This window comes from Kaistia sp. MMO-174 (genome assembly GCF_037147815.1).
GTDB lineage: Bacteria > Pseudomonadota > Alphaproteobacteria > Rhizobiales > Kaistiaceae > Kaistia > Kaistia nematophila.
This window is the reverse complement of sequence record NZ_JBBCUO010000004.1, coordinates 392,150-507,492: the sequence shown is the minus strand read 5'-3', so window position 1 is coordinate 507,492 and position 115,343 is coordinate 392,150. Positions and strand designations below refer to the sequence as shown.

The window sequence follows — 115,343 nt, the reverse complement described above, 5'->3', positions numbered from 1 at the left end:
AACCCGCTGATCGTCACCAAGGACGGCAACCTCAAGGTGCTCGACGCCAAGGTGTCGTTCGACTCCAACTCGCTCTACCGTCATCCCGACGTCGTCGCGCTGCGCGACGAGACCGAGGAAGACGCCAAGGAGATCGAGGCGTCGAAGTATGACCTCGCCTATATCGCGCTCGACGGCTCGATCGGCTGCATGGTCAACGGCGCCGGCCTCGCCATGGCGACGCTGGACATCATCCAGCTCTACGGCGAGAGCCCGGCCAACTTCCTCGACGTCGGCGGCGGCGCTTCCGAAGAGAAGGTGACGGCGGCGTTCAAGATCATCACCTCTGATCCGAAGGTGAAGGGCATCCTCGTCAACATCTTCGGCGGCATCATGAAGTGCGACGTCATCGCGCGCGGCGTCATCGCCGCGGTGAAGGCGGTCGGCCTCCAGGTTCCGCTCGTCGTGCGCCTCGAGGGCACCAATGTCGAGCTCGGCAAGCAGATCATCCGCGAGAGCGGCCTGAACGTGATCCCGGCGGACGACCTCGACGACGCTGCCCAGAAGATCGTCAAGGCCGTGAAGGAAGCCGCCTGATGTCCATCCTGATCGACAAGAACACCAAGCTCATCACCCAGGGCTTCACCGGCAAGAACGGCACGTTCCACTCCGAGCAGGCGCTGGCCTACGGCACCAAGCTGGTCGGCGGCACGTCGCCGGGCAAGGGCGGCCAGACCCATCTCGGCCTGCCGGTGTTCGACACCGTGGCCGAGGCGAAGGACGCCACCGGCGCCGACGCCTCCGTGATCTACGTGCCGCCGCCGGGCGCCGCCGACGCGATCTGCGAGGCGATCGACGCGGAGATCCCGCTGATCGTCTGCATCACCGAGGGCATCCCGGTGCTCGACATGGTGCGCGTCAAGCGTTCGCTGTCGGGTTCCAAGTCGCGCCTGATCGGCCCGAACTGCCCCGGCATCGTCACCGCCGACGCTTCGAAGATCGGCATCATGCCGGCCAACATCTTCAAGAAGGGCTCGGTCGGCATCGTCTCGCGCTCGGGCACGCTCACCTATGAGGCCGTGTTCCAGACCACCCAGGAAGGCCTCGGCCAGACCACGGCGGTCGGCATCGGCGGCGATCCGGTCAAGGGCACCGAGTTCATCGACGTTTTGGAAATGTTCCTCGCCGATGATGAGACCACGTCGATCGTCATGATCGGCGAAATCGGCGGTTCCGCCGAGGAAGACGCAGCGCAGTTCCTGGCCGACGAGGCCAAGCGCGGCCGCAAGAAGCCGATGGTCGGCTTCATCGCCGGCCGCACCGCGCCTCCGGGTCGTCGCATGGGCCATGCCGGTGCGATCATCTCCGGCGGCAAGGGCGGCGCGGAAGACAAGATCGCGGCGATGGAAGCCGCGGGTATCCGGGTGTCGCCGTCGCCGGCGCGCCTTGGAAAGACCTTGGTTGAGGTCTTGAAGGGCTAAGAGGCAAGACCGACATTCCGACTGCCGGAATGTCGGTTTTTCAGCAAGAGCGCGGCGCGTGGCCGCGCGATCAAGGAGAGAGGGGCGTGGCGCTCCTCAACCAGCACATGTCACGCGAGCAAGCCAACGCGGCCTTTGCGACCTCTTCGTTCCTCTATGGTGGCAACGCCACCTATATCGAGGATCTCTATGCGCGCTATCAGAACGATCCCGCTTCGGTCGATCCGGAGTGGCAGACGTTCTTCTCGGCGCTGAAGGATGATCCGAAGGCCGTGGTGGCGGAAGCGCGCGGCGCGACCTGGAAGCGGCCCGACTGGCCGCTGCATGCCAATGGCGAGCTCGTCTCGGCCCTCGACGGCAATTGGGGCCAGGTCGAGAAGGTCGTCACCGACAAGCTGAAGGCGAAGGCGGCCCAAGCCGCGGCGACGCCTGGCACCGCGCCGGCCGGCGCGGCTCTTTCGGAAGCGGCGATCCAGCAGGCGGCGCGCGACAGCGTCCGCGCCATCATGATGATCCGCGCCTATCGCATGCGCGGCCATCTGCATGCCGATCTCGATCCGCTGCATCTCGTCACCGTCGGCGATCACGAGGAGCTGCATCCCTCGACCTACGGCTTCACCGAGGCCGACTACAGCCGCAAGATCTTCATCGACAACGTGCTCGGGCTCGAATTCGCCACCATCCCCGAGATGCTGGAGATCCTGAAGCGCACCTATTGCTCGACGCTCGGCGTCGAGTTCATGCACATTTCCGATCCGGCCGAGAAGGCCTGGATCCAGGAGCGCATCGAGGGCCCGGACAAGGCGATCACCTTCACGCCGGAAGGCAAGAAGGCGATCCTGAACAAGCTGATCGAGTCCGAGGGCTTCGAGAAGTTCCTCGACGTCAAGTATACCGGCACCAAGCGCTTCGGCCTCGACGGCGCCGAAGGCCTGATCCCGGCGCTCGAGCAGATCATCAAGCGCGGCGGCAATCTCGGCGTGCACGAGATCGTCGTCGGCATGGCGCATCGCGGCCGCCTGAACGTACTGACGCAGGTGATGGCCAAGCCGCACCGCGCGCTGTTCCACGAGTTCAAGGGCGGTTCCTACGCGCCCGACGACGTCGAGGGCTCGGGCGACGTGAAGTACCATCTCGGTGCCTCGTCCGACCGCGAATTCGACGGCAACAAGGTCCACCTGTCGCTGACCGCCAACCCGTCGCATCTCGAGATCGTCGATCCCGTCGTGCTCGGCAAGTCGCGCGCCAAGCAGGACCTGCACAAGGATTATGTCCGCACGGGCACGCTGCCGCTGCTGATCCATGGCGACGCGGCCTTCGCCGGCCAGGGCGTGGTGGCGGAGTGCTTCGGCCTGTCGGGCCTGAAGGGCCACCGCACCGGCGGCTCGATCCACTTCATCGTCAACAACCAGATCGGCTTCACGACGAATCCGCGCTTCTCGCGCTCGTCGCCCTATCCGTCCGACGTCGCCAAGATGATCGAGGCGCCGATCTTCCACGTGAACGGCGACGATCCCGAAGCGGTCGTCTTCGCCGCCAAGATCGCGATCGAGTTCCGGCAGAAGTTCCACAAGCCGGTTGTCATCGACATGTTCTGCTACCGTCGCTTCGGCCATAACGAAGGCGACGAGCCCGGCTTCACCCAGCCGCTGATGTACAAGAACATCCGCAGCCATCCGTCGATCGTCGAGATTTACTCCTCGAAGCTGGTGGCCGAGGGCCTGATGACTTCGGAAGAAGTCGACGCGGCCAAGGCGGCCTGGCGTTCGCGCCTCGAGGTCGAGTTCGAAGCCGGCCAGTCCTACAAGCCGAACAAGGCCGACTGGCTCGACGGCGCCTGGGCCGGCCTCAAGGCGGCTGCCGCCGACGACGAGCCGCGCCGCGGCAAGACCGGCGTCGAGATGGACACGCTGAAGGCGCTCGGCGCCAAGCTGACCGACGTGCCGGCGGACTTCCACGTCCACCGCACCGTCCAGCGCTTCCTCGACAACCGCAAGAAGGCGATCGAGAGCGGCAACGGCATCGACTGGGCGACCGCCGAGGCGCTCGCCTTCGCGACGCTCGCCAATGAGGGCCATCCGATCCGCCTGTCCGGCCAGGATTGCGAGCGCGGCACCTTCTCGCAGCGCCATTCGGTGCTCTACGACCAGGAAAACGAGGAGCGCTTCATCCCGCTCAACAATCTCCGCGAGGGCCAGGCGCGCTACGAGGTCATCAACTCGATGCTCTCGGAAGAGGCGGTGCTCGGCTTCGAGTACGGCTATTCGCTGTCGGAGCCGAATGCGCTGACCCTCTGGGAAGCCCAGTTCGGCGACTTCGCCAACGGCGCCCAGGTGGTGTTCGACCAGTTCATCTCGTCGGGCGAGCGCAAGTGGCTGCGCATGTCGGGCCTCGTCTGCCTGCTGCCGCATGGCTATGAGGGCCAGGGTCCGGAGCACTCCTCCGCCCGTCTCGAGCGCTTCCTGCAGATGTGCGCGGAAGACAACATGCAGGTCGCCAACGTCACGACGCCGGCGAACTACTTCCACATCCTGCGCCGGCAGCTGAAGCGCGACATCCGCAAGCCGCTGATCCTGATGACGCCGAAGTCGCTGCTACGCCACAAGCGCGCCGTGTCGACGCTGGCGCAGCTCGGCCCGGATTCGTCGTTCCACCGCCTGCTGTGGGACGATGCCGAGTTCCTCAAGGACGAGCCGATCAAGCTGGTGGCCGACGAGCGCATGCGCCGCGTCGTGCTCTGCACCGGCAAGGTCTATTACGACCTCTACGAGGAGCGCGAGAAGCGCGGCATCAACGACGTCTACCTGCTGCGCGTCGAACAGCTCTATCCGTTCCCGCTCAAGGCGCTGGTCCAGGAGCTGTCGCGCTTCAAGAACGCCGAGGTCGTCTGGTGCCAGGAAGAGCCGAAGAACATGGGCTCCTGGTCCCATGTCGACCCGTATCTCGAATGGGTGCTCGGTCAGGTCGGCGGCAAGTCGACCCGCGCCCGCTACACCGGCCGCCCGGCTTCGGCGGCGACGGCGACGGGCCTGATGTCAAAGCATCTCGCCCAGCTGAACGCCTTCCTCGAAGACGCGCTCGGATAAAGATCCCGGCCGGCGCCCTCAGGGCGCCGGCCGGCACCGCAATTCATCAAGAACGTCCACCCAAGTTCGAACGGTAAGAGACCAAGCCATGGCAACCGAAATCCGCGTCCCGACCCTGGGCGAGTCCGTGACCGAGGCGACGATTGGACGCTGGTTCAAGAAGGTCGGCGAGGCTGTCGCGGCCGATGAGCCGGTGGTCGAACTCGAGACCGACAAGGTCACCATCGAGGTTCCGGCGCCGGCCGCCGGCGTGCTCGAGGCCGTGGCCGCCAAGGATGGCGACACCGTCGGCGTCGGCGCGCTGCTCGGCACCATCGCCGCTTCCGGCGCGGCCGCCGCGCCCGCCAAGGCCGAGGCTCCGAAGGCCGCCGCCCCCGCTCCGGCGCCCGCCGCTGCCGCGGCTCCGGCCAAGTCGGTCGCTGCCGACGCCAACGGCCCGGCTGTCGCCAAGCTCGCGGCCGAGAGCGGCGTCGACGTTTCCGCCGTCGCCGGTTCGGGCAAGGATGGCCGCGTCACCAAGGGCGACCTGCTCGGCGCGATCGCCGGCGGCGCCACCGCGCCGGCTCCGGCCGCTCCGGTCCAGGTCCGCGCCCCGTCGCCGGCCGCCGATGCCGCCCGCGAAGAGCGCGTCCGCATGACCAAGCTGCGCCAGACCATCGCGCGCCGCCTGAAGGACGCGCAGAATACCGCCGCCATGCTGACCACCTTCAACGAGGTCGACATGGGCGCCGTGATGGCGCTGCGCAGCCAGTACAAGGATCTGTTCGAGAAGAAGCACGGCGTGAAGCTCGGCTTCATGAGCTTCTTCACCAAGGCCGTGATCCAGGCGCTGAAGGAAATCCCGGCCGTCAACGCCGAGATCGACGGAACCGACCTGATCTACAAGAACTACTACAACATCGGCATCGCCGTCGGCACCGACAAGGGCCTCGTCGTGCCGGTGCTGCGCGACGCCGACCAGCTGTCGCTCGCCGGAATCGAGAAGACGATCGCCAGCTACGGCAAGCGCGCCCGCGACGGCCAGCTCAAGATCGACGAGATGCAGGGCGGCACCTTCACGATCACCAATGGCGGCATCTACGGTTCGCTGATGTCGACGCCGATCCTGAACGCGCCGCAGTCGGGCATCCTCGGCATGCACAAGATCCAGGAGCGGCCGATGGTCGTCGGCGGCAAGATCGAGATCCGCCCGATGATGTATCTGGCGCTTTCCTACGATCACCGCATCGTCGACGGCAAGGAAGCCGTGACCTTCCTGGTGCGCGTCAAGGAGTGCCTCGAGGACCCGCAGCGTCTCGTTCTCGATCTCTGATCGAACGGACGGAACCGACATGGCTTTCGTCCCCCAACCTCCGGTGGTCCCGGCGCGCGCCAGCGTTCCGGGTCGCCTTGTGGTGGCAGGGGTGAGGGCCCGACAACAGCGCGCCCGGTTCGGGCGCGTTTTTCCATCAAGCCGGCCGGAGCAGCGGATTGGCGCCTCGTGCGTTCCGCCACGCCTCCGGCCATTTGCATTTGCGCTGAACGCGCCGCTGGCTAACGCCTAAATCGTTCGGGAGTCCCCATGTCCTACGATCTCATCGTCATCGGTTCTGGTCCGGGTGGCTATGTCTGCGCCATCAAGGCAGCCCAGCTCGGGCTGAAGGTCGCCGTCGTCGAGAAGCGGGCCACCTATGGCGGCACCTGTCTGAACATCGGCTGCATCCCCTCCAAGGCGCTGCTGCACGCCTCCGAGATGTTCGAGGAAGTCGGCCATCTGGATGCGCTCGGCATCAAGGTCGCCAAGCCCAAGCTCGACCTTCCGGGCATGCTGGCCCACAAGAGCGCAACCGTGAAGTCGAACGTCGACGGCGTCGCCTACCTGTTCAAGAAGAACAAGATCGACGGCCATATCGGCACGGGCTCGATCGCCGCGCCCGGCAAGGTCGTCGTCACCAAGGAAGACGGCTCGACCACGACGCTGGAGACGAAGGCGATCGTCATCGCCACCGGCTCCGATTCCGCGCCGCTGCCCGGCGTCCCCATCGACGAGAAGCGCATCGTCACCTCGACGGGCGCGCTCGAACTCGACAAGGTGCCGGCGAAGCTGATCGTCGTCGGCGCCGGCGTCATCGGCCTCGAGCTCGGTTCGGTCTGGCGCCGTCTCGGCGCCGAGGTGACCGTGGTCGAGTTCCTCGACCGCATCCTGCCGGGCATGGACGGCGAGGTCACCAAGCAGTTCCAGCGCATGCTGGAGAAGCAGGGCTTCACCTTCAAGCTCGGCACCAAGGTCACCGCGGTCGACACCAGCGGCAAGACGCTGAAGGTCACGGTCGAACCGGCCAAGGCGGGCGAGGCGGCTGCCGAGACGCTGGAAGCGGACGTCGTGCTGGTGGCGATCGGCCGCCGTCCGTTCACCGAGGGTCTCGGTCTCGAAGCGGTCGGCGTTGCCCTCGACGAGCGCAAGCGCGTCAAGGTCGACGGCCACTACCAGACCAACGTTCCCGGCATCTACGCGATCGGCGACGTCATCGCCGGCCCGATGCTGGCGCACAAGGCCGAGGACGAGGGCGTCGCGCTCGCCGAGATCCTCGCCGGCCAGGCGGGCCATGTGAACTACGACGCCATTCCCGGCGTCGTCTACACCAGCCCGGAAGTCGCCACCGTCGGCAAGACCGAGGAAGAGCTGAAGGCCGCAGGCATCGCCTACAAGGTCGGCAAGTTCCCGTTCTCGGCCAATGGCCGCGCCCGCGCCATGCTGGCGACGGACGGCTTCGTCAAGATCCTCTCGGATGCCGCGACCGACCGCCTGCTCGGCGCCCACATCGTCGGCAAGGGCGCCGGCGAGATGATCCACGAGGCGGTGGTGCTGATGGAGTTCGCCGGCTCGGCCGAGGATCTCGGCCGTTCGACGCACGCGCACCCGACCATGTCGGAATCGATCAAGGAAGCGGCGCTCGCCGCCTGGTCCAAGCCGATCCACATGTAAGCGCAGTGTCGCCGAGGCGTTCGGCGGCGACGCAGACAACAAAAAGCCGGCGCTCCTCTCGGGGCGCCGGCTTTTTCGTTTCAAGGAAGTAAGACCCTCACCCAACCCTCTCCCGCAAGCGGGCGAGGGCTCGTTGGCCGGCGTTTGCCCGGCTCAGCGATTCATCGGGCGCAGGCAGGCTCCCTCTCCCGCCGGGCGGGAGAGGGTTGGGGTGGGGGCGCTTGCGGGCCTCAGGTCAGCGGTTGCTGCTTCGTTTCCACGTCGATCGCCGCCGTGGCGATGGCACCGAGCAGCAGGATCGCCGCGAACAGGCCGAGCGCGACGTTGAAGGAATAGGTCACCACCATGCCGACCACGGTCGGCGCCAGCAGGCCGCCGAGGCGCGCCATGGCGCCGGCGAGGCCCATGCCGCTGGCGCGCAGCGGGGTCGGGTAGAGCTCCGGCGTGAAGGCGTAGAGCGCGCCCCAGGTGCCGAGCAGCGCGAAGCTCATCAGCATCATGGCGGCGGCGATCGCGAGCGGGTCGCTCAAGACGGCATAGAGGAAGCAGCCGACGGCCGAGAGCAGCAGGAAGGCGATCAGGGTCGGCTTGCGGCCCCAGCGCTCGACGCCGAAGGCTGCCAGCGCATAGCCGGGGATCTGCGCCAGCGCCAGCAGCACCAGGAAGCCGTAGCCGCGCAGGAAGCCATAGTGCTCGCCGGCCGAGACCAGCTTGCCCGGCAGCCAGACGAAGATGCCGTAATAGGAGATCGACACCAGCAGCCAGGCGGCCAGGATCAGCCAGGAGCGGCGGGCATAGGGACCGGAGAACAGGGCCGAGAGCGGCAGGCGCTGCTCCTTGGTGTCGGTCAGCTTGCCGGCGAGCACCGGCTTGCCATTGGTGGTGGCGACGCGGTCGAGCACGGTCTTGGCCTCGGTCGCCTTGCCCGTCCGCAGCAGGTAGTACGGCGATTCTGGCACCCAGAAGCGCAGCGCAAGGCCGATCAGCGCCGGCAGCGCCGTGATGACGAAGATGAAACGCCAGCCATCCGCCATGCCGTTGGCCGCGGCGTACCAGGCGGCGAGCGCCACGATCACCGTGCCGACGGCCCAGAAGCTCTCGAGGCCGACCAGCCAGCGGCCGCGCCGGTCGGCGGGCAGGAACTCGGCCATCATGGCGTAGTCGACCGGCAGCGTGCCGCCGACGGCGAGGCCGGTCAGGAAGCGGAAGATCAGCAGCATGGTGAAATCGGAGGCGAAGGCGGAGGCGAGGCCGAACAGCGCGTCCGTCAGCACCGTGATGATCAGAAGGTTGCGGCGGCCGATGCGGTCGGCGAGGCGGCCGAACAGGGCGGCGCCGACCAGCATGCCGACGAAGAACAGCGTGCCGGTCTGCAGCGCCGCCGGCAGGCTGAGATCGAAGGTCTTGGCGATCGACGGCGCCGTGAAGCCGATCGACAGCACCTGCATGGCGTCGGCGGTCCAGACGAGGCCGAATATCAGGAACAGCCGGCGCTGGAACGCCCCCGTCCCGGTGGCGTTCAACGCCTCGTCGATAGTCACGTCCCGCATCGTCGTCTCCCATAGCCCCGGCGTCGCGAATCGACGCCACCCAGACGCAGCGTCCTTCCGACAGGAAGCGGATGAGGCCAAATCAACATTGGTTTCACGGTGAAAGATCCATGCTGCGATGCGGCGATATTTCCATGCGCAGCCCTTGATCCGGTCGCCGCTTTTCCTTAACCAGACCGGCCCTTCACGGAGTTTACGATCATGGCAGCCTGCGGCCTCGACTTTGGCACGTCCAACACCACGCTCGGCGTGTCGTCGGCCGAGGGCCCGGAACTGGTGGCCCTCGATGGCGACAGCGTCACCATCCCGAGCGCGATTTTCTTCACGCCGGACGGCCTGCCGCCCTCCGTCGGCCGCGCCGCCATCCGCGCCTATGTCGACGGCACCAGCGGCCGCCTGATGCGCAGCCTGAAATCGGTGCTCGGCAGCTCGCTGATCAACGAGGCGACGCAGGTCGGCCGAGGCCGAGTCAGCTTCCGGAGCGTGATCGCGCAGTTCGTCGCCATCACCCGGCGCCGGGCCGAGGCCGCGACGGGCCTTTCGATCGACGCCGTCGTGCACGGCCGTCCGGTGCATTTCGTCGATGGCGACCCGGAAGGCGACCGCAAGGCGGAGGAAGCGCTGCAGGCGATCGCGCAGGAAGTCGGCTTCCGCCACATCTCCTTCCAGTACGAGCCGATCGCGGCGGCGCTCGACTACGAGCGCCAGGTCGGCGACGAGGAAATCGCGCTGATCGCCGATATCGGCGGCGGCACGTCGGATTTCTCCATCGTCCGGCTCGGCCCGGCGCGCCGGAAAAAGGCCGACCGCCTCGACGACATCCTCGCCAATGACGGCATCCGCGTTGGCGGCACGGATTTCGACCATTACCTCTCGATCGGCAAGGCGATGCCGCTGCTCGGCTTCGGTTCCGGCATGAAGCGGGAGGGCCTGCCCGTGCCGTCCGGCTACTACCACGACCTCGCCACCTGGTCGTCGATCAACCGCCTCTACGAGCGCGGCGTCATGCAGCAGCTGCATGAGGTCCGGCGCGAGGCGCAGCACCCGGAGCTGATCGAGCGGCTGATTCACGTCGTCGAGGAGCATGGCGGCCACCGGCTCGCCATCGACATCGAGGCGGCGAAGATCGCGCTCGCCGACGAGCCGAAGGTGGAGGTGCTGCTGCACTGGATCGAACGCGGCCTGGCGATGACGGTCGATCGCGGCGTGCTCGTCGACCGGACGCGCGGCCTTGCAGACCGGATCGCGGCGCGCATCGGCGATTGCCTGCGCGATGCCGGGCTCACCGCCGACGCCATCGACGCGGTGTTCCTGACCGGCGGCTCGACCCGTCTCGCCCATGTCCATGCGGCGATCCTCGCCACAGTGCCGGGCGCGCGCGTCGTCGACGGCGACACCTTCGGATCGGTCGGCACCGGCCTCACCATCGAGGCCACGAACCGCTACGGCGTCGTCGCCGCCTGATCGCCGGCGCCATCGGCCGGCGCCAGCATCACCAGCTTGATGTCGGGGTGGCGGGCGAGCAGGAAAGTGATCTGCTCGTAGCGCAGGAAGCCATCGGTCGGATGGTCGAAGGTGCGCAGGCCCCCCTCGCGGTCGACCACCGCATGCGCCTCCCAGGCCTCGGCGAAGAACGGGCTCGCCCGCGTCAGCTCCTCGACGAGCGCCCGCAGTTCCGGCCCCTGCAGGTGGCGGCTGTAGTCGGCGCGGAATTCCGCCGCCACGCGCCGGGCGCGCGTCTCCCAGTCGCGGATGATCCGCCGGGCGGCCGGCGCCGTGAAGATATAGCGCAGCAGATTGTTTTCACATGAAACGCTGGCGGCGTCGCCGTCGAGCCAGCCGACGAAGAGATGCGCCGCGGGCTCGTTCCAGGCGAGCGCCGTCCAGGCCCGGTCGAGCACATAGGCCGGCGTCGGCAGGGCGGCGAGCGTGGCGGCGAGCCCCGGCGGCAGCGCGTCGGCGCCGTCGTCCTCGCCCGCCTGCGGGTCGCGCCGGCCGCCGAGGTCGAAGAGATAGGCGCGCTCGGCCGGCGTCAGCCGCATCACCCGCGCCAGCCGTCCCAGCGCCGTCGCCGAGACGGAGATCTCGCGTCCCTGTTCGATCCAGCTCAGCCAGGTGGCGCTGACGCCGGAGAGCTGCGCCAGCTCCTCGCGGCGCAGCCCCGGCGTGCGCCGTCGCGTGCCGGGATCGAGCCCGAACATCGCCGGCTGCAGCCTCTCGCGATGGGCGCGGATGAATTCGCCGAGTTCGCGGCGGCGGACGAGGTCGGTTTCCGGGATCATGGCACCCATTATACCAGGATAAAACAGGATCTGGTACGGGTTTACGACGACTGGCAAATCCTGCGCCGACGGTCGATGATCACCACCGACAAGATCGACCGCGCGGAAACACAGCCATGACCCAATCCACGACCGACAACGCTGCCGCGCGCCAGAGCCACGAGGCCCTGGTCGTGCAGCAATTCGGCTCCCAGGCCTCGGCCTATGTGGCCAGCACGGTGCATGCCCAGGGCGCCGATCTCCAGCAGATGGTCGAGATCGCGGCGCGCACGCCAAACGCCCGTGCCATCGATCTCGGCTGCGGCGGCGGCCATGTCGCCTATGGCGTGGCGCCGGTCTTGGCGTCGGTCGTCGCCTACGACCTGTCTTCCGGCATGCTGGAGGCGGTCGCGGCGGAGGCGACGAAGCGCGGCTTCGCCAACCTGACCACCCGGCAGGGTGCGGCCGAGCACTTGCCCTTCGCCGATGGCGAGTTCGACCTGGTGCTGTCGCGCTATTCGGCGCATCACTGGCAGAACGTCCGCCAGGGCATTCGCGAGGCGCGCCGCGTCGTCAAGACGGGTGGCACGGCGGTGATCTCCGACATCATCGCGCCGGAGGTGCCGGTTTCCGACACCTTCCTGCAGACCTTCGAGATGCTGCGCGATCCCTCGCATGTGCGCGATTATTCGAGCGCCGAATGGGTGGCGATCGCGTCCGAGGCGGGCTTTGCCGTCACCGGCGTGACGCGCCGCCGCCTGCCGCTCGATTTCGACGCCTGGGTCGGCCGGATGCGGACGCCGGAGGTCCAGGTCGCGGCGATCCGCGCCCTGCAGGCGGCGATGTCGGAACAGGTGCGCCAGCACTTCGCGATCGAGCCGGATGGCTCCTTCACCATCGATCAGGCGGTTTTCGAACTCGTCGCGATTTGAGGACTAAGACCCTCACCCCAACCCTCTCCCGTGACGGGAGAGGGGGCTCGCCGGTATCGGTTGCCGGAAGGGCGCCATATCGATGCAGATTGCCCGCCGAAAGCCCTCGCCCGCTTGCGGGAGAGGGTGGGGTGAGGGTTCTTTCCGGGCTCTAGCCCGACCGGGTACCGCCGGCGCGCGGATGCGCCTTCTCGAACACGGCGAGGAGGCGCTCCGTGTCGATGGCGGTGTAGACCTGTGTCGTCGACAGGCTGGCATGGCCGAGCAATTCCTGGATGGCGCGCAGATCCCCTCCATTGGCGAGCAGATGCGTCGCGAAGGAATGGCGCAGCGCATGCGGCGTGGCGCTGTCGGAAAGCCCGAGCGCGCCGCGCAGCTTTGCCATGGCGAGCTGGATGATGCGCGCCTTGAGCGGTCCGCCGCGCACGCCGAGGAAGAGCGGACCATCCGGCTTCGATTGCGAGGGCGACAGGCGAAGATATTCCGCCACCGCCTCGGCGACGACAGGCAGCACCGGCACCAGCCGGACCTTGCCGCCCTTGCCGGTGACGCGCAGCGTCGCGGCCGGGTCGAGCGGCGCGTCGGCGCGGCGGATGCCGAGCGCCTCCGAGATGCGCAGCCCCGAGCCATAGCAGAGCGCCAGCACGGCGGCATTGCGCGCCGCCACCCATGGCTCCTCGTCCAACTGCTCGTCTATCTCGACGACGCGCAGCGCCGAAGGAGCCGCGAGCGGGCGGGGCAGGGTCTTCGGCTGGCGCGGCGCGCGCATGGCGCGGAAGGCGGCGCCGTTGGCGTGGCCCTCGCGCTCGAGGAAACCCATGAAGGAGCGGATGCCGGCGAGGCCGCGCGCCAGCGTGCGAGCGCCGGCGCAGGACGCGCGCCGCGTCGCCATGAAGCCGCGCAGGTCGGCGGTCCGGATGGCGGTGAAATCGGCGAGCGTCGGCGGATTGCCGATATGGCTGGTCAGGAAGGACAGGAACTGGTCGAGGTCGCGCGAATAGGCTTCGAGCGTCTTCGGCGACAGGCGCCGCTCGCCGCGCAGATGCTCGCCCCACGCGTCGATCTGCTCGAGCGTGTCGCGGGCGGCGATGACGAGGGGCGGCGCGGACATGCCCCCATTACCTGCCAACAGGGTTTATGGGGGGTTAAGGCGGGGCAGAGGGCGAGACAAGACCCTCACCCCCAGCCCTCTCCCGCGAGCGGGAGAGGGGGCTCGCCTGCGCCCGTTGGGTCGTGGGCGCCATGGCGATGGATGGGGCGGCCAAGAAGCCCTCTCCCAGGCGGGGAGAGGATTGGGTGAGGGACTTGCCTGCCTTGTTCCCTTGCCGTCTCCCTAGACCGGCAGCGGCTCCGAAAAATGCGTCACCGTGGGAAACGGGTCGTAGAAGTCGTGCAGCAGCGCCTTCCAGTGCTGGTAGCGGTCGGAGGCGCGAAAGCCGGGGTCGTGGTCGGTGAGGCTCTCCCAGCGCACCAGGAGCAGATAGGTGCCGGGTGACTCGATCGAGGGCCGGACCTCAAGGCCGAGAAAGCCCGGACTGGCGGCGATCAGCGGCGCGGCCTTCGTCATGGCTTCCTCGAAAGCGCTGGCATGACCGGGTTTCACGGTGAGAAGAGCATGTTCGAGGATCATGGTGGCTCGCCTGTTTGTGAGAACGCTATTATCTGGGGCATGAGGGCGGCAACGTCGACCGCATCGTCGCTCCGGGGATTCTGGATTGGAATTGGGCCGCACCGTGTCCGTGCTGCTGCCGCTGGCGGTGGACGGGCCCTATACCTACAAAGTGCCGGCCGGCCTCGACCTGGCGCCGGGCGATATCGTGCGCGTGCCGCTCGGCCCGCGCGAGATGATCGGCGCCGTCTGGGACGATCCGGTCGACCCGTCCGTGGGTCACAACCGGCTGCGCGCCGTCCTGCACCGCTATGATTCGCCGCCGCTCGACGCGAGCTTGCGCCGTTTCGTCGACTGGGTGGCGAACTACACGCTGAGCCAGCGCGGCATGGTGCTGCGCATGGTGCTGCGGGCGCCGGACGCGCTGGAACCGCCGCGCGCCGTTCCGGCGCTGCGGCTCGCCGGCAAGGCGCCCGACCGCGTGACCGCGGCGCGCCAGCGCGTGCTCGATGCGCTCGCCGGCGGCGAGCCGATGCCGAAGAGCGCCGTCGCCGGCTTCGCTGCCGTCTCGTCCAGCGTCGTCAACGGCCTGGTCGAGCAGGGCGTGCTGGAGGCGGTGATGCTGCCGCCGCCGCCGCTGACCCTGCCGCCAGAGCCCGATCATGCCCGGCCGACCTTCGACCCCGGCCAGGCCGATGCCGCGGCGCTGCTGCGCGCCAGCGTCGACGAGGCGGCCTTCTCGGTGTCGCTGATCGACGGCGTCACCGGCTCCGGCAAGACGGAGGTCTATTTCGAGGCGCTGGCGGAAACGCTGCGGATGGGCAAGCAGGCGCTGGTGCTGCTGCCGGAAATCGCGCTTACCGTCGATTTTCTCGATCGCTTCGCCCGCCGCTTCGGCCATCGGCCGGCGGAATGGCACTCCGAGATGCCGGCGCGGCTGCGCGAGCGGGTCTGGCGCGGCGTCGCCACCGGCGAGGTGCAGGCGGTGGTCGGCGCCCGCTCGGCGCTATTCCTGCCTTTCCGCAAGCTTGGCCTCGTCGTCGTCGACGAGGAGCACGACACCGCCTACAAGCAGGAAGAGGGTGTCATCTACAACGCCCGCGACATGGCGGTGGTGCGCGGCCATCTCGGCGGCTTCCCGGTCGTGCTCGCCTCGGCGACGCCGTCGATCGAAAGCCGCGTCAACGCCGACCAGGGCCGCTATCGGCGCATCGTGCTCTCGGTGCGCTACGCGGCGGCGAAGCTGCCGGAGATCCAGCCGATCGACCTGCGCGTCGATGCGCCGGAGCGCGGCCAGTTCCTGGCGCCGTCGCTGGTCGCTGCGATCGGCGAGACGATCGCCAACAAGGGCCAGGCGCTGCTGTTCCTGAACCGTCGCGGCTATGCGCCGCTGACGCTCTGCCGGACCTGCGGCCACCGCTTCCAGTGCCCGAACTGCTCGACCTGGCTGGTCGACCACCGTTTTCGCGGCCAGCTCGTCTGTCATCATTGCGGCCATACCGAGCATCGGCCGGACCAGTGTCCGGTCTGCGACGCCGAGGACAGCCTCGTCGCCTGCGGCCCGGGCGTCGAGCGCGTCGCAGAGGAGGTCGCCAACCGTTTTCCAGAAGCGCGAAGAATCGTGCTGTCGAGCGACCTGCTCGGCGGGGTCAAGAAGATGCGCGAGGAGTTCGACGCGATCCGCAACGGCGCGGCCGATATCATCATCGGCACCCAGCTCGTCGCCAAGGGGCATAATTTCCCGCTGCTGGCGCTTGTCGGCGTCGTCGATGCCGATCTCGGCCTTGCACATGGCGATCCGAGGGCCGCCGAGCGCACCTTCCAGCTGCTGGCCCAGGTGACCGGCCGCGCCGGCCGCGCCGGCGGCGAAAGCCGGGCGCTGCTGCAGACCTACGCGCCGGAGCATCCCGTCATCGCGGCGATCGCCTCCGGGGATCGCGAGGCCTTCTATGCGCGCGAGATCGAGGCGCGACGACTTGCCGTGCTGCCGCCCTTCGGGCGGCTGGCCGGCATCATTGTCTCAGCCGCCGACCGGGCGACATCCTATGGCTATGCCATGGCGCTGCGCCGCACCGCGCCGGAGAGCGGGCCGGTCATGGTGCTCGGCCCGTCCGAGGCGCCTTTGGCGGTTTTGCGCGGTCGCCATCGCTTCCGCCTGCTCGTCCAGGCGCCGCGAGCTGTCGACCTGCAGGGCTTCCTGCGTGACTGGCTGGCGGAGGCGCCTGCCGTGCGCGGCAGCCTCCGCGTGCAGGTGGATATCGATCCGCAGAGCTTCCTCTGAGGCCCGTGGCCGCGCGTGCGGCCGCATTTGGCAAGATTCAAGGCCCGGGCCGTGTTGCGAGTCGCGGGATGCTGTGGTAACGAACGCGCGGCTTCGGGGAATGCCGTTTTTGACGGGTTCAACCCGTTGAAAAAATCTTCAATACGTTCAAGGCGTTGCGTGCAGCATCCGGACGAACCCGGAAGTGGGGGCGCGTCACAGAGCGAGGATCAGGTGGCAGAAGACAAAACTCTCGTATCAGGGGTCGCCGGGCGTTACGCGACGGCACTGTTTGATCTGGCCCTCGAGAGCGGCGCGCTCGACGCCGTCGATGCCGATCTGTCCCGTTTCACCGCTTTGCTGAGCGAGAGCGACGATCTCGTCCGCCTCGTGCAGAGCCCGGTCTTCGATGCCGACGAGCAGCTGCGCGCCATCTCGGCCGTGCTGACGAAGGCTGGCATCGGCGGGCTGGTCGGCAATTTCGTCAAGGTCGCGGCGAGCAATCGTCGCCTCTTCGCGGTTCCCGGCATGATCGCCGCCTTCCGGCAGCTTCTCGCCAAGCATCGCGGCGAAGTCACCGCCGAAGTCACCAGCGCTGAGCCGCTTTCCGAGACGCAGACCGCGGCGCTGAAGGAAGCGCTCAAGGCGCAGATCGGCAAGGACGTCACGCTTTCCCCGAATGTCGATCCGGCGTTGATCGGCGGCCTGGTCGTCAAGGTCGGCAGTCGCATGATCGATACGTCGCTTCGCACCAAACTCAATTCACTCAAGATCGCCATGAAAGAGGTCGGCTGATGGACATCCGCGCCGCTGAAATCTCCGCAATCCTCAAGGAGCAGATCAAGAATTTCGGCTCCGAGGCTCAGGTTTCCGAAGTCGGACAGGTTCTGTCGGTCGGTGACGGTATTGCCCGCGTCTACGGTCTGGACAACGTCCAGGCTGGCGAGATGGTCGAGTTCCCCGGTGGAACCCGCGGCATGGCCCTGAACCTCGAGACCGACAATGTCGGCGTCGTGATCTTCGGCTCCGACCGTGACATCGCCGAAGGCGACACGGTCAAGCGCACCAACGCCATCGTGGACGTGCCGGTCGGCAAGGGTCTGCTCGGCCGCGTCGTCGACGCGCTCGGCAATCCGATCGACGGCAAGGGCCCGATCGAGTTCACCGAGCGTCGCCGCGTCGACGTCAAGGCGCCGGGCATCATCCCGCGCAAGTCGGTGCACGAGCCGATGCAGACCGGCCTCAAGGCCATCGACGCGATGATCCCGGTTGGCCGCGGCCAGCGCGAGCTGATCATCGGCGACCGCCAGACCGGCAAGACCGCGATCGCGCTCGACACCATCCTGAACCAGAAGTCGGTCAACGACACGGGCGACGAGTCGAAGAAGCTCTACTGCGTCTATGTCGCCATCGGCCAGAAGCGCTCGACCGTCGCGCAGTTCGTGAAGGTGCTCGAGGAGCGCGGCGCGCTCGAATACTCGATCGTCATCGCCGCCACCGCTTCCGACCCGGCTCCGATGCAGTACCTGGCGCCGTTCTCCGGCTGCGCCATGGGCGAGTTCTTCCGCGACAACGGCATGCACGCCCTGATCGTTTATGACGATCTGTCGAAGCAGGCCGTCGCCTACCGCCAGATGTCGCTGCTGCTCCGCCGTCCGCCGGGCCGCGAAGCCTATCCGGGCGACGTGTTCTACCTGCATTCCCGCCTGCTCGAGCGCGCAGCCAAGCTGAACGACGACAACGGCAACGGCTCGCTGACGGCTCTGCCGGTCATCGAGACGCAGGCGAACGACGTTTCGGCCTACATCCCGACCAACGTGATCTCGATCACCGACGGCCAGATCTTCCTCGAGACCGACCTGTTCTACCAGGGCATCCGCCCGGCCGTGAACGTCGGCCTCTCGGTGTCGCGCGTCGGCTCCGCCGCCCAGATCAAGGCGATGAAGCAGGTTGCCGGCCCGATCAAGGGCGAGCTGTCGCAGTATCGTGAAATGGCTGCCTTCGCGCAGTTCGGCTCCGACCTCGACGTCACGACCCAGAAGCTCCTGAACCGCGGCGCCCGTCTGACGGAGCTCCTGAAGCAGCCGCAGTTCTCGCCGCTGAAGGTCGAGGAGCAGGTCGCGGTGATCTATGCCGGCGTGAACGGCTACCTCGATCGCATCGAAGTCAGCCAGGTCGGCGCGTTCGAGGCGGCTCTGCTCGCTTCGCTCCGCAGCGAGCACAAGGCGCTGCTCGACGGCATCCGCGACAAGCGCGAGCTGAACGACGACTTCCGTGCGCAGCTCAAGGCCGCGCTGGACAGCTTCGCCAAGTCTTTCGCCTGAATCCTGGCCTGAGCCGGGTCGCCTCGCGCGACCCGGACTTCAGACCGATCGACAGGGACGCTCATGCCGAGCCTTAAGGAACTAAAAAATCGCATCGCCTCGGTGAAGGCGACGCAGAAGATCACCAAGGCGATGCAGATGGTCGCCGCGGCGAAGCTGCGTCGTGCCCAGGCTGCTGCGGAAGCTGCGCGCCCCTATGCGGAGCGCATGAACGCCGTGCTCGCCAATGTGGCGACCGGCGTGAACACCGACGACGGTCCGCGCCTGCTTGCCGGCACCGGTTCCGACCAGACGCATCTTCTCGTCGTCTGCACGGCCGAGCGTGGTCTTTGCGGCGCCTTCAACTCGTCGATCTCGCGCCTCGCCCGCGATCACGCCCTACGCCTGCAGCGTGAAGGCAAGACGGTGAAGATCCTCTGCGTCGGCAAGAAGGGTTACGACATCCTTCGTCGCCAGTTCCAGACGGAGATCATCGAGCTCGTCGAGCTGCGCACCGTCAAGCAGATCGGCTTCGCCAATGCGGACGCGATCGGCCGCAAGCTGTTGAAGCTGTACGAGGACGGCCAGTTCGACGTCGCGACGCTGTTCTTCGCCAAGTTCCGTTCGGTGATCCAGCAGATCCCGACGGCGCAGCAGGTGATCCCGGCGCAGCTCCCGGCCGAAGAAGCCGGCGCGGCCCTGTCGAACTACGAATATGAGCCGAGCGAAGCGGCGATCCTCGAGGATCTGCTGCCGCGCAACATTTCGGTCCAGATTCTGGGTGCTCTCCTCGAGAACGTCGCGTCCGAGATGGGCGCCAAGATGTCGGCGATGGACAGCGCCACGCGCAACGCAGGCGAGATGATCAAGAAGTACACGCTCCGCTACAACCGGACGCGCCAGGCGATGATCACCAAGGAACTGATCGAGATCATTTCGGGCGCCGAGGCGCTCTGACCGGATTTTTGGAAGGTTGAACACCATGGCGAACACCAATCAGCAGGCCGGCTCCGGCCGCGTCACCCAGGTCATCGGCGCCGTCGTCGACGTGCAGTTCGAAGGCTATCTGCCCGCAATTCTCAACGCCCTCGAGACCGACAACAACGGCAACCGCCTCGTGCTGGAAGTCGCCCAGCATCTCGGCGAGTCCACCGTGCGCTGCATCGCCATGGACGTGTCGGAAGGCCTCGTCCGCGGCCAGAAGGTCAAGGACCTCGGCGGCCCGATCCAGGTTCCGGTCGGCGCCGGCACCCTCGGCCGCATCATGAACGTCATCGGCGAGCCGATCGACGAGGCCGGCCCGGTCGAGGCCGAAGGCCTGCGTCCGATCCATGCGCCGGCTCCGTCCTACTCGGAGCAGGCCACCTCGGCCGAGATCCTCGTCACCGGCATCAAGGTCGTCGACCTGCTCGCTCCCTACTCCAAGGGCGGTAAGGTCGGCCTGTTCGGCGGCGCCGGCGTGGGCAAGACGGTTCTGATCCAGGAGCTCATCAACAACGTCGCGAAGGTGCACGGCGGTTACTCCGTGTTCGCCGGCGTGGGCGAGCGTACCCGCGAGGGCAACGACCTCTACCACGAGTTCATCGACGCCAAGGTGAACGCCGATCCGCGCAATCCGGATCCGGCCGTGAAGTCCAAGTGCGCCCTCGTGTTCGGCCAGATGAACGAGCCGCCGGGCGCCCGCGCCCGCGTCGCCCTGACCGGCCTGACCGTCGCCGAGAACTTCCGCGACCAGGGCCAGGACGTGCTGTTCTTCGTCGACAACATCTTCCGCTTCACCCAGGCGGGTTCGGAAGTGTCGGCTCTGCTCGGCCGCATCCCGTCGGCGGTGGGCTACCAGCCCACGCTGGCGACCGACATGGGTCAGCTGCAGGAGCGCATCACCACCACGCACAAGGGCTCGATCACGTCCGTGCAGGCCATCTACGTGCCGGCCGACGACTTGACCGACCCGGCGCCGGCCACCTCCTTCGCCCACCTGGACGCCACGACGGTTCTGTCGCGCGCGATCTCGGAAAAGGGCATCTACCCGGCCGTGGATCCGCTCGACTCGACCTCGCGCATGCTCACCCCGGCGATCGTCGGCGAAGAGCACTACGCGGTCGCCCGTCGCGTGCAGCAGATCCTGCAGCGCTACAAGGCCCTCCAGGACATCATCGCGATCCTGGGCATGGACGAGCTTTCCGAAGAGGACAAGCTCACCGTGGCCCGCGCCCGCAAGATCGAGCGCTTCCTGTCGCAGCCCTTCGACGTGGCCGAGGCCTTCACCGGCTCGCCGGGCGTCCAGGTCAAGATCGAAGACACCATCAAGGGCTTCAAGGGCCTCTGCGACGGCGCCTACGATCACCTGCCGGAAGCGGCCTTCTACATGGTCGGCACGATCGAAGAAGCGATCGCCAAGGCCAAGAAGCTCGCGGCCGCGGCCTGATCGTCTGACGAGAGAAAGAACCCAGCATGGCAGATCCGTTCCCGTTCGAACTCGTATCGCCCGAGCGGCTCCTGCTTTCGGAGTCGGTCGTCTCGGTCGTGGTGCCGGGTACTGACGGCGAGTTCACGGTTCTCAAGGACCACGCTCCCTTCATGGCGACCATCAAGCCGGGCTGCGTGGTCGTCACCCAGGTCGGCGGCGGTGTTCAGAAGTTCTTCGTGCGCGGCGGCTTTGCCGACGTGAACGGAGCCGGCCTGACCATCCTCGCCGAGCAGGCGATCCCGCTTGAAAGCCTCGATCCCGACGCGTTCGCGCTCGAGATCCGCAATGCCGAGGAAGACGTCGCCGATGCGCGCGACGACGCCCAGCGCATTGTGGCGCAGACCAAGCTGCAGCAGCTTCAGGACATCCGCGAAGCGCTCGGCCATTGATCTCCCGCGGCTTCGGCCGCGGGTCCAGAATGAAAGAGCCCGCCATCGACCTCTGTCGATGGCGGGCTTTTTCATTGTTGGCGCCGATGGGCAAGTCGGCGGCGGCCGGCGCGGAGGCGATGGCCGCTGGGACCATCGCCTGATCGAAGCCTTAGCGGCCGGCGTTGGCGATCGCGGCGATGACGCCGGTGGCGATGCCGATCATCAGGTACTGGCCGTCATTCTCGACCCACTGATAGCCGCGCGGCGGCGCCTTCAGATTGTGGCGCTTGTAGTCGATCCGGTCGCCGCGATACTGCGACGGGACGCGCTGGCCCTTCGACCAATGCTTGCGGTGCTGCGGCTTCTTTGCCTGCTTGCCGTGCTGCTGCTCGTAGCCGCCGGAGCCGCGATGGTCGCGGTCGGTGCGATAGGACTGCGCGTTGGCAGCCGGCACGGCGAGCATCGAAAGCGCGATCGTGGCGAGAAGAATCTTCTTCATGGCGGGTCATCCCTCGTTGTTGATGACCCGCTTGTAGCGCCGACAGCCTGAACCAAAACTGAACGGCTGCCTTACTATCTGTTCATCCGGCCGCGGCAGCGTGAACCGTGATCAGGGCGCCAGGTGGCGAAACGCCTGCACCACCTGCTCATAGACCTTGCGCTTGAACGGCACGATCAGCGAGGGCAGGTTCTCGATGGGCTCCCAGCGCCAGGAGATGAATTCCGCCTCGGCGCTACCGTCTCCGGGCTCCAGCACGTTGATCTCGCTTTCGTCGCCCTCGAAGCGGAAGGCGAACCACTTCTGCCGCTGGCCGCGATACTTGCCCTTTAGCGCCACGCCGACCAGCTCCGGCGGCAGGTCATAGTCGAACCAGCCCTCGGCTTCGGCGAGCAGCGACACTGTTCGGATGCTGGTCTCCTCGAACAGTTCGCGCCGAGCCGCCGGCAGCGGATCCTCGCCCTTGTCGATGCCGCCCTGCGGCAGCTGCCAGATCGGATCTCCCGGCGTCAGCTCGGCATTCGGCGAGCGCTCGCCGATCCATACCAGCCCCTCCCGGTTGAAGACGACGGTGCCGACGCAGGGGCGGTAGGGCAGCGAGGTGGGGTCGATCAGCTTCTTGCTGGACATGTTCTGGGTCACCATTCGAGGCCCGCATGACAGCCTTCGCGGCGCGCGGTGCGGGGAGGGAGATCGGGCGGGACGATAGCACGGCTTCGGCGGATCGGCGTGACAGCCGCCGCTCTGTTCACATGCGGTCGCAGGGCGGGAAAAGAAGGCCGCGCGGCGGTGGCGGACGGCGCTGAACGGCATTCTCTCGCCGGAAGCGGTAAGAAGCGCGTGCGGACCGATCATCGGCTCAGGGCCTCCCACAAGGTCCTGCGTGCGGTCGGCGTCGAGGGACGCCGGAGCGGACGCCCAAAGAAAAACGGCGCCTCGATGAGGCGCCGTCTTTTGGAAGTCAGTTCGGAACGGCGGTGGCCGGGTTCGGCGGGAAGGCGCTGTTCGCCTGCTTGCCGTCGAGGAGGCCGATCGCCTGCTGCAGTTGCTTGTCGTCCTTCGCCTCCGGCGGGACATAGGCCTGCGAGCCGGTGCCCTCGTCGCCGCCGCCCTCGTTGGTGAGGTGGCCCTTGAGCGAGGCTTCGCCCTTGGTGTCGGTCACCTTGTCCTTGAGCTCCGGCGGCAGGTCCTGCACGACCTGGATGTCCGGATCGATGCCCTTGGCCTGGATCGACCGGCCCGACGGCGTATAGTAACGCGCCGTGGTCAGGCGGATGGCGCCGTTGGAGCCGAGCGGGATGATCGTCTGCACCGAGCCCTTGCCGAAGGAACGCGTGCCGAGGATGGTGGCGCGCTTCTGGTCCTGCAGGGCGCCGGCGACGATTTCCGACGCCGAGGCCGAACCGCCATTGATCAGCACGATCACCGGCTTGCCGTCCGTCAGGTCGCCCGGATGCGCGTCGTAGCGCATGTTCTGGTCGGCATGGCGGCCGCGCGTCGAGACGATCTCGCCCTTCTCGAGGAAGGCGTCGCTGACATATTCGGCCTGGTCGAGCAGGCCGCCCGGATTGTTGCGCAGATCGAGGATGTAGCCCTTGATCTTGTCCTTGCCGATCTCCTGCTTGAGCTTGTCGATCGACGACTTCAGGCCGTCGAAGGTCTGCTCGTTGAAGGAGGAGATGCGCAGGTAGCCGATGTCGCCCTCGGCGCGCGAGCGGACCGACTGGACGCGGATCACGTCGCGCACGATCTTGACGTCGAAGGGCTTCTCGACGCCCTTGCGCTGGATCGTGACGGTGATCGGCGTGTTGACCGCGCCGCGCATCTTGTCGACGGCCTGGTTCAGATTCATGTTCTGGATCGCCTCGCCGTCGAGCGAGATGATCAGGTCGCCGGCCAGGATGCCGGCCTTGGCGGCCGGGGTGTCGTCGATCGGCGACACGACCTTGACGACGCCGTCCTCCATGGTCACTTCAATGCCGAGACCGCCGAACTCGCCGCGGGTCTGGACCTGCATGTCCTTGAAGTCTTTGGGGTTCATGTAGCTCGAATGGGGATCGAGCGAGGTCAGCATGCCGTTGACCGCAGCTTCGATCAGCGCGCTTTCATCCGGCTTCTCGACATAGTCGGAGCGGATGCGTTCGAACACGTCGCCGAACAGATTGAGCTGCCGGTAGGTATCCGAGACGGCGGCATGCGCGACGCCCGGGATCAGGCTCGGAACCTGGGGGAGGGTCACCGCGGCCGTCGCGCCGATGATGGTGCCAGCCAGGAGGAGCGAAACGTTGCGTATCATCCGCCAACCTTTTCGTCGTTGGACCGGGCCCACCAGGGAGCCGGGTCGATCGAGTTACCGTCTTTTCGAAATTCGACATAGAGCACGGGCTGCGTTGCGCCAATGCCTACGGTGCTGCCGCTTGCGAGCAACCGTGTTCCCATCAGCGCCACAGGTTCCCCTGCGAGAACGAACTGTCCCAATTCGACGTCGATCCGTTCCATCCCTGCCAGCAGGATATGATATCCGCCACCGGCGTTGATGATCAAGAGTTGTCCGTAGGACCGGAACGGACCGGCATAGACCACCCAGCCGTCGGCGGGAGAGGAGACCCGCGCCGCGGCGCGCGTGGCGATCGACAGGCCCTGCGTGGTGCCGCCGAGGCCGTCCGCATCGCCGAACGCCTTCAGCTGCACGCCGTTGGCCGGTCGCGGCAGCAGGCCCTTGGTCGAGGCGAAGGCCACGGCAGGGGCGATGCGGTCGGCCGAGCCGAGGCTTTCCGGGCTGCGCGGGGCGCGGCCGTCATTCATCGCCGCCTGGTTGGCGGCCTCGGCCTTCTTGGCGGCTTCGGCCGCGTCGGCGGCCGCCGCGATCTGGCCCTCGAGGTCGGCGATCAGTCCCTTCAGGCTGGTGGCGCTTTTCGCGAGCGCCTCCGATTTCGCCTGCTCCTCGGCAAGCTGCTGCTCGGAGCGGTCGCGCGCCTTTCGCTTGTCCTCGACGAGATATTCGATGCGCGTCCGCTCTTCGGCGAGCGCGCTGGCGTCGGCGCGCATGCGGTCGCGCTCGCGCGATTGTTCCGTCTTCAGCGCCACCAGGTGCTGCAGGTCGGTGGCGAGTGCCTCTGCCTCGACGCGCAATTCCGGCACGACCGAGCCGAGCAGCATGGCGCTGCGCACCGAGGCGAGCGCATCCTCGGGGCGGACGACGATCGCCGGCGGCGGCTTGCGGCCCATGCGCTGCAGCGCAGCCAGCACATTGGCGAGCACGGCGCGGCGCGAGTTGAGCGAGGCGTGGACGGTCTTTTCCTCGTCGAGCAGGCCGCCCATGCGCTGCTCGGCCTCGTCGATCTGTCGTTCCAGGCCCTTGGCCCGCTCGCCCGTCTCGATCAGCGACTTGTTGAGCGTGGTGCGGTCCTGGTCGAGCTGGTTCATCTCGGCGCGCAACGCCGCCTGGCGCTCGGCCGTGACCTCGATGTCGTGCGTGATGGCGTCGAGCTCGGCCCTGCGCGCGCTGCGCTGCTGCTCGGTCTGGCTCGGCGCGGCCGTCTGGGTCGCCTCGGTCGTGTCCGTCTCGGCCGTCGGCTCGACCGCGAAGCCGGACAGCGTCGCGGCGGCGATCAGCGTCGCGGCGAGAGCGGCCCGCCCGACGAGGGGGACCATCTGTCGAGGCAGCGGAGAAACCCGAATGCGAACCAAGTGCAGGCGCCCGACGGCTATGGCTGATGGAACAGCGACGAGATTTGGCAGCGAAGCGTTAACACCTCGTCAACCTCCAAGTGCCGAAGCGTAACGGCGGATTGCGGCCGAAGCGCGACGGCCCGCGCGGCGACATAGGGCGGCCTATTCGCGATGGTAGGGGTGGCCGGAGAGAATCGTCATGGCGCGGTAGACCTGTTCGGCCAGCAGCAGGCGGACGATCTGGTGCGGCCAGGTCATGGCGCCGAAGGCGAGCTTCAGGTCGGCGCGCTTGCGGATGGCGTCGCCATGGCCGTCGGGACCGCCGATGGCGAAGACGAGGTCGCGCGCGCCCTGGTCGCGCCAGTCGCCCAGCCGCTTGGCGAAGGCGGCGCTCGACGGCGTCTCGCCGCGTTCGTCGAGGGCGACCAGGATGGCGCCCTCGGGCAGCGCCGCGAGCAGCGTCTGCGCTTCCTGCGCCATGCGTTCGTCGCCGCGCTGGGCCCGGCTTTCGACGAATTCACGGACGGAGACGGTCAGGCCGAGGCTGCGCCCGGCCTGCGTGGCCCTGTCGAGATAGCGCTCGATCAGCGCGCGGTCGGGGCCGGCCTTCAGCCGACCCACGGCGGCGATCTGGATGCGCATCGAACGGCCTTAGCTGCCGGGCTGTTCCCGCGAGGGAGCCGGCGCGGACAGCGACTCGTCCGCCGACCACATCTTCTCGAGATTGTAGAAGGCGCGAACCTCGGGCCGGAAGATATGGACGATGACGTCGCCGGCATCGAGCAGCACCCAGTCGCAATGGGGCACGCCCTCGATACGTGCAATCCGCCCGCCGGCCTCGGTGAGGTCGCGGTCGATATGCTCGGCAATCGCGCTGACATGGCGCTGCGACCGCCCGGTGGCGACGACCATGTAGTCGGCCAGGGCGGATTTGCCGGCGATGTCGATGGAGACAATATCCTCGGCCTTCGAATCTTCGAGGGTGGTGAGGATCGCTTTGAGAGCTTCGTCCGCCGCAATCTGCCGGCGCACGCTAACTCGGTGAGGCACGCGCTGGATAGCGTCCTCAGGCTGCATTGCCGTCGTCAGTGGTCAGTCCTTTCGCCATTGGCGCGATGGGCCTTTTCTCTGGCCAGGAGCAGTTGCGCTCCACGCGATGGAAATCGTGCAAAAAAGGACATAGGCACGACGCTGTGGCGCTTTCAAGACGCGGCGGCACTCTTAATGCGTTTGGCGCGCAGTTCTGTCGAAGAAAGCGCAATGCGGGGCCCGTGCAGGTAGATCCAGGCCGGCGTTTCCGCCACTGGCAGCTGCGCCGCGTCCGCCTCGCGCAGCCGGCGCCGCCGGAGCGCGATCGCCGCCGGCGCGGCCGGCCCGGTGAAGGTGCTGCCCGGCCGGTCATAGACCGCGATCGGCATCATGGCGGCGATCCGCCGCCAGTCGCGCCAGCGATGAAACTGGCGCAGATTGTCGCCGCCCATCAGCCAGACGAGGTCGACGCCCGGCAGCCGGTCGGTGAGGATGGCCAGCGTGTCGGCGGTGAAGCGCGATTTCAGCGTCGCCTCGATGGCGGTGACGTGGATCTTCGGATGCCGCGCCATGGCGCGCGCGGCCGCGACCCGGCGGCCGAGCTGGTCGGGCGCGTGGCCCTTCAGGGGATTGCCCGGCGTCACCAGCCACCAGACCGCGTCGAGCTTCAGCCGCCGCAGCGCCATCAGGCTGACGGTCAGGTGGCCCTGATGCGGCGGATCGAAGGATCCGCCGAACAGCCCGATGCGCTGGCCGGGCGCCGCATAAGGCAGCTTCAGGGCCGAGCGCAATGCCGGATCGATCGCTTCCTCCGTTCCGCTCCCCCCTGCGGAATTCACGGCCGCGTCTGCCCGGAGCCGTTGACGCGATACTTGAACGAGGTCAGCTGCTCGACGCCGACCGGCCCGCGCGCATGCATGCGGCCGGTGGCGATGCCGATCTCGCCGCCGAAACCGAATTCGCCGCCATCGGCGAACTGGGTCGAGGCGTTGTGGACGACGATGGCGGAATCGACCTCGGCCAGGAAGCGGGCCGCCGCCTCGGCGTCGTCGGTGATGATCGCGTCGGTATGGTGCGAGCCATAGGTCTCGATATGGTCGATGGCGGCGTCGAGGCCGTCGACCACCTTCACGGCGATGATGGCGTCGAGATATTCGGTCGACCAGTCTTCCTCGGTCGCGGCCGTCGCGGCGGCGATCCGCCTGGTCGTCTCGGCGTCGCCGCGGATGGCGCAGCCGGCGGCGATCAGCGCCTCGACGATCGGCACCAGATGGGTGTCGACGACGGCGCGGTCGATCAGCAGCGTCTCGGCCGCGCCGCAGACGCCGGTGCGGCGCATCTTGGCGTTGACGAGGATGGTCTTGGCCATCTCCAGGTTGGCGGCCGCATGCACGTAGATGTGCACCAGGCCCTCGAGATGGGCGAAGACCGGCACGCGCGCCTCGTTCTGGACGCGGGCGACCAGGCTCTTGCCGCCGCGCGGCACGATCACGTCGATGGCGCCGCCAAGGCCGGAGAGCATGGCGCCGACGGCGGCGCGGTCGCGCGTCGGCACGATCTGGATGGCGTCGGCGGGCAGGCCGGCCGCGACCAGCCCCTCGACCAGCGCCGCATGGATGGCGGCGGAGGAATGGAACGAGTCCGAGCCGCCGCGCAGGATGACGGCATTGCCGGCCTTGAGGCAAAGCGCGCCGGCGTCGGCCGTCACGTTGGGCCGGCTCTCATAGATGACGCCGATGACGCCGAGCGGCGTGCGCACGCGCTCGAGATGCAGGCCGTTCGGCCGGTCCCAGGCGGAGATCACCGTGCCGACGGGATCGGGCAGGGCGGCGATTTCCTCGATCGCCGCCGCGATGCCCTCAACGCGGGAAGGCGTCAGCGTCAGGCGGTCGATGAAGGAGGCGAGCGCCCCCTCGGTCTGCATCGCCGCGACGTCCTTGGCATTGGCGGCAAGGATCTCGCCGGCGCGCGCGCGGATGGCGGCGGCCATGGCGGAAAGCGCCGCGTTCTTGCTGTCGGCCGAGGCGAGAGCCAGGCGCCGCGCCGCGGCGCGGGCGCGCCGGCCGATTTCCAGCATCACGGCTTCGACCGTTTCGGTCTCGTTTTCGCGGAGGAGGGACGGGGTCATCTGGATCTTCCTATTCGCCGCGAAGCGCCATGTCGTCGCGATGGACCATGGCGGCCCGGCCAGCAAAGCCGAGAATCGTTTCAATTTCCTTGGTGTTGCGGCCGGCGATCCGTTCCGCGTCGGCCGCGTCATAGGCGACGAGACCGCGGGCGATCTCCTCGCCGTTCGGCCCCTGCACGATGATCGCGTCGCCGCGCTGGAACCGGCCCTCGATCCGGCGCACGCCGGCCGGAAGCAGGCTCTTGCCGGTCCGCAGCGCCTTGACGGCGCCGTCGTCGATCACCAGCACGCCGCGTGTCTCCAGATGGCCGGAGATCCATTTTTTCCGCGCGGTGACGGGGTTGAGCTCCGGCAGGAACCAGGTTGCCTTGGCGCCGTCGGTGATCCGCTTCAGCGGGTTCAGCGGCTTGCCGAGCGCGATCAGCATCGCGGCGCCCGCGACCGTCGCGATCTTCGCCGCCTCGACCTTGGTCTTCATGCCGCCGCGCGAGAATTCCGAGCCCGCGCCGCCGGCCATCGCCTCGATCTCGGCGGTGATGCGCTCGACGACGGGAATGAACACGGCGTTCGGATCGGATTGCGGCGGGGCGGTGTAGAGGCCGTCAATGTCGGAGAGCAGCACCAGCAGGTCGGCGCCCATCATCGAGGCGACGCGGGCGGCGAGCCGGTCGTTGTCGCCATAGCGGATCTCGCTGGTCGCGACGGTGTCGTTCTCGTTGATCACGGGAATGGCACCGAGCTTCAGCAGCGTGCCGATGGTCGAGCGGGCGTTCAGGTAGCGGCGGCGCTCCTCGGTATCGCCCAGCGTCAGCAGGATCTGGCCGGCGGTGCGGCCATGGCGGCCGAGCATTTCGGAATAGGCGCGCGCCAGCGCGATCTGGCCGACGGCGGCCGAGGCCTGGCTTTCCTCCAGCTTCAGCGCGCCCTTGGGCAGGCCGAGCACGCCGCGCCCGAGCGCGATGGCGCCGGAGGAGACGAGCAGGATCTCGCGCCCGCCGGCGGCGAGCTGGGCGACGTCGTCGACGAAGGCCGCCAGCCAGTCCTCGCGAAGCCGCCCGGTGGCGCGGTCGACCAGCAGCGCCGAGCCGATCTTGATGACGATGCGGCGGAAATTCTCCGGCTTGAGCTTCGCCGCGATGTCGGCGGTCTGTTCCACGATCAGGCTCATGGTGTCTGTGCTCTTCGATCCGATGGGGCGATGCCCCGTTGCAAGGCTCAGGAAACAGAGGCCGGCGAGACGAGGCTCGCCCGGCCAGGGTTCATGAGCTTCACGGTCGCCAGGGTTCGGGCTTGGCGCTCGGATGCATGTTCGGGTCTTCCAGCTTGCCTTCGTCGATGATGCGGCCGATCGCCCGCAGCGCCGCCTCGACGCCGACGCGGGTCGCGGCGGAAAGCACGAGCGGCGTATGTCCGCAGGCCTTGGCGAGCTTCCTCTTGATCTTCTCGAGCTCGTCCTCGGGGATGGCGTCGGCCTTCGACAGCGCCACCACTTCGCGCTTTTCGGCCAGCACGTCGCCATAGGCGTCGAGTTCGCCGCGCACGATGCGATAGGCCTCGGCCGGATCTTCCTGTGTGCCGTCGACGAGATGCAGCAGCACGCGGCAGCGCTCGACATGGCCGAGGAAGCGGACGCCGAGGCCGACGCCCTCATGCGCGCCTTCGATAAGGCCGGGAATGTCGGCGAGGACGAATTCGCGGCCGTCGCTCCTGACGACGCCGAGGTTCGGATGCAGAGTGGTGAAGGGATAATCGGCGATCTTCGGCTTGGCGGCGGTGACGGCGGCCAGGAAGGTCGACTTGCCGGCATTGGGCAGGCCGACCAGGCCGGCATCGGCGATCAGCTTCAGCCGCAGCCAGATCCAGCGCTCCAGCCCCTCGAGGCCGGGATTGGCGCGGCGCGGCGCCTGGTTGGTCGAGGTCTTGAAATGGGCGTTGCCGAAGCCGCCATTGCCGCCCCGGGCCAGCTGCACGCGCTGGCCGACATGCGTCATGTCGGCGATCAGCGTCTCGCCGTCCTCGTCATAGATCTGCGTGCCGACGGGCAGCTTCAGCGTGACGTCGTCGCCCTTGCCGCCGGCGAGATTGCGGCCCATGCCATGCACGCCGACCTTGGCCTTGAAATGCTGCTGGTAGCGGTAGTCGATCAGCGTGTTGAGGCCGTCGACGCATTCGGCCCAGACGTCGCCGCCCCGGCCGCCATCGCCGCCATCCGGCCCGCCGAACTCGATGAATTTTTCCCGACGAAACGACACGCAGCCGGCGCCGCCGTCGCCGGAGCGGATGTAGACCTTGGCTTCGTCGAGAAATTTCATGTTTTCAACTCGTAGTGACGCGCGCGCGTCAGGGCTGTGTCGATATGCGCAAGATCGCGGCCGAGCGCAAGGTTATGCTGGACCGAGCGGCCGACGATCTCGAAGCCTAGCCGCTTCTGGATGGCGAGCGAGCGCTCGTTGCCCTCGAAGACGCCGGACTGGATCGCGCGGATGCGCGGGTCGCGGAACGTGTCGTCGACGAGCGCCGCGACAGCCTCGCTCATGTAGCGCTTGCCCCAGTGCGCCTGCGCCAGCCAGTAGCCGAGCACCGGCTCGGGGCCGGCGTCGCGCAGCGAGATCAGGCCGATCATGCCGTCGCGATCGATGGCGTAGACCTGCTCGGCGCTGACCGGGCGCTGCGCCCGCTCCCAGGCGAGGAAGCGCTGCGCCTCGTCGAGATCATAGGGGTAGGGGACGCGCGCCAGCCAGCGCGTCACCTCGTAGTCGCTGAGGCCGGCCACGATGGCGGGGCCGTCATCGGGCCGGAGCGGCCGCAGCAGCACATTGGCCGCGCGGATCGTCTTCTCAGGCAGCATCGCTCGTAACGTCATCATCGCTCGCCCTCGTGTCGAGACCCTTCATCGTTCCGAATTCCGTCGGCGCCGTGGCGCCCCGGGAATTGGTGTCCCAGGAATTGGCGCCCCAGGCCTTCAGGCTCTGCCAGACCCGGCGCTCGAGCACGAAATGTTCGACCGGAACGGAGCCGCGCTCGGAAAGAGAGCGCACCATGCCGGTGTCGCGGAACTGGAAACCGCACTTCTCGACCACCCGCCGGGCGGGCCCGTTGGTCACCCGCACCACGCACCAGAGCCGCTCCAGCCGGCCGGCGCCGAAGGCATGGTCGATCGCCGCATGGGCGATCTCGGTGCCGAAGCCCTCGCCCCAGTGGTGCTCCGCGACCCAGAAGGACAGGTCGTGTCCGTTCGGGCGGGATTCGCTCGGGCGGTGGAAGCTGGCGCCGAGCAGGCTGCCATCCGATCGCGACAGGGCGATCTGCGCCCCGCCGGCGGCCGGATAGCGGCTCTGCCGGATCCAGGTTTCCGCATCGGCGCGGCGATAGGGGTGCGGCACGCTGACGAGATTCTTCGCGACGCGCGGATTGTCGATGGCCGCGGCGAGGACTGCCGCATCTTCCGTCCTGGGGCGCCGCAGCACGAGCCGCGCCGTCAGGACGGTCCGTTCTTCGTCCTCTGTCGTTCCTTCTAGATCCTGGTCCCGCATTGGTGCCTCCCGGTCGGGCCAAAAGAAAAGGGGAGATGGTGTCCCATCTCCCCTGTCTTCAGGCCGTCACGGTCGGCCGGGTCGATGCGACACCGGCGTTCCTTGAGAAGAGCCGGTTATTCTGCAGCCTCCAGCGCCGCCGGGGCGACGGAGACGTAGGTACGGCCATTGGCTTTCTTGCGGAACGATACGAAACCGTCCGTCACGGCGAAGATCGTGTGATCCTTGCCGAGGCCAACGCCGGTGCCCGGATGCCACTGGGTCCCGCGCTGGCGCAGGATAATGTTGCCGGAAATGACGGCTTCGCCGCCGAACTTCTTGACGCCGAGACGGCGACCCGCGGAATCGCGACCGTTGCGCGAGGAACCGCCTGCCTTTTTGTGTGCCATGATCGAACTCCCGATCCGTTGGTTAGGGGCGCGCTAGGAAGCGCGGCTCAGCGATCTTCGCCAGACTTCAGCTCTGCCTGGTCGATCTTGGCGCGCGGCGGCTTGCCGGCGAGAAGTTCGGAGGCCTGCTGGACCCACTCTTCACGGCCGACGCGGCCACGGAGCGCGAGTTCCTCATCGTACTTGGCGATGTCGGCATCGGTCCAGGCAGCGATCTGCTCCCAGGAGGTGACGCCGGCGGCGCGCAGCTTCTTCTCGATGGTCGGGCCGATGCCCGAGATCAGCGAGAGGTTGGAGCTGTCGATCCCGCCGCTTGCGAGCGCGGCCGGGGCGGCGTCGGCAGCCGGAGCGGCCTTGGTCTTCGCCTTGGCGGCCTTCTTGCCGGAATCCTTGGCGCCGTTCGTCAGGATCTCGTTGATCCGGACGAGCGTCAGGCTCTGGCGATGGCCGCGGCTGCGCTTCGAGTTCTGGCGACGGCGCTTCTTGAACACGAGGATCTTGCGCGTGCGGAACTGCTCGATGATCTCGGCCGAGACCGAGGCACCGGCCACCAGCGGCGCACCGACGGTGACGCCGGCGTCGCCGCCGACGAGAAGGATCTCCTCGAAGGTCACCATGTCGCCGGGCGCGCCGGTGAGAAGCTCGACTTCGATCTGGTCGTTGGCGGCAACCTGGTACTGCTTGCCACCGGTCTTGATGACTGCGAACATTGTTCTTTCCGTTGTTCAGCGGGACCTCGAAGGGTCCGCTTCTTCAGTCAGGGTTTCGGGAAATGGAAATGGCGCAGCCAAAACGCCGCGCCGCCATTCGGCCCGCACTTATAGGGACGGAGCCGCGCCTGTCAAGCGAAAGCGGCCTTTCGGCGCCCTGAAAAGCAAGCCCGGCCGCCCGCTCGCAGCCCGCCGCCGGCTACGCAGATTTCGCGATTGGGCGGGAGCGGCGGGGAAAGGCAGGGGGTGTCCCGGCGATGTACTGGGCCGCGATGGCTCCCCTGCCCGGACCGGGACCGTTGGCTGGCTGTCGTCGCATCGGCAAGCCCCTGCGGGCGCGGAAGCGCCGAGAGGGAGCGGCGGCGGCAAGCGCCGGCCCCATGGCGCGCCACTGCCGTAAGGCGGGATAAGGCTCTGCCGCTCCCTGAGGAGACCGCGTGCGCGCCGAAGGCCTTTTCTGCCCCGGTCCGGCTCGCGGCGCTTGGGCCGTTCGCAGCCACATTCATCCACAAGCCGTGGGAAAGGCGGCGAAGGGGCTTGTCATCCCGTGCCGGCCCATGTATCAGGCCAATCGCGCTAGACAGCGCCACCGCGGAGAGGTGGCAGAGTGGTCGATTGCACCGCACTCGAAATGCGGCATACTCGCAAGGGTATCGGGAGTTCGAATCTCCCCCTCTCCGCCATTGTTCTTGTGTATGATATTGATTTTTATTCAATATTTTGTGCGCCTTCAATCTCAGACCATCAGTCAGCCCATCACTCTCCTGACTTTCCACAGGGTGATATGCCCTGTTGCATCCTGATCCCGACACAGCCAATTTGATGCGGCCTGATTTGCATCAAGTCAGACCATAAAAGCAGTTGCGCATGGATGTGCTTGCTTCTCATTCACCCTGCCTCCGGGCGGGAAAGAGAGCTGACGCATGTCCATTACCAGCCCAAGTGAACTTTCGCTCCTCGATCTTCTCGAACCGCAGCGCGACGAATCGGCTGGAGCTAGAGCTTTTGTCTCTGTGGCGCTACCCACTGACGCGCCCGCTCCTGCCAATAAGCGTGCCCGTGCCAAGAACCGCCGTGTCGCGGAAGGAAGTATCGTCATTCCTCTTAGCGTCCCAGCGGGTACAGACGCTGGAGCGCAGGCCTATCTGTCGGTAGCCCAGGTTGCCAGGCGCTTTTCGGTAAGTGTTCCGACGATCTGGCGCTGGGCCAAGACGCGACCGGAATTCCCGAAACCTGTTGTGCTCTCCCCTGGAACAACTCGTTGGCGCCTGGCTGATCTGGTTGCGTTCGAGCAGAACCTCGGAGCGAGCGCATGACTATGCCTCGGCCGAGCGCGCGCAAACCGTCGCGAATCAATCATTCGCCGAGAAAGGCGAAGCAGAACTGGATCTACGACCTCCGGGCCGTTGCGGCACTCTATCTGGTTCATCCGAACACCGTTCGCAATTGGGTCAAGCAGGGGCTGCCGTATTTTAGGGACGGCAAAAAACGCCTGTTTCACGGGGATGATCTCAATGAATTCCATCGCATCGCACGCGAACGTCGCAAATTCCCCTGCGGGCCGGGGGAGCTCTACTGCCCCCGGTGCAAACAGCGCCATTCGCTCGTAGGGCGTCTCGTTTCCTTTTGTTGGAAGAACGCCGCTGCCGGCACTCTCGACTGGGAGTGTCCTGATGGCCGAGGACGCAATGCGACCTACATGGGGCGCTCCCGCTATGACGACCTTGCCAAGGCGGGTGTCAATCTTAGCAGCGACATCGACGACTAATGCTCATCCCCTTTCGCTGCTCAAGTTGTGATGAACACTCCAAAAATTGGGTGACTTGCATGACCGTCGAAAACGACATCCTGCGCTACCGTTACCAGGGGTTTCTGGAACACGCCAAAGGCAACTCCACGAAAACGATCGACAGCCATCTACGTGCTATCGTGGGCTTCAATCAGTTCCAGCGCGGCCGGCTTTTTGGAACCATCACCATTGAGCACATCATGGCCTTTCGAAAGCACATCCTGGAGAAGGTGTCCCAAACGACCGGCGAGGAACTCTCCGCCTCCACGATCGTGCACACGCTGGGAGCGCTACAGGACTTCTTTCATTGGCTCGTCGATTCGGAATTTCCGAAGTTTGACAGGGCGGCCATCGAGTACTTCACGCCGCCGAAGCGTACGGAACTGAATGCCCGCACCCGTCCGCGACGCCAAGTTCCTACTCCGGAGGATATCGCGCGTATGGTCGCCGCGATCGACATCGACACTTTCATTGGTTTGCGAGATGCCGCTGTGATTTCAATCATCTTCCTGACGGCAATCCGCGATGGGGCTCTAGTCTCGCTCAGGATCAAACATGTTCGTGCCGACCAGCGTCAGATCAACCAGGATACCAACGAGGTCGATACCAAGCTCGGCCAGAACCAAGTGACAACATGGTTTCCAGTTGGCGAACAATACGAAGCGATTCTGTTGAAATGGCTTCATGCTCGGAAGGCAGCCGGCGCGACAGATGAAGACCCACTCTTTCCAAAGACACCCTCGATGATTGCGCCGAAGGCGAGCCAGGCGGACTGCAATCTGCCATGGGCCTCGGCAACGCCGGTACGGGCCATTTTCAAAGATGCCTGTGCCACTGCTGGACTGCCCTACTTCAATCCGCATTCCGTCCGGAACACCCTCGCCCACATGAAGGGCAGAGTATGCCGCACCGATGAGGAGAAGAAGGCTTGGAGCCAGAACCTTGGCCATAAGCATATGAGGACGACTGACGACGACTATGCGCATGTGGCCAGTGAGCGGCAGCATGAATTGCTGGCGGGAATGACTACTCGCGGTGAGGAGGGTTTGGACGCCGCCGAGATCTTTGATCTGTTGCGAGCGGCCACTCCGGAGAAGAGGGCAGCAGTCAGGGTACTTCTTTCCGGCTAGGCTGGGGCAATTCTAGGTCCTGCCTTGCGAAGGGAATCCAAAATCTGATCACGACCGGCGTCGGTCCGTTGCGCAACCCGCGCCAAGACCGGATATTGGAAGCGCATGCGCTATCAGCCAGTTCCGTTCCACCGCACCGCCCACACCATGAAGCTCGGCGCCTTGCCGGCAGCCTGCACCAGATCTCGATCAGTGGCTCGTTGCGAATGCGCGGCTCGGAGCTTCGACCTGACGGCTATCAGGATCAGGAGCTCAAGTATCAACTTGGTCTGTGTCGGCCTGTCGGCGTGCAGAAGCTCCAGGAACCTCATTCGAATGGCGCGTCTCATAACCGAGGGCGTGAACGTCGGCGCGCTGGCCCGATGCCAACTCCCGCTCCTGGCGCATCCAGGACGTGTAAAGCGGTAAGCAGCAGCGTCTGCTTTCAGGAAATCGCAGGTCCGATCTCTACGGCCGAGATAGGGCACCAAGTCGACAATCGCAAACTGATGGCATTTTACTGCTTTTGCCGCGAGTGGGGCTAAGGCCAAGTCGTTCCGGCAGCGTCCAGCGCAGAATACGGAGCCGTCCTGACGATTCATATTGGTGCGTTTCTCTACCGTGGGACGGGAGCTCGAAACCGAAGTACGTCGAGCTAGGATGTAGGCTCATCATTTGGCTTCGTCGGGGGCTGAAACTTGCCAGACGTGGTCGCTATGGCAGTCAAGGCGACGTTTTCAAGCAGCTGGTGGGCGGGAGCTGCTCCGGTAAGCGGCCGGATGGAGTAGATCTGCAGTGGAATTGGCTTGGGGTCGGAACGCAGCCGCCTCAGACGGCCGGCTTCCAGATCGTTTTGGTAGAGAGCCTCCGGAAGATAGGCGAGCCCCAATCCGGCCATGGCGAGGTCCGCGGCGGTCCGGAATGTGTTGCAGATCGTGAGATTGCGAAAATGGACGTCGTTGGCGGTCAGCCAGCTTAGCGTCGAGCCGCGGAACTGCCATTCGCGGGACGTTGCAATGACCGGCAGCTCACTGAGGCTTCGGGGTGTCACGACATCCGGGATCTCGAGCATGACTGACCCGCACATCCAGCAGAAGTCGATCGTCTCGAGCGGCGACGAGGTAAAGCGGGATTGCGGCATCTCGCAGGCGGCGAAAGCCATGTCCAGCGTTCCGGCGTGCAGCTTTTCCTCGATCACATGCGACAGGGCCACCTCGAGCTCGAGCTGCAGGCGGGGGTACATACTGCGTAGCAGGCCGATCAGCTTCGGCAGCCATGTCAGCGCGACGATCTCCGCCACGCCGAGCCGCACATATCCGACGACATCCTCTTTGGCGGATGCCGCCTGCCGGAAGCGGTCGGCGGCCAACAGGATCTCTTCCGCATAGGGCATCAGGAGTACGCCCTGCGGCGTCAGCCGCGCAGTCCGCTGGGAGCGGTCGAATAGTGCCGTTCCAAGGCGTGCCTCCAGCTCTTGGATCCGCATGGAAATGGCGGACTGCGTGGCGTTCAGCCGATGGGCGGCCTGGGCAAAGCTCCCCATCCGCGCAGCCCAGTAGAATGTCTCGATATGCCGATGGTTCATGCTGGCTCCCTCCCGCATCTGCTATCAATACTTCAATTTTCCTGAGCTGTCTTGCTCATCAGAATTCGATTTTTCTGGTCTTTGGCCTGTGGAATGAATTTCGTATCGCGGTGGCTGCGCCTGCGGCCGCCAACACCGCCAATGACGTGAGTGAGGAATCGTGGCTAGCCCGTTCATCGAAATCGACCCGGCCTTCGTCGAGAAAACCGTCCTCGAACTGGCTGCCTTCGGCGCGGTCGGAGAGACGGGCGTTTCGCGCACCGTTTACTCGCCGGAATGGATCGGCGCGACCGACTACTACGCCGGGGCTTGCGCGGCGGCCGGCCTCGAGGTTCATCGCGATGCCGTCGGCAACGTATGGGGCAGGCTGCGGGGAACGACAGGCGAGAAGTCCGTCGCGTCGGGATCGCACATCGATTCTCAGACGCCGGGGGGGCGCTATGACGGCGCGCTCGGCGCCGTCGCCGCCCTGGTCGCCGTCAAGGCGCTAAAGGAGCAGTTCGGGCAGCCGAAGCGCACGATCGAGGCCGTCGCGTTCTGCGAGGAAGAGTCCAGTCGGTTTCCGAACGCGAACTACTGGGGCTCCCGCGCCGTCACGGGCCGCATTGCGCCGCAAGATTCCGAGCGCGTCATTGCCTTTTCCGGCGAGACGATCGCCACGGCGATGCGGGAAGTCGGACTCGATCCGGGCCGCATCCCTGAAGCGCGCCGTGACGACATCTCCGACTTCGTCGAGCTTCATATCGAGCAGGGCCCGATCCTGGAGCAGGCGGGGCTTCCGGTCGCCATCGTTGATGCCATCACCGGCATTCGCCACTATCGCGGCGTGATCAAGGGCGTACAGAACCACGCCGGCGCCTTCCCGATGGACATCCGCCACGATCCGCTCGCCGGATTTGCCGAGATCGCGTCGGGGCTGATCAACACGGCGCATCGGGTTGGCCGTCCCGCCGTTACCACCGTGGGGCGGGTCGTCGTTGAGCCGAACTTCCCGGGGATCATACCCGCTCAGGTGGAATTCACGATCGACGCGCGGCATCCCGATCCGCAGGCCCGACGCCATCTCTACGCGATGCACGAAGATCTGATGCAGGAGGTGGCAAAACGCCGGGGCCTGGATATCGACTGGAACGTCATGATCGACCATGAACCGTCACCGTCCGACCCTGCCATCGTCTCCACGCTCCAGCGTGTCGCGGGCGAGCAGGGCGTTCCGTTCATGACCATGGCCAGCGGCGCCGGGCACGATTCGCAGCAGATGGCCGCGATTGCCAAGGTCGCCATGATATTCGTGCGCTCGAAGGACGGGCGCAGCCATACGCCGGATGAGTTCTCATCCGTTGAAGACATCGTCGCCGGTATTCGCGTCCTGGCGGCCGGTCTCCACGCGCTCGCCTATTGAGAGGAGTGTTCCAATGACCTATCCGCGCGATCTGCGGGGCTATGGGCGTCATTCGCCCGATCCCAAATGGCCCGATGGCAAGAAACTCGCCGTCCAGTTCGTCATCAACTATGAGGAGGGCGGCGAGAACTCGGTGCTGCACGGCGACCGGCAGAGTGAAGCCTTCCTCACCGAGGAGCCGACTGCCGCCTTCCAGAACATCCGCAACCTAAATGTCGAGTCGCAATACGAGTATGGCAGCCGCGTCGGCTGGTGGCGGCTCTACCGAATGTTCACCGAGCGCGATCTGCCGGTCACCATCTTCGGCATCGCGGCAGCGCTACAGAAGAATCCGGAGGCCGTGGCCGCCATGAAGGAGGCAAATTTCGAGATCGCCTCGCATGGATTGCGCTGGATCCAGTATGCGGAAATGCCCGAGGAGCAGGAGAGGGCGCAGATCGCTGAGGCCATCCGCATCCACACGGAGGTCACCGGTTCGCGTCCGACGGGGTGGTATACGGGGCGAATGAGCCCCAATACGCGGCGGCTCCTCGTGGAAGCGGGCGGCTTCACCTATGACGCGGATTCCTTCGCCGACGATCTTCCCTATTGGGTCGAGACCAACGGCCACGATCACCTCGTGGTGCCCTATACGCTCGACAACAATGACGGGCGCTACGTCAACACGTTCGGCTACCAGTCGCCCAGCTTCTCGGCCTATCTCATTCAGGCCTTCGACTTCCTCCGTCGGGAAGCCCAGAAGTCGCCGCGGATGATGAGCATCGGCCTGCACACGCGCATCGTCGGTCGCCCGGGTCGGGCAGCGGATCTCGAGCGCTTTTTGGACCACGTGGCGGCGGCCGACGATGTCTGGGTTACCCGGCGCATCGACATCGCGGAACACTGGCGCCGGTTCCATCCGGTCAAGCCATGAGTGGCGCGGTCCTCGTCACCGGGGCGCGGGGGCTCGTGGGCGGCGCGGTCGCGGCGGCTCTGCGGCGCTCGGGAACAGAAGTGATCGGGCTCGACCTGGAGGCCGACACCGCGGGCGGCGTTGTGGCCTGCGATCTGCTCGACGCGCAAAAGCTTGCCGACATCGCGGGCGATGCCAGCCTCGCCGCCATCATTCATTGCGGTGCCGTCTCGGGACCATCACTCTTCCGCGACGATCCGGCTCATGTCGCCCGCACCAATTTAGGAAGCACGCTGAATGTGATGGAGCTGGCCCGAACAAGGCAGGTTCCGCGAGTGGTGTTTGCCTCCTCCGGCAGCGTCTATGGCCGCACCGAGGACCGGGAGCTGCGGGAGAGCCGCGCCCTCCATCCGAGTTCGGTCTACGCGGCGACGAAGATTGCCGGGGAGGCGCTGGTGGAGGCCTATGCCAGCCGGTATGGCGTATCCGGCGTCTCGCTGCGCATCGCCGCCGTCTATGGGCCGGCAAGGCGAACATCCTGCGCGATCCGGGAAATGATCCTGGCGGGTCACGAGGGGCGGCGGCTGGCGCTGCCATCCGGCGGCAAGCAGCGCTATCACTACGTGCACGTCGATGATGTCGCGGCGGCAGTGGTCGCCGCCATGCACGCGGCGGTCCTGGCGCAAAGGGCGTATTCGGTCGCGGCCGACCCAGGGGTGAGCCTCAAGCGCCTCGCTGCCCTTGTCCGCGAAATCGTGCCGGGCCCGCCGATCGTCGTGGACGACCTGGAGGACCCGGAGTCCGATCCGCAGGGACCCTACGATTTGTCAGCGATCGAACAGGATCTCGGTTGGAAGGCGGCGATTGACCTTCCGACGGGCATCCGCTCCTACGCTGCGTTCCTACTTCAGAAATTATGAAGGCACTTCTTCAAATCAATTCGATTGCGTGAATTGACCGTCGTCCCAATTCTTTAAGGAGGGATGGCTGGTCTGTTCGCAGTTTCCGCCGCCCAAAGAAAACAACACCGCCGATGTGGGCGACCTATCCATAGAGGGATGATGAACATGACCAAGCTTCTAGTCGGCGTTGCCGGCGCCGCATTGTGGTTTTCCGCATCGATTGCACCCGCCGGTGCCGTCGACCTTGAGGCCATTCGGGCGAGCATCGCCGAACATCAGAAGCTGCCTGCCTTCACGCCGCCGGGCGAGCCCTTCGATGCGAAGAGCTGCATGGCGGACAAGAAGCTGATGGTGGTTCCGTTCTCCAGCGCCGTCGAGTTTACAGGCGGCGTGGCCACGCGGATGACGGAGATCGCCAAGGAAATCGGCTTCCAGTACGACCACTACCAGACGCAGGGCCAGCCGTCGCAGTGGATTCAGGGCATCAACCAGGCCATCACGCAGGGCTACAGCCTAGTCGACGTCCTGATGTCGGATCCGCGCGTTCTCCTGCCGCAGGCCACGCAGGCGGACCAGGCAGGGCTGAAGATCGTCGCGGCGCATGCCTCGGGTTTCGATACGCCGGCGCCGGCGCCGTTTCAGAACGTTCATATCGACTATACCCAGGCCGGCCGGCTGATGGCGCAGTGGGCCATCCTCAAGACCGAAGGCAAGGCCAACGTCTTGGCCATCGTGGCGGAGGATTCCTTCTCGGCCAACTCGCTGCAGAACGGCATCAAGGAGGTCATGGAAACCTGCGAGGACTGCAAGGTTCAGTACCTCAATGTTCCGGTGACGGACTGGGCGACGCGCATGCAGTCCACGGTGCAGTCGGCGCTGCTGCGGGATCCCTCGATCAACTATATCCTGCCAATCTATGACGGCATGGCCCAGTTCGTGGTCCCGGCGGTCGAGCTGACACAGTCTTCGGAACGCGTGAAGATCGCCACCTTCAACGGCAGCCCCTATGTCTTGCAGCTGGTGCAGCAGGGCAAGGTCGAGATGGACATCGGAGAAAGCATCGACTGGGTCGCGCATGCGATCGTCGACGCCGAGATGCGGATGGTCTGCGGCTTGCCGTCGATCCAGGATCCTAAGGTTCCGCTTTACATCTTCGACGCGAGCAACGCCGCCTCGGCCGGCACCCCGCCGCAGATCTCCACCGGCTACGGCGATGCCTATGTCGCCGGCTACCGGAAGCTCTGGGGCTTGCAGTAATGGCTGCAGCGGCTCCCCAGGCCGCCAATCTCGTCGTCGAAGGACTGACAAAGTCCTTCGGCGGCACGAAGGTGGTCGACGACGTCACGCTGACGGTCAACTACGGCGAGATTCACGGCCTGCTGGGCCATAATGGCTCCGGCAAGTCGACGCTGATCAAGATGTTGTCCGGCGTCTATGCGCCGGATGGTGGGCGGGTGACGCTTGGCGGCCGGGAATTGCCGTTGCCGCTGCCGGCCGGCGAATTCAGCCGCTACGGCATCGCCGTGGTGCACCAGGCCCTCGGCTTGGTCCCCGCGCTCTCGGTGACCGAGAACCTTTTGGCGCGCCGGCTGGTGCGCCAAGCCAACCCGATGATTCACTGGCGGAGGGCGCATGGCGAGGCGCGCAAGGTCCTCCAGGAGTCCGGGTTGGATATCGATCCCCGGCTGCCTGTCAGCGAACTCATGCCGGTCGAGCGGGCGCTGGTCGCCATCGTCCGTGCCTTCATGGAGATCGCGGAGACTGCGGGCGGATCCGGGGGGCTTCTCATCCTCGACGAACCGACGCCCTTCCTGTCGCGCGTCGACGTCGAGCGGCTGTTCACCCTAGTCCGCAGGCTCGCGGCGCAGGGGACCAGCGTGATCTTCGTCTCGCACGACGTCGACGAGGTCAAGGAACTGACGACCCGCGCGACGGTACTGCGCAATGGCCGCATCGCCGCCAGCCTGGTCACCGCAGAAGCAGGCAAGGCCGATTTCATCGCTGCGATCGTCGGACGCCACCTTCCGGCCGAGCGGCTCAAGGCCGCCAAGAGGTCGGGCAAGACGATGATCCGTGTTTCAGGACTGTCCGCGCCCGATCTGGAACCGCTGGATATTTCGGTCGCCTCGGGCGAGGTGCTCGGTCTCTCCGGGCTGGTCGGATCTGGCTACGACCGCGTCCTCTATTATCTCTATGGCGCCGAGCCGGCGACCGGCGGCACGCTGTCGATCCAGGATCAGCCCGCTCCGATCGCCGACATGAGCCCGGCCAGGGCGATCGACAGCGGAATGGTGCTCGTTCCCGCGGACCGTCAGGGTGCCGCGATCGCGGAAGGATTGACGGTGGCGGAGAACGTCACCCTGCCGGCCCTCGGTCGCACCCTGCCGAGTCTCTTCGTTCGAGCGAGTGAGGTCATGCGGCAGGCCGCTTCCCTGGTGCAGGACTTCGATGTCCGGCCGCAGGATCCGACTCGCCTCATCCGCGAGCTGTCGGGCGGCAACCAGCAGAAGGTCGTGCTTGCCAAGTGGCTCCAGACCAAGCCGCGCGTGATCCTGCTCGACGAGCCTACGCAGGGCGTCGACGTCGGTGCCCGCCATCAGGTCTATGGGTTCATCCACGAGGCGGCGGCGCGCGGCGCCGCAGTCATCTGCGCCAGCTCCGATCACGAACAGCTCGAGATGATCTGCGATCGCGTGCTCGTCTTCAGTCATGGCCGCGTCGTGGCGACGCTGACCGGTTCCGACGTCAACAAGTCGACCATCACCGAACGCTGCCTCGACAGCTTCGGCGGCACCTTGGCTGGCGCCCCCGTAGTTCTGGAAGAGAACCCGCAATGAGCAACACAGTCACGGAAAGCCCTGCGAAGGGCGCCGAAGCCCCACGGCGCGGTCGTCGCCGCCTCCTGGTCGATCTGGAGCGGTTCGCGCTCCTGATTGCCTGGTTCGTGATCATCGCGATCTTCGGCGCGATCGCGCCCGACACGTTCCTGACTTGGCCGAACTTCTCGACGATCTTCGGCTCGCAGGCCGTCCTGGTGATCCTGACGCTCGGCCTGATCATTCCCCTGACCGCGGGCGACATTGATCTTTCCATCGCGCAGGTCCTGACACTGTCCTCGATGGTCATCGCGGTGCTCAACGTCAATCACGGCTGGCCGATCGGCGCCGCGATCGCGGCGGCTATTGCGGTCGGGATCCTGACCGGTCTGCTGAATGCCTTCTTCACGCTCTATTTTCGTATCCATTCGCTGATCGTCACGCTGGGCACGGGAACGTTTCTCCACGGACTCACACTGTGGATCAGCAATTCCCGCACCATCGGCGGCATCGACTGGAGCTTGGTCAACGCCGTCATCCTGACCCGCTTCCTGGGCATCCCGCTGGCCTTCTACTACGCGCTCGCGCTGGCGCTGGTCCTGCTTTACGTCTTCGAGTTCACGTCGCTCGGGCGCAAGGCCCTGTTCGTCGGGCGTGGACGTGACGTGGCGCGGCTGTCGGGCATCCCCGTCACGCGCATGCGCCTGATCTGTTTCCTGGCGTCCGGCGCCTTCGCGGCGATCGCCGGCGTTCTCTATGCCGGCACGTCCGGGTCCGCGGACCCCAATTCCGGTACGCAGCTGATGCTGCCGGCCTTTGCGGCGGCCTATCTCGGCGCGACCGCGATTTCACCGGGTCGGTTCAATCCGATCGGCTCGATGATAGCCGTCTACCTGCTCGTTACTGGAATTACGGGCCTGTCCATTCTGGGCATCGATACCTTCGTCCAAGACCTCTTCTATGGTGGTGCCTTGGTGATCGCGGTCGCGCTTTCGCAGCTCGTCCGTGGCCGCGAGGAATCCCTGACCTGACGGGATCGGTCGGGTCACAGTCGCGGCTCGCATCCCGATAACGGCCCCAGGCCGCATCAATGTCTCGCCGGGCCGAAAGGTCCGGCGAATTCCATTTCAACAAATGAGCGGATCGGTAAAGAGGGGATCGCCATGCCACGTCTCGATGAACGAAATGCCCTGGTGATTGGTAGCGCAATAGGCATCGGCAGGGCGGTTGCCCTGGCTCTCGGACGGGAGGGGGCGCGCGTTGTGGTGGCCGACAGAGGACACGAGGCCGAGCGTGGCGAGGTGGTTCGCCAGATTGTCGCCGGCGGCTCCGACGCGCTTTCAGTTCATTGCGACGTCACGACCGATAGCGATGTCGCAGGCGCCGTCGGGACTACCGTCGCGCGCTATGGACGCATCGATATCCTCGTTAACAATGCCGGCATCGGCCAGCCATCCGGGGATTTCGTCGATATCGACTGGTCGAACTGGCAGAGGCTGATCGACATCAACCTGCGCGGCGTCGCGCTGGGAATGCGGTTCGGCCTTCCGCCGATGCTTGCGCAAGGCTATGGCCGCATCATCAATACGGCCTCGCAACTGGCCCATAAGCCGGCCGCCGGCGCGGCCATCTACAGTGCTGCAAAGGCCGGCGTCGTCGCCTTGACCTCGGCGGTCGCGCAGGAAGTCGCCGCGCGTGGCGTGCTCGTCAATAGCGTCTGCCCGGGCCCGACCGACACCGCGACCTGGCGCGAGAGTCCTGACGACTGGCGAAAATGGAAAGAGGCGCAGCTGCCGATCCAAAGGATCGCGCATCCGGACGAGATCGCATCCGCCTATGTCTATCTTGCTTCGGACGAGGCGAGCTTCATGGTAGGCCAGTCCATCTCGCCCAATGGCGGCGACGTGACCTGGTGAAGCACAGGCTCCGCCATCGCAGGGGGCGGAGCCTGTCGTCCGCGGCAGCCGCTCAGAAACTAGAGCCCGTTGCGCAGGATATCCTCGGCCGCGTCGGCGAGCACCTGGCAGCCGAGAACCAGGTCGGCATCCTCCGTGTTCTCCGTCCAGTGATGGCTGATGCCGCCGATGCTCGGCACGAAAAGCATCCCGGCCCGCATCTTGCGCGCCACGAGCTGGGCATCGTGGCTGGCGCCGCTCGGCATGCGCGTGTGGCTGTCCGCGCAATGCCGCTCGGCGGCGCGTTCAAGTGCGTCCTGGAACGCCTCGTCCATGCGCCGGGGATGTCCCTTTGCGATCCGCTCGATGCTCGCGGCGCAGCCGGTTCGCGCGGAAGTCTTTTCGACCAAATCCCGCAACGCCGCGTCGAAGCGCTCGAGCGTTGCCTCGTCCTCATCCCGGAACTGGAACAGGATCTCGGCACCGCCGGGGATGATGCTGGCCGCGCCAGGCGAAACCGTGACGCGGCCCGTCGTCCAGACCGACCGGGGGCCGGCGATGTCCGGGAAGCGTTCGGCGATAGCGCATTGCAGCCGGGCAGCCGCCACCCCGGCATCCTTTCGGATCGCCATGCGGGTGGTGCCGGCATGGTTCTGTATGCCCTCGAACACGATGCGGTACTGCCAGATTGCGACGATGCTCGTCACGATTCCGATCCGGCGACTCGTCGACTCCAGGAAGTCGCCCTGCTCGATATGCGCCTCGAGATATCCGACATGGCGTCCCGGTTCGAAGAAGCTGCGCGAGGTGCCGGCGAGGCCCGCTTCCTTCAGGGCGTCGCGCAAGGGTTGGCCGGTATAGGCATTGGTCGCGGCGTCGATCTCCGCGTCGGAAAGGTCGCCGACATAGGAGCGGCTGCCGAGCAAGGCGATGTAGTGGCTCTCCTCATCCGCCCAGGCGACCGGGGCGATCGGAAGCCCGGTGCAGTCCGGCGCCTCCGCGAAACTGCGCGCTACCTCCAGACCGAAGATGACGCCCATCGCTCCATCCAGCCAGCCGGCGTGATTCTGCGATTCCGCGTGCGAACCGATCATCAGCGATGGCCTATCGCCCCTGGAATGACCGATGACATTGCCGACGCCGTCGATATGCGCCGCGAGCCCAGTCTTCTCATATTGGGAAACCAGCCAGCGGCGGCTTTCCATATCCTCGACCGTATAGGTCGGGCGGTGGACTCCGGTCTTGTAGGCGCCGAACTGCGCGAATTTCCGGAGATCCGTCAGCAGTCTATCTGCGTTGATCCTGGGCATTGTCGACTCGCGATCTGGATAGGGATGACAAGCCGGCGCGATGGATGCTGCGCCGTCGTGATGTCTCAGCGAAGCGCGGTGACCATGATCTCGCAATTCAGTGCCGGGTCGGCGAGCGCGGCCTCGACGCAGGCGCGCACCGGCTTGCCGGCGTCGGCGATCCAGGCGTCCCAGACCTTGTTGAACTCGTCGAACGTGTGGATGTCGGTCAGCCAGACCTGGGCCTGGACGAGGCGGGTCTTGTCGGTGCCCACTCCGGCCAGCTCCTTGTCGATGCGCTCGAGAATTTCCGTGGCCTGGGCCGTGACGGAGTTGCCGCGCTCGCGCACGGCCGTCAGGCCGGCGGTGAAGACGAAGCCGCCCGCCTCGACGCAGAGGCTCATGCGATGGTTCTGGTTATGGCGGTTGATTGCAGTGGTCATTGGGCAGGGGTCTCTTTCAGGTAGCTGGACACGTCTTCGAGGCTCATCACGTCGGCGTAGCGAAGGTCGATGTCGGTCAAGTTGACCTCATGCGCCAGTGGCGACCGGTCGCCCACGGCTTCCCTCACGACGATCGTGTGCAGATTGACGTTGTGCGCGCTTTCGGCCGTGGCGCGGACGCACCCGCTCGTGCTGCAGCCGGTGATGATCAGGGTGTCGATTCCGCCGCCGACGAGGTAGCTGTCGAACGGCGTGCCCCAGAACACCGAGGCGCGCGGCTTGACCAGAAGCGGTTCGTCGGCCCGCCGGTTCAGTCGCGGATCCAACTCGACCATCGACGACCCGGCGTCGAGCGAGCCGAGTTGGCTGAGGTGAAGCATCTTGCGGCCATAGGGTCCCGCGACGTCGCTTTTCTCGAAGGCCATCGTGGAGAAGAAGACCGGATGACCCGCGGCGCGCGCGACGTCGATCAGCTTCACCGTGTTCTCCAGCACGGGGAGCAGGCCGGATGACCCTTGCGGCGATGCGTCATCGAGCCAGGACCTGGCCATGTCGATGACGACGATGGCGGGGCGCTTGCCGAACCCCACCCTTCCTCCGAAGCCGCTTCGCTCATAGAGCGTTCTCGCCTCTGCGTACATTTGTTTCTCTTTCTGTATACGGGATACAATCTTGTTTACAGGAAACTCTAAGCCTGATTTCCTGCCTGTCAAGCACACACCGGCGGCGCAGCGGCGCCCGCCAAGGGCAAGCAGGGGGAGTGAAGAGTGCTGGATCTTCTCATCGAGAACGGCCTGGTCGTAAACGCGTCCAACACGTCAGAGGCCGCCATCGGAATAAGCAACGGTAAGATTGTTCAGATCGGGGGCGCGTCCCCGGAGGCCAGAAGAACTATAGATGCCGCAGGAATGTTGGTCCTTCCGGGCGGCGTGGACGTGCATACGCACCTCGATGCCCCAGGCGCAGGGTTCAATACCGCGGATGATTTTCGATCGGGGACCATCGCCGCGGCCTGCGGCGGAACGACAACGATTGTCGACTTCTGCCAGCAGGCGCGCGGTCAAACGCTACGCGAAGCCCTGGATGGCTGGCACGCCAAGGCTTCGGGCAAAGCCGTGATCGACTATGGCTTCCACATCATCGTGGTTGATTTCAATCCGGGTGTGGAGGCCGAGCTGGGCGGGCTTTCCCGCGAAGGCGTGACCAGTTTCAAGCTGTTCATGGCCTACAAAGGCGCCCAGATGGTGGATGATCGAACACTGGTGCGCACCCTTGCCCAGGCCCGCCGATCTGGTGCTCTGGTCATGGTGCATGCCGAGAACGGTGACGCCGCCGATTTCCTGGTCGAGCAGAATCTGGAAGCCGGAAACACCGCCCCCCGATATCACGCGCTGAGCCGTCCGCCACGCGTGGAAAGCGAGGCGACAGCTCGCGCCATCGCTCTCGCCGAGCTGGTCGGCGCGCCGATCTACATCGTCCACCTGACGTGCCAGGATTCCCTGGACGAGGTGATGGCGGGACGGCGGCGCGGTGTCGATGTAACAGCCGAAACCTGCACGCACTATCTCTACGCAACGAAGGATGACCTTGCCCGTGACGGCTTCGAGGGCGCCAAATGGGTGTTCACGCCGCCAGCCCGTACGGAGCAGGATCAGGCGGCGCTGTGGCGGGCGCTGTCGTCCGGAGCGCTGCAGGCGGTGTCTTCCGACCATGCGAGCTGGTCGTTCCTGAAGCACAAGCAGTTGGGACGGGACGATTTTTCGAAGATCCCAAACGGTGCGCCTGGAATCGAGGAGCGATTGACCCTGGTCTATCAGGGCGTGAACGAAGGCCGTTTCAGCGTGAATCGATTCGTCGAAATGGTGTCAACTACGCCGGCGCGCCTGTTCGGTCTCTACCCGCAGAAGGGCAGCATCACCGTCGGCAGCGATGCGGATCTCGTGATCTGGGATCCGAACGCCACGGCCACCATCCGCCAGGAAAATCTGCACCACGCTTCGGACTACACGCTTTATGAAGGGCGCAAGGTTCGGGGGCTGCCGATGACGGTCTTGCGGCGGGGCGAGGTGATCGTGGAAAATCGTGAGTTCGTCGGCGGCGAGGGCGGCGGTCGCTATCTCCAGCGCAAGCCCTACGATCGCGCTCGACTCTAGCCTCTGCGAGGGGCCATTCCAGGGCGCCTCCTTGCATCTAGCTCGGAAAGTCGGGCGGAACCCCGGCCGCGAGGGCGCGATGGATCTGGGCGACGGTCCGCTGCATCTCGCGCGCGACTTCGGCTTCCCGCGGCAGCATCGTCCCCGTCAGTGACGAGATATTGAAAACATAGGCGACGCGGCCGGAGCGGTCGAAGATGGGCAGGGCGAGCGCCATCAGCCCTTCCGTGAATTCGCCGACCGACCGCGCGTAACCGCGGCGGCGCGTTTCGCCGATCTCGGCGCGGATGGCCTGCGCCTCGAGGAGAGAATGCTCAGTGTAGGCGATGGGCCGCCAATTGTGCATCCAGCGATCGATCCGCTCAGGCGACTGCCATGAAAGATAGGCCCGCATTTGCGCTGCCGCATTGCGTGGAAAGCGATGGCCGACCGGGAAAGAGACTTCCATAATGTGATGGGCGTTGATCCGGTCGATCACCACGAACGAATCATCCGAGAGCGGCTCAGTGATGACGCATGGCAGTTCCAGATGTTCGACGAGCGTCGTCAGGAGTGGGCGGATCACGCTGATGATCGGGGAGCTCAGCAGGGACGAGGCATCGCTAATGATGCCGGACTGAAGTCTGTAAGTCTTTGAGGTCTCATCGAAACTGAGCCAGTCGAAGTGGGTCAGCGTCTTGAGTAGCGAATGGCAGTGGCTGCGCGAGATTCCAAGGGTCGTGGCGATCTCCGTCAAGCCCGCCGGGCGCGGAGCGCGCTTGTTCAAATAGGAGATGATGGCAATGCCGTTCTCGAGCGCGGGAACGATGCCGGCCGCCTTTCGCTCGCTGACGTAGTTGCTGCCCGGACTGAGCAGCCAATGATCGTTTTCATACTTTAGCTTGGCGTTGGTCGAGGTCTCCAGGCCAGATGACGCGCCTTTGGCCCCAGTCTTCTCAGTCATTTGAATACTAACCTTCGATCCCTGACGCCCGCTGCAATCATAGCAGCCCATAGGTGCTCGCTTCAAACCTGTCCATGGGCTGCGATTGGACACGCGGTCACGTGGGGATTGCGCGTGAGCCCAACAAGGCGCTTGACGAACGAATCTGTCGATGCAACGCTTCTGTTAAGAGATGCTGTTCCTGTATATAGAAACAAGCATCCAGCTACCAGGGCTTTTCCAGAGCGCGAACGAGGAGTTGCATATGTTTGAGAAGTGGCTCGATCTCGAAGATCGGTTCAACCGGGGAACGATGTCCCGCCGCGGGCTGCTGAAGGGCGCGATGAAGCTCGGCATGTCGACGGCCGCCGCTTATGCGTTCGTGGGTGCCGTTACGGATCCGCGTGCACCGCTCAGTCATGGCGGGATCGGTCAGGCCCGCGCCGCGGCGAGCGCCAAGACGCTCAACGCCGTGCTGATCACCATCCAGCGTGCCGGCGATCTCGGCCCGGTCGACACGATGATTGCCGGATTCAAGCGTGGCGCCGAGCAGCTCAACTACAATGTGCGCGTGGTCGAGGCGCTACAGGGTGACTATCAGGGCGCGCTGGAGGCATCGGCAGCCGAGAAGCCGGACCTGATCATCGGTCTCTTCCCGCCGATGGCGGATCCGCTCGAGCGCGCGGCGAAGCAGTTTCCGGATACCCATTTCGCCAACCTGATCGGCATTGTTCCGGACGGGACGCCGAACCTTAAGTCGGTTTGGCACGCCGGCCAGGATGGGACCTACCTCACGGGCGCGCTCGCCGGCATGGTCTCGACCGAGAAGCTTCTCGGTGTCGATAGCGATACGCTGGGTGTCGTGCTCGCGGTCGAGAACGGCGAGCAGCACGGCTACCTCGCTGGCTACCAGCAGGGCTTCAAGGCGACCAACAAGAACGGCAAGGTTCTCTTCAACGTCATCGGCGGCAATTCCCCGTTCGAGGATCCGGTCAAGGCCGCGCAGCTTGCGGCCGTCCTGAAGGAGCGCGGCGCCGGTATCATCGGCGTGAGCGGGGGCAAGAGCCAGCACGGGGTGCTGAGCTCGGCGCAACGTCTGGGCTATATCGGACTGGGCATGGACAACGACCAGTGCCTCCAATATCCGGACACCTGTCTGGCCTCGATGCTCGTCTTTCTGGATAACTGGGTCATTGGCGTGATGGAAGAGGTGCGGAACGGGACATTTGCCCCGGGGCATCACTATGTCGGCTTGCCGGACGGTGCTCTCGATATCTGTCCCTTCAGCGATGCTGACCACAAGCTCGGCTCTAGCCTGCCGAAGGTTATCGCCGACACCATCGCCAATATGCGGGACCAGGTGCGCACGGGCGCGATCAAGATTTCCGGCACGCCCGAACTCTGATCCCGTCCCTCATCGCCGACCCGGCGTCGTCGGGCCGGCACTTGATACCCGTCCGTTGTGCCGAGGCATTGCATGGCCAATCCGATCATTGAGCTTGTCGGCGTCACGAAGCGCTTTGGCACCTTCGTCGCCAATGATTCCATCGATCTGCGTGTCAATGCAGGCGAGATCCATGCCATCGTCGGGGAGAACGGCGCTGGCAAATCGACGCTGATGAAGGCGCTCGCCGGCCTGCAGATGCCGGATGAGGGCCAGATCCTGTTCCGCGGCAGCGAGGTCGTCCTGCGCAATCCGGACGTGGCGATGAGCCAGGGCATCGCTATGGTTCACCAGCATTTCTCGCTTGTCGGGTCGCTGAGTGTCGCTGAGAACATCGTCATTTCGAACCCTCCACGCTGGGCCGGCCTCTTTCAGCGCCGGATCGCCGAGAGACAGGTCGCCGACTTGGCCGAGACGTATGGTCTTGCGGTCGATCCCCGCCAGCGCCTGGGCGAGTGCCGGGTCGGCGTCCAGCAGCGCGTCGAGATATTGAAGGCGCTCTATCGCAATCCCGATGTCCTGATCCTCGACGAGCCCACTGCGGTTCTCACCCCCCAGGAAACCCAATCCCTGCTTGGCCAGCTCCGGCATCTGAAGGCGTGCGGAAAGACCATCATCTTCATAACACACAAGCTGAAGGAGGTAATGGCGCTGGCGGACCGGGTCACGGTCATGCGGGCAGGTCGCGTGACGCTTGGCGTCGAGATTGGCGAGACCAACCCCAACCTCCTTGCCACGGCGATGGTGGGGCACGAGGTCCTGGCGGGTCGACGGTCAGAGGCCGTGCCCCGAGGGGAAGAACTCGCTCGGCTCGAGAACATCTGCAGCGATCCCGATACAGAGGGCGCCACGCGCCTCGACGATGTATCCCTCGCCCTTCGTCAGGGTGAGATCGTCGGGATCGCCGGTGTCGAGGGCAACGGGCAGTCGGAACTGATAGAAGTCATCGCGGGGATGCGAAGGCCTCGATCGGGGCGCCTGACCCTAAGGGGTACGGATGTCACGGCGCGGCTGAGCCCGGCCATCATGCGTCGTCACGGCGTGGCCCATATCCCAGAGGACCGGATCGCCACCGGTCTGGCAACGCCTGCGCCTCTGCTAGACAATTTGATCATGGGGGCACACAGAATAGGCCCGGTTGGTTCGGGTGCCTGGCTCGACATGGCGGCGGCGCGGACCCATGCGGCAAGACTGATCAAATCCTTCGACGTGCGTCCCGGCAATATCGCGGCGCCAGCCGGTAGCCTGTCGGGTGGCAACATGCAGAAGGCGATTTTCGCCCGCGAGTTATCCAGCGATCCCGAAATCATCATTGCCGCCCACCCGACGCGCGGCGTCGATATCGGAGCGGCGGAATTCATCTACGAACAGCTGCTGGAGCGCCGCAGGCAGGCTGGCATAGTGCTGGTCTCGTCAGATCTCGATGAGATCCTGCGGCTCTCGGACCGGATTATCGTCATGTATCACGGTCGGATCATGGCCGAGGCAGCGCCGTATGAGCTCACCCCCGAGAAACTGGGTCTTCTGATGGCCGGTATCACGCCCGAGGCAGGCAGCGTCGATCGATCGGGGAACCAATGAGATGACTATGCAATCCACCCTGGAGAGTGGTGGCTCTGTCGGATCCGGCCATCTTGCTCGGGCCTGGGCGGCATTGCAGATGCCGCTGATCGCCACCGGCGCCGGACTTGCCATCACGACCGTGCTGCTGTTCACCATGGGAGTGAACCCGCTCGATGTTTATGCGGCGCTTCTGCGCGGCGCGCTGGGCAGCCTATACGGCGTCTCCTCGACGCTGCGATGGGCGACGCCGCTGATCCTTGCGGGCGTTGCCGTCACCGTCGGTTTCAAGGCCGGGCTGTTCAATGCGGGCCTGTCCGGCCAGATCTATTTGGGCGGCTTCGTCGGCAGCCTCATCGGCTTCGGCGTGCTTCTGCCAACTGGCCTTCACCCGGTTGTGGCTATCCTCGGGGGCGGCTTGGCAGGCGCCTTCTGGGCCCTCATCCCCGCTTTGCTCCGCCGTTACCTGGGCGCCAGCGAAATCGTGACCTCCTTGATGCTCTGGTATGTGGCGATCGGCATTTCTGACTTTCTCGTGCGGCAGTTCTTCCGCGATCCGACATCGGCCGCGTTCCTCATGTCCGTGAAGGTGGCCCCCAGCGCGATTCTGTCCTCGTTCTTTCCCGTCGGGAACGTGTCCCTGATGCTGTTCGCCGCGATCGCGCTAGCGCTTCTGATGTCCCGGCTGATGTCGAATGCCAAGATTGGCTACGAAATCCGCATGACGGGAGCCAATCCGGCTTTTGCCTACTATGCGGGCGTCCCCACGGGAAAACGGATGATCCTGGCCTTTTGTGCCAGCGGGTTCATCGCCGGCATGATCGGCGCCTCGGAGAGCCTCGGCATCAACCAGCGCTTCGTGTCGCAGTTCGATCCAGGCTTCGGCTTCGACGGATTCCTGGTCGCGCTCTTGGCCAGTGGCAGTCTCGCCGGCTGCATCCCGGCCGGCCTGTTCCTTGGCATCCTCAAGGCCGGCGGCATGGAGATCGAGCGCACGCTCGGCGTCTCCAAGAGCATCATCTGGATCCTGCAGGGATCCATCATCCTGTTCGTGTCCGCCTACAATCTGCGCAGCTATCTGCGTCGGTTCGTGGCGGCCCTCAAGCCCCGCTGAGGCCCGCCATGGATATCTTTACCCTTTCTCTTGTCAGCTCTGCGCTCGTTGCCGCGACGCCGCTGATCTGGGCCGCCATGGGTGGTCTCGTGAGCCACCAAGCCGGCATCTTCAACTTCACGCTGGAGGGGTTGATGCTGTTCGGCGCCTTCTTCAGCGTGCTCTTCGGTTCGCTGATCGGCAATGTCTGGGCCGGGATCCTGCTCGGCGGTTTGATGTGCGTGGTGCTCAGCGTCGTCTGGGGCTGGGTTGTAATCGATCTCGGCGCCGACCAAATCATCTCGGCGCTCGGCTTCATCCTGCTGGCTCAGGGTGGAACGGTTTTCCTGATGAGTGCTCTGCTCGGTCAAAGCGGCGGCATCTTCTCGCCTGTTCAACTCGCCATGATCAACCCGCTCTTCCTCGCATCGATCCCGGTGCTCGGGCCATTGTTGAGCAACTATACGGCGCTCACCTATCTTTCCTGGCTGTTGCTGCCGCTCTTCCTGTTCGTGCTCTACGGCACGACATTCGGTCTCGCTCTCCGGGCTGTCGGCGAGAAGCCGGAGGCCGCGACGGCAGCCGGCATTAGCGTACGCGGCATCCGCTACGTCGCAATCGCTATCACGGGCTTCTGCGCAGCCATGGCGGGAGCCCAGCTCTCCTTGGGCCTCCTGGGCATGTTCACCGACAACATGACCGCTGGACGCGGAATCATTGCCTTCGCAGCCGTTGTCTTCGGCCGCCATCGCCCCGTGACGGTTTTCCTGGTTGCCTTGTTCTTCGGCTTCGCTGGAGCATTGACCGATCGTCTACAGGGCTTCGGCCTGCCGAGCGAATTGCTGCTGACCTTGCCCTATCTGCTGACGGTGGTGGCGCTGGCGGCCTCAGGCTTGATGGTTATGCTGCGCAGAAAAGGTGTGCGACGCCATATCTGAGCGACTCGGCAAGGGGCGAACTGTCATGATCGGCAGGCAGGCCGCTGCCATCCTAGACAACTGGTGATCTGGACTAGGGCGAGTATAACCGACCTACCTTCGCGGGCGGACCAGGATGTGGTGCTCAGCAGATCCGAAATCACGTCATAGACGACGCCGCCAAGCTCGAGAACTCGGGCGGAGCTTTTGAGGGGTTGATGAGCCTACCAGTTGGGCAAGGTGACGATCCAAAATGATCAATACTTCCTGCTGCGCTGGCTCGAATACACCGAGACGCGAGCTATAATGGTGGTGTCCAAACGAGGGGAGCGCTCATTGGGCGAAGCCGAGCGAGGCCGCCCTGAAGGCCCGGTAGATCTCAGCTATTTCGTGCGCAAGCGCACCAATATCGTTTGGCTGTTCTACTATTTGGGGCGCGTTCCGCTCGAGCAACCCAAGCGCGATATCAACGAGGAGGTGTCGTCCTAGGAACCGCGGCTGGTACCCTCCGGCAGTAGGTAGGAGTGGCAGCTTTCAGGAAGCCGCACTTGAGTTCTGCAAGACCAAATGGGGGCGCGGAGCTGCCGTTCATGTCGCTCACACAGCGCTTCTTGCCGCGGGCTGAGGCGGAAGGATAGCAAAGAACGACAGCTGGCGCCGCCTCCGAGGCTGAGGCGCATCCTTACGGCCAGGGCAATTCCTCATCATTGATAGCCGACTCCTCCTGCATGGGCGCAGGTCGTCGGGCAGGAGACGCGCCGACGGTGACGTTTTGGCCCGCTCTGGCGCGGAAAGGTGCCGGCGACCGCGATGAGTACCAGCTTTGGGCGTCCCGCGCTCTCGAGCTGGGGCAGGCTGAGCTCGCCGAGCATCGCGGCCGATGAGATGCCTAGGGGGACAACGTATATCGAACGCCGGCATTCACGGGCATTGTTCGAGAAGACGAGTTTGTCCCATTCTAGTTCTTCGTTCGGTTGCGGCAATGTCATCGCTGACGGCTGTTGTCCTTGATGCGGCCCCGTCGCCAAAGGTGTCAATGTTGAAGACACCGCGTGAACAAAACGGCGGTTTGCCTGTGAGATCCGTTCCTCCGGATCGTACCGAAACGCATCGCAGCCCATCGTCGACCAAAATCCAGCGTAGAATCCAATCTGCGCGCCCTAGGGGGGCATCCAAACCGTTAAATCGTCACCACACCCTAGTGAAACGCCTTCGGCTTTCCGTACGTAGCCCGCATGCTCTCTCTCTGCTTGTTGTCCACTCAGCAGTGGTCTGCCTGCATTGCCTGCACTGGATGTCGCATGCAATAATCCATTGTCGCTATTCGGCTTGATCACTGGATGCGATGCGCAATCGCGCAAAGACACGGGCCCCCGCTATGTCGGGCGGCCTACCGAATACAATACCCTTTGGGAAACAGGTGGGGCGTGCAACCCCGTGTCTGCGCGTGATCAACCGCCCGGCGCCAGCCGGGCTTTGGTACGGGGAAGACATGGACGAACAATCTGTAAGATTTGCTGTGGGCATGGCAGCTTTTTCGCTCCCAAGCCTCCTTGTGACGTTTGCTGCCGCCTGGCTCTTGTCATTGGTTCTTCCAAAACCGAGAGCCAACTGGAAGCACAGTTTTTCGGCTCTTATCCTTACTTGGTTCGGCGTGGTTTTGCTCGCTCCGTGGATGGCTTTGAGCTACCCTTCGAACGGCCCGCAATGGAAACTCTATGGATTGCAGCTGGGGATTGGGTTTTTGCTTCTGGCAGTGCTGCCTCGATGGAGGCCCGGTCGTTCAGCGGCTCCCTCGGCATAAGTTTGGAAGTTCTCGGCGTCATCATCAATAATTCGTCGGAACCAATACACGCTGCCGAAACTATGCGGCGTGTATTGGTGAAAAATCCGCCGACGCTAGGCCTTGGCCTCTCATAGGCCATCTCAAGGCGGTAAGATCGTCTGGAAATAAGCATCTGATAGGTCGCTGCTAACCTAAGTCAAGAAAAGCGACAGTTGCCTTCTGGCTGACCGATCATCTTGGCCGAAGCTACTCACATCCTGACACCGTCTCTCCCTCAGAGCTCAGGCTATTGAAATCCTTACTCGCCGGCGCTTTCACCGAGAGGACGGCGCGGCATTTCCCTACGCTGTAAAAAGCGGCGCGCCGGCCGACAAGACAGTCCCGAACCCGCGAGCCGCGCCAGCGGCTTAAACTAGGTCAGCCAGCCCGCCGGCCGAGCCGCCATGCAGGGCTTGGTACGAACGGACCTGACGGTGCGCGACGAGCAGGACCTTCTCACCAACTATCGCCGTCTGTCGCCGAATAAGCGAGCCGCCGTTCTGGATAGCCGAACCCGCCGACAACGTGGTCGGCAAGCTCTCGGTCGACGCGGCCAATCGGATCGAAGATCCGCATGCCTATCGCGCCCTTGCGCTGATCAGTGGCACCAAGCCAGGCGACGCCGATGCCTATCGCCAACAGCACCCACCCGATCCACCCCCGATCTCGGATGTCGAGCTGGACGACCAGGAATCTATCGAGGGCCCATTCGACAACGGCCTGGAACACGTCGGTGATAGCCGTGACGTCGGCGGTCGCGATCGTCGTCCCCAGCGGCAGCAGTGTCGTGCCCCAAGGCCAGCGGAGAAATCGAATATGCGGTCCCAGATATCCTTCTTGCCCTGTGCCAGCGGAATCCGGGTCAGGTCGATGCCGATCGCCTCGACGTCATCGAGGGTGGGCACCTGGTCTTCCCTGACCTCCCACTGTGCCCGAGTTGCCGCAACGGTCTCCTCCAGGGTCGGAGGCGACGACCACGGACAGCACCATCGCTTCGAACGGGCCCGATGGAACACCGCAAGCACGCCGCGGTGCGGCGTATTTCCGACCTCAAGAGCGTCGATCCAGGACACCGCCGGCGCGTCCTCGGACGTGCGGTAACGAGCGGCTGCATACCCCACTCGGGATAGCTCCAGTGAAGGCGAAGGCGGCGACCCGGCCGGTGGGGCCAAGCCGTAGCCGTTGTCGGACTGGGCCGCCACCCGCCGCGACGGAGCGCTCGATATCACCTACCGGTGCGGCCACCACACTTCATCGACCTGCTAAAGAAACATATGCATCACTATTGACTCATGATGAAACAATTGTTCTCTTTGTCTCGAAGCCTGATGCCATGTGGATCACATGGGACGGGAGGATCGAGGAGGAGGAGAACTCGATGAGGAATTTCGGACGAGGTGTTCTCGCGGTCGCGTTGGCGAGCGGAACGATGGTCTCGGCGGTATCCGCCTTTGCTGCGGATCCAATCATTGTCGGCGCGGCTGTCGCCCGCAGCGGCTGGATGGTCCAGTACGACGAGGGTCCACTGAACGCCGCCAAGCTGGCGATTGAAGAAATTAACGCCAAGGGCGGCGTTCTAGGTCGCCCCTTGTCACTGGTTATTTCCGACAGCAAGACGGACCCCGCCGGCAGCGCTCGCGCCGCCTCCGAAGTGCTGGCGCAGGGCGCCCAACTCGTCATCACGTCCTGCGATTTCGACTACGGCGCACCAGCCGCTCTGACTGCGAACGCCCAGAAGGTCGTCGCGTTCGGCACCTGCGCCGCCGACCCCAAATTCGATGCCTTCGCAATCGGCCCCTACGCCTTCTCGATGGCGACCGCCACGCCCGGCCTCGGCGCACTCTCGGCCGAATGGGCTTTCAAGAAGGCGGGCTGGCGCACGGCCTATGTGCTACTCGACACCATGCTCGACTACAACAAGTCGGTCTGCAGCAGCTTCACGCAGGTCTGGACCGAACTTGCAGGAGCCGACTCGATCATCGGCACGGACACGTTCAACGGCAACGACATGTCCTACCCGGCGCAGATCAGTCGGCTGAAAAACTTGCCGAAACAGCCCGACTTCGTGATGTTCTGCTCGGCCGGCGGCGGCGCCGTCGCCATGCTGCGCCAGATTCGGTCTGCCGGAATCGAGACACAGATCCTCGCTTCCGACTCGATGGATGGCGACAACTGGCTCGAATCCGTGCCGAAACTGTCGAACTTCCAGTATGGCGCCTATGGCTCTCTGTTCGGCGATGACCCGAACCCCGAAGTCCGCGCCTTCATGGACAAGTACACGGCGAAGTTCGGTGCAAAGCCAATCTCGTCGCAGGCACTGACGGGCTACAGCGTTATCCAGGCCTACGCGCTGGCGGCGGAACGCGCCAAATCGCTCGATGCCGACGCCGTCGTGGCGGAGCTGGAGAAATTCAAGGCCGAACCGCTGCTAGTCGGCCAGACCACCTTCACCGAGGATCGCCACATCAACTACGATCGCGGCCAGCTGATCATGAAAGTCGAGGATGGCAAGCACAAGGCTGTCGAGTGGCAGCTGCCCACCAGCGTTCCGAACCCGTTCAAATAGGGACGACCATGTCGGAAGCTGTCGCAATGTCTACGACATCCGGGCCGACGGGCGCGTCGCGGAGCCATGAAAATGGCTCCCTTCGCTGCCGCGCCATCGATGTTCGGTTCGGGGGGCTCGCGGCTGTGACGGCAGTCGATTTCGAGGCTGCGCCGAACGAAATCGTCGGCCTGATCGGCCCGAACGGAGCCGGCAAGACCACACTCGTCAACGTGCTGTCCGGATTTCAGCGCCCAACCTCCGGCGAGGTATGGCTCGGGGACGTGCGGATCGATCGTCGCCCCAGTCACTGGATCAGCCGTCATGGCGTAGTTCGTAGCTTTCAGGCGGTCCGCCTCTTCCAGGGACTGTCGGTGTGCGAGAACATCGAAGTCGGCGCGGTCGCGATGGGAGCATCGCGCAGCGACGCCCGTGAGCAGGCAAATGCCATCATGGATTGGCTCGACCTCGCTTCTGTCGCCGACGTCGCCGTGACGGCGCTGCCCTACGGCATCGAGCGTCGCGTCGGCATCGCCCGCGCCTTCGCCATGCGGCCCCGCTTCCTGCTTCTCGATGAACCGGCAGCAGGCCTCACGATGCGCGAGGCCGACGACCTAGTGAAAGTCATCCTGAATGTGCGCGATCGCATCGGCTGCGGCGTGGTGATCATCGAGCACAACATCCGCCTGATCATGAATCTGTGCGACCGCATCCAAGTGCTGGCGCGCGGCCAGACGATCGCGGAGGGGGCACCGGACGAAATTCGCGCCAATACAGCTGTGACCGAGGCCTATCTGGGACGGAGCGCGACGAGCCATGCTTGAAATACGCAATCTGCATGTTCGCTATGGGTCCATCATCGCTCTGCGCGGCATCTCGCTCAGCGTCGGTCGCGGCGAAATCGTCAGCGTCGTCGGTCCGAATGGTGCGGGGAAGTCGTCGCTGATGCTCAGCCTGACTGGCATCGTCCGTTCTGAAGGCGAGATCCTCCTGGACGGGCAGTCGCTGTCTGGCCTGCCTCCGGAAGCGATTGCCGAAAGCGGTCTCAGCTTGGTGCCGGAAGATCGCGGCATCTTCTCGTCACTGACGGTGCGCGAGAACCTCTCGCTAGGGGGCACCCTGGCCCGGGCGCGGGCCGATTTTGACCGTCGCCTCGATGAGGTCTTCGAACTCTTCCCGATCCTGAGCGAACGGCTGCACGGCAGCGCCGGCAAGCTTTCCGGCGGCGAACAACAGCAACTCGCCATCGGTCGGGCCTTGATGTCGCTGCCGCGACTGCTGCTGCTCGACGAACCGTCGCTCGGCCTGGCTCCCGTCGTGATCGATCGCGTCTACGACGCTATCACCCTGCTTCGTCAGAAGGGCTTGTCGATCCTCGTCGTCGAACAAAACGCGGAGCGTGCGCTCTCCGTCTCCGACCGGACCTTCGTACTTTCGACCGGCTCGGTCGTCATGTCCGGTCCGTCGGAGCAACTGCGCGACGATCCGAATTTCCGCGAAGCCTATTTCGGCAATCTAACCGTGGAGGCCGTCTGATGGACAACCTCGTCCAAAGCCTCGTCGACGCCATCAGCATGGGCAGCCTGTTCGCCCTGATGGCGCTCGGCATCGGCCTTGTCTTCGGCATTATGCGGCTGGTCAATTTCGCGCATGGCGAATTGGTGATGATCGGCGGCTATGGCCTGCTGCTGCTATCCGGCGCGCCGGACGCTATCGCCGCGGTGCTGGTGATCGCCCTGGTCATCCTAGTCGCTCTAGCCATGGAGCGCGTCGCGTTCCGGCCGCTGCGACAGCGTAGTGTCCCGACCTTGCTGATCGGATCGTTCACTGTCAGCTTTCTGCTGCAAAACCTCGTCCTGATGACGATCGGCGCGACGCCGCGCGGCGTCAATTTCGGTTCGTCTCTGTTGAAAAGCGTCAGCTTCGGCAAGATCAGCGTGTCTTACCTTCAGATCGTCATGATCGTGACCACGCTGCTGCTGCTCGTCGCCCTCGCCTCCTTCCTGAAATACAGCCGCTACGGCATCCAGATGCGCGCCGCCGCGGAGAACTTCCGCATGGCCCGCCTTCTGGGCGTCAAGGCCAACCGCATCATCGCGGTGGCTTTTGCCGGCAGTGGCCTGCTGGCCGGTGTCGTTTCTCTGCTCTATGTGGCCCAGATCGGTGCGCTCACCCCGCAGCTCGGCCTTCAACCTGCCGTGGTCGGCTTTGTCGCCACCGTCATCGGCGGCCTCGGCAGCCTCGCCGGCGCGGCGATCGGCGGCTTCGTGATCGGAAGCCTGACCGTCCTGATCGAGATGGTGCTGCCGCTTGAGCTGCGCCCGTTCCGGGACGCCTTCCTCTACTCGGTCCTGTTTGCCCTTCTACTCGTACGGCCCCGTGGCATCATCATTCTGCCCTGGGTCAGGGAGCGCGTCTGATGAGCCTGTTACGCACCCTCAACACCATGCTGCGCGAACTGGCGCCGCTTGTCCTGATCCTGGTCGCACTGGTGGCGCTGACATTCTTGAGCCCTGGATCGTTCGATCGCACCGTCACCGACTGGCTGATCAAGCTCGTCGTGGTGGTCGGCCTGTTCATCTTCATCGGCAATACCGGCGTGATCTCCTTCGGCCATATGAGCTTCATGGCGATCGGCGCCTATGTTTCCGCTTGGCTGACGATCGCGCCGATGATGAAGAAGATGCGCCTGCACGACCTGCCGGACGTCATCCAGGCGACCCAGCTCGATGTCTTTTCCGCCAGCCTGTTCGCCGGCGGCGCCGGAGCCCTCGCTGCCCTCGTGGCCGGCATTCCGCTTCTTCGGCTGACCGGCATCTCCGCCAGCATCGGCACATTCGCCGTACTGATCGTCACGATCTCGATCGCCGGCAACTGGGATGGCCTGACCGGCGGGCGCGGCTCGCTGATCGGACTGCCGGTCTACGTAACGCCTTGGGTAGCCTGCGCGTGGTCGATCGCCGCCCTGATCATCGCATGGGCCTTCACCCGCAGCCGCCTCGGCCTGATGATCCGCGCGGCGCGGGGCGACGAGGTGGCAGCGCGGGCCTCAGGCGTCAATATCTATCGCCAGCGTCTGATCGCCCTGGTCGTCAGTGGTTTCGTCATGGGGGTCGGTGGCTCCCTCTACGGCCACTTCCTCGGCATTCTCTCGGCCAACGCCTTCTTCCTCGACCTGACCTTCATCACGCTGGCGATGCTGGTGGTTGGTGGCATGGAAAGCCTGAGCGGCGCCGTGATTGGAACCCTCCTGGTATCGCTGCTGCTCGAGATCCTGCGACGCTTCGAGGGCGGCTTCAACATTGCTGGCGTCTCGGTCGGCGAAATGCCGGGGCTCGCGGAAGTCGGACTGGCGGTCGTCATGCTCTGCGTGCTGATCGCTCGGCCGAGCGGCATCATGCGCGGCCGCGATCTGGTGTTCCGCCGCCCCAAGGTCGGAGCGGACACCCCGCTGGCGGCGGCCATCCCGGCCGAGCGCAAGGCATGAGAACGCCCGGGACAGGCCGCGACGCCTGACCGACTTCATCTCGGATGTCGCCCCGCCACCGGCGCGCGACTCGAGCCTACCCCTTCAGCCCGCGCGGCAGTCGCCGCGCGACCAGCATCCGCGCGAGCCGAAAAAGCCGCGCACCAATCGCAAGGACCAGACGAATGACACGCTTTGTCAACGTTGCCGCCGCCCAGATGGGCCCGATCGCCAAGTCCGAGACCCGTCCCCAGGTCGTCGCCCGCCTGATCGCGTTGATGCGCGAAGCGAAGGCGCGCGGTGCCGAACTGGTGGTGTTCCCGGAGCTTGCCCTCACCACCTTCTTTCCGCGCTGGCTGATCGACGACGAAGCCGAGCTCACCCAGTACTACGAACGGGCGATGCCTGGTCCCGAGACCCAGGCGCTGTTCGACGAGGCTCGCCGACTCGAGATCGGCTTCTATCTCGGCTATGCGGAACTAGCCCAGGAGGACGGCCGACTCAGGAAGTTCAACACGTCGATCCTGGTCGACCGCCGCGGCGTCATCATCGGCAAGTATCGCAAGGTCCATCTGCCGGGGCATTCCGAGCCCCAGGCCGGACGGCAGCACCAGCACCTCGAGAAGCGCTATTTCGAGCCGGGCAACACCGGCTTCCCGGTCTGGCGCGGCTTCGGCGGCGTCATGGGCATGTGCCTCTGCAACGATCGCCGCTGGCCCGAGACCTATCGCGTTATGGGTCTCCAGGGCGTCGAGATGGTGCTCCTGGGCTACAACACGCCCTTCGACCACACCGGCCATGACGACATCGATGCGCTGACGAGTTTCCACAACCATCTGTCGATGCAGGCGGGCGCCTATCAGAACGCCACCTGGGTCGTCGGCACCGCGAAGTGCGGCACCGAGGAAGGCTCCAAGATGCTGGCGCAAAGCGTGATCGTTTCCCCCTCCGGCGAGATCGTCGCCATGGCGTCCTCGATCGGCGACGAGGTGATCACCGCGAAGGCCGATCTCGACATTGGCAAGCGCTATCGCGAGACGATCTTCGATTTTGCACGCCACCGCGAGCCGGAATCATACAAGTTGATCGTCGAGCGGAAGGGCGCCGTGCCGCCGCCTCTCGTAGACGAAGCTGTTCTCGGCTGACCAGCCGAGGGGCCAATTGCGAGATTGTAACGGCTTCGGCAGACGTGCCGGTCACCGTTTTGACCGGCGCGATTTAAGAGGGAATTGACCTGATGAGTGATGCCGACAAGTCGATCGAAAAGCGAATACTGGCCATCTACGAAGAGATTCCGCCGGGCGAGCGCGCGCTGGCGGATCTAATCATGGACCAACGTAGCGATTTCATCGGATACACCGCCACTGAGCTGGCACAGCAAGCGAAGGTGTCCAAAGCGACGGCGGCGCGCCTTTTCAAACGGCTAGGCTATCGGAGCTTCGAGGAGGCCCGCCGCGTTGCCCGCAAGGTCAATCATTGGGGCTCTCCGCTCAAACAGCTCGAGGCGCGCGGCGAGGTCAAGGTCGCGCCGAACGTCGAAGAGCATCTCGCGACTGATCAGAACAACCTCCGCAAGACGTTCGAGCGCATTGGTGCGGACCAGATCGAGCAATCGCTCGACATTCTGGCGCGGGGGCCGACGATCTGGATCCTCGGACTGCGCAACAGCTTCGGATTGGCCCATTATGCGCGCTTCATCCTCAACATGCTGCGCGAGGACGTACGGCTCATTCCGCTTGGTGGTCTGAGCTTCGCCGAGGAAGTCCTCAACATGAAACCCGGCGACGGCATGCTGGTCATCGGCTTCCGGCGCCGACCCATGGCCCTGAGGGCCGTGATGACCAAGGCCCAGAGCGTCGGCGTCAAGACCGTTTACGTCACCGACATCAGCGCCTCCCGAACGGCCAAGCTCGCGGACGTCGTGTTCCGCTGCCACAGCCATGGCCCCTATCTCTACGATTCCTACACCGCGGCCGTCAGCCTCCTGAACTTCCTCGGAACCTCATTGGCCCTCCATCTTGGCCAAACCGGCATCGACCGGCTCAACCGGATCGACGAACTGCACGACGAACTCGATGCCTTCAGCCACAGCAAGCGCTGAAGGCGCCCCCGGCGCACGCGCCGGCGACAAGCCAGCCACAGGACGACTTCCGAATGACAAGCTGCGCCGACAACCTTCGCATCAATCCGGACCGCCTCTGGGAGAGCCTCGCCTCCATGGCCGAAATCGGCCCAGGCCTTCGCGGCGGTAACAACCGGCAGACGCTGACCGACGCGGATCGTCACGGCCGCCTGCTGTTCCAGACCTGGTGCGAGGCGGCCGGCTGCACGGTCGGCGTCGATGCGATCGGCAACATGTTCGCAAGGCGCGAAGGGACCGATCCCGAGGCACTTCCAGTCATGATCGGCAGCCATCTGGACACCCAACCGACCGGCGGGCGCTATGACGGCGTGCTGGGCGTGCTCGCCGGACTGGAAGTCGTCCGCACCCTCGACGAACACGACATCCGCACGGCCCGGCCGATAGAAATCGTCAACTGGACCAATGAGGAAGGCTGCCGCTTCGCCCCGGTGATGCTGGGCTCCGGCGTCTTCGCCGGAGTGCACAGCGCCGAATGGGCCTATTCGCGCACGGATGTCGACGGGCTGCGGATGGGTGACGAACTGGCCCGTATCGGGTTCCTCGGTACCGATCCCGCGGGCGGCCGACTTCCACACGCCTATCTCGAGCTCCATATTGAACAGGGTCCGATCCTTGAGGACGAGGGCATCGACATCGGTGTCGTTACCCATGGTCAGGGGCTGAAATGGCTGCAAGCCACTTTGACCGGGCGGGAGGCCCACGCCGGCTCGACACCGATGTCGAAGCGGCTGAACGCCGGCCTGGGTGCCGCGCGCATCGTCGAGTTAGTCGACGAAATCGCCTGTAGCCACGAGCCATACGGCGTCGGCGTCGTGGGCCAGCTGTCCCAGCAGCCGAACTCGCGCAATGTCGTACCGGGCAAGGCCGTCCTGACCGTCGATTTCCGACACCCAGAAGTCCCAGTCCTCGCAGACATGGAGATGCGCTTTCGTGCTGGCGTTGAGCGGATCGCCAACGAGCTCGGCCTCGGCTTCGACGTCGAAACCATCGGCGAATTCGCGCCCGTCGCCTTTGACACCCATCTGCTGCAGCGCATCCGCGCCGCAGCGACGTCCCTGGGCCACTCGCATCGAGACATTGTCTCGGGGGCCGGCCACGACGCGTTCTGGATCAACCGGATCGCTCCGACGGCGATGATCTTCTGCCCCTGCGTCGACGGGCTCAGCCACAACGAAGACGAGGAGATCCACCGCGAATGGGCGGCCAACGGAGCCAATGTGCTCCTGCGCGCCGCTTTGGAAACAGCCGGATTCCACGGCTGCGCCCCACCGAAGACCACCTACCCAGCACAATGAGGAACGATAGATGTCTACCGTGATCAAGGGCGGAACGATCATTGCCGCCGACCGCACCTACAAGGCGGATATCCGCATCGATGGGGAGACGATCGAGGCGATCGGGCCGAATCTTTCCGGCGACACGGTTGTCGACGCCACCGACGCGTACATCATGCCGGGGGGCATCGACCCGCATACCCATTTCGAAATGCCATTCATGGGCACCACGGCGGCCGAGACCTGGGAAACTGGTTCCTTCGCCGCCCTTTCCGGCGGGACGACGACCGTGCTCGATTTCGTCATTCCGGGCGAGGCCGGCATGCTGGCGGCGCTAGCTGAATGGGAGGCGCGCGCGGCGCACCAGACCTCGTGCGACTATTCCTACCATATGTGCGTCACCGGCTGGTCGGAGACGCATTTCGACGAGATGGCTAAGATCGTCGATCTCGGCATCAACACCTTCAAGCACTTCATGGCGTATAAGGGCGCCCTGATGGTGAATGACGACGAGATGTTCGCGTCGTTCCAGCGCTGCGCAGCCCTTGGCGCGCTGCCATTGGTGCATGCTGAGAACGGCGATATCATCGCTTCATTGCAGCAGAAGCTGCTCGGCGAGGGAACCACCGGTCCGGAAGGACACGCCTTCTCGCGGCCGCCCGAGGTCGAGGGCGAGGCCACCAACCGGGCCATCATGATCGCTGATGCCGCCGGCGTGCCGGTCTACATCGTGCATGCGTCCAGTGAACAGGCGCATGAGGCGATCCGACGGGCCCGGCAGAAGGGAATGCGCGTCTATGGCGAGCCGCTGATACAGCATCTGACCCTGGATGAGAGCGAGTATTTCAACCAGAGCTGGGACTATGCCGCACAGCGCGTGATGTCCCCGCCCTTCCGCGACAAGAGCCACCAGGACGGTCTCTGGGCCGGTCTCGCCGCCGGCTCGCTGCAGGTGGTCGCCACCGACCATTGCGCCTTCACCACCGAGCAGAAGCGTTTCGGCCTCGGCAATTTCGCCAAGATCCCGAACGGCACCGGCGGCGTCGAGGATCGACTTTCCGTCCTCTGGACGAAGGGCGTCGAGACCGGCCGGTTGACGCCGAACGAGTTCGTCGCGGTGACCTCGACCAATATCGCGCAAATCCTCAACATCTACCCGCAGAAGGGCGCGATCCTGCCCGGTTCCGACGCCGATCTGGTCGTCTGGGATCCGAAGCTCACCAAGACGATCTCGGCCACCAATCAGAAATCCATCATCGATTACAACGTCTTCGAGGGTGTCGAGGTTCGCGGCCTGCCGCGCTACACGCTGTCGCGCGGCGAAATCGTCTGGGCTGACGGTCAGAACTCGCAGCCGCAGCCGGGCCGAGGCAGGCTGATCAAGCGCAGCCCATTTCCAGCCGTGAATGCCGCGTTGTCGAAATGGAAGGAAATCACCGCGCCTCGTGCAGTGAACCGCTCGCCCGAGCACATGCCAATCGGCGTCTGAACGGACGATCCACGGCCCGGGGTGGGTCAAACCGCTCCGGGCATCCTCGCAAAATCCACGCCCCGATGCTGGCTCCGAGCGAGGTGGCATGATGAGCTGTTGCGTCTAACCGGAAACTACTGGTCACCTAGACACTGAACCGCTTTTGTACCCTGACCACTAGCACTGCTGTCTACCCCACGGTGCAATGTGGCGGGGCACAGTAAGACTTTATCCGGTCGCCTGAGATCCGATATAGTTTCTGGACGGAGCCGACTCGATTTATCTGAACAATTTTGGGTGTCTCGCTAAGTAAATTCCGGCCCTGGTTATGCCGCAACCGGGATTGGCTCCAGCGTGTCGAAGTAGGCGTGGTTCGAGGTTTCCGGCCCAGGCTCGAATGCGGGCGACGCCCATTGTAGAAGCCGAAATATCAATCAATCAACGCCCAAACTTGGCTGACGGTTTCATAGACCAGGAGATAATCCTCCTCGTATTGACCGACACAGCCGCTCGACGAAGACATTCGTCGCGCTAGGCGCTCTTTCCGTCCATGCTGTTCTTGATATCTTTCGCGAGAACCCCTGTGACGTCGGTGTTGGTGAACTGCGATCTTCCGGACTGGTGTGAAGCGGAACCTGTTCGACCCAGCCAAAGCGCTGGGCGGGAATAACTTATGGCAAAAATGGTAAACTGCCCTGAGCTTTCGAGCGGCGGCTTTGCGCCCTCATCTCGGTCCTTGATCCGGTAACGGCCGCTACCTAAAAGCGGACATTAGCGAGACGTGGCAGCAGGTACCTTTGCGCCACCATCCGACCTTGGTTCGCTGCAGCAATCGAACTTTCTGACACGTCGCTTCAGCACTCTATTCATTCAGCCCGCAGCTCTGAAGGCTAAATCCCCTCGAACAGCTCTGAGCCGTCGTCCGACATTGTCCGGACGAGCAGATTCCGGTCCAAAAAAAGATTTCGGCGCTCGCAGCTAGTTTCTGAGATCAGAAGACAGCTGTGGCAGGCGGCTCCATGCGTGGCTCGATCGCCACTGCGATCATCCGGCTCGTGGTCGGCGCAAACGGGATCGCTAGAGCAGATCGTCAATCTGGCCAGCGCGCTCTTGAGGAGTGCCGCAAACCGCGGGGCCGTTGCCACAAGGCCTCCTAAAGTTCCCTGCGCGCCAGGTGTCGCGGTGTAGATCAGGATACCGCATCGATCGTACGCTCCGGGATTCTGCCGGCTCGGAAAAGCGTAGATCCGTTCCTTCAAGGAACTGGCGGGGTAGCCACAATCCAATGCGATCTCGCTCATGAGGGCGTGAGAGAGACTATGAAGCAGGACGTAGGGCGTTCCCGGATAGGATGGTGGCGTGCTGGTGAAACGCTTCCGCCAGTGACCGTAGCCAGCCAAGAGCTTGCCTTCACGCGCTTTTACCTTGGCGCGCCCAAGCCACTCAGCGAGCTTTGTCTCATCGAAATGAACGAAGAGCCCCTCGCCGAATTGTTCAATGGCCGGCAACCAGTCGGCACCCTGACTGAGAGGAGCACCGCGTACCGCCAGGTGGATGTCTTCGAAGTCGCCATCCACACTCGCAGGCGCGGCCTCGAACCGGGTGAACCCATACAGACACGAGACCTCACGCAGGCGATGCACCGCAACTAGGTTGGTGATCGCGGACAGATCCACGCCGACACCCTTGTCGCGCCACTGCTCCGGCGGCACCGTCTGCGCATAGAGCTTCGCATTTGGCGCGTTGTGACCAATCTCACCCCGCCCACTGGCGAAGACATCGAATTCGGCGACCTGCGGGGGGCGTCCAAGATCAGACTGTGCACTCTCCCGCAAGCGCAGCAGGCGCTCCAGTATATCGCCGTTTGAAAAGGGACCCAGCGTCGCCTCGACCTTTGAATTGAACATCTTCGCCGCGGCGATGTGCTCGACCGTTGTGGCCTTGGCGAGCTCGCCGGCGAGGTTCTCCACGAGACGCGAGAGTTCGTCCTCCTCCGTCGGCAACGAGATGACGGTGTAAACCTGTGGGAAGTAGGTGTTGGTCGCAGTGCGGGTGAGCAGTTTTAGGTTCTGGTCGCAGCCGTCCGGATCGCGGTCCACCAGCCAGGGGCGCGAGCCTTGGCACTTTCCTAGCCGGCCGGGCTGGAAGAGATCTTGCAGTGAAAGCCGGCGAGTGCAGCCACACACAACGCTGGTGTCCGCAGGATCGGCGCTCGTACCCTTCTCCTCAATGTACATCGCCTCGGCGCAGGCGTCGGGACCATGCACCGCGTAGCGCCAATTAATGCTCATCCCCTTTCGCTGCTCAAGTTGTGATGAACACTCCAAAAATTGGGTGACTTGCATGACCGTCGAAAACGACATCCTGCGCTACCGTTACCAGGGGTTTCTGGAACACGCCAAAGGCTACTCCACGAAAACGATCGACAGCCATCTACGTGCTATCGTGGGCTTCAATCAGTTCCAGCGCGGCCGGCTTTTTGGAACCATCACCATTGAGCACATCATGGCCTTTCGAAAGCACATCCTGGAGAAGGTGTCCCAAACGACCGGCGAGGAACTCTCCGCCTCCACGATCGTGCACACGCTGGGAGCGCTACAGGACTTCTTTCATTGGCTCGTCGATTCGGAATTTCCGAAGTTTGACAGGGCGGCCATCGAGTACTTCACGCCGCCGAAGCGTACGGAACTGAATGCCCGCACCCGTCCGCGACGCCAAGTTCCTACTCCGGAGGATATCGCGCGTATGGTCGCCGCGATCGACATCGACACTTTCATTGGTTTGCGAGATGCCGCTGTGATTTCAATCATCTTCCTGACTGGCATTCGCGACGGGGCACTAATCTCGCTCAGGATCAAGCATGTTCGTGTCGAGCAACGTCAGATCAATCAGGATTCTAACGAGGTCGAGACCAAGCTTGGCAAGAACCAAGTGACGACCTGGTTTCCCGTCGGCGAACAGTATGAATCGATCCTGATGAAGTGGCTTGAGGTTCGGAAGGCAGCCGGCGCGACAGACGAAGACCCACTCTTTCCAAAGACACCCTCGGTGATCGCGCCGAAGGCGAGCCGTGCGGACTGCAACCTGCCCTGGGCCTCAGCAACTCCGGTACGGGTCCTGTTCAAGGATGCCTGTGCTGCGGCTGGGTTGCCCTATTTCAACCCGCATTCGATTCGGAACACCCTCGTCCATTTGGGGCGCAAAGTATGCCGCACCGATGAAGAGAAGAAGGCCTGGAGCCAGAATCTGGGTCACAAGCATATGAGGACGACTGACGATGACTACGGGCATGTGGACAGTGAGCGGCAGTTTGAATTGCTGACGGCCATGGCTAAGCGTGGTGAGAAAGGCTTGGGCGACGCCGAAATCGTTGAACTGCTGCGAGCGGCTTCTCCGGAGAAGATCGCCGCTGTTAGGGTGTTGCTGTCCACGTGAATTAAACTTCATCCAGCAATCGCGTTTTGAAGCATTGCGAACGCAACCCCTTAGCAGGGAGTCGCGCTAGAGGTCGGTTCCGGCTTCTCTCCTTCTCGCCGCCCCGGTGATCCGCCTGCGCTTCAACTATCGCTCAGGCACGCGCATCATTGCCGCTTCGGTCGCGGCGCTTGGCGAACAACGCGACTACGAGGGGCGGCCGGAATCAGGCGGGGGCACCGTGGATTTCCACGCGGTGGCCGGTGATCTCGACGCGCAGGCCGACTACGTTTTCACTTCGCTCATTCCAGCGAGCCACAGTTTACTGATCTGGTTCACGAAGCGACTTCGCTCGTCTACGGCTCCGACGCGTCGAACCTTGAGCGCGCGCAGGTCCGGGACGAACTCATGGCGTTCCTTCAGACAGGTATTGGCAACGACTCCGACACGCATGAGTGGCTTGCCCAGTTCAGCGCGGGCCCTGGCTCAGCGTGGCGCGCGCGCGCCCGAAATCCGATGGAGGATTGGGGCGGGCTGGGGCGGATGCTCGAACGTACCGATCTTGCGACTGGTGAAATCCACATCCCAATCTCATCGTTCGCCGGGCGGGTCGATGGCGCCGGTCGTCTGAGCCTCAGCACGCTCCATAGCGCTAAAGGGCGGGAGTGGGACGCCGTGATCCTCTTTGCCATGAATCCGGGCGTGATCCCCCACTACCACGATCGGTCTCCTGGCCAAAAGCTCGAAGCCCGCCGCCAGTTCTATGTTGGGGTAACCCGCCCGCGTAAGGCGCTCCACATGGTTTATCAGGACGAAAACCATCCCCCCTTTGTGGCGGAGGTCTTCCAGAGACTGCAGAGCATTGCTGACTAGTACGGGTTGCCGACAATCATTGCATTCGTGCCCCATCGCGGGACCAGGTTCCAGACCACTCTTGGAACATCCGGCGAGCGCACCCCCATCTGGGACATTGCCGCCAAGATGACCGTCTCCCAGAATCGGACATCTGCCTCGTCAAGGCGCGTTGGCGCCTGTGCGCCCGAAGCTGCCCTTGAGATCCGTCGCTGGGGAATCACCATCCCCGCGGGCTTTGTGAGAAAGAAGCGGATTAGATCTTTGGCAGCCGGATCGTGACGATCCGCTTCAGTCGCTCGCAGATGAACTCGACCTTCCGCGTGGCATGTCCGGGCTCCGACGGCGGGGCGACGAACGATGGCGTGTCGCGGAAGTCGTCCTCCACCAGCTTTTCCGCTTTCATCTGCGCGTCGCTCAGGTGGACGCGAAACACCCTATGATCGCGAATACGGCTGAACTTGATGTCCCAGCCGGCACTCTTGCGTGTCATGGTCTCCAGTTCATAGACATTGAGCTGCTCGCCGTTCTTGCTGCGTAGGGAGATGCCGCGGCTCGCTGCGACCTTGGACATTTGCACCGGTCCCGTCTGAGCAGCATTCTTGTCCGTGCACGGGTGCTTGGGCCACGGCCAGCCCAGGTCATCGAAGAACACGCGACCGCCATACGCTGACTGGTAGAAGTACACGCTTTGGCCGCAGACCGGGCAATATGCGTTGGGGTTGATGTAGCTTTCGACTGTCCGGAACGAACCTGCGGATGACGAGCCGCGGCCATCACCACCGCTGCCACTGCGATACCCAGGACACCAGCCACCGTTGACATGAATCGGCGTCGGTCGCCCGTTTATGTACCGGAACTCGATTTGCCCGCCGCACTGGTCGCATATCGGCATTACCCTTCCCCCAAGCAAAAAGTAATGCAGGCGCGCCTGGAGGTCTAGGTACCGCGGCGTTGGAGAAACAGCCCCGTCGTTCCAAGCCCGCGATATTCGTTGACCTCGAAGCTCGCCGTCTTCGGGCAACGTCAGCATATCCCCTTTGACGGATTTCGAATCTTGGTCCACCCGATCAAACAATTGCTTGGCGGTCGCTGCGCCTTGCGGTGGCCTGAAGCCGCTGGTCGAATACGATGCGCTTGCCTCCGTCTGGACGAAGGGCGAGCGGACCGACGGCCAGCACGCTGGGGCCACCATCTGGCGGAGGCGAAGTGGCACAACTGGCAGATCAACGCGGCGATTCGACGAGGCTTCCAAGGCAACTGCTGGAGCGTTCATGTTGGACGCGCGTCGGCTTGGTGCTCGCGAAGCCGCCGGCACGATGGACGAGGATCCGCTCTTTCCCATGCCGCCACGATTAACAGGACGCAGAATTGAACTTCATGATAGCTTGTTGCGCTGCCGTGCTGCCCTAATTCAATTCGCACTCCATCCGAGGTGCCGATGCCCGCGACGCGGATCGTAGCTTCGCGGCGCGCGCACGATGTCGACTTCCCGGAAGCTCGTGTCGGCCTCGTTCCCGCCTGTTCGATGGTCCATCTGTCATTGAGCCGAGGGTGTAACGTCGTCATCGGGACACCCGACCTCTCCGAGGGTTCTAGAGCAGGTAACGATAGCCTCTGAAGCGATGAGGGATGGCTCTCATGGGCTGTTGCGGCCTCTGCTTTTGCCGCGGCACAGGCGGCCGTGATAGGGACTGCAAAGAAGCTGGCAGTTGGTGAGGTTGCAAAATGGGCGGTTGTCGCCACGGTTGGGGATGATGAGCACCAAGTGACGTGGCGTTGATCATGGTGTTTCCCGATTAGGCCAAATCCCTCTTGAGCATCGCCGAAACGCGAGCCTCGGGAGACCACGCCAGTGAATGGAATGACTTTGTGGGATTCCAGCTATCCAGTCCTCGACTGGGGTTGGTAGCCACTGTCCGCCGATGGCGCCGGTGCTTGCCAGTGAGCTTCCCTGACTGGGCAATTGGTATCCGGTCGCCAGCAGGGAGATGCCTACAGCTGGCTACCTGGTCCGCGCCTTGCCGCCTCTGCCGAATGTCTGCTCGAAGGTCATGTCGCCGAAGACGAATTGGCCCGCTTGCGGTTTCTTAGGGCTACGATGGTGCTGCCAGTGTGCCGCACGGATGAGGAGAAGAAGGCGTGGAGCCAGAACCTCGGCCACAAGCACATGCGGACGACAGACGAAAGCTATGGTCACGTCGACAGCGATCGCCAGCATGAACTGCTGGTAGCGCTGCGTTCGCGAAGCAGCAACCGTCAGAAGGACGAGGCGCTGGTCGAGGCCATTCTAGCCGCTCCTGACGCCGTGAAAGACGCGATCGATGTCATCCTGCGCACGCAGATGCCGTTCCTCGGCACAGCTTCCTAGGCGGCCTCGTCGTTAGTGATGCTCCAGGCAGCCAGGTCCGCGAAGGAGCACCCAATCATAATGTGGGCGCTGCTGGTTGCAGGAAGAGCCGCTGACTAGGGGGTACGCTTTCTTCTGGAGTATAAGTCAGGGGTCGAAAAAATCAGGGAATGCGACCTTGCAACAAGAGGGAATTAGGGCTCGCAAGGTATCGTCTTAATATTGCTTACCGCGCTTCATTTCGTTGGATCGCAGTCAGCCTGACTGGAAGCAGCTGGGCATAAGGCAACTCAATTTGCCGCGCGGTGTGGCAATAGCCACAATGTTATCCTCGAACAGTGGCGCTAGCCTAGGAGGCCGACGTTCCAGTAAGGCAGATGGCAGAGCGTTTCATCGCCTACCGAGCCTCGAAAAATATGAGCAGTCGGTCAAAGCGCAGCCGCAATCCGGCTATCATTCGGACTTGCTAATCATTACCAGCTTCGTTTGAATTCATAGTGATTCCCAGACACGTTGCCTAGAATGTCGAAGCTGAGGGTTTCGTGGGCAGGCACGATCGCTGGAGTGAGTGTGGCTAGGGAGCAGGCTGAACTTCGATGGAGTGTCGATCGACGTCTCGAATGTATCGAGTTCCGCCTGTTGGACACGTCGATAGGGGCGATTTGAGGGAAGCGTACGGCTTTTCGACCGACCTGAACCGCTACATCGGAGCGGCTCCGGACGACAGAGTCTACGATAGGAGTGCCTGGACCTACATCCTAGGCAGCAAGTTCACCCCCCTGTTTCTGAAGCGGGACGCTGGCTGCTACCTCATTCAGCTTTGTTACGTCGTCGACGGCATCCTCGGCTGGGCTGATGCCTGGATCGGCCAGTTCCGTTCCTCCGCGCCGACACCGTTGCGGGGCGTCAACGCCCAAACCCTGCGTTCGGTTGTTGCCGTGTTTCGCCGATCAGAAGCAATCGAGCCCGCAGCGCGGCGCCCCCAGAATCAGCAAATCGTGCTGTTCAACGCGGTCGAACTCAGCACCAAGGCTTCGGCTAGGTCCGCCGAGCCTCGGGCTGGAGGGCTGAGTTGATCGAGAAGCTAGATCGCCTGGTCGAGGATATCTCTGGCCTGAACAGCAAGCTGATCCTTTTGATCGGTCCACCGCGATCTGGGAAAAGCAATCTGCTTGAGCAGTTGGCCGAGCGTCGGCAAGCGCGCGTGTTGAGCGTTGGCGCTGCCCTTGGCCGTGAATTGCTTACGGTGCCTGGTACCCGAAGACACTTGCAGGCGGCTGATCTGCTGAAAGGGCTCGCGGATGGATTTGTCAGTCCGGGGATCTTGCTCTTCGATAACATTGAAATTCTGTTCGATCGAACACTTCAACTCAACCCGCTAGATCTACTGAAGCGACATGCTCACGCGCGTCGCGTCGTTGCAGTGTGGCCAGGAGAGCTGCATGAAGGCCGGCTTCTCTACGCCACGACAGGACATCCAGAACATCAGGACTACGGCGTCGACGGCCTGGTCCCGTTCAAAATACATTGAAGGGGGAATTCGGGATGCCGATGCGTTATGGCGATCTCATTCAGTTTGAATCGATTGAGTCGGTCATTCAGCTTCTGGACGCCAATCGTCCGGATGAGGCCAAGAAGCTTGTTTCGACCTACGTCATTTCCGACGACATGGCGGAGCGGATCGCCAAGCAAATGATCCCACAGCTTTCCTTCGACGAGGCTGTAGACCACAAGGGCGTGCTGGTTGTTGGCAACTACGGGACCGGTAAGTCGCACCTGATGTCGGTGCTATCGCTGGTCGCCGAAGACGCCGAGTATGTCCCGATGATCCGCCATCCCAAGGTGGCCGAAGCCGCAGGCGTCATTGCCGGAAAATTCAAGGTTCACCGGATCGAGATTTCTAGCCAGATGTCCTTGCGGGACATCATCACGCAACAGCTTGAGGTATTCCTCGACAAGCACGGCGTCAGCTATTCCTTCCCTCCAGCAGACAAAGTTATTAATAACAAGGCCGCCTTCGAAGAGATGATGGCGGCGTTCGCTGAGGTCCATCCAAACCACGGCGTTCTGCTGGTAGTTGACGAGTTTCTCGAATACCTAAGATCGCGCAAAGATCACGATCTGGTCCTCGACCTGTCGTTTTTGCGTGAGATCGGCGAGGTTGCAAAGCACCTCCGCTTTCGGTTTGTCGCAGGCGTCCAGGAGGCGATCTTCGACAGCAGCCGCTTTCAGCATGTCGCCGACAGCCTTCGTCGAGTGAAGGATCGCTTTACGCAGATCCTGCTCGCCCGCCAGGACGTCAGTTTCGTCGTGGCCGAGCGCCTTCTGATGAAGACAGTGGACCAGCAGAGCAAGATCCGCGCTTATCTGACGCCATTCGCCAAATTCTATGGCTCTATGAACGAGCGCATGGACGAGTTTGTCCGGCTGTTCCCGGTGCACCCTGATTACATCGGGACCTTCGAACGGCTGGTGTTCACCGAGAAGCGCGGCGCACTGGTGACCATCCGGGATCAGATCCAGGCCATTCTCAGCCATGAGGTGCCCGACGATCGGCCGGGACTGATCGGTTATGACAAGTTCTGGGAGACGGTCACGTCAAACTCCGTGCTGCGCGCGGATCCGAACATCGGCCCTGTGCTTAAGGTATCCGAAGTCCTTTCGGAGCGCGTAAGGAAGGCTTTCACCCGCCCGGCATACAGGCCGATGGCGCTCCGCATCATCGACGGACTTTCGGTTCATCGCCTGACGACGGGCGGCGACATTTATGTTCCCGTGGGGCCGACGGCTGAGGAACTCCGCGACACGCTCTGCCTGTTTCAGCCGGGCATCGAAGACATGGGCGGAGAGCCAGAAGCCGACCTGCTTTCCCTCGTTCAGACAGTCCTGCGGGAGACGCTGAAGACCGTCAACGGCCAGTTCATCTCCAAAGCGCCGGACACCGAACAGTACTATCTGGATCTGAAGAAGGACGTCGATTACGACGCCCAGATCGAGAAGCGAGCTGAAGCTCTGTCCGATGACGCGCTCGATCGCGCGTACTACAGCGCGATCCGTCAGCTCATGGAGCAAACGGACGAGACCAGCTACGTCACCGGCCATCAGATCTGGCAATACCAGATCGAGTGGCAGGATCACCATGTCGAGCGCAGCGGTTATCTCTTCTTCGGTGCCCCGAATGATCGACCGACGGCGCAGCCCGAGCGCGACTTCTATATCTACTTCATTCAGCCGCTCGAGCCGCCACGGTTCCGCGACGACCACAAGGCCGACGAGGTCTTCTTCCGGCTCAAGGGGCTCGATGATGCGATCAAGCGCCATCTCTCCTTCTACGCTGCAGCTCGGGATCTTGCAGCAACGGCCAGCGGCGGTGCGAAGTCCATCTACCTCGACAAGGCCAAAGATGCCCTGCGCGACATGAGCAAGTGGCTGCAGGAAAAGCAGATGACGGCCTACGAGGTCACCTATCAGGGCAAGAGCAAGACCCTGCAGGAGTGGACCAAGGGCGTCTCGTTGCGTGACAAGGCACGTCTTGGCTCGGAAGAGCGGATCAATTTCCGCGACGTAGTCAACGTCATTTCCGGTCTCGCGCTAAACAACCATTTTGCCGAGGTGGCGCCTGAATATCCGACGTTCGCTGCGCTCGTCACCGAGGCGAACCGGAAGCAGCTTGTCGGCAACGCTCTACGCGCGCTCGCAGGCGGAAACCGGACCAAGGACGCCGTGGTCATTCTCGACGGCCTGGAGATGCTGGACGGCGATCGCATCGACCCCACCCGGTCGCGGTACGCGCAGGAGGTTTTGGCTCGGCTGAAGGCCAAAGGCCACGGCCAAGTACTCAATCGTGGCGAGTTAGTCAGCGGCGCCGCCGATGTCGAGTATTTCGCGTCGATCAAGTTCCGCCTGGAGCCCGATCTGCTGGTCACCGTTTTGGGCGGGCTGGTCTATGCAGGTGACATCGTCCTGGCGATCACCGGCGACAAGATCGATTCCGGCAAGATTGCGCTCCTTGCGGAAAGGTCGCTCGACGAGCTGAAGCAGTTCAAGCACGTCGAGGCGCCGAAAGAGATCAACGTCGCCGTCCTTCGCTCACTGTTCGAGATGTTGGGCTTGCCGTCCGGACTCACTCAGCAGGCAACACAGGGCTCGGACGAGCCGGTCAAGCTGCTCCAGGAGGAGGTAGGGAAGCTGACGCGGCGCGTGCTCAGCACCGCCACAGACATGTCTGGTCGGCTGAGCTTCTGGGGTCAGCCGCTGCTGCGGGAAGAAGAGATCCGGGACTGGCGCATCAAGCTTGATGCGCTCAAAGCCTTCTCGGAGAGCCTGGCGCCCTACAACACAGTCGGGAAGCTCAAGAACCTTCGCATCGGCTCTGACGATATCTCGGCCCAGAAAATGAACCTCGGCGTTCTGCAGGCGGTCGAGGGGATGCTGGAGCTGGTCGCCGAGCTCGGTACCACGGCCAGCTATCTGTCGCAGGCCGAGATGACTTTGTCGGCAGATCATGCCTGGGTTCGCCAAGCGCGGGATATCCGTAAGCAGGTCCTCGACAAGCTCGCGGCAGATAGGACCGCACAGCACGCGGCGGACTACCGGCAGACGCTGGCCAAGCTGAAAAAAGATTACATCACGGCCTACGTCGGGCTGCACAGCAAGGCGCGCCTCGGGGTCACGGAAGAGAAGACGAAATCCGCCCTTCGCAAGGATCCGCGGCTGATCGCCATGCGGGCGTTGGCTGGCATCTCCTTGATGCCGACCAGCCAGCTGACGAGCTTCGAGGAGAAGCTGGACAAGCTGAAGAGCTGCGCATCGCTCGTCGAATCTGAGCTTTCGGCCAGTCCCGTCTGCCCGCACTGCGGCTTCCGGCCGGCGAACGAACAAGGCGACCTGCTTCCGGCTGCGAGCGTCCTGAAGCAGCTCGACGACGAACTCGACCGGCTGATCGACGGCTGGACGCAGACCCTGCTCGACAACCTAGATGATCCGATCATTCAGGAGAACTTCGATCTCCTGAAGCCAGCCGCCCGTAGCCTCGTCGATGGCTTCATATCGTCCAAGAGCCTTCCGGACCCAGTGACGCCCGAGTTCGTCGCGGCCGTCCAGGAGGCGCTGTCTGGGCTGGAAAAGATCAACGTCAGCAGTGCGGACATCAGGCAGGCGCTTTTGCAAGGCGGATCCCCAGCGACGCCCGAGGATCTGCGGAAGCGCTTCGAGTCTTTCCTGAACGACCGCTGCAAGGGCAAGGACACCACCAAGCTGCGCTTCGTGGTGGAGTGATCATGAGCGTGAGCGTCGGCCATTCTGACATCGATAGCCTCGTTCTCGCTGTAAGGGACCGGGAGTCGCGTCGTCTTATTGGTGAAGCTATCACGGCCTACCGTGGCGGCGCGTTGCGCTCAGCCATCATGTCGGCCTGGATCGCTGTTGCTTACGACATCATCGCCAAGGCGCGTGAACTGGCTGGCCAAGGCGAGGCTGCCCCACGAGCATTTGTCGCGGATCTCGATGCCGCTATCGCAGCGAAGGATAAGCGGAAGCTTCAGACCATCGAGAGCGAGCTGCTCGACAAAGCCAATAGCGATCTCCAGCTTCTCGCGCCGCATGAATACTCGGCGCTTGGCAGACTGCGGGATGACCGACACCTTTGTGCCCATCCGGCATTCGTGGTCGAAGACGAACTTTTCCAGCCATCACCGGAGCTGGTCCGGGCACATATCGTTCATGCCCTACAGCATCTGCTCATTCACGCCCCTCTGCAGGGCAAGAGCGCCATAGCTCGGTTCGACGCGGACCTGCTCGGCCCGGCATTCCCTGCGACCCCCGAAGATATCGGCGCGTTCCTGCGCGCCCGCTATCTCGACCGAGCCAAAGATGTATTGGTGGTCAATCTCATCAAGGCGATCCTCGCCGCGCCTTTCGGTGCTGAACGGCAGAAGTATGCCACGAAGGTCCGAACGCTTGCCGTTGTTCTTCGCGAGATCGCCAAATCAAAGACCGCAATCTACGACGGCATGATGCCAGCGTTTGTCGCCGTCAGGGTCGGACAGATCCAAGACGCCGTCCTCCTAAGCGCAAGCCCGTTCCTGGAGGCTGATCCGCGCATCTGGGACTGGATGGCTGAGCCCGATCGCACCCGAATCCGACGGCTTCTCGAAACCGCTGATGTAGACACGTTGAAGGCGCATGCGGCATTCGACGCGTTCGCCATCGCGCCGCTGTCGGCAGTTCTTGTCGATCGCTTCAATGGCTTCGATGCGACTACCAAGATCAGCATCATCTCAGAGCATCCCCGCAGAGAACTCGTTCCGGCCGGCATTACACTGTATGAAGGGGCTGGAGGATTCCGGTACGCTGAGCAACTTGGCCAGTCCGTTATTCTGCCGCTAGCGCCATTTTTCACGGCTGATGACCTGCAGGCAGCACTGGCCGCTGCCGCTGACAATGCTCAGATCTGGGATGCCGCCGGTACTCCGGAAATCCTCGAACAGCTCTTCGACAGCACCCGACCTTTGCTACCGGCCAGCCGCCCCCACTGGGAGGCATTCCTCGGCGAGCTCAGTGGAAGGCAGCAACAACGTTATTCCGGGCTGCGAGAGCGCCTGGACGCGAATCCTTGAGGAGCGTGCCATGAACGATTTGATGAGAACCACAAAGGCTAACGCTCCCGTCGAGTGCCTTGGCATGACCTTTTCAAGCGAGGATGCGCGGCGGGAGCACTTTCTGGGACTGCTGGCCGAGAAGCTGAAGGATCCGGCGTTCCGGAACCAGGCGGGATTTCCGCAGGGAGCGGATGAGGCGATCTTGGCGATGTCGGATCCGCCCTACTATACGGCGTGTCCGAACCCATTCTTGAACGAAGTCGTCAGCTATTTCGGCTCTGAGTACGACTCCACTGAGGATCGCGGAAAAGAACCGTTCGTTGCTGACGTCAGTGAAGGCAAGAACGATACGATTTACAACGCTCATGGATACCACACGAAGGTACCGCACAAGGCTATTGTTCGGTATCTTCTTCACTATACGAAACCTGGGGACGTGATATTCGACGGCTTCTGTGGATCGGGAATGACGGGTGTCGCAGCTCAACTTTGCGCAGACGCATCCGTAATTGCCACTCTGGGCTACCGCGTCAATGCAAGTGGAGCCGTATTGGAAGCACGGCAGGATGATGGGAGGACGGTTTGGCAACCGATATCGGCGGTCGGAAAACGGCATGCCGTCCTTACAGATCTTTCACCCGCAGCAACCTTCATTGCCCATAACTACAATAATCCACCGCCACTGGAAAAATTTGATTCAGCAGTTCGTCAAATAGTCGACAAGGCTGAAGATGAGCTGGGCTGGATGTACCAGACCAAACACGTTGATGGCGCTACGGGAAGGATCAACTATACGGTCTGGTCGGATGTGTTCGCTTGTCCAGAGTGCGCAGGAGAGGTTGTCTACTGGGACGTGGCTCTTGATCACGCTCGCAAGAAGGTGCTCGATGAGTTTCGCTGCCCGCACTGCTCCTATGAGATGGCAAAAAGGGACCTCGAAAGAGCGTGGACAAGCTCCTTTGACGGACATCTCGGCACAAGCATCCAGCAAGCAAAGCAGCTGCCTGTCCTGATCAACTACAGCGTCGGGTCAATTCGCTTCGAGAAGCGACCAGATGAACATGACCTTGAAGTGATACGCCGCGCTAGCGAAGCTAGCGTGCCTGAGAGTATTCCAGCAATACGCATGATGGAAGGGCGCGAAGCACGCCGAAATGATTCAATCGGCATGACGCACACTCATCACTACTTTACGAAAAGAACGCTTCAGCTAATTTCGAGGATTCTGCAAGAATCCGAAATCTATGAACCCAACGTCCGGTCTCTGCTCAAGATGGCGGTGATGGACTGCTTCTCGGTTCTGACGAAGATGTCTCGCTTCAGGGCGCCCGCTTGGTTCGACAAATCCACAGGACCTATGAAGGGATGGACGGCGGGCACTCTTTATGTTCCGTCGCTTCAGGGAGAGCAGAATGTACTGAATGCCTTTGCGGAGAAATCGCGCATGATTGCGCGAGCCTATAATCCGAAGATCCGCAACCAATATATTTCAACAGGCCACAGTGGCAAGCTGACGATTCCGGATCAAACCATCGACTATATCTTCCTCGACCCTCCCTTTGGAGCGAACATTAGCTACTCTGAGCTGAACTTTCTTTGGGAAAGTTGGCTCGGTGTGACGACGAACGCGACAGACGAAGCGGTTGAAAATAACTCTCACGGCAAGGGACTTGATGAATATCGAAAGCTTATGACGCAGTGCTTTCGGGAGGCACATAGAATACTGAAGCCGGGCCGTTGGATGACCGTCGAGTTTTCCAATACCAAGGCTTCTGTCTGGAATGCTATTCAAACGGCTCTCCAAGAGGCTGGCTTCGTTGTTGCGAACATCTCGGCGCTCGACAAGAAACAAGGCAGCTTCAAGGCGGTAACAACTACAACCGCCGTAAAGCAGGACCTCGTAATCTCGGCATATAAGCCAAACGGCGGTCTTGAAGAAAGATTCACAAAGACCGGAGGCAGTGAAGCTTCGGTCTGGGACTTTGTCAGAACGCATCTTGGGTATCTACCGGCGGTCAAGATGCGGTCGGGAAATCTGGAGTTCATCAACGAACGAGACCCACGCATCATTTTCGATCGTATGGTCTCGTGGTTCATAAGGCACAATGTGCCCGTACCGCTCTCTTCTCAGGAGTTCCAAGAAGGCCTTGCTCAGAGATTTTCAGAGCGAGATGGAATGATATTTCTACCCGAACAGGCAAGCGAATACGACCGAAAGCGGGCCCAAGCCGCGCAGGCGCCACAGATGGAGCTTTTCGTCTCTGACGAGCGTTCGGCCATCGACTGGTTGATGGACTTCCTGCGCAAGCGCCCCTCGACCTATCAAGAAGTGCATCCGGGGTTCACCAGCCAAGTCGGCGCGGGCTGGCGGAAGCATGAGGAGAGGCCGGAGCTCTCGGCGCTGCTCGCCGACAATTTCCTCCGCTATGACGGGAACGGCGACGTCCCCAGCCAGATCCACAGCTACCTGTCCACGAACTTCAAGGATCTGCGCGGGCTGGAGAAGGATGACCCGCGGCTAAAGGCAAAGGCCAAGGACCGCTGGTACGTCCCCGATCCGAGCAAGGCGAAGGACCTGGAGCAGAAGCGCGAGCGGGCGCTGCTGAAGGAGTTCGAGAACTACAAGTCCGCGCTCGGCCGAAAGCTCAAGGAGTTCCGGCTCGAGGTGCTTCGTGCGGGCTTCAAGACCGCGTGGGCGGCGAAGGACTACAAGACCATCATCGGCCTCGCCCAGAAGATCCCTGAGGAGGCGCTGCAGGAGGATGAGAAGCTGCTGCTCTGGTACGACCAGGCGCTCACCCGCATGGAGGCTGATGCGTGACGCATGCGGACGGCGGACATGGCATCGGCGCGTGGTGCTGGCATAAGAGGCATGCCGCACCCTGTCGTGTCGTTGACCGGGAGGAGATCTGGGGCGAGACCGCCTATCGGGTCTGGCTGCCCGGCAAGGATGCTGTCGTCCGCGCCCGCGCGCGCGATCTGAGCCCGCTCGACGCGGTCCAACCGACAGTCGATCAGATCCTGCATACCGCCGCGGCGGCGAAGCTTCTCGACGCGCTGGAGGACAATCTCCTGCTGGCGCCGATCCAGTCGAGCGTCGTGCCGCTACCGCACCAGCTCTACGCGCTCAACCGCGCCATGAGCCGGGACCGAATCCGCTATCTGTTGGCGGATGAGGTAGGTCTGGGGAAGACCATCGAAGCCGGTCTCATCCTGCGCGAGCTGAAGCTGCGCGGCATGGCGAAGCGGATTCTCGTCGTGGCGCCGAAGGGGCTGGTCCGGCAATGGCAGGCCGAGATGCGGCTGCATTTCGGCGAGAGCTTCCAGTTCATCGAACCCGCCGAACTCTCAGCCTTCCGCCAATGGCGAAGTGACGAGGAAAACCTCTGGCGGCTTCATGATCAGGTGATCTGCTCGCTCGACTCGGTGAAGCCGCTCGAAGGCCGCCGTGGCTGGAGCCTTGAGCAGCTCAGCACCTACAATCGGGAGCGCTTCGAGGATCTGATTTCGGCATCCTGGGATCTGGTCATCATCGACGAAGCCCATCGCATGGGTGGCAGCACGGATCAGGTCGCGCGGTACAAGCTGGGTGCTGCGCTGGCGGAGGCAGCGCCATACCTGCTTATGCTGTCCGCAACCCCGCACCAGGGCAAAACAGACCAGTTCCATCGGCTGATGCAGCTGCTCGACCTGGATTCCTTCCCGGACGAGAGCAGCGTTTCAAGCGAGCGGGTGCGCCCCTTCGTCGTGCGCACGGAGAAGCGTGTCGCGATTGATGCCGAGGGCAAGGCGCTCTTCAAACCGCGCATGACCCGCCTCCATCCAGTGGCGTGGCAGGGCCGCCATGCGAGCCAGCAGAAGCTTTACGAGGCCGTCACCGACTATGTCCGCCACGGTTACAACCAAGCCATGGCCGCGAAGCAGCGGCACATCGGATTCCTGATGATCCTGATGCAACGGCTCGTGACATCCAGCACTGCCGCCATTCGGGCGACCCTCGAAAAACGCCAAGCCTTGCTGGACCAGCCGCAGCTCCAGCCATCCTTATTCGAGACAGCCGACGTTGACGAGTGGGCTGAGCTGGACGGGCAGACCCAGGTGGATCTCGCCATCCAGACCAAGGGCTGGGAGACGGAAAAGGCCGAGGTGGACACGCTGCTCGACCTGGCTCGCGCCACGGAGGCACAGGGAACGGACGCCAAGGCTGAGGCGCTCCTGGAGCTGATCTACAAGCTTCAGCAGGAGGAGAATGACCCTGAGCTGAAGGTGTTGGTCTTCACCGAGTTCGTGCCCACGCAGGCGATGCTTGCGGATTTCCTTGAAAGCCGAGGCTTCTCGGTCACCACTTTGAACGGGAGCATGGATCTCGAAGCTCGCACTCGGGCGCAGCAATCATTCGCCCGAGATATCCGCATTCTGATCTCGACGGACGCTGGTGGCGAGGGTCTGAACCTCCAATTCTGCCACGTCATCGTGAACTCCGACATGCCCTGGAACCCTATGCGGGTCGAACAGCGCATCGGCCGCGTCGACCGTATCGGGCAGCCGCACGTGGTGCGCGCGATCAACTTCGTCCTTGAGGACACGGTCGAGCATCGCGTGCGCGAGGTTCTGGAGACGAAGCTCGCGGTCATCGCCGAAGAGTTCGGCGTGGACAAAGCCGCCGACGTGATGGACTCGGTCGAAGCAGAGCCGCTGTTCGATGAGCTCTTCGTCCAGGGGCTTCAGAACCCAGACGCCATCGAAAGCGAATGCGACGCGGTTGTGTCGCAGCTTCGGTCGACCATCGCCGAATGCCGCAAGAGCAGCGAGCTCTTGTCCGATGGGCACCAGCTTGATGCGGACGATGCCCGCAAATGGAGGGACCACCCAGCGCAGTTCTGGCTGGAGCGGGCTATCACGACCGGACTGCCCGCGCGCGGCGGGGATGCCGTCAAGGAAGCCGATGTTTGGCGGGTGCGTTGGGTGGACGGCAGCGAGTCGGCCAAGGTCTGCTTCGACGCGAGGACGGCCGAGGAGCGGCCCGATGTCGAATGGGTGACGCTTGAAGATCCCCGCGCTCGGGCAGTCATCAGCGATCTGCCGCGCTGCGTTTCGGGCCAACCGCTTTCTACCGTTCGGATTTCCGGTCTTCCGGAGAGCGTCCGGGGCGTTTGGTCGCTGTGGGAGATCAGCCTGTCCGCCGATGATTTCAGCCGACGGCGCTTCCTGTCCGTCTTCGTGAACGACGAAGGGCGAACCTTCCTGCCAACAGCGAAGCGGATCTGGGATCTTCTTCTGACGGAACGGGTCGAGAGTGTCGGAGCCGTCGCCGCCGCAGATGCAAACGGCTGCTTTGACCGCTCAAAGAATGCCGCTCTCACCCAAGGCGAACGCATCTTTGCTGACATGGTGGAGGAGCACTGGGCCCGTATCCAGGAAGAGCGCGAACGCGCCAAGTACGCCTACGATGCGCGGCATCAGGCCATTGGCCGGGTCGGGCTCCAGACAGTCCGGGACTACCGTCGCAAGCGTCTGCGTGCCGACCATGACGCCCGCATGGCGCAGCTGGATGCCGCCGAGGCATACACGCCCGATTTGAACGCCGTTCTCCTATTGCGTGTCGGCGAACCAGCACGGGCTGTATCATGAGCGCCTGGACCGATCGCATCCTGCAGGAGTTTCCTGCCGATCTTTCCCGCTTCTGGATCGCCTGCGACCCGGATGATCTCCTGTTGGATGAGCGCATCTTGCACGGTCTTCGGGAACGAGGTTTCGAAGCGCTGCCCTTCGAGGACCCTGTCGCCTTTAGGACAGAGTACGAAGAGCGCTACCGGGCGGCTTGGGATCGCGGCGAGGAAGGAACGTCGAAGGCGCTCGTCCTTCAACTGCGTGGGACTGATCTGAACACGCTGCCATGGGACTATGTCCGCATGGGGCGTAAGGTCAGCCTGAGCCTGGCCGACCTGTTTCCGAGGTTAAGCTATGGCGTAATCCGGCAAATGGACTCTGAGCACCACGAAACCCTCTTTCTGGCGCACAACAAGCACGCCACTCAGCCGCTCGGGGAAGGCGCGACCAAGGATTTCATCCTGACCCACATCTTCCGCATCAGCCCTTACTTGCTCAGCAGGCCTGAGGATTTCTGGCGAGAGGTCTTGCGCCTTCATTACCGCGGCGCAGGGCTGCCGGATCTGCTGGCGAGGCATGTTGCGGGGATTTTGAAGGACACGCCCCTCGGCGATCTGCCCATAGCGGAGCTGCTGGCGTCAAAGAACTACATGGTGCGCACCGTACAGGATGCCTGGGGCCGCTTCTTGTCGCAGTATGGGGTCCACAACGAACGTACTTCGACCGACTCGGCAGAGGTGTTGCCGGAGGTTTCAGTCCCGTTTGAGCATCCCGACGTCAGGGTCATCGTCGACACAATGTTCCTCGAAGGGGCTCTTCAGCCTGTCGGGGCGCATGACTCTCCTACTGACTTGCCGGAGTGGGTCAAGGTGGGGCTGGTTGAGGACCCCCATTCGCTCGGCAATCTCGTATTCGAAGGTGTTAGGAGGATCGCCGCTGACCTGCCTGATGCGAACGCGACGCATCGCGACTGGGTCGAATTGGCTCGCCGGCTCGGCGAGGTCATCTCGCGCTTCAACAGTCTAAGCACAGAGATTGCCGAGCCGATCCAGCAGCAACTGCGCAAGCTGCAGCGCGACGCTGACGATCGTCTGAAGGACTGGCTAGTTCAGCATTACGCGGATCTGCCCTCGCTCCCGGCGGCGAAAGGGCCAGTGATGGTTCATCACGTGCCGCGGTATCTGGCGCTGCGCCGGAATGCCGGCGAGGAACGGATTGCGCTCCTTGTGTTCGACGGCATGGCACTGGATCAGTGGTTCCAAATCCGAGAGCGCTTGGCGTCTCGTCTACCTGGCTTTTCAGCGGAAGAAGGCGGGTGCTTCGCATGGCTGCCCACTCTCACTTCCGTCTCACGACAAGCTCTCTTTTCAGGTCTAAAGCCCCGTGAGTTCTCGAACTCGATCGAAAGCACATCCCAGGAACCGTCTCTCTGGGCCCGCTTCTGGCAGGAGAACGGCCTTCGAAAGCCAGAGATCGTTTATCAGAAAGGCTTGAAGAGGACGGCGCAACTGGCCGAGCTAGAGGATGCCGTCTGCAGGCCAACGACAAAGGTTGTTGGCATCGTCGTCGATATGATCGATGAAATCGTTCATGGGGCAATGCTGGGAAAGCGAGGTATCGCTGGGCAAATAGATGCGTGGTGCCAAACCGGCTTCGTCGAAAAGCTCTTCCTGCTGCTCGCCAAGCAAGGGTATCAAACCTATCTTACTGCTGACCACGGCAATGTCGATGCGGAGGGCATTGGCCGTCTCAGCCAGGGTGTCGTGTCAGAGTTGAGAGGCGAAAGGGTGCGGACCTACCGCAGTGAACCCCTGGCAGGGTCTGTGCCGTCAGAAATCGACGTGTTTCGGCTCAATAGTTCTGGGCTACCGCCAGACTTCTTGCCGGTATACGCCGGTAGGCGGGGAGCGTTCGTTCCAAAGGGGGAGCAAATAGTTGCACACGGGGGGATTTCAGTCGAGGAACTAATCGTTCCCTTCATCAAGATAAACATAAACAGAACAGCATCATGAACTCCTCGTCACTGCAAATCGGATTTGACCGCTTCATTAAACTCGATTGGGCTTCAGTATCACTTCGCATCCGGGCTGGTAGGGGCACTCTCGATGAACTCGACGAGGCGCTGGCGTCATCGCACGTCGGACCAGCAGCGAAGAGAAAGACTAGGACGGTACTCAACCGCCTTTGGCTGGCGCCTCGTGCTGACCTTGTCGAATTTGCCAATCGCGGAGTTGAAATCTTTTCCGATGGCCCAGAGACCACTGTGACCGCACTGACATGGGGAATGGCGCTTGCCACATACCCCTTCTTCGGAAAGGTGGCGGAGATTGTTGGCAGACTAACAACGCTCCAGGGCGATTGCACATCCGCAGAGGTCCACCGACGCATGGCCGAGTTCTACGGCGAACGGGAAGGCACTCGTCGTATGACAAACATGGTTTTGCAATCGCAGGCCAGCTGGGGTGCCATCGAGCGCACAGACAAAGGAAAGCGCATTGAGCGCAATAAGCCGATGGATTTGAAAGGATCGACAGTTTCTGCTTGGCTCGCCGAAGCATGTCTGCGGTATCACGGCCGCGCGATCCCTGTGGAAAATATTAAGTCTAGCCCAGATATCTACCCGTTTCTGCTTGGCAGTTCGACTGCATACCTTTTCTCCAAATATAAATCGCTTGAGATGCGGGTCGATAGCGCAGGTAATCAGATAGTCGGGCTAGCTAATTGAAACGCGCTCTGGCAGACGAGGGCGGCCAAGTTGTGTTGTAGTCCGCGTTCATTCGGCAGTCGGCCCCATGGCGAGCGTCGTTGCATAAGAGATCGGTCCGCCGGATGGCTGGACGAACAATCCTCGAATTTCGGTCGGGTCTTTAGCTCGTGTCGTCTGCTCGTGTGGGCGACCTGACAATGACTTTTTGCATGAGCGTGGCGCCGAAGCGGTAGATGTCGCCCATGGCCACGTTATTGGCCGTGTCGCTTTCGATAGCCCCCCTGGAAAAGACGCAGTCAAGGGAGGCTAGCGGGTCTATGATCTCATGTCGAATTTTGAGGTGCGCACTTCAAGCCAGCCAGCGGTCCCAATTTATACCAGATCGAAGGCGGCTCTACGTCAACAAAGCTCACGAGGTGACAGTTGAGAAAGCAGTGCAGTGCATATCCCAACCATCGTCCAACCTATTCGCCCGCCAGAATTGGGGTGTTGACGGCGAAGTGGGCGAGCGAAGCCGTTCATTCGGCGGGTTCATGGATGACCGATAAATTCGGGGGCACAACCCAATTGGGTGACGACGGATAGTTTCCTCGCCTACGGGCTGCTGCGTGACCCAGGCTAGCTACGCCGCCCGCACCGCCGCCAGGTCAGCCCTCCACTAGAACCAGCCTGCGGAGGTGCATTGGTGGCAGCTTCGACGGATTTCTTTAGTTATGCAAGCAGTTGCGCCCACGCCTCCATCATTGCTCGCCTCTGATCGAGGAGATCAGTACGATGATAGGCGGCTTCTGTCGCATCTCTAACGGTATGGGCCAGCGCGCGTTCGGCAATGTCACGCGGATAGCTGTTCTCAGAGGCCCAGTCGCGAAATGATGAGCGGAAGCCATGGGCCGTAGCAATGCGACCGGGCGTGTCACTCTGCACCTGGTGGGTTCGAAGCAGCTTGGTCAGAGCCATGTCGCTCAGCGGCCCGCCGGTCCGGGAGCGGAATGCCAACTGATCAGGTGCTGGTTCGTGCGCGCCTTTCATGTATTCGAGGATTTCGAGCGTCCGTTGACTAAGCGGCACGCGATGAGCAACCTTGGCTTTCATACGCGACGCCGGGATCGTCCAGATCCGCTTTTCCCAATCAACTTCTTCCCATCGCATGCCGCGGAGCTCGCCCGATCTGACGGCCGTCAGGATCAGGAACTCTAGCATCAACTTGCTCTGCGTCGGTCTGCCAGCATGCAGAACCGCTGCCACGAAGGACGGGATATCACGCCAGGGGAGCGCAGGATGGTGGTTGGTCCGCTCGCGCTTGCCCGGCTGCTTGGGGAGCAGCATGTCGACCACCGGGACCGGGCTGGCGACAATGAAACCACGCGCCGCGCACCAGCTCATGACCTTGTCGCAACGCTGCCTAACCCGTGATGCCGTCTCCGGCTTGCTTAACCAGATGTCACGCAGGACCTCAGCGAAATCGGCCGCCCTGAGATCCGTGACGACGACGTTGCCGAGGCGTGGAATCACATAGCGCTCAAGGGTGGTGATCCACTGCGCGGCGTGCTTTTCGTTCTTGAAGCCGGGCGCGATGTCCTCATGAACCTGTTGCGCTGCAGCTTCGAAAGTTGGAACCAGGGGAGCCGCCGCTTTGGCCGCATTCTCGCGACGCACTTCCAAAGGATCCAAACCTCTATCGAGCAAGCGTCGGACTTCCAGAGCCGCTGTTCTGGCTTCCCGGATTGGGACATCCGGATAGCGGCCCAGCCCCATATCGCGGCGCTTTCCGGTTTGTGGAGAAACATATCGGAAGATCCACTTACCCATTCCCACCTTCGTCGACGGGAAGAGGTAGAGACCAGCCACCGCACCATCGGACATCGGCTTGCTGTTCGGCTCCAGCTTCCGAGCTTTCACGTCTGTCAGCACTTCATGCGCCCCTCACTAGACCATCATTCAGCCCATCAGAGACTGCGATATTGATTGAGATCGATCAAGCGCGGGCGAGGGTGCGATCTGTCCGAAATGCCTGAAAAATTGGTCAATAGTGGAAGGCCAAGAGATTGGCTGAGACAATCTAGTTCATATATATGGCGGACCCCCTCTCCGCCATCTAACTTCATGAACATTGTTGGGTTCTTGCCGCTCGCCCTTCCTTGTGAGGCGGGGGCCTATTCGTGCCTGCTCGGCTCGACGGAATCCGGCGGGCCCCGATCTCGGCATTTCGGGACTGGTCTGCGCGACCGACATTCACTGGCGATCGCTGCAACCGTTCAGGTCGGCTACCAGCGCAGGACGAGGCGGCCGGCCGCGGCGCCGGCCAGGGTCAGGATGGCGATCGCCAGCGAATACCAGGTGGCGACGAAAAACGGCGAATCGTCGAAGCAATGAGCAGCATAGAAGGTCGCCGCGAGCCCGCCGGCGAGCAGGCCGCAGGCAGCGCCGGCCAGGCCCGGCCGCGTCGTCGCGCCATGGCGCAGCGCGGCCAGCAGCACGGCGAGGGGACCCAGCCCGATCAGGGGGATCATGGTCAGGCAGATCAGGCTGTTGGTGCCGACAAGCCGCGCTCCCCATTCGGCGGTGGGAATGGTGGCGATCTCCATCAGGATGGCGGCGAGCAGGATCGCCGGCGCAATGGCGAGCAGCGCGCCGCGACGGCGGGGCCGGGAATTCGGGCGCGCCAGCTCGGCGACCTGGAACAACGCCGTCACGGCCAGCGTCGCGGTGATGACGAATTTCAGCAGGAAGCGCGCGGTATGCGCGGCTTCCGCGAAATCGGGACGTGGGCCGAGCAGCGTGGAGAACACGACCGCCGCGATCACGCTGGCCAGCCCGCAGGCGCCCAGCAGCAACAGGCCGAGCGAAAGCCGGGGCGCGGCGGCGTCGCGGGCGATCGCCTTGATGAGATCGTTGGTTTCCATGTCCGTTCCGTTCAATCCTGCACAAAGCGGCGGGCGATCGCCTTCAGGCCGCGATGCAACGCCACGCGCACGGCGCTCTCCGTCATGCCCAGCGCATGCGCCGTCTCGCCGATCGTCGCCCCCTCGACCGAGATCGAGGCGACGACATTGCGCTGCACTGTCGCCAGCCCGCCCAGCGCGCGGTCGATATCTCGCGCCAGCGAGGCTTCCTTTTCCGGTTCGGCCAGCGTCTCGGCGAAATCGTCGATATCGACCTCGACATGACGGCCGCGCCGCCGAAACGCATCGATCAGCTTGAAGCGGGCGATGGCATAGACCCACGGCATCACCGCCTCGTCCTGACGCCAGGTGTGACGCTTCAGGTGGATCGCCAGCAGCGTCTCCTGCACCACATCTTCCGGCTCGACGCCGGCATGAACGATGCGCCGGCGGCAGAAGCCGCGCACATGCCGGGCGACGCGTTCGAGAAAGACGGCATAAGCGCCTTCATCGCCAGCCATGGCCGCCCTGAAAAGCCGCGCGAGTTCGGCGTCGTCCGTCCTCGTCAAGCCTGTCATCCCTCTTCTTCGGCCTTATGCGTCCATTGTTACGACGCTGGCGAAATATCTCGGAACCGCCGGCAAGCGCCATCACGAAACCGTGTTCGATCGCGCCTGTAACGAACCATGCCCGCCTCCCGAAGTCGACGGCATGGGGCGCAGAAAGCGCTCCTCCCAACCTTCACAGGAGAACGTCATGAACCGCCAGACCCTTGCCCTCGCTCTTGCCGGATCGCTCGTTTCGGCTTTCGCGACCGCGGCCTATGCCGCCCCGCTTCCGGCTGAAAAGATGGTCGGCATGGAGAAGTGCTACGGCATCGCCCTGAAGGGTCAGAATGATTGCGCCGCCGGTGCCGGCACCACCTGCGCCGGAACCTCGACCAAGGACTATCAGGCCAATGCCTGGAAGGCCGTCCCGGCCGGAACCTGCGCCTCGATGGAGGTGAACGGCCACAAGGGTATGCTCAAGCCGATGTAGGCGCGACGCGGGCCTCACGGGAGGCCGCTCCGTCGCTTTCCCATCCGCCAATGCGACGGGGCCCGGTGCGTCGGGCTCCGTCGCTTCGAAAGCTCAGGGCCGACATCATGAACGCCACCACAGCTTCCACCCGCCTTCTTCCAGCGCGCGCCGGGCTCGGCCTCAAGCCCGAGCATGTCGGCGAGATCCTGGATACCGAGCCGGATGTCGGCTTCTTCGAGGTTCATGCCGAAAACTACATGGGCGATGGCGGCGCACCGCATCGGGCGCTGGGCGAGATCGTCGCCCGCTATCCGCTGTCGCTGCATGGCGTCGGCCTTTCGATCGGCGCCGAGCGGCCGCTTGACCCGGCCCATCTGGCGCGGCTGCGCGTCCTGATCGACCGCTATCGGCCGCAGTCCTTTTCCGAGCATCTCGCCTGGTCGACGCATGATGGCGGCTTCCTCAACGACCTGTTGCCGCTGCCCTATACCGGGTCAACGTTGCGCCGCGTCGCCGACCATGTCGATCAGGTGCAGCAGGCGGTCGGCCGGCAGATGCTCCTGGAGAACCCGTCGACCTATATCCTGTTCGAGGACAGCACGATTGACGAGGTCGACTTTCTGGAGCGCGTCGCGGCCCGGACCGGCTGCGGTCTTCTGCTCGACGTCAACAACGTCATGGTCTCGGCCGTCAACCACCGCGCCGATCCGTTCGCCTATATCGACCGCTTTCCGGTCGAGCGCGTCGGTGAGATCCATCTTGCCGGCTATGACGAGACCCTGGACGGCGCCGGCGACCGGCTGCTGATCGATGCGCATGGCTCGAAGGTGAGCGATGACGTCTCGGCGCTCTACCGCCACACCATCGATCGCGCCGGTCCGCTGCCGACGCTGATCGAGTGGGACAATGACGTGCCTGCCTTCCCGGTGCTGCTGGCGGAAGCCGCGCGCGCCGAAGCCGTGCTGGATGCGGCGACGTCCCGGCGCGATGCGCGCCTCGCAAGGCGGGCATGAACCATGGATCAGAGCGCCTTTGCCGCCGCCTTGCTCGATCCGTCCCTGCCGGTGCCCAGGGGCGTGACCTGCGCCCGGGGCGAGCCCGACGCGACCCGCTTTTCCATCTATCGCAACAATGTCGTCGCCAGCCTGTCGCGGGCGCTTGGCGAGCGATTTCCGGTGGTGCGGCGGCTGGTCGGCGACGCGTTCTTCAACGCCATGGCGCGCGCCTTCCTCACGGCATCGCTGCCGCAATCGCCGCTGATCTTTGCCTATGGCGACACGTTCCCGGATTTCATAGCCGGCTTTGCCCCGGCCGCCGCTCTGCCCTATCTCGCCGACACGGCCCGGCTCGAGGCTATCTGGACCCGCGCCTATCACGCCGCCGATGCCACACCGCTTCCGGTGGAGCGGCTGCTGGCGATTGCGCCGGAACGACTGCCCCATGTCCGGCTGTCACCCCACCCGGCAGCCGCCCTGGCGCGATCTGACTTCGCCATCGGCACGATCTGGCAGGCGCATCAGGCCGAGGCCGTCGGCTCCGTGGCGGCGATGGCTCCAGAGTGCGTGCTGGTGACCCGGCCGGTCTTCGATGTCCGCGTGCATGTCGTGCCGACGGCCGATGGCGTCTTTGCCAATGCGGTATTCCGGGGCGAGGCGCTCGGCGAGGCGGCGGCGATCGCTTTCGCGCGGCACCCCGACTTCGATTTCGGCCACGCGCTTCTGGGCCTGGCTTCGCTCGGCGCCTTTGCCGGCAGCCCCTCGCAAGGAGATCCGACATGACCGGCATCGATCACACGTCGACGCACCCCGGGCTCTCGCCCTGGCGCATCGTGCAGCGCATCGAGGCGATCGTCGCCGCGATCCCCGAGGCGCTGCCGCTGCTGGCGCTGCGCTTCGCGCTGGCGGTGCCGTTCTTCAAGTCGGGGCTGACGAAGTGGGATGGCTTCCTGACGCTGTCGAATGGCGCGCGCTATCTGTTCACGCAGGAGTTCAGCATGCACATCTTCGGCAACGCGTATCCCTATCCGGCGCCGATCCTGATGGCGACGTTGTCCGGCATCGGCGAGATCGTGTTGCCGATCCTGCTGGTGCTCGGCCTGGGCACCCGCTTCGCGGCCCTCGGCATCCTGCTGATGACGGCGGTGATCCAGCTGACCGTGCCCGAGGGATGGGCCAATTTCCATCTGCCCTGGGCGGCGATGGCGCTGACGCTCGCCGTCTATGGCGGCGGTCAGCTGGCGCTCGACCGCGCCATTGGTCTTGGTTCGCGCAAAGGCTGATCGGGCGTCGCCCTCAGGCGGACGCCGCCTTCTCGGCCTGGTCGACCGCGCGTTCCAGGCGCTCTCGCGTGGCGGCGCGAAGGCGGCCGAGGTCCAGCTCCTGCGCCATCCGTCGCACGGCCTCCTCTCGATCGGCCCCTTCCGACAGATAGAGCTGCGCCAGGCTGGCCAGCTCGATGATCGGAATGTCGGAATGGTCGCGCGTCTCGGCGAGACCGCGGAAGGCGAAGATCGCCGTTGCATCCTGGTCGTGGCGCCAGAGCAGTATCCGCGCGTCATCCGTCGTTCTTGGATAGGCGGATCCTGCTGCGGCAAGCACCGTTTCGCGGATTCGGCTGGCGGCCCGGGAGAAGCCGTGGGCGCGCGCGATGCGGTGGACGAGCAGGTCCGCGTAGATCGGCGCCTCCTCGCTGATGACATGCTTGACCATCGCCCGGATCGCGGACTGGTGCGCGGGATCGTAGAACCGTTCGCCATCCGGCTCGAAGCCGGCCTCGCGGAGGTCGGTCTGGCGGTATCCGGCCGCCGGCACCTGTGGCGCTGCAGCCAGCGAGGGAGGCGGCGCCGCGTAGGTCGCGGTTGACGGGGATCGCGGCAGCGGCGGCGGAAGGTCCGGTTCATCGAAGTCTGCCGGCCCTTCCTGCGCCTCGAAGTGCGTGAGGACATCCGTTGCCGTCGGATAGGGAGCTTCGGCGCCTGCCTCGGCCGCATCGATGGCGAGCGGTTCGATCGAGGGCGATTCGATGTTGGGCTCGGGTGCCGCCGTGACGTCCGCCTCGCGCGCCGCCCGTTCCGCTCGCGAGGCCTCAAGATCGGACAGGAGCTGGTCGTGCAGCCGTTCGAAGGCGGCGGGCGCGTTGATCCACCAATCCGGGCTCCAGACCCGCCGGATCCGCCAGCCGAGTTGCATCAGCACGTTCTCGCGCAGGCGATCCCGGTCGCGCGCCGTGGCCGAACGATGGTAGGTCGCCCCGTCGCATTCGACACCGGCCAGATAGCGTCCCTGCGCATCGGGATCGACGATGCCGAGATCGATGCGGAAGCCCGAGACGCCGATCTGCGTATGGACGATCCAGCCGCGGCTTTCGAGCGCCTTCTTCACCGCATCCTCGAAGGGAGATTCCGTCTCGCCTCCCGTCAAGACGAAGGCTTCGGCCAGCGCGCGCGTCCCGCGCTGGGCGAACTCCAGGAAGTGCTTGAAATCGCGCACGCCGCGCGCGGCCGTGCGGGAGAGGTCGATCTGGTCGGGATGCAGCGTCGCGAACACGACCATTTCCCTGCGGGCTCGCGTGATCGCCACATTGAGGCGGCGGTGTCCTCCCTCCTTGTTCAGCGAGCTGATGGTCGCGACCGCGCGTCCGCTCGCATCGGGCGCGACCGCCACTGAGAAGAGGATGACGTCGCGCTCGTCGCCCTGAACATTCTCCAGATTCTTGACGAAGACGGGTTCGTGCCAGCGCTTCGGATCGAAGAACAGCTCCAGCTCAGGCCGGTTGCGACGCTCCGCATCGAGGAGATTTTCGATCAGGCGTTGCTGCTCGCCATTGAAGGTGACGACGCCGAGCGAGGAACGGCCACGCTCGAAATCCGGTTCGCGCAGTCGCCGCACGATGTCGGCGACCACCACGCGGGCCTCCTCGCGGTTCACTCGACCCGCGCCCCGCTCGTAGACGCCGTTCGGCACATGGACGTAGCGCACCGCCCTGTCCTCGGTGACGGCGGACGGGAAAGTGATCAGCTGGCCGCGATAATATTCCTGGTTGGAGAAGGCGATCAGGCTTTCATGCCGGCTGCGGTAGTGCCAGGTCAGCCGGCGCGGCGGGATGTTGGAGGCCAGGCATTCGTCGAGGATGCTCTCCTGGTCGGCGACGTCGGTGCCGTCCTCGATCTCGTCGATGCCGCGTTCGCCCACGCTGGTCGGCGGCAATTGCTCGGGGTCGCCGACAATCACCACCTGATTGCCGCGCGCGATCGCGCCGATCGCGTCCCAGACCGGAATCTGCGAGGCCTCGTCGAAGATGACGACGTCGAAGGGCCGGCTGTCGGCGGGCAGGTATTGCGCGATCGAGAGCGGGCTCATCATCACGCAGGGCGTCAGCCGGGTCAGCACGGTCGGTATCGTGCCAAAGAGTTGCCGGAGCGGCTGATGGCGCGCTCGTTTGGTGAGTTCGCGCGCCAGCGTCCCCCATTCGGGATCGGCACCGAAGGCCGTGGGCGGCGGGATGTCGCCCTTCAGCCGCGCGCGGACGATCTGCTTCGCGAGCTCCGACACGCGCTCGTCGGCCGCGCGGAAGCGCGCGATGGCATCCTCCTGGCGCGTGACCGAGAAAGACCGCAGCACGGGATCGTTGGTGACGATCTCGTCGATCCACCAGCGCGCATAGGCGCCGCGGAACGCCGCCTCGACCGCGTCGGGCGCGATCCGTCCGGCGACGACGGCGTCGACGATCGGCCGCAGCCCGCTTTGCCTGGCGCTTTCGGCGGTTGCGTTCCAGTGACACCAGTCCTGGATGCGGTTGAGGCTGGCCATCCAGCGTTGAACCATTTGCGGTCCATCGCCCGGCCAGGCGTCGCCCGGCTCCGTGATCGTCTGTCGCGCCGCGAGGTCGGCGAGCTCGGCCTCCCTCGTCGCGAGCTCGCGAAGTCCCGTGGCAAAGGCCTGATAGGCGGAATGCGCCTGGCCGCCCGCTGCCAGCAGGTCGCGATAATCGCGCAGCAGCATGATGACATGGCCGACGATGTCTCCCGGCCGGAGCGCCAGCGGGCCGGCGATCCGGGCCGCGGCAGAGCGCGCGCTCTCGGACCAGGCAAGGGCCGCGCGAAGGCCCTCCAGCTCGACGTCGAGGCCATTCGCCTTCAGGCCGGCGGCACGCAACGGCGCCGAAGCCTCGTTCACCTTCTCGATGATGTCGCGCAGTTCGATCAGGGCGATCAGCTCGCGCGCGACATCCTCGCCGACCGGTTTGCTGGCGAAGGCCTGCAGCTTGTCGCGCACCTTGCGTTGCCGGCTGCCGCGGACCAGGAAATTCGAAGCGCTGGCTTCGGTCCATTCCGCGCGAAGCGCCGCCAGGTCTTCGCCAAATATCGATGGCGCATAATCGCTCTGCAGCCGCCGTGTCGGGGCGAGCGCCTGCTGTTGCAGGTCCTCGATCGCGGCGAGGGCGGAGGCCAGCGCGTCGCCTTCCGGTCCGAGCAGGCGCGACCCCAGCGGCGCAACAGGATCGATCAATACGGCCCCGAGTGCCTCCAGAGCGCCGAGCGAGGCCGCGTCCCCAGGCACAGCCAGGCCGACGGTCGCTCCGAAGTGTTCCGCGAGGCCCTCGAACGCGTTGGCGGCCGCGACGTAATGCTTGCCTGCATCCAGAATGCGCGTCCGCCAGGCCGGCGTCCAGGAAACGACCTCGAGCCCTTGCAGGGGATGCTGGGCGGGGTTGCCGATCGCTCCCATGTCGGTTCGAAGCTTGCGCACGATTTCGGCAAGCGCGTCGCGCTCGGCGGGGGTGTGCTCCCGCGGGCCCCAATCGAGCACGATGTCCTCGATGAGGTCGCGTGTTCCGATCACCTGGCTGAAGCCTTGATAGGCGGTCATGCCGTTCGATCGACGATGATGCAGTGCCGTCACCAGCGCATTGAGCTCGTCCCGCAGCCGGCCGAGTTCCGCTGTCGCTTCCTGCCATTGCGAGGCATCCGGCGCAGCCCGCTCATGCCAGGCCGTCTTCAGCTGGCCGAGAACCTGCGCTTTCTGCGCCTTGGTCGAATGAACTTCCAGGCAGTATTCGCCGAGCCCGATCGCCTTCAGCCGTCGCTGCACGACCTCGAGCGCCGCCGTCTTCTGCGAGACGAAGAGCACCGTCTTTCCGAGCGCCAGGCATTGCGAGATCATGTTGGCGATGGTCTGGCTCTTGCCCGTTCCCGGCGGTCCGAACAGGACGAAATCCTTGCCGGAAGCGGCGGCCAGCACCGCTGCGAGCTGGGATGAATCCGCCGAGAGCGGCGCGAACACATCGACCGGATGGTGGTTCCGATCGATGTCATGCGCCTCGGGGAAGGAGGTGGAATCGCCGTAGCTGTGCTTCGGCGTGTCGATCAGGTGGCGGACGACCGGGTTGCGCTTCAGAAGCTCGGTCCGGTCAACGAGATCCTTCCACATCAGGAATTTGGTGAAGGAGAACGTCGACAGCATGACGTCCGCCGTTACCTCCCAGCCGGGAAGATCCCGAACATGGGTGCGCACGATCTGCAGGATCCGGTCGACATCAAGTCCGGTATCGTCGATCGGCAGGTCCTTTTCGAGTTCGGGCATCCGCAGGCTGAAATCCTGCCGCAGCAGCTGCAGGAGGGTCGGGTTGAAACGCGGCTCCTCGTCATGCAGCGCGAGCCGGAAGCCGGCACGAACGCTCGATCGCTGCAGCGAGGCAGGGATCAGGATCAGCGGCGCGCGGCAGGGAGCCGCTCCCTCCTTGGCGGACCATTTGAGAAAGCCGAAAGCCAGGAACAGGATGTTGGAGCCGCCTTCCTCGAAAGCCGTCCTAGTCAGGCGGTAGAGATCGGTCAGCCGGGCGTCGAGTTCCTTGTCGGTGAGATCCGTATGCAGCTCCCGTTGCGAGAGCGCGTGCAGCAGGAAGGACCGGCGCCCGTCATCCTGGCGCTGCGTCTCGAAGAGGCCGGCGTCGCGCTGGTCAGCCCCCGTCAGCACCTCGGCGCGACCGAGCAGCTTGAACCGCTCGCCGCCGGCCAGCATGTCCTCGAGGGCGGCTGGAGCCGGGCAGTCGAGCGCGATCGCTTTCCGTGTATCCTTGAAGTTGAGCAGCTTGTTGCGCAGCGTCAGATCCAGCAGCTTTCGCTTCCAGCGCTCGAGCCGGTCGACGGTCGGATCCTCTTCCTCGCGAACCACGATCTCCTGCACGAAGTCAGGTGCTTCCTCGAGGCCGACAACGCTGGTCGGCGCGTCGGTGAGCGGTCGCGCGGGCGTGCCCGCCTCGCCGAGTTCCAGCGGGCGAATGCCGCGCGACCGGCTGCGCTGGATGTCGATGGCGAGTTCGAGCGGCGCGCCCGCATCCTCGTCGACCTGACGGTTGCCCTTTTCGATCGCATGCGCGAAGCGCGCGGCTGGCGTCTGTGTCAGCAGCGTTGTCTCGACGAAGAGCATGTCCTCGAGATCGCGACGCTTGCGAAGCAATTGCACGTCGTCGACCACGGCGGTGGGGAATCCCTCGTCCTTGAGCCACAGGCCGACAAAGGCGTGTCCTGCCGTCAGCACGACAAGCGGATGCAATCCGGCCTGCTCGAGGCAGGCAGCGTAGAGAAGCGTCATGTCCAGACAGGTGCCGACGCGGCGTTCGATGACATCGCTCGGCCCGCGGACCTTCTGACCGGTCCGCTCGAAGCTCGCCGGCGGCAGGACATAGGCGATCCCGCGGGCAGCCAGCGCTGACCAGATCGCGGAGGCGAGTTCCCAGACCCGCTCCTTGCGGCCGCTCGTGTAGCCGTCGATGGCGCCGGATTTTCCCGCCTGCTCAAGGCGGGTTGCGGCATCGCGCAGGACCGCGTCGACGGCGGGGTCGTTCGGGCGGACGAAGGCGGCGAGAATCTCGGGCGCGGCGCCGACGCCACCCCACTGCGCCGGTGGCAGGAGCTGGATTTCGACGATCTCGGTCGCGACCGGTACGCCATTCGCGGCAAGCCGGAACGAGAGCGAACCGCGCACGCCTTCGGCGAGGCCGCGCAGATAGCCGGCATCCAGGGGAAGATCCGGCATCCTCACATGGTGGGTGCCGCCGGCAGCGATCCGCTCGATGCGGATGGCCAGGGGCCGCGCGAAGGCCGGCTCGCTGACGATCTCGATGAGTAGATCGGTCGCGTCGATCTCCGACGCGTTCTCGATGACGATCTCGCTGATGGCCGGAATGGCGTTCTGATGGAAGGCGACGCTCAGATGCCCGGCGACGAACGCACGAATATTCAGAACCTGCTCAGTCACCGCCGTCCCCCCGACGTCTGTTTTCGGCAGATTACCGCAATCAATCCGCGCTGTCGTTGTCCGGTTGCAGTCAATAGTAGGTCTCCCGCTGCGGGTGCAGCCAGGGCGCTGGAGCCGGGGTAGTCTTGCGGCCGCGTCGTAGTGGCGGCTCGATGACCGGCACCGCATCCTGAAACAGGCGTGGTCGCCGATTGGCGGGTTCACCTTCTCCGGGGGGGGGCAATGGCTGCGGCACGCTGGAGGATCCGGTGCTGCGGGAGATCGCCGGCCGGCATGTCCAATCGACCGTCCAGGCGATGCTGCGCTGGCATCTCGACGAAGGCGCGGCGCGACGGCGCCGGATGGTGCCCAGCGTCGTGCGCTCCTTCCTGTCGAAGCATGATCTTTTCGAAAAGGCGCTGGTTCCGCTCGTCACCCATGGCGGCTATGGGCCGGGAGACAGCCACGTCGTTCGTGCGCGCCGCGCGCCCGCCTCGCCGCCGCCTTCGTCAAGCGATGCGATCAGGAGCGCGAGACGCTCGAAGAGGTGACGCAGTGGCCCGGTGCCCTCCGGCGGCCCCTGTTCGCCGCTTCGTTCAGCGCCTCGTCTTGTAGAGCCGTTCGCGGCGCAGATGGTCGATGGCGACCGCCGTGATCAGGATGCAGCCCACGATGATGCTGTTGTACTGCGGCGGTACGCTGGCGACGATCAGCGCATTGTCGATCTCCGAGAGTAGCAGCGCGCCGACGGCGACGCCTGTGATGCTGCCGAGACCGCCGAGAAGGCTGATGCCGCCGATCAGCACCGCCGTCACCACCGACAGCGTCACGGCGGATCCGCCCGCCGCCACCTGGCCGCTGCCGACACGGGCGGCGTAGATGATGCCCGCGAGCGCGGCCATGGCGCTGGCCAGGACATAGAGCGTCGTCTCGATCCGGCCGACCCGCAGGCCGTTGGCGATCGCCGCCTTGCGGTTGCCGCCGAGCGCCCGCACCTCGACGCCGAACGGCGTGCGCTCCAGCAGGAACCAGAAGGCGAGGCCGATGACCAGCGCATAGAGGACGATGAACGGCACGCCGAAGATCGATCCCTGGCCGAGGCGCTGGAAGGTCGGGGGCAGGGGAAGGATATCCTGGCCGCCGGTGGCGACGATGCAGAGGCCGCTGATGATGAAGAAGGTGCCGAGCGTGGCGATGATGGGAGGAACATGCAGCTTCGCCACGACGAGGATGTTGGCATAGCCGGCGACCATGCCGGCCAGGATGCCGGCGCAGACGGCAAGCGGCCACGGCAGGCCGGCCGTCAGCATCCAGGCCGTCGTCAGGCCGCCGAGCGTGAACACCGAGCCGACGGAGAAATCGAGGCCGCCGCCGATCATCAGCAGCGACGCTCCGCAGGCCATGATGAAATAGATGACCGCGGCGCGGGCGATATCGATGAGATTGTGCGGGTTGACGAAGTTCGGGTTGCGGATCGTCGCGGCGATGCCGATGAGGACGATCACCGCGATCAGCGTCGTCTCCGGCCGAAGCAGGCTCGCCAGGCCGAAGCGGCGTTCGCTGCCACGGGCGCGGGGGGAAAGCGAGTCGGTGGCGGTCATGACAGGGGCTCCGGTTCGGATGCGGCACCCTTGATCGCGCCGGTGATAAGGCCGACGATTTCGTCGCGCGTGGTCTCGGCGACGCGTCGCGTCGCGATCGAGTTGCCGAGTCGCATGACCGTGATGCGGTCGGCATGGCGGAAGACGAAATCGAAGTCGTGGCTGATGCAGAGGATCGTCTTGCCCCTGGCGCGAAGGTCGCGAAGGATGTTGCCGACATGGGCGGTCTCGCGCACGCCGAGGGCGGCGGTCGGCTCGTCGAGCAGCATGATCGGCAGGTTGAGCCGGACGGCGCGCGCCACGGCGACGATCTGGCGTTCGCCGCCGGACAGAAGGCCGATCTGGGTCCGCACCGAGCCGACGCGAATGCGCAGGTCGTCGAGCACCTTGGCCGCCTCGCGCTCCATGCGCGGGCGATCAAGGAAAAAGCGGCCGCGCCGGGGGATGGCGCCGAGCGACATGTTGGTCGCGATGTCGAGGCATTCGACCAGAGCGAGGTCCTGGTGCACGACGGCGATGCCGTGGCGCTGCGCCTCGGACGGATCGTGCATGACGATGGGGTTTCCGCCGACCAGCATCTCGCCGCTATCGCCACGATGGATGCCGCACATCACCTTCATCGTGGTGGATTTGCCGGCGCCGTTGTCGCCGACGATGGCGTGGATCTCGCCCGGATAGGCGGAGAGGCTGACATTCGTCAGCGCCCTCACATTGCCGAAGGACTTGCCGATCGAGCGAAGTTCGAGGGCTGGAACGCCGGGGTTGGCCGGAGCTCCTTCCCGCTGGGAGGCCACGGCGCGGTTCACTGCCAGCCCTTGGCGATATAGTCCTCAATCCCTTCGGCGCCGAACATGCGGACGCCGACATCGACCTGCTTCGGCACGCTCTCGCCCTTCGACTGCCGGACCAGGCCGTCGACGACCTGACCGCCGGCGTTGCAGAGATCCTGCATCATCAGCCTGTGCACCGTGCCGTCGGTCAGGCCTTCCTTGCCGCCGCCGGCGGCGCCGTTTGCGACCATCACCACCTTGCCGACCAGGTCGCGCTGCTTGATCGCCGAGACGGCGCCCTGCGTCGCGCTGCCCATGTGCGAGGCGATGACATTGATCTCGGGATGGGCCGTCAGCAGCGCGTTTGCCTGGTCGAGCGCCTTGCTGGCGTCGTCATTGGTGCTGACGACGGCGATCACCTTCACGTTGCCCGACTTTTCCGCGGCGGCGGTGAAGCCGTCGAGGAAGGCCTTGCCCGGGCCGCTCGGTCCCTGGATCATCAGGCCCACATTCTGCGGTCCCTCGCGCTCGGCGATCGAGGCGGCGAAGATCTCGCCGACGGTGGTGAAGTTGGCGCCGACATTGACGTCCGACGCCGCTTCCGTGCCAGCCGCGCCATAGAGCGTGCCGACCATGATGTCGGCGGCCTTCGCCTGCTGCAGGATCGGCACGAAGCCGTCCGAGGCCGGAAAGGTGATGATGGCGCCGGCATTGTTGGCGATGCCCTGCTGGATCTGCGTGAACATCTGCGTCGTGTTCAGCGTACCGTCGGTCGGGCCGGCTTCGGTTTCGGGAATGCCGAGTTCCTTCGCCTTGGCGGCGAGGCAGTCGCCGATCAGCCGCCAGGCCGGATATTGGGGCAGCGGGTTGACGAAGAGGATGGACGAGATCGGCTTTGCCGATGCGGCGCCCGGCAGCGCGCTCAGCGCCGTGGCGGCCAGGCCGGCGGCGACGAGTACGCGGGCCATTCCGGAATGGGCTGCAGGTCGAGACTTGTGCATTGGGGCGTTCCTCCTCGGTTTGTTGTTCCCCCGACGCCGGCGGTCTTCGGGCAGGCCCGGCAAAGGGCTCCCGCTCGTCGGGTTCTCGGCTGTCATTTTCGATCGTCCAGGGAACGTTCCGCCTCCCCGCGGAACGTCGCCATTTGCCCATGTCACCGCCGGCTTGTCAATAAGTAAGTCAGAATGACTTAATTGAACCAGCCCAGATCGACCGCCTCGGCCATGGCGCGATAGCCGCTGTCGTTCGGGTGGATGTGGTCGCCGCTGTCAAAGGCCGGAAGCAGCCGGGCAGGGTGGGCGGGGTCGCGCAGCACCGCGTCGAAATCGAGGACATGGACGTCGTCGTCCTGGCTGCGGACCCACTTGTTGACGGCCTGCCGCGTGCGTTCCTTGCCGGCCGTATAGTAGCCGCTGTTGGGCACTTCCGACATGGTGCCCTCGAACGGCGTCACCGTGCCGACGGCCACCTTCAGCCCGGCGATCCGGGCTCGGGCGATCACCTGGCGGAGGCCGGCGATGATGTCGTCCGCGCGCACCTCCTCGTCGGGCCCGGCGAGCACGGTATGCGGCCAGACGATGTCGTTGATGCCCTCGAGGACGACCAGGTGCGTCATGCCGGCCAGGCTCGCCACGTCGCGATCGAAACGCTCGAGCAGCTTCTGGCCGCGGCGGTTGTGCAGGATGCGGTTGCCGCCGATGCCGAGATTCACGACGGCCAGGGATTCGTGTCCGTGCTGCTGGAAGCGTTCCGCGAGGATATCCGGCCAGCGGCAATCGCCGTCGATGCTGGAACCATAGCCGTCGGTGATGGAATCGCCGATGCAGACGACGCCACCGGTCGCCGTCTCCGTCTCGCAGTGGATCGCGCTCAGCAGATAGCGGCTGGTCGTCGTCTGCTGGACGATCATCTGCTCGGCGGCGGCGAAGTTCCCCGGCACCGAGATGAAGGCGGTCTGCTGTGCCTCGAAATGATGGGTGTGGACCGGGATGAAGCCGCTCGAATAATAGCTCACCGCGACGCGGGCGAGCGGGCCGACCGCGAGATCGATCGGGTCGCTGAACAGGGGGGAGCCGGCGTGGATGGTCGCGCTGCGGCTGCCGCCAAACGTTACCGGCCGCGTCGTCAGCGGCTCGGCGGCGCCGCCTTCGCCGGCCATGGCGATCTGTACGGCGTCGAGCTGGAACGGCCTGTCGCCGAATTCATTGGTCAGCCGCAGCACCAGCCGTTCGCCGCCGATGCTGATCCGGGCCACTTCCCGGATCGTCTGGTTGTAGAAGCCCGACAGGGCTCCATCGGCCGCCCAGACGTTCATGGGGGCCGCCGTCCAGCTTGGACACCACCGCTTTGTCATTGGAAAACCTTCAAATTTCGGGACTTCGACGCTACGCTTGACCCTAGAGGCACGCCAATAGATAACTCAACATTAGTTATTTATCCAAGCGGAAGCGGCGATGAGGATGATTTGACCGGACATATTCCAGGTACGACGGTTCTGCGGCGCCACCCTTCCGAGCAGGCGAGCTTCAGCCTCGGCTCCAACCAGGTCGGGCTGCGCGCGGCCAATGAGCGGCTGGTCCTGTCGCTCATCCGTACCCATGGCCAGCTGTCGAAGGCGCAGATCGCCGAACTGACGGGGCTGACCGCGCAGACCGCCTCGGTCATCGCGCGCAGCCTGGTCGAGGCCGGGCTTCTGGTCGCCGGCGCGCCGGTGCGCGGCAAGGTCGGCCAGCCCTTCGTGCCGCTCAGCCTGCACGCCGCCGGCGCGATGTTCTTCGGCCTCCATGTCGGCGAGCGCGAGGCGCATCTCGTTCTCGTCAACTTCACCGGCCTCGTCGTCGCGGAGCGCCGCTTCTCGCTCGAGGGACGCACCCTCGGGGATGTCGCCGCGCTGGCCCGCAAGGCGGTGGTCGACATCCGCTCCGACTTCGATGCCGAGGCGAATGCCCGGCTGCAGGGGATCGGCATCGCGGTCGCGGCCGGCCGGCACGAGGCGCAGTCCGCCCCCCATCTGGCCGAGGTCGACGAAACCCTGCTGGCGCTCGGCCGTCAGCTTCACCTCGCCACCTACATCAGCAGCGACGCCGTCGCCGCCTGCAGCGGCGAGCTCATCTATGGCCTCGGCAGCGGCGTGCCGAGCTTCGCCTATCTGTTCATCGGCGATTCCCTCGGCGGCGGCCTGGTCCAGAACGGCCAGATCCATTTTGCCCGCGATGCTGCCGGCCTCGGTATCGGCAAGGTTCCGGTTCCGGGGCTCGACGGCGCGACGGTGCCGCTCTGGACGCTCGTCGAGCATCCCGACGCGATCTCGGATGAGCGGCGCCTTGCCGCGCTGGCCCGAGGCATCGCCCATGCCGTCTATTCGGTTTCGGTGACGATCGGCTGCGAGCTCGCTGTCATCGACGGATTGCTGCCGCCCGCGGTGCGCCGGCGCATCGTCGTTTCGGTGAAGAGCGAGCTGGCGCGGCTCGATGCCGGCATGGCTGCGAAGCTCGCGATCCGCGAGGGCACGAGCGAGCGGCGCGCGGTCAGCCTCGGCGCAGCCTGCCTGCCGCTCGTCGACCGCTTCTTTCCCCAGGCCGAGATCAGCTCCGGCGCGACCCTTTCAAGATCCGATTGAGCGCGGCGCGCGATCGCGCGCCGCGTCGAGACGGGTTCCGCGGTCTCCGCCCGGCCTACAGGGTACCGGCGAGGTAGCTTTCGAGCGTGGCGCGGACGCCATTCGTCCAGAGGCTGTTCAGCGCGCGGGCGAAGTTGGCGGCGAAGCGCGGGTTGGCGCCGACGTCGCCATAGATGTCGCGCATCGCCAGCCAGGCCTGCGGGTCGTCCTTCGCCTGCCGGGCGGTTTCCTTGAGGCGGTCCCAGCTCGGATCGTTCGGCTCGACAGGCGCGCCCGCATCCGTCGTGCCGAAGCAGTAGCGGCACCAGAGCGCGCTGACGAGCGCGAGGCCGGGCGCGTCGCGGCCGGCGGCGAGGTTGTCGGCCGCCGAGGGGATGATGAACTTCGGCTGGCGGTTGGCGCCGTCATGAGCGAGGCGACGGTTGGTGTCGCCGATCTTGGGATTGCCGAAGCGGCGCTGGCAGAGCGCGAAATAGGCCCCGAGGTCGGTATCCGGCACGGGCGGTACGATCGGGACGATGTCGTCGGCCTCGACCTTGGCCAGGAAGCGCGCGATCTGCTCGTCCTCCATCGCCTCGTGCACGAAGTGGATGCCGAGCAGGCTCGCCGGATAGGCGATCGTGGCGTGGCCGCCGTTCAGGATGCGGATCTTCATGTGCTCGTAGGGAGCGACGTCGGGCACGAACTGCACGCCGACCGCCTCGAGCGCCGGCCGCCCGGCCGGGAAACGGTCCTCGAGCACCCATTGCCGGAAGCTCTCGCAGAAGACCGGCCAGGCATCGTCGATGTCGAAGTCGCGGGCGAGGATGTCGCGCTCGCGCTCGGTCGTCGCCGGGGTGATGCGGTCGACCATGCTGTTGGGGAAGGCGACGGTGTCGCGCACCCATCGCGCCAGCGCCGGGTCGATTTTTTCCGCGAGGCCCGCGATGGCGTTCTCGGTGACGTGGCCGTTGCCGGGGATGTTGTCGCAGCTCACCACGGTGAAGGGCGCGATGCCGTTGTCGCGGCGATGGACGAGGCCGGCGAGGATCAGGCCGAAGGTGGTGCGCGGCGCGTCGGGGTGGGTGGCGTCGTGGGCGATATCCGGGTGGTTGGCGTCGAAGGCCTGCGTCGCCGGGTCGATGTAGTAGCCGCCCTCGGTGATGGTCAGCGAGACGATGCGGATCGCAGGGTCGCGCAGCCTGGCGAGGATCGCGGCGGTGTCGCCGGGCGCGATGTAGTCGATCATGGCGCCGGTGATGGTGGCGCTGGCGCGGTCGGCCTCCTGCTCCACCACGGTGGTCAGCCAGTGCTGGCCCTTCAGCTTCTGCTGGATCGGCGCATCCGCCTCGCGCACGCTGGCGCCGATGATGGCCCAGTCATGGCCCTGGCCGCTCTGGAAGAGGTCGTTGAGATAAACCGCCTGGTGGGCGCGATGGAAGTTGCCGAGGCCGAAATGCAGGATACCGGCCTTCAGCGCGGCCCGGTCATAGGTCGGCACGGTCGCGGTGGTGATCGAGGCAAGTGGCGCGGAAGAGAGAGCGTGCATGGTTTCGGGTCCGCCCTGATGGCTGCGTTGGAGCCCGTCATAGCGCCGCCGGCGGAACTTGTCGCCGGTCTTGCCGCGGGCCGGGGCTGGCCGGACGCATCTTTCGCCCGGCCGCCTGCGATCGGGCTGGTCCTGCAGGTCACTCCGTGGCGATGACTGCGGCCGCCTCGCCCTGGCTCGCCTCCGCTGGCAGCAGGCGATAGACCGCCAGCGACAGCCAGGCGCAGATCGCCATCGCGGCGGCGGTCGAAAGCGGCGTCCGGCCGTCGAAGAAATAGGCGACGGCCGCCCCGGCGATCGCGCCGAGGCCGAGCTGGCAGGCCGCAAGCGCGGCGCTCGCCACGCCGGCGATATGCGGCAGCGGCTGCAGGGCAAGCTGGATCGCGTTGGCGAAGATGAGCCCGGCCGAGAACATGCAGAGCGCCACCAGCCCGAGCAGCAGCGGCAGCGGGATGTGGACCGTCATCGAAAGCACGGCCAGCGCCGTCGAGGTCGCTGCCGCCAGGCCGAGCCCGATGGCGAGCGGAATGCGCGGCGAGACGGCGCGCGCGTTCAGCTTGCCGTTGACGAAATTGCCGGCCAGCAGCGCCACCGTCGTGAAGGCGAAGGTCAGGCCATAGGCCGTCGGGCCCAGCTCGTAGGCTTCCATCAGCACGAAGGGCGAGCCGCTCACATAGGAGAACAGGCAGCCGAACGACAGTGTCGCCACGAGAGTGTAGCGGAGCGACTGTCGATGCCGGAATGTCTCGGCGTAGTTGGCCGCGATCTGGCCGGGGCGGAGATTGTTCTGGGCCGTCGGCGTGAACGACTCGCCATAGCCGAACAGCATCGCGACGAAGACGGCGCCGCCCATCAGCGCCAGGAAGCCGTAGATGCCGCGCCAGCTGGAAAGCAGCAGCAGGCCGGAGCCTATGGTGGGCGCGCAGATCGGCGCCAGCAGGCCCATCAGGCCGATATAGGACATCTTCGCCCGTGCGACGGCGCCGTCGAACAGGTCGCGCACGATGGAGGTCGGCAGGGAACGGCTCGCCCCGGCGCCGATGCCTTGCGCCAGCCGCCAGGCGAGCAGCTCCGGCAGGGTCGACGCCAGCGCGCAGCCGATGCTGGCGAGCGTGAAGATGGCGCTCGCGACCAGGATCACCGGCTTGCGGCCGAACCGGTCGGCCAGCGGTCCATAAAGGAGCGGCGAGCCGGCGAAGCCGATCATGAAGGCGCTGAGCGCCAGCCCGACATCGCTGACCGGAACCTGGAAGGCGTCCGCGATGGCGGAAGTGCCCGACAGGGCCATGTCGGTGCCGAGGGCCGGCAGGCCGCTGCAGAGGCTCAGCAGCACGAGGAAGCCGGTCGAATGCGGATTGAGGAAACGGGGCATTGCGGGCTCTGTATCGATTCAATCCGGCGACTATAGGCCCATCGACGTGGCGCGGCCACTGGGCTCAGCCGGTCGCTTGGTCGCAGGCGTCCGACGCTCGCGCGCGGCCAGATGCGGCGTGGCGCGCGCGTTTTTCCGTGTTCCTGCGGCCTTGAAGGCTGCGGTCGCGGACCCGGGCGGCTCGCGACCGCAGGCGGCCTTCAGGAAGAAGGGGATCCGCCGCTAGCGCCAGGCCGGGCCGCGCGTGGGCGAGAGCTTCTCGCAGCCTTCCGCCGTCACCAGCAGCATGTCCTCTATGCAGGCGCAGCCGAAGCTTTCGTCGGCGATGATCGGCTCGACGTAGAAGCACATGCCGGCCTCCAGCGTCAGCGGCGGCCGGTTGCGGAAGACCGGCGTCTCGGTCAGGTCGAGGCCGAAGCCGTGGCACAGGGTGAAGTCCCATGCCGCGAAGCCGTGCTCGGCGATCACCGCGTTCATCGTCTCGATGACGGAATGGGTGGTGACGCCGGGCTTCACATGGGCGAAGGCGGCGTTGTTGGCGGCCTCCGTCGCGGCGAGGATGCGGGCGACCTGCGGCGACGGCTCGGCGACGACGTTGCGCGACATGTCGGACTGGTAGCCGAACAGCTTGCAGCCGAGGTCGATGACGACGAGATCGTCCGGCCTGATGATGTTCTGCGGGCTCGGAAACACGTTCTTGAGCGCGCCGCGCGGACCTGCGACCGGGAAGCAGCCGAACGACATGCGCTCGGCGCCGGCCGCCATGCAGGCCCTGTGCGCCGCGGCGGCGACGTCGCTTTCGCTGGCGCCGACGGCGGCCGCGTCCATCGCCTGCTCCATGGCGCGCGCGGTCAGATCGGCGACGCGGCGGATGATGGCGATCTCGGCCGGGCTCTTGATGCGGCGCAGCCGGTCGAGGATGGCGTCGCCGGCGACGAGCGCCGCGTGGCTCCAGCGCGCCGCCATCGCCCTGGCCGTGAAATAGGGGATCTGCGCCAGGCCGGCGACGACGAGCGCGTCGGGAGCGACCCGCCACTGGCCGAGGACGTCGAGGCTCATCGCCAGCAGGTCGTCGGCCGTGCCGGCGAAGGAGACGCGGACATCCGTCATCCAGCTCGACTGGATGTTCGAATGCATCGGCTCGCCATGGGCGATCGCGTTCGTCACCAGCACCGGCTCACGGTCGCGGTGGACGAGGACGACCGAGGTGCCCCAGACCATGTTGAAGCCGGAGAGGTAGCGGACATTGCCGCCGCGATCGGCGTCTTCCCAGACCAGCAGCGCCTCTTTTCCGGCCGCCCGGAGCTGTGCCTGCGCCGCGGCGATGCGGGACTGAAACTCCTCCGGCGCGAAATCGAGCTCGAGCCACGGCTGGCGGTCGGTCCACGCATAGGGAACCTTGGCGTTCATGTCGTTCTTTCTCTTGTCGTTATGGGTTCGAAACGGCGCGCGACAGGGCGTCGACGACGGCCGCGACGTCCGCTTCGGTGTTGAAGCCGTGGAGCGAGATCCGGATGCGGCCGTCGCCGGAGGCGACCAGGATCCCTTCCTCGGCGAGGCGGGCGGCGACCTCGACGGAGCGGGCCATGCCGATGGCGATGCTGGTGCCGCGCCGTTCGCTGGCCTCCGGCGTCCAGACGGCATGCCCGGCGGCGGCGAGGCGGGCGCGAAGCTCGCCAGACAGCGCCAAGGCGTGCCGCTCGATCGCGGCGGGGCAGCTTCGGGCCAGCAGGTCGAGCCCCGACTTCAGCGCGTAGAGGGCGGGAAAATCGGCATTGCCCATCTCGAAGGCGCGGCCGCCCTCGAGCGGCGTGAAGGCGAGCCTGCCATCCGCCGTGTCGTAGTCGCGCACGGACGACCAGCTCGGCGTCGCATGGGCCGGCCGGCCGAGGCGGGTTTCGTTCCAGACGAGGATGCCGGTGCCATGCGCGCCGAGCAGGAACTTGTGGCCGCAGGAGACGAGGATGTCGCACTCCGCGACCGGGATCTCCAGCACGCCGAGCGAATGCGAGACGTCGAGCGCCAGCGCCACGCCCGCCGCATGCAGCCGGGTCGCGAGAGCCGGCACGTCGATGCGGAGGCCGTGCCGGAAGCTGACATGGCTGATCGCGGCGAGCCGGGTGCGCGCGTCGACGGCGCCGAGGATGGTCTCTTCGGGCGCTTCGCCCGGCCGGACCGGGACGACGCGGAGCTCGACGCCGAGGCGCTCGACCGACCGGCCGGCTAGCACGACGGAGGGGAATTCGTCGGCGAGCACGACGAGATTGTCGCCGTCGCGCCAGTCGAACGCGCCGATCGCGGCGGCGAGCGCCGCGCTCATCGAGCCGAGGAAGGCGATGTCGCGGCCGTCCTGCATGCCGAGATGGCGGCCGAGGGTCTCGCGGGCGGCGGCATGCGCTGCTTCGAGCGCGTTGCGGCCCGGCAGTCCGGCAGCCTTGGCCTCGGCATAGCGGCGATAGGCGTCGAGCGTCGCGCGCGGGATCGGCGCCTCGCCGCCGGAGAGCAGGTGATGGACGCCGTCGGGAAGCAGGAGCGATCCTCGATCGATCGGAGCAGGGGCCGAAGTCATTTCAGAGCCCTTTGTCGAGGATGCTCTTGAGGAAGGACTGCGTGCGCGGCATCCGCGGATTGCCGAACACGATGGAAGGCTTGTCGTCTTCGACCACCAGGCCGTTCTCCATGAAGATCGTCCGCGTCGCGACATCGCGGGCGAAGCGCATCTCGTGCGTGACGATCAGCATGGTGATCTCGTTGCTCTCGGCGAGCGCGCCGATGACGTCGAGCACCTCGTCGACGCGCTCGGGATCGAGCGCCGAGGTTACCTCGTCGAACAGCAGGATGCGCGGCTGCATGGCGAGCGCCCGGGCGATGGCGACGCGCTGCTGCTGGCCGCCGGAAAGCTGGCGCGGATAGTGATCGGCCTTGTCGGCGAGACCGACCTGCTGAAGCAGCGCCATGCCGCGCTCGCGGGCGCTGGCGCGGGCCTCGCCCTTCACATGCACCGGCGCCTCGATGACGTTCTCGATCGCCGTCATGTGCGGGAACAGGTTGAACTGCTGGAAGACCATGCCGATGTCGGCGCGGACGGCCCGGTTGGCCTTCGCGTCGATGGCGACACGTCGGCCGCCTTCCAAGCGCCAGCCGAGCGGGCGGCCGAACACTTCGATGATGCCGGTATCGGCCTGTTCCAGCGTCATCACCACCCGAAGCAGCGTCGTCTTGCCGGAACCGCTTCGGCCGATGATCGAGATGCGCTCGCCGGCCTCGACGTCGAGGTCGAGATTGTCGAGCACGGTCAGTTCGCCGAAGCGCTTGCTGACGCCGCGAAGCCGGAGCGCCGGGACGGAGGGCGAGGGGTTATCGGGTTGCAAAGCGCTTCTCCAGCATTCGGATGAGGACCGCCGAGATCAGGCTGAAGATCAGGAAGATGATCCCGACCAGGGTCAGCGGCTCGTAGTAGCGATAGGTGCGGGCGGCCTCGAAGAGGGCCATGCCCAGCAGTTCGAGGATGCCGACGGTGGCGAGCAGCGGCGTCTCCTTCAGCATCGACACGGTGTAGTTGCCGAGCGCCGGGATGATCGGCGGGATCGCCTGCGGAAGGACGACGCGCAGCCACATCTGCCGGCGGGTCATGTTGAGGGCGTAGGCGGCTTCCCACTGGCCGCGCGGCACCGCCGCGATGCCGGCGCGGTACACCTCGGCCATGTAGGTCGAATAATGGATGCCGAGCGCGATCGTGCCGGTGACGAAGGCCGGCAGCGCGATGCCGTATTGCGGCAGCACGTAGAACAGGAAGAACAGCTGGATCAGCAGCGGCGTGTTGCGGACGAACATCATCACCGCGGTGGTGACGTGCCGCACCAGGCGGAAGCGCGAGCGGTTCAGGATGGCGAGACCGAGGCCGAGGATGGCGGCGAGCAGCGTGCCGAGCACGGTCGCCTGCAGCGTCACCACCGCGCCCTTCAGAAGCAGCGGCGTGATCTGCAGCATGTAGGAGAGGTCGAAGATCATGCCCGGAACTCCTTCTCGCGGCCGGCGCCGAACCAGGCCTCGATCCGGCGCATGACGAGGGTCAGGCCGGTCGCCATGACGAAGTAGAGGACGAGGACGAGGCCATCGACCTCGATGGTCCGGCCCGTCGTCTGGAACAGAGCGTTGCCGGCGAAGGAGAGGTCGAAGATGGTGATCAGCGACAGCAGCGAGGTCGATTTCAGGAGTTCGATCAGGAGGTTGCCGAAGGGCGGCAGCATCGCGACGAAGGCCTGCGGGAAGATGATGCGGCGCATGGCGAGCGGCGCCGACATGCCGAGCACCAGGCAGGCTTCGTGCTGCCCCTTCGGCACCGAGCCGAGGCCGGCGCGGACGACTTCCGAGCCATAGGCGCCGTGGTTGAGGGCGAGCACCAGGATGCCGGTTGTCACCGGTTCCAGGCTGATCCCGACCAGCGGCATCACGTAGTAGAAATAGAAGAGCTGGACGACCAGCGACGTGCCGCGGAAGATCTCGACATAGCCGACCGCGATCCAGCGCAATAGCCGCGACGGCGCGCGCCGCGCCAGGCCGGCCGCGATCGCAAGGCACAGCGCGATCGGCGCGGCGGCGAGCGTCACCAGCAGCGAC

The 115,343-nt window shown here is 64.6% G+C and carries 96 protein-coding genes and 1 tRNA gene (2 of these 97 running past the window's edge); 56 read left to right on the top strand and 41 right to left on the bottom strand.

The features are described from left to right. The 5 genes from sucC to lpdA form a co-directional block, all read left to right on the top strand. Positions 1–576: the end of an ADP-forming succinate--CoA ligase subunit beta gene (gene sucC / locus WFK98_RS17335; protein WP_266338976.1), read on the top strand. 624 nt of this gene lie to the left of the window's left edge; the window shows 576 of its 1,200 coding nt (coding positions 625–1,200); its start codon lies beyond the left edge, outside the window; the stop codon is at positions 574–576. Continuing rightward, positions 576–1,460: a succinate--CoA ligase subunit alpha gene (gene sucD / locus WFK98_RS17330; RefSeq protein ID WP_266338975.1), complete on the top strand. Its 885-nt coding sequence runs from the start codon at positions 576–578 to the stop codon at positions 1,458–1,460. The genes sucC and sucD overlap by 1 nt, the downstream gene beginning before the upstream one ends. A 107-nt stretch (positions 1,461–1,567) precedes the next feature. Then, positions 1,568–4,546 carry a 2-oxoglutarate dehydrogenase E1 component gene (locus WFK98_RS17325; protein WP_266339083.1) on the top strand — a complete coding sequence of 993 codons (2,979 nt, stop codon included), beginning with the start codon at positions 1,568–1,570 and terminating at the stop codon, positions 4,544–4,546. An 88-nt stretch (positions 4,547–4,634) separates the two neighbouring features. Next, a complete protein-coding gene (gene odhB / locus WFK98_RS17320) occupies positions 4,635–5,858 on the top strand; it encodes a 2-oxoglutarate dehydrogenase complex dihydrolipoyllysine-residue succinyltransferase (RefSeq protein ID WP_336801117.1) in 1,224 nt (407 codons plus the stop codon). 249 nt (positions 5,859–6,107) lie between these two features. After that, positions 6,108–7,511: a dihydrolipoyl dehydrogenase gene (gene lpdA / locus WFK98_RS17315; protein ID WP_336801116.1), complete on the top strand. Its 1,404-nt coding sequence runs from the start codon at positions 6,108–6,110 to the stop codon at positions 7,509–7,511. Positions 7,512–7,741: 230 nt separating this feature from the next. On the opposite strand, the gene WFK98_RS17310 is transcribed toward lpdA, so the two are convergent. Further along, a complete protein-coding gene (locus tag WFK98_RS17310) occupies positions 7,742–9,061 on the bottom strand; it encodes an MFS transporter (RefSeq protein WP_336801115.1) in 1,320 nt (439 codons plus the stop codon). Positions 9,062–9,262: 201 nt separating this feature from the next. Between WFK98_RS17310 and WFK98_RS17305 the strand changes: the two genes are divergently transcribed. Next, a complete protein-coding gene (locus WFK98_RS17305) occupies positions 9,263–10,525 on the top strand; it encodes an Hsp70 family protein (RefSeq protein ID WP_336801114.1) in 1,263 nt (420 codons plus the stop codon). Here WFK98_RS17305 and WFK98_RS17300 read toward each other — a convergent pair. Further along, the gene (locus WFK98_RS17300) at positions 10,504–11,343 is read right to left on the bottom strand and encodes a helix-turn-helix transcriptional regulator (protein ID WP_336801113.1); all 840 of its coding nucleotides are present in this window, start codon (positions 11,341–11,343) and stop codon (positions 10,504–10,506) included. The genes WFK98_RS17305 and WFK98_RS17300 overlap by 22 nt on opposite strands. Positions 11,344–11,459: 116 nt before the next feature. On the opposite strand from WFK98_RS17300, the gene WFK98_RS17295 reads away from it, so the two are divergent. After that, positions 11,460–12,254 carry a class I SAM-dependent methyltransferase gene (locus tag WFK98_RS17295; RefSeq protein WP_336801112.1) on the top strand — a complete coding sequence of 265 codons (795 nt, stop codon included), beginning with the start codon at positions 11,460–11,462 and terminating at the stop codon, positions 12,252–12,254. Positions 12,255–12,405: 151 nt separating this feature from the next. Here WFK98_RS17295 and WFK98_RS17290 read toward each other — a convergent pair whose 3' ends face one another. Next, on the bottom strand, positions 12,406–13,365 hold the full coding sequence (locus WFK98_RS17290; protein ID WP_336801111.1) for a tyrosine recombinase XerC: 960 nt from the start codon (positions 13,363–13,365) through the stop codon (positions 12,406–12,408). Between the two features lie 222 nt (positions 13,366–13,587). Further along, complete coding sequence (locus WFK98_RS17285; RefSeq protein ID WP_266338967.1) at positions 13,588–13,884, bottom strand: antibiotic biosynthesis monooxygenase family protein; 297 nt, start codon at positions 13,882–13,884, stop codon at positions 13,588–13,590. Between the two features lie 91 nt (positions 13,885–13,975). Here WFK98_RS17285 and WFK98_RS17280 point away from each other — a divergent pair, with 91 nt between their 5' ends. The 6 genes from WFK98_RS17280 to WFK98_RS17255 all read left to right on the top strand — a co-directional run bounded on the left by WFK98_RS17280 (position 13,976) and on the right by WFK98_RS17255 (position 21,285). Then, complete coding sequence (locus WFK98_RS17280; protein WP_336801110.1) at positions 13,976–16,144, top strand: primosomal protein N'; 2,169 nt, start codon at positions 13,976–13,978, stop codon at positions 16,142–16,144. Between the two features lie 213 nt (positions 16,145–16,357). Continuing rightward, entirely contained in the window at positions 16,358–16,918 is a 561-nt protein-coding gene (locus WFK98_RS17275) for a F0F1 ATP synthase subunit delta (protein WP_266339082.1), read from the top strand. Beyond that, positions 16,918–18,447: a F0F1 ATP synthase subunit alpha gene (gene atpA, locus WFK98_RS17270; RefSeq protein WP_266338965.1), complete on the top strand. Its 1,530-nt coding sequence runs from the start codon at positions 16,918–16,920 to the stop codon at positions 18,445–18,447. Before WFK98_RS17275 ends, atpA begins: the two co-directional genes overlap by 1 nt. A 63-nt stretch (positions 18,448–18,510) precedes the next feature. Continuing rightward, positions 18,511–19,383 (top strand): F0F1 ATP synthase subunit gamma, encoded by an 873-nt coding sequence (locus tag WFK98_RS17265; protein ID WP_266338964.1) that lies wholly within the window; start codon positions 18,511–18,513, stop codon positions 19,381–19,383. A gap of 25 nt (positions 19,384–19,408) precedes the next feature. Next, complete coding sequence (gene atpD, locus WFK98_RS17260) at positions 19,409–20,854, top strand: F0F1 ATP synthase subunit beta (RefSeq protein ID WP_336801109.1); 1,446 nt, start codon at positions 19,409–19,411, stop codon at positions 20,852–20,854. Between the two features lie 26 nt (positions 20,855–20,880). Further along, positions 20,881–21,285 carry a F0F1 ATP synthase subunit epsilon gene (locus tag WFK98_RS17255; RefSeq protein ID WP_266338962.1) on the top strand — a complete coding sequence of 135 codons (405 nt, stop codon included), beginning with the start codon at positions 20,881–20,883 and terminating at the stop codon, positions 21,283–21,285. A gap of 151 nt (positions 21,286–21,436) precedes the next feature. On the opposite strand, the gene WFK98_RS17250 is transcribed toward WFK98_RS17255, so the two are convergent. The 14 genes from WFK98_RS17250 to WFK98_RS17185 form a co-directional block, all read right to left on the bottom strand. Then, positions 21,437–21,766: an RcnB family protein gene (locus tag WFK98_RS17250; RefSeq protein WP_336801108.1), complete on the bottom strand. Its 330-nt coding sequence runs from the start codon at positions 21,764–21,766 to the stop codon at positions 21,437–21,439. Positions 21,767–21,877: 111 nt separating this feature from the next. Beyond that, on the bottom strand, positions 21,878–22,396 hold the full coding sequence (locus WFK98_RS17245; protein WP_266338960.1) for an RNA pyrophosphohydrolase: 519 nt from the start codon (positions 22,394–22,396) through the stop codon (positions 21,878–21,880). A 331-nt stretch (positions 22,397–22,727) separates the two neighbouring features. Then, entirely contained in the window at positions 22,728–24,062 is a 1,335-nt protein-coding gene (locus WFK98_RS17240; RefSeq protein WP_266338959.1) for a S41 family peptidase, read from the bottom strand. Continuing rightward, positions 24,059–25,420, bottom strand: coding sequence for a murein hydrolase activator EnvC family protein (locus WFK98_RS17235; protein WP_336801107.1), 1,362 nt, complete (start codon positions 25,418–25,420; stop codon positions 24,059–24,061). Before WFK98_RS17235 ends, WFK98_RS17240 begins: the two co-directional genes overlap by 4 nt. Positions 25,421–25,600: 180 nt before the next feature. After that, entirely contained in the window at positions 25,601–26,080 is a 480-nt protein-coding gene (gene rlmH, locus WFK98_RS17230) for a 23S rRNA (pseudouridine(1915)-N(3))-methyltransferase RlmH (RefSeq protein WP_336801106.1), read from the bottom strand. 9 nt (positions 26,081–26,089) lie between these two features. Further along, positions 26,090–26,515, bottom strand: a complete 426-nt coding sequence (gene rsfS, locus WFK98_RS17225) for a ribosome silencing factor (RefSeq protein ID WP_266338956.1) — start codon at positions 26,513–26,515, stop codon at positions 26,090–26,092. A gap of 125 nt (positions 26,516–26,640) precedes the next feature. Further along, complete coding sequence (locus WFK98_RS17220; RefSeq protein WP_336801105.1) at positions 26,641–27,306, bottom strand: nicotinate-nucleotide adenylyltransferase; 666 nt, start codon at positions 27,304–27,306, stop codon at positions 26,641–26,643. Beyond that, positions 27,303–28,595, bottom strand: coding sequence for a glutamate-5-semialdehyde dehydrogenase (locus WFK98_RS17215; protein WP_336801104.1), 1,293 nt, complete (start codon positions 28,593–28,595; stop codon positions 27,303–27,305). The genes WFK98_RS17220 and WFK98_RS17215 overlap by 4 nt, the downstream gene beginning before the upstream one ends. A 10-nt stretch (positions 28,596–28,605) precedes the next feature. Beyond that, positions 28,606–29,763, bottom strand: a complete 1,158-nt coding sequence (proB, locus tag WFK98_RS17210) for a glutamate 5-kinase (protein ID WP_336801103.1) — start codon at positions 29,761–29,763, stop codon at positions 28,606–28,608. Positions 29,764–29,863: 100 nt separating this feature from the next. Beyond that, the gene (gene obgE / locus WFK98_RS17205; protein WP_266338952.1) at positions 29,864–30,907 is read right to left on the bottom strand and encodes a GTPase ObgE; all 1,044 of its coding nucleotides are present in this window, start codon (positions 30,905–30,907) and stop codon (positions 29,864–29,866) included. Then, positions 30,904–31,461, bottom strand: coding sequence for a GNAT family N-acetyltransferase (locus WFK98_RS17200; protein ID WP_266338951.1), 558 nt, complete (start codon positions 31,459–31,461; stop codon positions 30,904–30,906). Before WFK98_RS17200 ends, obgE begins: the two co-directional genes overlap by 4 nt. Next, positions 31,433–32,128, bottom strand: a complete 696-nt coding sequence (locus WFK98_RS17195; protein WP_336801102.1) for a GNAT family N-acetyltransferase — start codon at positions 32,126–32,128, stop codon at positions 31,433–31,435. Before WFK98_RS17195 ends, WFK98_RS17200 begins: the two co-directional genes overlap by 29 nt. 116 nt (positions 32,129–32,244) lie before the next feature. Continuing rightward, positions 32,245–32,517 carry a 50S ribosomal protein L27 gene (gene rpmA, locus WFK98_RS17190; RefSeq protein WP_266338949.1) on the bottom strand — a complete coding sequence of 91 codons (273 nt, stop codon included), beginning with the start codon at positions 32,515–32,517 and terminating at the stop codon, positions 32,245–32,247. Positions 32,518–32,564: 47 nt separating this feature from the next. Continuing rightward, positions 32,565–33,227, bottom strand: coding sequence for a 50S ribosomal protein L21 (locus WFK98_RS17185; protein WP_266338948.1), 663 nt, complete (start codon positions 33,225–33,227; stop codon positions 32,565–32,567). Positions 33,228–33,820: 593 nt separating this feature from the next. On the opposite strand from WFK98_RS17185, the gene WFK98_RS17180 reads away from it, so the two are divergent. The 4 genes from WFK98_RS17180 to WFK98_RS17165 all read left to right on the top strand — a co-directional run bounded on the left by WFK98_RS17180 (position 33,821) and on the right by WFK98_RS17165 (position 36,146). Beyond that, positions 33,821–33,910 (top strand) — tRNA-Ser (locus WFK98_RS17180). A gap of 240 nt (positions 33,911–34,150) precedes the next feature. Next, positions 34,151–34,543, top strand: coding sequence for a helix-turn-helix transcriptional regulator (locus WFK98_RS17175; protein WP_336801101.1), 393 nt, complete (start codon positions 34,151–34,153; stop codon positions 34,541–34,543). Continuing rightward, positions 34,540–34,995 carry a helix-turn-helix domain-containing protein gene (locus WFK98_RS17170; protein ID WP_336801100.1) on the top strand — a complete coding sequence of 152 codons (456 nt, stop codon included), beginning with the start codon at positions 34,540–34,542 and terminating at the stop codon, positions 34,993–34,995. Before WFK98_RS17175 ends, WFK98_RS17170 begins: the two co-directional genes overlap by 4 nt. A 59-nt stretch (positions 34,996–35,054) precedes the next feature. Further along, the gene (locus WFK98_RS17165; protein ID WP_336801099.1) at positions 35,055–36,146 is read left to right on the top strand and encodes a tyrosine-type recombinase/integrase; all 1,092 of its coding nucleotides are present in this window, start codon (positions 35,055–35,057) and stop codon (positions 36,144–36,146) included. Between the two features lie 634 nt (positions 36,147–36,780). On the opposite strand, the gene WFK98_RS17160 is transcribed toward WFK98_RS17165, so the two are convergent. Beyond that, positions 36,781–37,710: a LysR family transcriptional regulator gene (locus WFK98_RS17160; RefSeq protein WP_336801098.1), complete on the bottom strand. Its 930-nt coding sequence runs from the start codon at positions 37,708–37,710 to the stop codon at positions 36,781–36,783. Between the two features lie 160 nt (positions 37,711–37,870). Between WFK98_RS17160 and WFK98_RS17155 the strand changes: the two genes are divergently transcribed. From WFK98_RS17155 to WFK98_RS17125, 7 genes are all read left to right on the top strand, one after another. After that, the gene (locus tag WFK98_RS17155) at positions 37,871–39,112 is read left to right on the top strand and encodes a hydantoinase/carbamoylase family amidase (protein WP_336801097.1); all 1,242 of its coding nucleotides are present in this window, start codon (positions 37,871–37,873) and stop codon (positions 39,110–39,112) included. A 13-nt stretch (positions 39,113–39,125) separates the two neighbouring features. Continuing rightward, a complete protein-coding gene (gene puuE, locus WFK98_RS17150) occupies positions 39,126–40,025 on the top strand; it encodes an allantoinase PuuE (protein ID WP_336801181.1) in 900 nt (299 codons plus the stop codon). Further along, a complete protein-coding gene (locus tag WFK98_RS17145) occupies positions 40,022–40,924 on the top strand; it encodes an NAD-dependent epimerase/dehydratase family protein (protein ID WP_336801096.1) in 903 nt (300 codons plus the stop codon). Before puuE ends, WFK98_RS17145 begins: the two co-directional genes overlap by 4 nt. Positions 40,925–41,071: 147 nt before the next feature. Next, entirely contained in the window at positions 41,072–42,163 is a 1,092-nt protein-coding gene (locus tag WFK98_RS17140) for a sugar ABC transporter substrate-binding protein (protein WP_336801095.1), read from the top strand. Continuing rightward, positions 42,163–43,743 (top strand): sugar ABC transporter ATP-binding protein, encoded by a 1,581-nt coding sequence (locus WFK98_RS17135; RefSeq protein ID WP_336801094.1) that lies wholly within the window; start codon positions 42,163–42,165, stop codon positions 43,741–43,743. Before WFK98_RS17140 ends, WFK98_RS17135 begins: the two co-directional genes overlap by 1 nt. After that, a complete protein-coding gene (locus WFK98_RS17130) occupies positions 43,740–44,753 on the top strand; it encodes an ABC transporter permease (RefSeq protein WP_336801093.1) in 1,014 nt (337 codons plus the stop codon). The genes WFK98_RS17135 and WFK98_RS17130 overlap by 4 nt, the downstream gene beginning before the upstream one ends. Positions 44,754–44,885: 132 nt before the next feature. Beyond that, positions 44,886–45,638, top strand: coding sequence for an SDR family NAD(P)-dependent oxidoreductase (locus tag WFK98_RS17125; RefSeq protein WP_336801092.1), 753 nt, complete (start codon positions 44,886–44,888; stop codon positions 45,636–45,638). Positions 45,639–45,697: 59 nt separating this feature from the next. Here the strand turns inward: WFK98_RS17125 and WFK98_RS17120 are convergent, their stop codons facing one another. From WFK98_RS17120 to WFK98_RS17110, 3 genes are all read right to left on the bottom strand, one after another. Next, positions 45,698–46,927, bottom strand: coding sequence for a Zn-dependent hydrolase (locus WFK98_RS17120; protein WP_336801091.1), 1,230 nt, complete (start codon positions 46,925–46,927; stop codon positions 45,698–45,700). 65 nt (positions 46,928–46,992) lie between these two features. Further along, positions 46,993–47,349, bottom strand: a complete 357-nt coding sequence (locus WFK98_RS17115) for a RidA family protein (protein WP_336801090.1) — start codon at positions 47,347–47,349, stop codon at positions 46,993–46,995. Further along, complete coding sequence (locus WFK98_RS17110; protein WP_336801089.1) at positions 47,346–47,990, bottom strand: isochorismatase family protein; 645 nt, start codon at positions 47,988–47,990, stop codon at positions 47,346–47,348. The genes WFK98_RS17115 and WFK98_RS17110 overlap by 4 nt, the downstream gene beginning before the upstream one ends. Before the next feature lie 126 nt (positions 47,991–48,116). Between WFK98_RS17110 and hydA (WFK98_RS17105) the strand changes: the two genes are divergently transcribed. Further along, on the top strand, positions 48,117–49,502 hold the full coding sequence (gene hydA, locus WFK98_RS17105; RefSeq protein WP_336801088.1) for a dihydropyrimidinase: 1,386 nt from the start codon (positions 48,117–48,119) through the stop codon (positions 49,500–49,502). 37 nt (positions 49,503–49,539) lie between these two features. Here the strand turns inward: hydA (WFK98_RS17105) and WFK98_RS17100 are convergent, their stop codons facing one another. Then, entirely contained in the window at positions 49,540–50,445 is a 906-nt protein-coding gene (locus tag WFK98_RS17100; RefSeq protein ID WP_336801087.1) for an IclR family transcriptional regulator, read from the bottom strand. A gap of 244 nt (positions 50,446–50,689) precedes the next feature. Between WFK98_RS17100 and WFK98_RS17095 the strand changes: the two genes are divergently transcribed. From WFK98_RS17095 to WFK98_RS17075, 5 genes are all read left to right on the top strand, one after another. Next, positions 50,690–51,829 (top strand): BMP family ABC transporter substrate-binding protein, encoded by a 1,140-nt coding sequence (locus tag WFK98_RS17095; protein WP_336801086.1) that lies wholly within the window; start codon positions 50,690–50,692, stop codon positions 51,827–51,829. A gap of 72 nt (positions 51,830–51,901) precedes the next feature. Further along, positions 51,902–53,449 (top strand): ABC transporter ATP-binding protein, encoded by a 1,548-nt coding sequence (locus tag WFK98_RS17090; protein WP_336801085.1) that lies wholly within the window; start codon positions 51,902–51,904, stop codon positions 53,447–53,449. Between the two features lie 7 nt (positions 53,450–53,456). Beyond that, a complete protein-coding gene (locus WFK98_RS17085; RefSeq protein WP_336801084.1) occupies positions 53,457–54,542 on the top strand; it encodes an ABC transporter permease in 1,086 nt (361 codons plus the stop codon). An 8-nt stretch (positions 54,543–54,550) separates the two neighbouring features. Continuing rightward, on the top strand, positions 54,551–55,459 hold the full coding sequence (locus tag WFK98_RS17080) for an ABC transporter permease (RefSeq protein ID WP_336801083.1): 909 nt from the start codon (positions 54,551–54,553) through the stop codon (positions 55,457–55,459). 210 nt (positions 55,460–55,669) lie between these two features. Continuing rightward, the gene (locus tag WFK98_RS17075; protein ID WP_336801082.1) at positions 55,670–55,927 is read left to right on the top strand and encodes a hypothetical protein; all 258 of its coding nucleotides are present in this window, start codon (positions 55,670–55,672) and stop codon (positions 55,925–55,927) included. Positions 55,928–57,719: 1,792 nt separating this feature from the next. Here WFK98_RS17075 and WFK98_RS17070 read toward each other — a convergent pair. After that, on the bottom strand, positions 57,720–57,992 hold the full coding sequence (locus WFK98_RS17070) for a hypothetical protein (protein WP_336801081.1): 273 nt from the start codon (positions 57,990–57,992) through the stop codon (positions 57,720–57,722). A 556-nt stretch (positions 57,993–58,548) separates the two neighbouring features. On the opposite strand from WFK98_RS17070, the gene WFK98_RS17065 reads away from it, so the two are divergent. The 9 genes from WFK98_RS17065 to hydA (WFK98_RS17025) all read left to right on the top strand — a co-directional run bounded on the left by WFK98_RS17065 (position 58,549) and on the right by hydA (WFK98_RS17025) (position 68,180). Further along, positions 58,549–59,829: an ABC transporter substrate-binding protein gene (locus WFK98_RS17065; RefSeq protein ID WP_336801080.1), complete on the top strand. Its 1,281-nt coding sequence runs from the start codon at positions 58,549–58,551 to the stop codon at positions 59,827–59,829. 26 nt (positions 59,830–59,855) lie between these two features. Further along, the gene (locus WFK98_RS17060) at positions 59,856–60,632 is read left to right on the top strand and encodes an ABC transporter ATP-binding protein (RefSeq protein ID WP_336801079.1); all 777 of its coding nucleotides are present in this window, start codon (positions 59,856–59,858) and stop codon (positions 60,630–60,632) included. Then, positions 60,625–61,344 carry an ABC transporter ATP-binding protein gene (locus tag WFK98_RS17055; RefSeq protein ID WP_336801078.1) on the top strand — a complete coding sequence of 240 codons (720 nt, stop codon included), beginning with the start codon at positions 60,625–60,627 and terminating at the stop codon, positions 61,342–61,344. The genes WFK98_RS17060 and WFK98_RS17055 overlap by 8 nt, the downstream gene beginning before the upstream one ends. Further along, positions 61,344–62,228, top strand: coding sequence for a branched-chain amino acid ABC transporter permease (locus WFK98_RS17050; RefSeq protein ID WP_336801077.1), 885 nt, complete (start codon positions 61,344–61,346; stop codon positions 62,226–62,228). Before WFK98_RS17055 ends, WFK98_RS17050 begins: the two co-directional genes overlap by 1 nt. Continuing rightward, complete coding sequence (locus WFK98_RS17045; RefSeq protein WP_336801076.1) at positions 62,228–63,295, top strand: branched-chain amino acid ABC transporter permease; 1,068 nt, start codon at positions 62,228–62,230, stop codon at positions 63,293–63,295. The genes WFK98_RS17050 and WFK98_RS17045 overlap by 1 nt, the downstream gene beginning before the upstream one ends. Before the next feature lie 164 nt (positions 63,296–63,459). Then, positions 63,460–64,419 carry an N-carbamoyl-D-amino-acid hydrolase gene (locus tag WFK98_RS17040; protein WP_336801075.1) on the top strand — a complete coding sequence of 320 codons (960 nt, stop codon included), beginning with the start codon at positions 63,460–63,462 and terminating at the stop codon, positions 64,417–64,419. Between the two features lie 92 nt (positions 64,420–64,511). After that, positions 64,512–65,375, top strand: coding sequence for a MurR/RpiR family transcriptional regulator (locus WFK98_RS17035; protein ID WP_336801074.1), 864 nt, complete (start codon positions 64,512–64,514; stop codon positions 65,373–65,375). A 53-nt stretch (positions 65,376–65,428) separates the two neighbouring features. Next, positions 65,429–66,712, top strand: coding sequence for a Zn-dependent hydrolase (locus tag WFK98_RS17030; protein WP_336801073.1), 1,284 nt, complete (start codon positions 65,429–65,431; stop codon positions 66,710–66,712). 10 nt (positions 66,713–66,722) lie between these two features. After that, positions 66,723–68,180 carry a dihydropyrimidinase gene (hydA, locus tag WFK98_RS17025; protein WP_336801072.1) on the top strand — a complete coding sequence of 486 codons (1,458 nt, stop codon included), beginning with the start codon at positions 66,723–66,725 and terminating at the stop codon, positions 68,178–68,180. An 872-nt stretch (positions 68,181–69,052) separates the two neighbouring features. On the opposite strand, the gene WFK98_RS17020 is transcribed toward hydA (WFK98_RS17025), so the two are convergent. After that, positions 69,053–70,525 carry a DUF1998 domain-containing protein gene (locus tag WFK98_RS17020; protein WP_336801071.1) on the bottom strand — a complete coding sequence of 491 codons (1,473 nt, stop codon included), beginning with the start codon at positions 70,523–70,525 and terminating at the stop codon, positions 69,053–69,055. On the opposite strand from WFK98_RS17020, the gene WFK98_RS17015 reads away from it, so the two are divergent. Then, positions 70,506–71,597 carry a tyrosine-type recombinase/integrase gene (locus WFK98_RS17015; protein ID WP_336801070.1) on the top strand — a complete coding sequence of 364 codons (1,092 nt, stop codon included), beginning with the start codon at positions 70,506–70,508 and terminating at the stop codon, positions 71,595–71,597. The genes WFK98_RS17020 and WFK98_RS17015 overlap by 20 nt on opposite strands. A gap of 387 nt (positions 71,598–71,984) precedes the next feature. After that, positions 71,985–72,449, top strand: a complete 465-nt coding sequence (locus tag WFK98_RS17010; RefSeq protein ID WP_336801069.1) for a 3'-5' exonuclease — start codon at positions 71,985–71,987, stop codon at positions 72,447–72,449. Between the two features lie 235 nt (positions 72,450–72,684). On the opposite strand, the gene WFK98_RS17005 is transcribed toward WFK98_RS17010, so the two are convergent. Next, the gene (locus WFK98_RS17005; RefSeq protein WP_336801068.1) at positions 72,685–73,704 is read right to left on the bottom strand and encodes a hypothetical protein; all 1,020 of its coding nucleotides are present in this window, start codon (positions 73,702–73,704) and stop codon (positions 72,685–72,687) included. Positions 73,705–74,394: 690 nt separating this feature from the next. Between WFK98_RS17005 and WFK98_RS17000 the strand changes: the two genes are divergently transcribed. The 9 genes from WFK98_RS17000 (at position 74,395) to WFK98_RS16960 (ending at position 89,712) form a co-directional block, all read left to right on the top strand. Continuing rightward, positions 74,395–74,799, top strand: a complete 405-nt coding sequence (locus WFK98_RS17000) for a hypothetical protein (protein WP_336801067.1) — start codon at positions 74,395–74,397, stop codon at positions 74,797–74,799. A gap of 641 nt (positions 74,800–75,440) precedes the next feature. After that, on the top strand, positions 75,441–75,854 hold the full coding sequence (locus WFK98_RS16995) for a hypothetical protein (protein ID WP_336801066.1): 414 nt from the start codon (positions 75,441–75,443) through the stop codon (positions 75,852–75,854). Then, positions 75,851–76,309 (top strand): BREX-3 system P-loop-containing protein BrxF, encoded by a 459-nt coding sequence (gene brxF, locus WFK98_RS16990; protein WP_336801065.1) that lies wholly within the window; start codon positions 75,851–75,853, stop codon positions 76,307–76,309. The genes WFK98_RS16995 and brxF overlap by 4 nt, the downstream gene beginning before the upstream one ends. A 14-nt stretch (positions 76,310–76,323) precedes the next feature. Beyond that, positions 76,324–80,055, top strand: a complete 3,732-nt coding sequence (locus WFK98_RS16985; RefSeq protein WP_336801064.1) for a DUF6079 family protein — start codon at positions 76,324–76,326, stop codon at positions 80,053–80,055. Between the two features lie 2 nt (positions 80,056–80,057). Further along, positions 80,058–81,395: a hypothetical protein gene (locus WFK98_RS16980; RefSeq protein WP_336801063.1), complete on the top strand. Its 1,338-nt coding sequence runs from the start codon at positions 80,058–80,060 to the stop codon at positions 81,393–81,395. Positions 81,396–81,405: 10 nt separating this feature from the next. Next, positions 81,406–84,198, top strand: a complete 2,793-nt coding sequence (locus WFK98_RS16975) for a DNA methyltransferase (RefSeq protein WP_336801062.1) — start codon at positions 81,406–81,408, stop codon at positions 84,196–84,198. Further along, positions 84,195–87,008, top strand: a complete 2,814-nt coding sequence (locus WFK98_RS16970) for a DEAD/DEAH box helicase (RefSeq protein WP_336801061.1) — start codon at positions 84,195–84,197, stop codon at positions 87,006–87,008. Before WFK98_RS16975 ends, WFK98_RS16970 begins: the two co-directional genes overlap by 4 nt. Continuing rightward, the gene (pglZ, locus tag WFK98_RS16965) at positions 87,005–88,999 is read left to right on the top strand and encodes a BREX-3 system phosphatase PglZ (RefSeq protein WP_336801060.1); all 1,995 of its coding nucleotides are present in this window, start codon (positions 87,005–87,007) and stop codon (positions 88,997–88,999) included. Before WFK98_RS16970 ends, pglZ begins: the two co-directional genes overlap by 4 nt. Next, positions 88,996–89,712, top strand: a complete 717-nt coding sequence (locus WFK98_RS16960; protein ID WP_336801059.1) for a hypothetical protein — start codon at positions 88,996–88,998, stop codon at positions 89,710–89,712. The genes pglZ and WFK98_RS16960 overlap by 4 nt, the downstream gene beginning before the upstream one ends. Before the next feature lie 693 nt (positions 89,713–90,405). Here WFK98_RS16960 and WFK98_RS16955 read toward each other — a convergent pair. From WFK98_RS16955 to WFK98_RS16945, 3 genes are all read right to left on the bottom strand, one after another. Beyond that, positions 90,406–91,605 carry a tyrosine-type recombinase/integrase gene (locus WFK98_RS16955; RefSeq protein ID WP_336801058.1) on the bottom strand — a complete coding sequence of 400 codons (1,200 nt, stop codon included), beginning with the start codon at positions 91,603–91,605 and terminating at the stop codon, positions 90,406–90,408. 353 nt (positions 91,606–91,958) lie between these two features. Continuing rightward, positions 91,959–92,597 carry an NrsF family protein gene (locus WFK98_RS16950; RefSeq protein WP_336801057.1) on the bottom strand — a complete coding sequence of 213 codons (639 nt, stop codon included), beginning with the start codon at positions 92,595–92,597 and terminating at the stop codon, positions 91,959–91,961. 11 nt (positions 92,598–92,608) lie between these two features. Further along, positions 92,609–93,154 (bottom strand): sigma-70 family RNA polymerase sigma factor, encoded by a 546-nt coding sequence (locus WFK98_RS16945; RefSeq protein ID WP_442907428.1) that lies wholly within the window; start codon positions 93,152–93,154, stop codon positions 92,609–92,611. Between the two features lie 178 nt (positions 93,155–93,332). On the opposite strand from WFK98_RS16945, the gene WFK98_RS16940 reads away from it, so the two are divergent. From WFK98_RS16940 to WFK98_RS16925, 4 genes are all read left to right on the top strand, one after another. Then, entirely contained in the window at positions 93,333–93,614 is a 282-nt protein-coding gene (locus WFK98_RS16940; RefSeq protein ID WP_266338945.1) for a BufA1 family periplasmic bufferin-type metallophore, read from the top strand. A gap of 107 nt (positions 93,615–93,721) precedes the next feature. Continuing rightward, entirely contained in the window at positions 93,722–94,609 is an 888-nt protein-coding gene (gene bufB, locus WFK98_RS16935; protein ID WP_336801056.1) for an MNIO family bufferin maturase, read from the top strand. Between the two features lie 3 nt (positions 94,610–94,612). Beyond that, entirely contained in the window at positions 94,613–95,374 is a 762-nt protein-coding gene (locus tag WFK98_RS16930) for a DNA-binding domain-containing protein (protein WP_336801055.1), read from the top strand. After that, positions 95,371–95,874, top strand: coding sequence for a DoxX family protein (locus WFK98_RS16925; protein ID WP_336801054.1), 504 nt, complete (start codon positions 95,371–95,373; stop codon positions 95,872–95,874). Before WFK98_RS16930 ends, WFK98_RS16925 begins: the two co-directional genes overlap by 4 nt. A 13-nt stretch (positions 95,875–95,887) precedes the next feature. Here the strand turns inward: WFK98_RS16925 and WFK98_RS16920 are convergent, their stop codons facing one another. Then, the gene (locus WFK98_RS16920) at positions 95,888–101,854 is read right to left on the bottom strand and encodes a DUF3320 domain-containing protein (RefSeq protein WP_336801053.1); all 5,967 of its coding nucleotides are present in this window, start codon (positions 101,852–101,854) and stop codon (positions 95,888–95,890) included. 248 nt (positions 101,855–102,102) lie between these two features. Between WFK98_RS16920 and WFK98_RS16915 the strand changes: the two genes are divergently transcribed. After that, positions 102,103–102,384, top strand: coding sequence for a hypothetical protein (locus tag WFK98_RS16915; protein WP_266338940.1), 282 nt, complete (start codon positions 102,103–102,105; stop codon positions 102,382–102,384). 45 nt (positions 102,385–102,429) lie between these two features. Here WFK98_RS16915 and WFK98_RS16910 read toward each other — a convergent pair whose 3' ends face one another. The 4 genes from WFK98_RS16910 to WFK98_RS16895 all read right to left on the bottom strand — a co-directional run bounded on the left by WFK98_RS16910 (position 102,430) and on the right by WFK98_RS16895 (position 106,518). Further along, a complete protein-coding gene (locus tag WFK98_RS16910; protein ID WP_336801052.1) occupies positions 102,430–103,434 on the bottom strand; it encodes an ABC transporter permease in 1,005 nt (334 codons plus the stop codon). Beyond that, positions 103,431–104,228: an ATP-binding cassette domain-containing protein gene (locus WFK98_RS16905; RefSeq protein ID WP_336801051.1), complete on the bottom strand. Its 798-nt coding sequence runs from the start codon at positions 104,226–104,228 to the stop codon at positions 103,431–103,433. The genes WFK98_RS16910 and WFK98_RS16905 overlap by 4 nt, the downstream gene beginning before the upstream one ends. Positions 104,229–104,236: 8 nt before the next feature. Then, positions 104,237–105,205: a sugar ABC transporter substrate-binding protein gene (locus WFK98_RS16900; RefSeq protein WP_336801050.1), complete on the bottom strand. Its 969-nt coding sequence runs from the start codon at positions 105,203–105,205 to the stop codon at positions 104,237–104,239. Positions 105,206–105,393: 188 nt separating this feature from the next. Beyond that, positions 105,394–106,518, bottom strand: coding sequence for an SGNH/GDSL hydrolase family protein (locus WFK98_RS16895; protein WP_336801049.1), 1,125 nt, complete (start codon positions 106,516–106,518; stop codon positions 105,394–105,396). A 150-nt stretch (positions 106,519–106,668) separates the two neighbouring features. Here WFK98_RS16895 and WFK98_RS16890 point away from each other — a divergent pair, with 150 nt between their 5' ends. After that, positions 106,669–107,823: an ROK family transcriptional regulator gene (locus WFK98_RS16890; protein WP_336801048.1), complete on the top strand. Its 1,155-nt coding sequence runs from the start codon at positions 106,669–106,671 to the stop codon at positions 107,821–107,823. Between the two features lie 55 nt (positions 107,824–107,878). On the opposite strand, the gene WFK98_RS16885 is transcribed toward WFK98_RS16890, so the two are convergent. The 7 genes from WFK98_RS16885 to ehuC form a co-directional block, all read right to left on the bottom strand. Then, positions 107,879–109,351 (bottom strand): mannitol dehydrogenase family protein, encoded by a 1,473-nt coding sequence (locus tag WFK98_RS16885; RefSeq protein ID WP_336801047.1) that lies wholly within the window; start codon positions 109,349–109,351, stop codon positions 107,879–107,881. 139 nt (positions 109,352–109,490) lie between these two features. Next, the gene (locus WFK98_RS16880) at positions 109,491–110,723 is read right to left on the bottom strand and encodes a multidrug effflux MFS transporter (RefSeq protein WP_266338933.1); all 1,233 of its coding nucleotides are present in this window, start codon (positions 110,721–110,723) and stop codon (positions 109,491–109,493) included. 222 nt (positions 110,724–110,945) lie between these two features. Then, complete coding sequence (locus WFK98_RS16875) at positions 110,946–112,133, bottom strand: M24 family metallopeptidase (RefSeq protein ID WP_336801046.1); 1,188 nt, start codon at positions 112,131–112,133, stop codon at positions 110,946–110,948. Positions 112,134–112,152: 19 nt separating this feature from the next. Next, complete coding sequence (locus WFK98_RS16870; protein WP_336801045.1) at positions 112,153–113,292, bottom strand: aminotransferase class V-fold PLP-dependent enzyme; 1,140 nt, start codon at positions 113,290–113,292, stop codon at positions 112,153–112,155. Between the two features lies 1 nt (position 113,293). After that, positions 113,294–114,094, bottom strand: a complete 801-nt coding sequence (ehuA, locus tag WFK98_RS16865) for an ectoine/hydroxyectoine ABC transporter ATP-binding protein EhuA (protein ID WP_336801044.1) — start codon at positions 114,092–114,094, stop codon at positions 113,294–113,296. Further along, positions 114,081–114,734, bottom strand: coding sequence for an ectoine/hydroxyectoine ABC transporter permease subunit EhuD (ehuD, locus tag WFK98_RS16860; protein WP_336801043.1), 654 nt, complete (start codon positions 114,732–114,734; stop codon positions 114,081–114,083). Before ehuD ends, ehuA begins: the two co-directional genes overlap by 14 nt. Then, positions 114,731–115,343, bottom strand: the 3' portion of a protein-coding gene (gene ehuC / locus WFK98_RS16855) for an ectoine/hydroxyectoine ABC transporter permease subunit EhuC (protein ID WP_336801042.1). Its footprint extends 50 nt past the window's final position; only the last 613 of its 663 coding nucleotides appear in the window; the start codon falls outside the window, past its right edge; its stop codon occupies positions 114,731–114,733. The genes ehuD and ehuC overlap by 4 nt, the downstream gene beginning before the upstream one ends.

Excerpts from the sequence above, each read along its gene's own strand:
- sucD (WP_266338975.1), top strand. The coding sequence starts at position 576 with ATGTCCATCCTGATCGACAAGAACACCAAGCTCATCACCCAGGGCTTC.
- WFK98_RS17325 (WP_266339083.1), top strand. The coding sequence starts at position 1,568 with ATGTCACGCGAGCAAGCCAACGCGGCCTTTGCGACCTCTTCGTTCCTC.
- odhB (WP_336801117.1), top strand. The coding sequence starts at position 4,635 with ATGGCAACCGAAATCCGCGTCCCGACCCTGGGCGAGTCCGTGACCGAG.
- lpdA (WP_336801116.1), top strand. The coding sequence starts at position 6,108 with ATGTCCTACGATCTCATCGTCATCGGTTCTGGTCCGGGTGGCTATGTC.
- WFK98_RS17310 (WP_336801115.1), bottom strand. The coding sequence starts at position 9,061 with ATGCGGGACGTGACTATCGACGAGGCGTTGAACGCCACCGGGACGGGG.
- WFK98_RS17305 (WP_336801114.1), top strand. The coding sequence starts at position 9,263 with ATGGCAGCCTGCGGCCTCGACTTTGGCACGTCCAACACCACGCTCGGC.
- WFK98_RS17300 (WP_336801113.1), bottom strand. The coding sequence starts at position 11,343 with ATGATCCCGGAAACCGACCTCGTCCGCCGCCGCGAACTCGGCGAATTC.
- WFK98_RS17295 (WP_336801112.1), top strand. The coding sequence starts at position 11,460 with ATGACCCAATCCACGACCGACAACGCTGCCGCGCGCCAGAGCCACGAG.
- WFK98_RS17290 (WP_336801111.1), bottom strand. The coding sequence starts at position 13,365 with ATGTCCGCGCCGCCCCTCGTCATCGCCGCCCGCGACACGCTCGAGCAG.
- WFK98_RS17285 (WP_266338967.1), bottom strand. The coding sequence starts at position 13,884 with ATGATCCTCGAACATGCTCTTCTCACCGTGAAACCCGGTCATGCCAGC.
- atpA (WP_266338965.1), top strand. The coding sequence starts at position 16,918 with ATGGACATCCGCGCCGCTGAAATCTCCGCAATCCTCAAGGAGCAGATC.
- WFK98_RS17265 (WP_266338964.1), top strand. The coding sequence starts at position 18,511 with ATGCCGAGCCTTAAGGAACTAAAAAATCGCATCGCCTCGGTGAAGGCG.
- atpD (WP_336801109.1), top strand. The coding sequence starts at position 19,409 with ATGGCGAACACCAATCAGCAGGCCGGCTCCGGCCGCGTCACCCAGGTC.
- WFK98_RS17255 (WP_266338962.1), top strand. The coding sequence starts at position 20,881 with ATGGCAGATCCGTTCCCGTTCGAACTCGTATCGCCCGAGCGGCTCCTG.
- WFK98_RS17250 (WP_336801108.1), bottom strand. The coding sequence starts at position 21,766 with ATGAAGAAGATTCTTCTCGCCACGATCGCGCTTTCGATGCTCGCCGTG.
- WFK98_RS17245 (WP_266338960.1), bottom strand. The coding sequence starts at position 22,396 with ATGTCCAGCAAGAAGCTGATCGACCCCACCTCGCTGCCCTACCGCCCC.
- WFK98_RS17240 (WP_266338959.1), bottom strand. The coding sequence starts at position 24,062 with ATGATACGCAACGTTTCGCTCCTCCTGGCTGGCACCATCATCGGCGCG.
- WFK98_RS17235 (WP_336801107.1), bottom strand. The coding sequence starts at position 25,420 with ATGGTCCCCCTCGTCGGGCGGGCCGCTCTCGCCGCGACGCTGATCGCC.
- rlmH (WP_336801106.1), bottom strand. The coding sequence starts at position 26,080 with ATGCGCATCCAGATCGCCGCCGTGGGTCGGCTGAAGGCCGGCCCCGAC.
- rsfS (WP_266338956.1), bottom strand. The coding sequence starts at position 26,515 with ATGCAGCCTGAGGACGCTATCCAGCGCGTGCCTCACCGAGTTAGCGTG.
- WFK98_RS17215 (WP_336801104.1), bottom strand. The coding sequence starts at position 28,595 with ATGACCCCGTCCCTCCTCCGCGAAAACGAGACCGAAACGGTCGAAGCC.
- proB (WP_336801103.1), bottom strand. The coding sequence starts at position 29,763 with ATGAGCCTGATCGTGGAACAGACCGCCGACATCGCGGCGAAGCTCAAG.
- obgE (WP_266338952.1), bottom strand. The coding sequence starts at position 30,907 with ATGAAATTTCTCGACGAAGCCAAGGTCTACATCCGCTCCGGCGACGGC.
- WFK98_RS17200 (WP_266338951.1), bottom strand. The coding sequence starts at position 31,461 with ATGATGACGTTACGAGCGATGCTGCCTGAGAAGACGATCCGCGCGGCC.
- WFK98_RS17195 (WP_336801102.1), bottom strand. The coding sequence starts at position 32,128 with ATGCGGGACCAGGATCTAGAAGGAACGACAGAGGACGAAGAACGGACC.
- rpmA (WP_266338949.1), bottom strand. The coding sequence starts at position 32,517 with ATGGCACACAAAAAGGCAGGCGGTTCCTCGCGCAACGGTCGCGATTCC.
- WFK98_RS17185 (WP_266338948.1), bottom strand. The coding sequence starts at position 33,227 with ATGTTCGCAGTCATCAAGACCGGTGGCAAGCAGTACCAGGTTGCCGCC.
- WFK98_RS17175 (WP_336801101.1), top strand. The coding sequence starts at position 34,151 with ATGTCCATTACCAGCCCAAGTGAACTTTCGCTCCTCGATCTTCTCGAA.
- WFK98_RS17170 (WP_336801100.1), top strand. The coding sequence starts at position 34,540 with ATGACTATGCCTCGGCCGAGCGCGCGCAAACCGTCGCGAATCAATCAT.
- WFK98_RS17165 (WP_336801099.1), top strand. The coding sequence starts at position 35,055 with ATGACCGTCGAAAACGACATCCTGCGCTACCGTTACCAGGGGTTTCTG.
- WFK98_RS17160 (WP_336801098.1), bottom strand. The coding sequence starts at position 37,710 with ATGAACCATCGGCATATCGAGACATTCTACTGGGCTGCGCGGATGGGG.
- puuE (WP_336801181.1), top strand. The coding sequence starts at position 39,126 with ATGACCTATCCGCGCGATCTGCGGGGCTATGGGCGTCATTCGCCCGAT.
- WFK98_RS17145 (WP_336801096.1), top strand. The coding sequence starts at position 40,022 with ATGAGTGGCGCGGTCCTCGTCACCGGGGCGCGGGGGCTCGTGGGCGGC.
- WFK98_RS17140 (WP_336801095.1), top strand. The coding sequence starts at position 41,072 with ATGACCAAGCTTCTAGTCGGCGTTGCCGGCGCCGCATTGTGGTTTTCC.
- WFK98_RS17135 (WP_336801094.1), top strand. The coding sequence starts at position 42,163 with ATGGCTGCAGCGGCTCCCCAGGCCGCCAATCTCGTCGTCGAAGGACTG.
- WFK98_RS17130 (WP_336801093.1), top strand. The coding sequence starts at position 43,740 with ATGAGCAACACAGTCACGGAAAGCCCTGCGAAGGGCGCCGAAGCCCCA.
- WFK98_RS17125 (WP_336801092.1), top strand. The coding sequence starts at position 44,886 with ATGCCACGTCTCGATGAACGAAATGCCCTGGTGATTGGTAGCGCAATA.
- WFK98_RS17120 (WP_336801091.1), bottom strand. The coding sequence starts at position 46,927 with ATGCCCAGGATCAACGCAGATAGACTGCTGACGGATCTCCGGAAATTC.
- WFK98_RS17115 (WP_336801090.1), bottom strand. The coding sequence starts at position 47,349 with ATGACCACTGCAATCAACCGCCATAACCAGAACCATCGCATGAGCCTC.
- WFK98_RS17110 (WP_336801089.1), bottom strand. The coding sequence starts at position 47,990 with ATGTACGCAGAGGCGAGAACGCTCTATGAGCGAAGCGGCTTCGGAGGA.
- WFK98_RS17100 (WP_336801087.1), bottom strand. The coding sequence starts at position 50,445 with ATGACTGAGAAGACTGGGGCCAAAGGCGCGTCATCTGGCCTGGAGACC.
- WFK98_RS17095 (WP_336801086.1), top strand. The coding sequence starts at position 50,690 with ATGTTTGAGAAGTGGCTCGATCTCGAAGATCGGTTCAACCGGGGAACG.
- WFK98_RS17090 (WP_336801085.1), top strand. The coding sequence starts at position 51,902 with ATGGCCAATCCGATCATTGAGCTTGTCGGCGTCACGAAGCGCTTTGGC.
- WFK98_RS17085 (WP_336801084.1), top strand. The coding sequence starts at position 53,457 with ATGCAATCCACCCTGGAGAGTGGTGGCTCTGTCGGATCCGGCCATCTT.
- WFK98_RS17080 (WP_336801083.1), top strand. The coding sequence starts at position 54,551 with ATGGATATCTTTACCCTTTCTCTTGTCAGCTCTGCGCTCGTTGCCGCG.
- WFK98_RS17060 (WP_336801079.1), top strand. The coding sequence starts at position 59,856 with ATGTCTACGACATCCGGGCCGACGGGCGCGTCGCGGAGCCATGAAAAT.
- WFK98_RS17055 (WP_336801078.1), top strand. The coding sequence starts at position 60,625 with ATGCTTGAAATACGCAATCTGCATGTTCGCTATGGGTCCATCATCGCT.
- WFK98_RS17050 (WP_336801077.1), top strand. The coding sequence starts at position 61,344 with ATGGACAACCTCGTCCAAAGCCTCGTCGACGCCATCAGCATGGGCAGC.
- WFK98_RS17045 (WP_336801076.1), top strand. The coding sequence starts at position 62,228 with ATGAGCCTGTTACGCACCCTCAACACCATGCTGCGCGAACTGGCGCCG.
- WFK98_RS17040 (WP_336801075.1), top strand. The coding sequence starts at position 63,460 with ATGACACGCTTTGTCAACGTTGCCGCCGCCCAGATGGGCCCGATCGCC.
- WFK98_RS17035 (WP_336801074.1), top strand. The coding sequence starts at position 64,512 with ATGAGTGATGCCGACAAGTCGATCGAAAAGCGAATACTGGCCATCTAC.
- WFK98_RS17030 (WP_336801073.1), top strand. The coding sequence starts at position 65,429 with ATGACAAGCTGCGCCGACAACCTTCGCATCAATCCGGACCGCCTCTGG.
- hydA (WP_336801072.1), top strand. The coding sequence starts at position 66,723 with ATGTCTACCGTGATCAAGGGCGGAACGATCATTGCCGCCGACCGCACC.
- WFK98_RS17015 (WP_336801070.1), top strand. The coding sequence starts at position 70,506 with ATGACCGTCGAAAACGACATCCTGCGCTACCGTTACCAGGGGTTTCTG.
- WFK98_RS17020 (WP_336801071.1), bottom strand. The coding sequence starts at position 70,525 with ATGTCGTTTTCGACGGTCATGCAAGTCACCCAATTTTTGGAGTGTTCA.
- WFK98_RS17010 (WP_336801069.1), top strand. The coding sequence starts at position 71,985 with ATGGCGTTCCTTCAGACAGGTATTGGCAACGACTCCGACACGCATGAG.
- WFK98_RS17005 (WP_336801068.1), bottom strand. The coding sequence starts at position 73,704 with ATGAACGCTCCAGCAGTTGCCTTGGAAGCCTCGTCGAATCGCCGCGTT.
- WFK98_RS16985 (WP_336801064.1), top strand. The coding sequence starts at position 76,324 with ATGCCGATGCGTTATGGCGATCTCATTCAGTTTGAATCGATTGAGTCG.
- WFK98_RS16980 (WP_336801063.1), top strand. The coding sequence starts at position 80,058 with ATGAGCGTGAGCGTCGGCCATTCTGACATCGATAGCCTCGTTCTCGCT.
- WFK98_RS16975 (WP_336801062.1), top strand. The coding sequence starts at position 81,406 with ATGAACGATTTGATGAGAACCACAAAGGCTAACGCTCCCGTCGAGTGC.
- pglZ (WP_336801060.1), top strand. The coding sequence starts at position 87,005 with ATGAGCGCCTGGACCGATCGCATCCTGCAGGAGTTTCCTGCCGATCTT.
- WFK98_RS16960 (WP_336801059.1), top strand. The coding sequence starts at position 88,996 with ATGAACTCCTCGTCACTGCAAATCGGATTTGACCGCTTCATTAAACTC.
- WFK98_RS16950 (WP_336801057.1), bottom strand. The coding sequence starts at position 92,597 with ATGGAAACCAACGATCTCATCAAGGCGATCGCCCGCGACGCCGCCGCG.
- WFK98_RS16945 (WP_442907428.1), bottom strand. The coding sequence starts at position 93,154 with ATGACAGGCTTGACGAGGACGGACGACGCCGAACTCGCGCGGCTTTTC.
- WFK98_RS16940 (WP_266338945.1), top strand. The coding sequence starts at position 93,333 with ATGAACCGCCAGACCCTTGCCCTCGCTCTTGCCGGATCGCTCGTTTCG.
- bufB (WP_336801056.1), top strand. The coding sequence starts at position 93,722 with ATGAACGCCACCACAGCTTCCACCCGCCTTCTTCCAGCGCGCGCCGGG.
- WFK98_RS16930 (WP_336801055.1), top strand. The coding sequence starts at position 94,613 with ATGGATCAGAGCGCCTTTGCCGCCGCCTTGCTCGATCCGTCCCTGCCG.
- WFK98_RS16925 (WP_336801054.1), top strand. The coding sequence starts at position 95,371 with ATGACCGGCATCGATCACACGTCGACGCACCCCGGGCTCTCGCCCTGG.
- WFK98_RS16910 (WP_336801052.1), bottom strand. The coding sequence starts at position 103,434 with ATGACCGCCACCGACTCGCTTTCCCCCCGCGCCCGTGGCAGCGAACGC.
- WFK98_RS16900 (WP_336801050.1), bottom strand. The coding sequence starts at position 105,205 with ATGCACAAGTCTCGACCTGCAGCCCATTCCGGAATGGCCCGCGTACTC.
- WFK98_RS16895 (WP_336801049.1), bottom strand. The coding sequence starts at position 106,518 with ATGAACGTCTGGGCGGCCGATGGAGCCCTGTCGGGCTTCTACAACCAG.
- WFK98_RS16885 (WP_336801047.1), bottom strand. The coding sequence starts at position 109,351 with ATGCACGCTCTCTCTTCCGCGCCACTTGCCTCGATCACCACCGCGACC.
- WFK98_RS16880 (WP_266338933.1), bottom strand. The coding sequence starts at position 110,723 with ATGCCCCGTTTCCTCAATCCGCATTCGACCGGCTTCCTCGTGCTGCTG.
- WFK98_RS16875 (WP_336801046.1), bottom strand. The coding sequence starts at position 112,133 with ATGAACGCCAAGGTTCCCTATGCGTGGACCGACCGCCAGCCGTGGCTC.
- WFK98_RS16870 (WP_336801045.1), bottom strand. The coding sequence starts at position 113,292 with ATGACTTCGGCCCCTGCTCCGATCGATCGAGGATCGCTCCTGCTTCCC.
- ehuD (WP_336801043.1), bottom strand. The coding sequence starts at position 114,734 with ATGATCTTCGACCTCTCCTACATGCTGCAGATCACGCCGCTGCTTCTG.